The organism is Micromonospora sp. NPDC049203 (assembly GCF_043197215.1).
Taxonomy (GTDB): domain Bacteria; phylum Actinomycetota; class Actinomycetes; order Mycobacteriales; family Micromonosporaceae; genus Micromonospora.
The window spans coordinates 1-95959 of record NZ_JBICSV010000009.1 but is presented as its reverse complement, the minus strand read 5'-3'; the positions used below and the strand labels follow the sequence as shown (position 1 = coordinate 95959).

General features: G+C 72.4%; 86 protein-coding genes and 6 tRNA genes. 47 read left to right on the top strand and 45 right to left on the bottom strand.

Going from position 1 to position 95959, the window contains the following annotated elements; genetic code table 11:
• The 3 genes from ACGFIA_RS23220 to ACGFIA_RS23210 form a co-directional block, all read left to right on the top strand.
• Positions 1-1215 (top strand): tetratricopeptide repeat protein (locus ACGFIA_RS23220; RefSeq protein ID WP_393261987.1); only part of this gene is annotated, 1215 nt, incomplete at its 5' end.
• Between the two features lie 138 nt (positions 1216-1353).
• Positions 1354-1815 carry a hypothetical protein gene (locus ACGFIA_RS23215; RefSeq protein ID WP_357385721.1) on the top strand — a complete coding sequence of 154 codons (462 nt, stop codon included), beginning with the start codon at positions 1354-1356 and terminating at the stop codon, positions 1813-1815.
• A 47-nt stretch (positions 1816-1862) separates the two neighbouring features.
• Complete coding sequence (locus tag ACGFIA_RS23210) at positions 1863-2672, top strand: barstar family protein (RefSeq protein ID WP_357385719.1); 810 nt, start codon at positions 1863-1865, stop codon at positions 2670-2672.
• Here ACGFIA_RS23210 and ACGFIA_RS23205 read toward each other — a convergent pair.
• Positions 2632-5103, bottom strand: coding sequence for an FtsX-like permease family protein (locus ACGFIA_RS23205; protein WP_357385717.1), 2472 nt, complete (start codon positions 5101-5103; stop codon positions 2632-2634). The two genes, ACGFIA_RS23210 and ACGFIA_RS23205, sit on opposite strands and share 41 nt — an antisense overlap.
• Positions 5100-5849, bottom strand: a complete 750-nt coding sequence (locus tag ACGFIA_RS23200; RefSeq protein ID WP_357385715.1) for an ABC transporter ATP-binding protein — start codon at positions 5847-5849, stop codon at positions 5100-5102. Before ACGFIA_RS23200 ends, ACGFIA_RS23205 begins: the two co-directional genes overlap by 4 nt.
• Before the next feature lie 282 nt (positions 5850-6131).
• On the opposite strand from ACGFIA_RS23200, the gene ACGFIA_RS23195 reads away from it, so the two are divergent.
• Positions 6132-6311, top strand: coding sequence for a hypothetical protein (locus tag ACGFIA_RS23195; protein WP_357385713.1), 180 nt, complete (start codon positions 6132-6134; stop codon positions 6309-6311).
• 602 nt (positions 6312-6913) lie between these two features.
• Positions 6914-7237 carry a hypothetical protein gene (locus tag ACGFIA_RS23190; RefSeq protein ID WP_357385711.1) on the top strand — a complete coding sequence of 108 codons (324 nt, stop codon included), beginning with the start codon at positions 6914-6916 and terminating at the stop codon, positions 7235-7237.
• Positions 7238-7589: 352 nt separating this feature from the next.
• On the opposite strand, the gene ACGFIA_RS23185 is transcribed toward ACGFIA_RS23190, so the two are convergent.
• Entirely contained in the window at positions 7590-8273 is a 684-nt protein-coding gene (locus ACGFIA_RS23185; RefSeq protein ID WP_357385709.1) for an ABC transporter ATP-binding protein, read from the bottom strand.
• On the bottom strand, positions 8270-9310 hold the full coding sequence (locus ACGFIA_RS23180) for an ABC transporter permease (protein WP_357385707.1): 1041 nt from the start codon (positions 9308-9310) through the stop codon (positions 8270-8272). Before ACGFIA_RS23180 ends, ACGFIA_RS23185 begins: the two co-directional genes overlap by 4 nt.
• A 221-nt stretch (positions 9311-9531) precedes the next feature.
• Between ACGFIA_RS23180 and ACGFIA_RS23175 the strand changes: the two genes are divergently transcribed.
• From ACGFIA_RS23175 to ACGFIA_RS23165, 3 genes are all read left to right on the top strand, one after another.
• Positions 9532-10752 carry a sensor histidine kinase gene (locus ACGFIA_RS23175; protein WP_357385705.1) on the top strand — a complete coding sequence of 407 codons (1221 nt, stop codon included), beginning with the start codon at positions 9532-9534 and terminating at the stop codon, positions 10750-10752.
• On the top strand, positions 10749-11387 hold the full coding sequence (locus ACGFIA_RS23170; protein ID WP_393261980.1) for a response regulator: 639 nt from the start codon (positions 10749-10751) through the stop codon (positions 11385-11387). Before ACGFIA_RS23175 ends, ACGFIA_RS23170 begins: the two co-directional genes overlap by 4 nt.
• 211 nt (positions 11388-11598) lie before the next feature.
• The gene (locus tag ACGFIA_RS23165) at positions 11599-12702 is read left to right on the top strand and encodes an FUSC family protein (RefSeq protein ID WP_357480237.1); all 1104 of its coding nucleotides are present in this window, start codon (positions 11599-11601) and stop codon (positions 12700-12702) included.
• A 50-nt stretch (positions 12703-12752) separates the two neighbouring features.
• Here the strand turns inward: ACGFIA_RS23165 and ACGFIA_RS23160 are convergent, their stop codons facing one another.
• The gene (locus tag ACGFIA_RS23160; RefSeq protein ID WP_393261977.1) at positions 12753-13286 is read right to left on the bottom strand and encodes a hypothetical protein; all 534 of its coding nucleotides are present in this window, start codon (positions 13284-13286) and stop codon (positions 12753-12755) included.
• Positions 13287-13776: 490 nt separating this feature from the next.
• Here ACGFIA_RS23160 and ACGFIA_RS23155 point away from each other — a divergent pair, with 490 nt between their 5' ends.
• Both ACGFIA_RS23155 and ACGFIA_RS23150 read left to right on the top strand, forming a co-directional pair.
• Positions 13777-14844, top strand: coding sequence for an SMP-30/gluconolactonase/LRE family protein (locus tag ACGFIA_RS23155; protein ID WP_357480231.1), 1068 nt, complete (start codon positions 13777-13779; stop codon positions 14842-14844).
• A gap of 27 nt (positions 14845-14871) precedes the next feature.
• A complete protein-coding gene (locus ACGFIA_RS23150) occupies positions 14872-16611 on the top strand; it encodes a PQQ-dependent sugar dehydrogenase (protein WP_393261974.1) in 1740 nt (579 codons plus the stop codon).
• A 390-nt stretch (positions 16612-17001) separates the two neighbouring features.
• Here the strand turns inward: ACGFIA_RS23150 and ACGFIA_RS23145 are convergent, their stop codons facing one another.
• A complete protein-coding gene (locus ACGFIA_RS23145) occupies positions 17002-17241 on the bottom strand; it encodes a hypothetical protein (RefSeq protein WP_357385693.1) in 240 nt (79 codons plus the stop codon).
• 682 nt (positions 17242-17923) lie between these two features.
• Here ACGFIA_RS23145 and ACGFIA_RS23140 point away from each other — a divergent pair.
• The gene (locus ACGFIA_RS23140; RefSeq protein ID WP_357385691.1) at positions 17924-18886 is read left to right on the top strand and encodes an N-acetylmuramoyl-L-alanine amidase; all 963 of its coding nucleotides are present in this window, start codon (positions 17924-17926) and stop codon (positions 18884-18886) included.
• A 203-nt stretch (positions 18887-19089) separates the two neighbouring features.
• Positions 19090-20103, top strand: coding sequence for a winged helix-turn-helix domain-containing protein (locus ACGFIA_RS23135; protein WP_357385689.1), 1014 nt, complete (start codon positions 19090-19092; stop codon positions 20101-20103).
• A 136-nt stretch (positions 20104-20239) separates the two neighbouring features.
• Here ACGFIA_RS23135 and ACGFIA_RS23130 read toward each other — a convergent pair whose 3' ends face one another.
• Positions 20240-20713 carry a DUF2690 domain-containing protein gene (locus tag ACGFIA_RS23130; RefSeq protein WP_357385687.1) on the bottom strand — a complete coding sequence of 158 codons (474 nt, stop codon included), beginning with the start codon at positions 20711-20713 and terminating at the stop codon, positions 20240-20242.
• Positions 20714-21330: 617 nt separating this feature from the next.
• On the opposite strand from ACGFIA_RS23130, the gene ACGFIA_RS23125 reads away from it, so the two are divergent.
• Positions 21331-26082, top strand: a complete 4752-nt coding sequence (locus ACGFIA_RS23125; RefSeq protein ID WP_357471660.1) for a hypothetical protein — start codon at positions 21331-21333, stop codon at positions 26080-26082.
• A gap of 298 nt (positions 26083-26380) precedes the next feature.
• Here the strand turns inward: ACGFIA_RS23125 and ACGFIA_RS23120 are convergent.
• A tRNA-Val gene (locus tag ACGFIA_RS23120) sits at positions 26381-26455 on the bottom strand.
• A 50-nt stretch (positions 26456-26505) separates the two neighbouring features.
• Positions 26506-27045: a TIGR02611 family protein gene (locus ACGFIA_RS23115; protein ID WP_357385683.1), complete on the bottom strand. Its 540-nt coding sequence runs from the start codon at positions 27043-27045 to the stop codon at positions 26506-26508.
• Between the two features lie 273 nt (positions 27046-27318).
• Between ACGFIA_RS23115 and ACGFIA_RS23110 the strand changes: the two genes are divergently transcribed.
• Positions 27319-27750 carry an SsgA family sporulation/cell division regulator gene (locus ACGFIA_RS23110; RefSeq protein ID WP_007457244.1) on the top strand — a complete coding sequence of 144 codons (432 nt, stop codon included), beginning with the start codon at positions 27319-27321 and terminating at the stop codon, positions 27748-27750.
• A gap of 74 nt (positions 27751-27824) precedes the next feature.
• Here ACGFIA_RS23110 and ACGFIA_RS23105 read toward each other — a convergent pair whose 3' ends face one another.
• Positions 27825-28601 carry a glucose 1-dehydrogenase gene (locus ACGFIA_RS23105; RefSeq protein ID WP_091427952.1) on the bottom strand — a complete coding sequence of 259 codons (777 nt, stop codon included), beginning with the start codon at positions 28599-28601 and terminating at the stop codon, positions 27825-27827.
• Positions 28602-28780: 179 nt separating this feature from the next.
• Between ACGFIA_RS23105 and ACGFIA_RS23100 the strand changes: the two genes are divergently transcribed.
• The gene (locus tag ACGFIA_RS23100) at positions 28781-29698 is read left to right on the top strand and encodes an AraC family transcriptional regulator (protein WP_357385681.1); all 918 of its coding nucleotides are present in this window, start codon (positions 28781-28783) and stop codon (positions 29696-29698) included.
• Positions 29699-29705: 7 nt separating this feature from the next.
• Positions 29706-30161 carry an Rrf2 family transcriptional regulator gene (locus ACGFIA_RS23095; protein WP_013284925.1) on the top strand — a complete coding sequence of 152 codons (456 nt, stop codon included), beginning with the start codon at positions 29706-29708 and terminating at the stop codon, positions 30159-30161.
• Position 30162: 1 nt separating this feature from the next.
• Here ACGFIA_RS23095 and ACGFIA_RS23090 read toward each other — a convergent pair whose 3' ends face one another.
• On the bottom strand, positions 30163-30774 hold the full coding sequence (locus ACGFIA_RS23090) for a malonic semialdehyde reductase (RefSeq protein WP_393261968.1): 612 nt from the start codon (positions 30772-30774) through the stop codon (positions 30163-30165).
• The gene (locus tag ACGFIA_RS23085; protein ID WP_357385676.1) at positions 30771-31334 is read right to left on the bottom strand and encodes a flavin reductase family protein; all 564 of its coding nucleotides are present in this window, start codon (positions 31332-31334) and stop codon (positions 30771-30773) included. Before ACGFIA_RS23085 ends, ACGFIA_RS23090 begins: the two co-directional genes overlap by 4 nt.
• 392 nt (positions 31335-31726) lie before the next feature.
• Between ACGFIA_RS23085 and ACGFIA_RS23080 the strand changes: the two genes are divergently transcribed.
• Together ACGFIA_RS23080 and ACGFIA_RS23075 are read left to right on the top strand one after the other, a co-directional pair.
• Complete coding sequence (locus tag ACGFIA_RS23080; RefSeq protein WP_013284922.1) at positions 31727-31906, top strand: DUF4236 domain-containing protein; 180 nt, start codon at positions 31727-31729, stop codon at positions 31904-31906.
• A gap of 110 nt (positions 31907-32016) precedes the next feature.
• Positions 32017-32535: a potassium channel family protein gene (locus ACGFIA_RS23075; protein WP_357385674.1), complete on the top strand. Its 519-nt coding sequence runs from the start codon at positions 32017-32019 to the stop codon at positions 32533-32535.
• Here the strand turns inward: ACGFIA_RS23075 and ACGFIA_RS23070 are convergent.
• Together ACGFIA_RS23070 and ACGFIA_RS23065 are read right to left on the bottom strand one after the other, a co-directional pair.
• On the bottom strand, positions 32501-33403 hold the full coding sequence (locus tag ACGFIA_RS23070) for a hypothetical protein (protein WP_393261964.1): 903 nt from the start codon (positions 33401-33403) through the stop codon (positions 32501-32503). The two genes, ACGFIA_RS23075 and ACGFIA_RS23070, sit on opposite strands and share 35 nt — an antisense overlap.
• Before the next feature lie 48 nt (positions 33404-33451).
• The gene (locus tag ACGFIA_RS23065) at positions 33452-33973 is read right to left on the bottom strand and encodes a VOC family protein (RefSeq protein ID WP_357385670.1); all 522 of its coding nucleotides are present in this window, start codon (positions 33971-33973) and stop codon (positions 33452-33454) included.
• A 50-nt stretch (positions 33974-34023) separates the two neighbouring features.
• Between ACGFIA_RS23065 and ACGFIA_RS23060 the strand changes: the two genes are divergently transcribed.
• Both ACGFIA_RS23060 and ACGFIA_RS23055 read left to right on the top strand, forming a co-directional pair.
• Complete coding sequence (locus ACGFIA_RS23060; protein WP_357385868.1) at positions 34024-34494, top strand: MarR family transcriptional regulator; 471 nt, start codon at positions 34024-34026, stop codon at positions 34492-34494.
• A gap of 48 nt (positions 34495-34542) precedes the next feature.
• Positions 34543-36120, top strand: a complete 1578-nt coding sequence (locus ACGFIA_RS23055) for a tetratricopeptide repeat protein (protein WP_357385668.1) — start codon at positions 34543-34545, stop codon at positions 36118-36120.
• 4 nt (positions 36121-36124) lie between these two features.
• On the opposite strand, the gene ACGFIA_RS23050 is transcribed toward ACGFIA_RS23055, so the two are convergent.
• Together ACGFIA_RS23050 and ACGFIA_RS23045 are read right to left on the bottom strand one after the other, a co-directional pair.
• Complete coding sequence (locus tag ACGFIA_RS23050; RefSeq protein WP_393261961.1) at positions 36125-37528, bottom strand: sensor histidine kinase; 1404 nt, start codon at positions 37526-37528, stop codon at positions 36125-36127.
• Entirely contained in the window at positions 37525-38181 is a 657-nt protein-coding gene (locus ACGFIA_RS23045; RefSeq protein ID WP_357385664.1) for a response regulator transcription factor, read from the bottom strand. Before ACGFIA_RS23045 ends, ACGFIA_RS23050 begins: the two co-directional genes overlap by 4 nt.
• Positions 38182-38276: 95 nt before the next feature.
• On the opposite strand from ACGFIA_RS23045, the gene ACGFIA_RS23040 reads away from it, so the two are divergent.
• Both ACGFIA_RS23040 and ACGFIA_RS23035 read left to right on the top strand, forming a co-directional pair.
• The gene (locus ACGFIA_RS23040) at positions 38277-39386 is read left to right on the top strand and encodes an outer membrane lipoprotein carrier protein LolA (protein WP_393261959.1); all 1110 of its coding nucleotides are present in this window, start codon (positions 38277-38279) and stop codon (positions 39384-39386) included.
• Between the two features lie 241 nt (positions 39387-39627).
• Complete coding sequence (locus ACGFIA_RS23035) at positions 39628-41847, top strand: HelD family protein (RefSeq protein WP_393262068.1); 2220 nt, start codon at positions 39628-39630, stop codon at positions 41845-41847.
• Positions 41848-42048: 201 nt separating this feature from the next.
• Here the strand turns inward: ACGFIA_RS23035 and ACGFIA_RS23030 are convergent, their stop codons facing one another.
• The gene (locus ACGFIA_RS23030; RefSeq protein ID WP_216932774.1) at positions 42049-42471 is read right to left on the bottom strand and encodes a hypothetical protein; all 423 of its coding nucleotides are present in this window, start codon (positions 42469-42471) and stop codon (positions 42049-42051) included.
• A gap of 306 nt (positions 42472-42777) precedes the next feature.
• On the opposite strand from ACGFIA_RS23030, the gene ACGFIA_RS23025 reads away from it, so the two are divergent.
• Positions 42778-43110 carry a hypothetical protein gene (locus ACGFIA_RS23025; RefSeq protein ID WP_357385660.1) on the top strand — a complete coding sequence of 111 codons (333 nt, stop codon included), beginning with the start codon at positions 42778-42780 and terminating at the stop codon, positions 43108-43110.
• 61 nt (positions 43111-43171) lie between these two features.
• On the opposite strand, the gene ACGFIA_RS23020 is transcribed toward ACGFIA_RS23025, so the two are convergent.
• From ACGFIA_RS23020 to ACGFIA_RS23010, 3 genes are all read right to left on the bottom strand, one after another.
• Positions 43172-44161, bottom strand: coding sequence for a sporulation protein (locus tag ACGFIA_RS23020; protein ID WP_357385658.1), 990 nt, complete (start codon positions 44159-44161; stop codon positions 43172-43174).
• Between the two features lie 102 nt (positions 44162-44263).
• Positions 44264-45040 (bottom strand): DeoR/GlpR family DNA-binding transcription regulator, encoded by a 777-nt coding sequence (locus tag ACGFIA_RS23015; RefSeq protein ID WP_357385656.1) that lies wholly within the window; start codon positions 45038-45040, stop codon positions 44264-44266.
• 34 nt (positions 45041-45074) lie between these two features.
• On the bottom strand, positions 45075-47084 hold the full coding sequence (locus ACGFIA_RS23010) for a beta-galactosidase (RefSeq protein ID WP_393261954.1): 2010 nt from the start codon (positions 47082-47084) through the stop codon (positions 45075-45077).
• 278 nt (positions 47085-47362) lie between these two features.
• Here ACGFIA_RS23010 and ACGFIA_RS23005 point away from each other — a divergent pair, with 278 nt between their 5' ends.
• The 4 genes from ACGFIA_RS23005 to ACGFIA_RS22990 are packed head-to-tail and all read left to right on the top strand — an operon-like array spanning position 47363 to position 52758.
• Positions 47363-48694 (top strand): ABC transporter substrate-binding protein, encoded by a 1332-nt coding sequence (locus ACGFIA_RS23005; protein ID WP_357480203.1) that lies wholly within the window; start codon positions 47363-47365, stop codon positions 48692-48694.
• Between the two features lie 22 nt (positions 48695-48716).
• On the top strand, positions 48717-49673 hold the full coding sequence (locus tag ACGFIA_RS23000) for a sugar ABC transporter permease (protein WP_357385650.1): 957 nt from the start codon (positions 48717-48719) through the stop codon (positions 49671-49673).
• Positions 49670-50551: a carbohydrate ABC transporter permease gene (locus ACGFIA_RS22995; RefSeq protein ID WP_357471587.1), complete on the top strand. Its 882-nt coding sequence runs from the start codon at positions 49670-49672 to the stop codon at positions 50549-50551. Before ACGFIA_RS23000 ends, ACGFIA_RS22995 begins: the two co-directional genes overlap by 4 nt.
• Entirely contained in the window at positions 50548-52758 is a 2211-nt protein-coding gene (locus tag ACGFIA_RS22990; RefSeq protein WP_393261949.1) for an alpha-galactosidase, read from the top strand. The genes ACGFIA_RS22995 and ACGFIA_RS22990 overlap by 4 nt, the downstream gene beginning before the upstream one ends.
• Positions 52759-52824: 66 nt before the next feature.
• On the opposite strand, the gene ACGFIA_RS22985 is transcribed toward ACGFIA_RS22990, so the two are convergent.
• Both ACGFIA_RS22985 and ACGFIA_RS22980 read right to left on the bottom strand, forming a co-directional pair.
• A complete protein-coding gene (locus ACGFIA_RS22985) occupies positions 52825-53358 on the bottom strand; it encodes a hypothetical protein (protein ID WP_393261947.1) in 534 nt (177 codons plus the stop codon).
• A gap of 187 nt (positions 53359-53545) precedes the next feature.
• Positions 53546-54946: a cellulase family glycosylhydrolase gene (locus ACGFIA_RS22980; RefSeq protein ID WP_393261944.1), complete on the bottom strand. Its 1401-nt coding sequence runs from the start codon at positions 54944-54946 to the stop codon at positions 53546-53548.
• A gap of 303 nt (positions 54947-55249) precedes the next feature.
• Between ACGFIA_RS22980 and ACGFIA_RS22975 the strand changes: the two genes are divergently transcribed.
• The 3 genes from ACGFIA_RS22975 (at position 55250) to ACGFIA_RS22965 (ending at position 57864) form a co-directional block, all read left to right on the top strand.
• On the top strand, positions 55250-56212 hold the full coding sequence (locus ACGFIA_RS22975) for a TIGR03557 family F420-dependent LLM class oxidoreductase (RefSeq protein ID WP_357385638.1): 963 nt from the start codon (positions 55250-55252) through the stop codon (positions 56210-56212).
• A complete protein-coding gene (locus ACGFIA_RS22970; protein WP_393261941.1) occupies positions 56209-57045 on the top strand; it encodes an alpha/beta fold hydrolase in 837 nt (278 codons plus the stop codon). The genes ACGFIA_RS22975 and ACGFIA_RS22970 overlap by 4 nt, the downstream gene beginning before the upstream one ends.
• A 165-nt stretch (positions 57046-57210) precedes the next feature.
• The gene (locus ACGFIA_RS22965; RefSeq protein ID WP_393261938.1) at positions 57211-57864 is read left to right on the top strand and encodes a GAP family protein; all 654 of its coding nucleotides are present in this window, start codon (positions 57211-57213) and stop codon (positions 57862-57864) included.
• Here ACGFIA_RS22965 and ACGFIA_RS22960 read toward each other — a convergent pair.
• The 7 genes from ACGFIA_RS22960 to ACGFIA_RS22930 form a co-directional block, all read right to left on the bottom strand.
• A complete protein-coding gene (locus ACGFIA_RS22960; RefSeq protein WP_357385632.1) occupies positions 57851-58648 on the bottom strand; it encodes an endonuclease/exonuclease/phosphatase family protein in 798 nt (265 codons plus the stop codon). The two genes, ACGFIA_RS22965 and ACGFIA_RS22960, sit on opposite strands and share 14 nt — an antisense overlap.
• A gap of 4 nt (positions 58649-58652) precedes the next feature.
• Entirely contained in the window at positions 58653-60143 is a 1491-nt protein-coding gene (locus ACGFIA_RS22955) for a phosphatase PAP2 family protein (RefSeq protein ID WP_357385630.1), read from the bottom strand.
• A gap of 77 nt (positions 60144-60220) precedes the next feature.
• Positions 60221-61222: a YihY/virulence factor BrkB family protein gene (locus tag ACGFIA_RS22950; RefSeq protein ID WP_357385628.1), complete on the bottom strand. Its 1002-nt coding sequence runs from the start codon at positions 61220-61222 to the stop codon at positions 60221-60223.
• Positions 61215-62222: a diacylglycerol kinase family protein gene (locus ACGFIA_RS22945; RefSeq protein WP_357385626.1), complete on the bottom strand. Its 1008-nt coding sequence runs from the start codon at positions 62220-62222 to the stop codon at positions 61215-61217. The genes ACGFIA_RS22950 and ACGFIA_RS22945 overlap by 8 nt, the downstream gene beginning before the upstream one ends.
• Positions 62223-62313: 91 nt before the next feature.
• On the bottom strand, positions 62314-62889 hold the full coding sequence (locus ACGFIA_RS22940) for a Clp protease N-terminal domain-containing protein (protein ID WP_393262065.1): 576 nt from the start codon (positions 62887-62889) through the stop codon (positions 62314-62316).
• Complete coding sequence (locus tag ACGFIA_RS22935) at positions 62889-63125, bottom strand: HTH domain-containing protein (protein WP_030275209.1); 237 nt, start codon at positions 63123-63125, stop codon at positions 62889-62891. The genes ACGFIA_RS22940 and ACGFIA_RS22935 overlap by 1 nt, the downstream gene beginning before the upstream one ends.
• A 77-nt stretch (positions 63126-63202) precedes the next feature.
• The gene (locus ACGFIA_RS22930) at positions 63203-63628 is read right to left on the bottom strand and encodes a helix-turn-helix domain-containing protein (RefSeq protein WP_357471580.1); all 426 of its coding nucleotides are present in this window, start codon (positions 63626-63628) and stop codon (positions 63203-63205) included.
• A gap of 141 nt (positions 63629-63769) precedes the next feature.
• Between ACGFIA_RS22930 and ACGFIA_RS22925 the strand changes: the two genes are divergently transcribed.
• From ACGFIA_RS22925 to ACGFIA_RS22900, 6 genes are all read left to right on the top strand, one after another.
• Entirely contained in the window at positions 63770-64258 is a 489-nt protein-coding gene (locus tag ACGFIA_RS22925) for an SRPBCC domain-containing protein (RefSeq protein WP_357480186.1), read from the top strand.
• A 52-nt stretch (positions 64259-64310) separates the two neighbouring features.
• Complete coding sequence (locus ACGFIA_RS22920) at positions 64311-64874, top strand: NADPH-dependent FMN reductase (protein ID WP_393261932.1); 564 nt, start codon at positions 64311-64313, stop codon at positions 64872-64874.
• Positions 64875-64973: 99 nt separating this feature from the next.
• Positions 64974-65774, top strand: coding sequence for a PP2C family protein-serine/threonine phosphatase (locus tag ACGFIA_RS22915; RefSeq protein ID WP_393261930.1), 801 nt, complete (start codon positions 64974-64976; stop codon positions 65772-65774).
• An 82-nt stretch (positions 65775-65856) separates the two neighbouring features.
• A complete protein-coding gene (locus ACGFIA_RS22910) occupies positions 65857-66687 on the top strand; it encodes a universal stress protein (protein ID WP_393261927.1) in 831 nt (276 codons plus the stop codon).
• A 35-nt stretch (positions 66688-66722) separates the two neighbouring features.
• Complete coding sequence (locus ACGFIA_RS22905; protein WP_393261924.1) at positions 66723-69101, top strand: phosphoketolase; 2379 nt, start codon at positions 66723-66725, stop codon at positions 69099-69101.
• Positions 69098-69964: a universal stress protein gene (locus ACGFIA_RS22900; protein WP_393261922.1), complete on the top strand. Its 867-nt coding sequence runs from the start codon at positions 69098-69100 to the stop codon at positions 69962-69964. Before ACGFIA_RS22905 ends, ACGFIA_RS22900 begins: the two co-directional genes overlap by 4 nt.
• 1 nt (position 69965) lies before the next feature.
• On the opposite strand, the gene ACGFIA_RS22895 is transcribed toward ACGFIA_RS22900, so the two are convergent.
• Positions 69966-72314: a heavy metal translocating P-type ATPase gene (locus tag ACGFIA_RS22895; RefSeq protein WP_393261920.1), complete on the bottom strand. Its 2349-nt coding sequence runs from the start codon at positions 72312-72314 to the stop codon at positions 69966-69968.
• Positions 72315-72480: 166 nt separating this feature from the next.
• On the opposite strand from ACGFIA_RS22895, the gene ACGFIA_RS22890 reads away from it, so the two are divergent.
• Together ACGFIA_RS22890 and ACGFIA_RS22885 are read left to right on the top strand one after the other, a co-directional pair.
• The gene (locus tag ACGFIA_RS22890; RefSeq protein WP_393261917.1) at positions 72481-73491 is read left to right on the top strand and encodes an Acg family FMN-binding oxidoreductase; all 1011 of its coding nucleotides are present in this window, start codon (positions 72481-72483) and stop codon (positions 73489-73491) included.
• A gap of 93 nt (positions 73492-73584) precedes the next feature.
• The gene (locus ACGFIA_RS22885) at positions 73585-75252 is read left to right on the top strand and encodes a GAF domain-containing protein (protein WP_393262062.1); all 1668 of its coding nucleotides are present in this window, start codon (positions 73585-73587) and stop codon (positions 75250-75252) included.
• A 7-nt stretch (positions 75253-75259) separates the two neighbouring features.
• Here the strand turns inward: ACGFIA_RS22885 and ACGFIA_RS22880 are convergent, their stop codons facing one another.
• Positions 75260-75898: a response regulator transcription factor gene (locus tag ACGFIA_RS22880; RefSeq protein WP_357385604.1), complete on the bottom strand. Its 639-nt coding sequence runs from the start codon at positions 75896-75898 to the stop codon at positions 75260-75262.
• A 187-nt stretch (positions 75899-76085) separates the two neighbouring features.
• Here ACGFIA_RS22880 and ACGFIA_RS22875 point away from each other — a divergent pair, with 187 nt between their 5' ends.
• Positions 76086-77060, top strand: a complete 975-nt coding sequence (locus ACGFIA_RS22875) for an Acg family FMN-binding oxidoreductase (RefSeq protein ID WP_357385602.1) — start codon at positions 76086-76088, stop codon at positions 77058-77060.
• Between the two features lie 18 nt (positions 77061-77078).
• On the opposite strand, the gene ACGFIA_RS22870 is transcribed toward ACGFIA_RS22875, so the two are convergent.
• On the bottom strand, positions 77079-78080 hold the full coding sequence (locus tag ACGFIA_RS22870) for an NAD-dependent epimerase/dehydratase family protein (RefSeq protein ID WP_393261913.1): 1002 nt from the start codon (positions 78078-78080) through the stop codon (positions 77079-77081).
• Positions 78081-79147: 1067 nt separating this feature from the next.
• Between ACGFIA_RS22870 and ACGFIA_RS22865 the strand changes: the two genes are divergently transcribed.
• Complete coding sequence (locus tag ACGFIA_RS22865; protein WP_393261911.1) at positions 79148-79729, top strand: hypothetical protein; 582 nt, start codon at positions 79148-79150, stop codon at positions 79727-79729.
• Between the two features lie 68 nt (positions 79730-79797).
• On the opposite strand, the gene ACGFIA_RS22860 is transcribed toward ACGFIA_RS22865, so the two are convergent.
• The 3 genes from ACGFIA_RS22860 to ACGFIA_RS22850 form a co-directional block, all read right to left on the bottom strand.
• The gene (locus tag ACGFIA_RS22860; protein ID WP_393261908.1) at positions 79798-81444 is read right to left on the bottom strand and encodes a PKD domain-containing protein; all 1647 of its coding nucleotides are present in this window, start codon (positions 81442-81444) and stop codon (positions 79798-79800) included.
• 168 nt (positions 81445-81612) lie between these two features.
• Positions 81613-81684: transfer RNA gene (locus tag ACGFIA_RS22855), tRNA-Val, on the bottom strand.
• Positions 81685-81695: 11 nt separating this feature from the next.
• Positions 81696-81768: transfer RNA gene (locus tag ACGFIA_RS22850), tRNA-Gly, on the bottom strand.
• Positions 81769-81927: 159 nt separating this feature from the next.
• On the opposite strand from ACGFIA_RS22850, the gene ACGFIA_RS22845 reads away from it, so the two are divergent.
• On the top strand, positions 81928-82173 hold the full coding sequence (locus ACGFIA_RS22845) for a DUF6458 family protein (protein ID WP_357389941.1): 246 nt from the start codon (positions 81928-81930) through the stop codon (positions 82171-82173).
• A 78-nt stretch (positions 82174-82251) separates the two neighbouring features.
• Here ACGFIA_RS22845 and ACGFIA_RS22840 read toward each other — a convergent pair whose 3' ends face one another.
• From ACGFIA_RS22840 to ACGFIA_RS22820, 5 genes are all read right to left on the bottom strand, one after another.
• On the bottom strand, positions 82252-82917 hold the full coding sequence (locus ACGFIA_RS22840) for a hypothetical protein (RefSeq protein ID WP_393261905.1): 666 nt from the start codon (positions 82915-82917) through the stop codon (positions 82252-82254).
• A 94-nt stretch (positions 82918-83011) separates the two neighbouring features.
• The gene (locus ACGFIA_RS22835; RefSeq protein WP_393261903.1) at positions 83012-84481 is read right to left on the bottom strand and encodes a response regulator transcription factor; all 1470 of its coding nucleotides are present in this window, start codon (positions 84479-84481) and stop codon (positions 83012-83014) included.
• A 228-nt stretch (positions 84482-84709) separates the two neighbouring features.
• Positions 84710-84784: transfer RNA gene (locus ACGFIA_RS22830), tRNA-Val, on the bottom strand.
• Between the two features lie 13 nt (positions 84785-84797).
• Positions 84798-84868 (bottom strand) — tRNA-Cys (locus tag ACGFIA_RS22825).
• Between the two features lie 34 nt (positions 84869-84902).
• Positions 84903-84975, bottom strand: a tRNA-Gly gene (locus tag ACGFIA_RS22820).
• Between the two features lie 275 nt (positions 84976-85250).
• Between ACGFIA_RS22820 and ACGFIA_RS22815 the strand changes: the two genes are divergently transcribed.
• Positions 85251-85853: a TetR/AcrR family transcriptional regulator gene (locus ACGFIA_RS22815; RefSeq protein ID WP_357389947.1), complete on the top strand. Its 603-nt coding sequence runs from the start codon at positions 85251-85253 to the stop codon at positions 85851-85853.
• Positions 85854-85955: 102 nt separating this feature from the next.
• Here the strand turns inward: ACGFIA_RS22815 and ACGFIA_RS22810 are convergent, their stop codons facing one another.
• On the bottom strand, positions 85956-86789 hold the full coding sequence (locus tag ACGFIA_RS22810; protein WP_357389949.1) for a hypothetical protein: 834 nt from the start codon (positions 86787-86789) through the stop codon (positions 85956-85958).
• A gap of 189 nt (positions 86790-86978) precedes the next feature.
• Between ACGFIA_RS22810 and ACGFIA_RS22805 the strand changes: the two genes are divergently transcribed.
• Positions 86979-87647 carry a 50S ribosomal protein L11 methyltransferase gene (locus tag ACGFIA_RS22805; protein ID WP_357389951.1) on the top strand — a complete coding sequence of 223 codons (669 nt, stop codon included), beginning with the start codon at positions 86979-86981 and terminating at the stop codon, positions 87645-87647.
• Between the two features lie 9 nt (positions 87648-87656).
• Positions 87657-88820, top strand: coding sequence for a cytochrome P450 (locus tag ACGFIA_RS22800; RefSeq protein ID WP_357389952.1), 1164 nt, complete (start codon positions 87657-87659; stop codon positions 88818-88820).
• Between the two features lie 61 nt (positions 88821-88881).
• Here ACGFIA_RS22800 and bioD read toward each other — a convergent pair whose 3' ends face one another.
• Positions 88882-89610 (bottom strand): dethiobiotin synthase, encoded by a 729-nt coding sequence (gene bioD / locus ACGFIA_RS22795; protein ID WP_357389954.1) that lies wholly within the window; start codon positions 89608-89610, stop codon positions 88882-88884.
• The gene (locus ACGFIA_RS22790) at positions 89607-90743 is read right to left on the bottom strand and encodes an 8-amino-7-oxononanoate synthase (RefSeq protein WP_357389956.1); all 1137 of its coding nucleotides are present in this window, start codon (positions 90741-90743) and stop codon (positions 89607-89609) included. The genes bioD and ACGFIA_RS22790 overlap by 4 nt, the downstream gene beginning before the upstream one ends.
• Before the next feature lie 158 nt (positions 90744-90901).
• On the opposite strand from ACGFIA_RS22790, the gene bioB reads away from it, so the two are divergent.
• From bioB to ACGFIA_RS22775, 3 genes are read left to right on the top strand one after another with little or no spacing between them, the layout of a single operon-like run.
• A complete protein-coding gene (bioB, locus tag ACGFIA_RS22785) occupies positions 90902-91897 on the top strand; it encodes a biotin synthase BioB (protein ID WP_013284870.1) in 996 nt (331 codons plus the stop codon).
• A 7-nt stretch (positions 91898-91904) separates the two neighbouring features.
• A complete protein-coding gene (locus ACGFIA_RS22780; protein ID WP_357389959.1) occupies positions 91905-92123 on the top strand; it encodes a hypothetical protein in 219 nt (72 codons plus the stop codon).
• Positions 92124-92126: 3 nt separating this feature from the next.
• A complete protein-coding gene (locus tag ACGFIA_RS22775; RefSeq protein ID WP_357389961.1) occupies positions 92127-92633 on the top strand; it encodes a GNAT family protein in 507 nt (168 codons plus the stop codon).
• 1 nt (position 92634) lies between these two features.
• Here the strand turns inward: ACGFIA_RS22775 and ACGFIA_RS22770 are convergent, their stop codons facing one another.
• Positions 92635-93165, bottom strand: coding sequence for a DUF488 family protein (locus tag ACGFIA_RS22770; RefSeq protein WP_393261897.1), 531 nt, complete (start codon positions 93163-93165; stop codon positions 92635-92637).
• A gap of 116 nt (positions 93166-93281) precedes the next feature.
• A complete protein-coding gene (locus ACGFIA_RS22765) occupies positions 93282-95717 on the bottom strand; it encodes a non-reducing end alpha-L-arabinofuranosidase family hydrolase (protein WP_393261894.1) in 2436 nt (811 codons plus the stop codon).
• Between the last annotated feature and the right edge of the window lie 242 nt (positions 95718-95959).

Sequence of the window (95959 nt, the reverse complement as noted above, 5' to 3'; positions counted from 1 at the left end):
TGGCTGCCCGACCTCGCCTCGTCCCTGAACAACCTCGGCGTCAGGCTCGCCGAGGCCGGGCGACGCGAGGAAGCCCTCGCCCCCACCGAAGAAGCCGTCACCATCCGGCGGCGGCTGGCCCAGAACAACCCCGACGCCTGGCTACCCGACCTCGCCACGTCACTGAACAACCTCCGACGAATCACCACGGACCCAGTGGCGGCGCGAAACAACTTCAGCGAGGTTTTGCGGGATTTCCCGGACCGGACCGACGTGGTGCACCGCCTCCGCGCCGAGTGGGCGGCGGGCCTGGTCGACGAGCATCCGGAAGAGGCGATCATTCACCTCGTCGACATCGTCCAGGCAGACGATGTCCCACCGCCGGTACTCGTCCGGGCCCGCGAGCTACTACGCCGTCTCCAGCACCGCGCGCCCGACCTGGTGCAGCAGGCCTACCCGGATCGTCCCGCCTGGCTCCTCATCACTGACCAGAGCCAGCAGCTCGTGGTCGGCTGGCTCGACACCGCGACCTGGACGGAATCCCGGGACTACCTGCGTCTCCACCCAGAGCTACTTACCGACGCCATCAAGCCCGTGCTCGACGAGCTCGCACTGCTCGGCAATGAGGGTTTCATCGATCTGCACCGAACGATCCTGCGCGAGGCCACAGAGGCGAACATCGACACCGCCTACCGACGGCTCATCCTGGACGACACCCTCAGAGAGTGGATGAACACCAGCACCTGGGAGGAATCACAAGCCTTCCTCACGGCTCATCCCCAGATCCTCGACGAGGTCGATGCCAGGGCAATCCTGCATGGCCTTGTTGCCGGCGAAGCCGACGCCACCGTGCTCGCGCACTCCGCGATCGTCACCCTCGCCCAAGCCATCGGCGTGCCCGAAGCGTACCGATGCTTGACCGACCATCAGCACCTGGACACGCAGGTCCGCGCGGCACTGGAGGCCCAGTCGGCGACGCTCCTGCAAGCCTGCGCCTGGCTCGAAGCACTGCTCTACGATCTGCCCCTCTCCAGCCTCGCCCATCAAGCGATAGCCGCCATCCTTGCCGATCAGCTCACCGACCTACCCGAGGGCCTGTCCGCGTTGGCCGCGCAAGCCGACGTTGACGAACGCAATCGAATGGCCGCTCAGATTGCCGGCCTGCTCCCTGGCCGGCCCGATGCGGCTCCGGCTCTGACCGCCCTGCTCACAGCCGTGCTGTCCCCACCGGGTTGATGACGCCTGCCGGTCGCCACGTCCCCGCCGGCGTCGAGCCTTGGAGAACGGCTGCGGCCCCGAGTTACACGGCATGGGGATCGAGTCAGTCCACGGCAGACACTGATCGGGGCGTGGCCCTCCCGTAAGGTGTCGTCCGTGGGTACGACGAGGGAGCCGGGTTCGTACGAGGTCCGCCTCGGCGTACGGTCGGCCCTCACCCTGCTCCTGTTCTTCCTCCTGCCGGTGCTCCTCGTCGTCGTGGGCGTCCTCACCTGGCCGCAGCAGAGCGCCATGGTGCTCGTCGGCTCGCTCAGCTGTGTCCCGCTCGCCATCGCCGGCGCCCCGCGCGTCCGGGCGATCCGGCATCGACGCAGCATCGTCGCGATCGACTCGCGCGGGGTGCGCCTGGGCCGGGACGACCACGGCAACGCAACCGTGCTGGAGCCGTGGCCGGCGGTCGACGCGGTGGTGCACTTCGACGCCAGGCGCAGCGGTGCCGACGACGAGTGGGAACGCTGCGTCGGCGTCGTTCGCGGCGGCCGGATCGTCAGCTACCGAGGCCTGGCGGGCAGCCGGTTGAACCTGGCGGGCCGCCCAGGCAACCGAGCGCTTCGGTGATGGCAGGCCCCTCCGCGAGGCGCCCGACGTGCGTGACCTGCCACGCGGTGCGTTCGACAGCCTGCCTCTGCCGCTACCCGACGGGTGGCTGCACGGCGCCGCACGGTCCGGAGAGGAACGCGGTACTGGTCGAGATTGACGGCCGCGAGGTACGAAGCGAAGGCGACCTGCACCGGCTCCTCGCCCACGCCCTCGACTTCGGCCCGCACCACGGATCGAACCTCGATGCCCTGTGGGACCGGCTGAGCAGGGACGTCCCCCGCCCGGTACGAGTCGTCTGGACCCACTGGCGGGTCAGCAGGCGGAACCTCGGCGCGCAGCAGTTCGAGAAGATCTGCGACCTGCTGCGCGCCGTCCAGGCGGAGGATCGAAAGTCCGGTCGCCAGGAGCGGTTCGAGTTCGAGCTGTCCTCGGGGGCGCCGGATGCGCTCGCGGGTGACCGCCGGCGGCGAGGGCAGGCGTTGCGGCGAGTGCTGTTCTTCCTGGCCTGCGTCGCGGTCGGTGTGGCCCTGTTGATGCTGCTCAGCGCCGGCAATGGCGCCGGACGGTGGTTCGGCGTCACGTTCTGCGCTCTCCTGGCAGTCGGCGGGGCCGTCGGCGGCCGGTGGGGGCGCGGGCCGGTGGCGCGAGGCGTACGCGCTCCGCACCTGGCCAGGGGTGCCCTGGCGAGCCTGCCGTTGTGCGTGCTGGCCGGCGTCCTCATCTGGTGGCGGCCCTCGGTGGGAACCGGCCTGCCGATCGTGCCGTTCCTGATCTGCATGACGCTCGGGTTGCTCCTGATGGTGCCGGTCGGCTTGATGGGCGACGACGACACGCCTACTCCTTCAGGCCGATGTCGTCGATCGGCGGAGTGCTGAGCAGCCGCCGGACCGGCCACACCGTGCTCACCAGCGCCAGCAGCGTCGTACCGCCGAGCACCGCCGCCCATCCGAGCGGCGGGACGTACGGGATCGGGCTGCCGGTCAGTCCGTTGACGATCGCGGCCAGCGTCAGCAGCGCGATCGTCGCGCCGATCAGCACCGCGGTGCCGAGCAGCCCGGCCTGTTCGGCCTGGACCATGCCGCGAATCTGACGGCGGGTGACCCCGACCAGTCGCAGCAACGCCAGCTCGCGGCGGCGGGCCAGCGCCGCCAGCACCATCGTGGTCGACGCGGCCAGCGCCGCGTACCCGACCATCACGCCGATCAGCAGCCGGTTCAGCCAGGCGCTGAGCGCCAGATCGGTGCTGAGCAGGCGGGTACGGGTGGCGGCGTCGAGAACCTCGGCACCGGGCCGCCCGGCCGCCCACGTGGCCAGCGCGGCGTCGGCGTCCGCCCCGCCTCGGACCAGCACCTCGTCGACGGTGTTCCCCGCCGTGTGCCCGGCGACCGTCTCGGCGGCCAGGGTGACGTCGCCGAAGCCGAGGCCACGCTCGTAGATCGCGACGATCTCCAACGTGACCGGAGTGCCGTCGCCCAGCCAGAGTTCCGCCTTGTCGCCGACGTCCCAGCCGGACGAGGACGCCTGTGTCGCGGCCAGGGCGACGGTGCCGGCGCGCAGGTCGGCCAGGTTGCCCTCGCGCACGGCGAGGTCCATCGTCGACGTGACGTCCGCCGGGTCGACGGACTGCGCGCCGACCGGCTCGATGCCGCCGAGCGCCCGCACGACGACCTGGGTGCGGCGTACCCCGGTGGCCGCCCGCACCCCGGGCAGCTCGCCGATGTCCCGCGCCGCGTCGGCGGGCAGCCCGCCCGGAGCGGTGATCACCCGCTCGGCGAGGGTTCCGGCGCTGCTCTGCGTGGTGGTCTGCCGTTCCAGGTTGTTCTGCAGGAACCAGACCGAGCCACCGAATCCCACGGACAGCACCAGGGCGGTCAGGACGGTCGCCATGCCCTGCGCGTTGGCCCGCAGGTTGGCGGCGGCCAGGTAGCCGCCGGCCCGCCAGATGCGCGGCAGCACCGGGGTGAGCAGGCGTGCCGCGTACGCGTTGATCATCGGCGCGAGCAGCGCCACCGCGATGACGAACAGGTAGAGCATGCCGACCGCGCCGGCCAGTGCCCCGGCCGACCCGCCGGCGCCGAGCGCGAACGCCCCGGAGCTGCCGGCCGCCGTCAGCGTCAGCACGCCGGCGATCGGCCGTACCGGGCCGCTGCGCCGAGGTTCGACGGCGATCTCGCCGAGCGCCTCGACCGGCTTGATGGCGGTGACCCGGCGGGCGGCGACCAGCGCGGCGAGGACCGCCACGAGGATCGCCGTACCGATGGCGGCGGGCACCGCGAACAGGCCGCCCGCCATCGGGAAGCCGGCCGGCACGAACCCCCGACCGATGAGTTCGCCGTGCACCCAGCGGGCCGCCAGCAGGCCGGCCGGGCCGCCGACCGCGGAGCCGGCCAGGGCGAGCAGCGTGGCCTCGGCAACCAGCATGCGGCGCACCTGTCCCGGTGTGGCGGCGACCGCGCGCAGCAACGCCAGGTCACGGCGACGGTGCCGGACGGACAGCCCGATGGTGCCGGCCACCACGAACACGATCAGCAGGACGACGTACCCGCCGAAGGCCGACCCGACCTCGACCAGCAAGCCCCGGGCGGCCTGGCTCTCCGGCTGCTCGGCCTTTCCGCGGTCCTTCCCGGCGTACGTCGTGGCGCCGGCCGCCGACGCGATCTCACGCACCGCGTCGAGGTCGGCGCCGGGCGCCATGCGTACGCCGATCGCGTCCACCCGGCCCGGGTGGGCGGAGAGGCGGGCGGCCTGCGCGTCGGTGAAGAACACCGCCGCCGAACCGGTCTCGGCGGTGCCGCTCACCCGGTACGACCGGCTGACCCCGCCGACGACCAGGTCGACGCGGTCGCCGGGCGCCATGCCGAGCCGGGCGTCGACGACCACCTCGTCGTCGAGCCGTGGCTCGGCTCCGGCGGTGACGGGACGGCCGGTGAAGGCGTACGTCTGCCAGCTGTGGCCCACGGCGGCGGGCGAGCCGATCGGCACCGCGTGGTCGCCGGCGACGGCGGTGACGCCCGGCACCCGGCGGATCCGGTCCACTAGGCCGGCGTCTACAGTGCCACCCTCGGGCAGCGTCACGGTGCTCGTGGTGGTGTCGCCGTCGAACTCCCGGGACGTGTGGCTGATCGTGCGGTTGGCGACCACCGCGTCGGCGCTCGCCCAGAGCCGCGGCTCCGGGCGGAACCGCAGCCCCGATTCGACGAGCGTGCCCATCGCCACCAGGATCAGCACGCCGACGATCAGGGCCACCAGGGTCGCGGCGGCGGGTCCGGCGCGGTGCCGCAGCAGGCGGGCGGCGAGGGCGGTCATCGGAGGACCCGCCCGTCCAGCGACGCGAGCTGCTCGGCGATCCGGACGGCGCCGAGCTGCGGAAGGTCGGCGACGATCGCGCCGTCGGCCAGCACGAGCACCCGATCCGCGTACGAGGCGGCGATCGGATCGTGGGTCACCATCACCACCGTCTGCCCGTGTTCGTCCACCACCGCGCGCAACAGCGTCAGCACCTCGGCGGCGGTCCGCGAGTCGAGGGCGCCCGTGGGCTCGTCCGAGAAGATCACCTCGGGGCGGGTGGCCAGTGCCCGGGCGATTGCCACCCGCTGCTGCTGACCGCCGGACAACGCCGCCGGCCGGTGGTGCAGCCGGTCGGCGAGGCCGACCCGCTCCACGACGTGGGTCAGCCACGCCCGGTCCGGGCGCACACCGGCCAGACGCAGGGGCAGCACGATGTTCTCCTCGACGGTGAGCGCGCCGATCAGGTTGAACGCCTGGAAGACGAACCCGATCCGGGTACGCCGCAGCTCGGTCAGGCGCGTCTCGGACAGCCCGGACAGGTCGGTGCCACCGAGGACCACCCGGCCGTTCGTGGGGCGGTCGAGCCCGGCCGCGATCTGCAACAGCGTGCTCTTGCCGGAGCCCGAGGGCCCCATCACGGCGGTGAAGGTCCCCCGGCCGAAGCCGACATCGACGCCCGCGAGCGCGGTCACCTGGTTGCGGCCGGTGCCGTACACGCGGGTGAGTTGTTCGACGCGTACCGCCGGTTCGATGGTCTGTCCCATTCTGGTGGCCTCTCTCCGTGTCATCGGCGGCAGCTGCACGCACCAGAAACGCTATTGACCTGGAGGAACGACAACCATCCAGCGGACTGCCCGATCCCGGTACAGCAGGCGCTACCACCGACCCGGGCGCTCGCCTGGCAGCATCCGTGATGGCCGGGACGAGGTAGCCGCGCGGCGGCGGCCCGCTCCTGCCGGCTGGACGCCCCTTCCCTGCCGACGGCCGCCACCTGGGCGTGCGCACCGGGCCAGCGGCGCCGCTACCGGATGCAGAGGATCGCAGGCATGACCGTCGAGGTGCGCCGTGACCGCTGGTACGCCCTGCTGATCGTCGGCTTCCTCGCGCTCGGGCTCGGATCGGTGATCAAGAACCAGCTCATCGCGGCGGGTGGCTACCCCGAGCTGAACCCGGCCGGGAGTGCTCGTGCGGTTGTCAGGTACCCGGCCACCCGCAGCGTTACCTGACCGTTACCTTTCGCGCTGAGTGAGGATGCTTCACATCCGCCTTCGCAACATATACGGAGCAACAAGTCTAACCAGACACCAAGGCAACGCTGCGTAGCGAACCGCATAGCGCCGCATCAATGGCGCCCGCCAAAACGGCCCCCACGACGGAGAGAATCGCCTATACGCTCACAGCGTCAGACGCTTTCTTAAGGGCGGATGACCGATAAACGAGTGGCCTCAGTTGCCACGCGATGCGTAAAGGAGTGCACGGGGGATGAAGTGGATGCGAACTCTAGGAATGGCGACTGCCGTTCTCGCCGCAATCGGCGGGTCCGCGCTTGTCGGCTCGCCTGCCTCGGCAGACTGGAACGGCAAGCCGTGTCAGGTCCAGATTACCGAACCCGGAGTCACCGGCAACGCCTGGGGATGGTGCGACGGCACTGGTCCTCAGCGCTACGAAATCTGGATCAAGTGTGAAAACGGCAAGACCTATGTAAGCGCCTCCAAGCCTTGGTTCGGGGATCGTCGGGGCGCCTCCGTGTGGTGCCCGTCCGGGCTCTGGGCAGTTACCGCAGGCGGACGCCGAGCCTAACCAGAGCAGCAACTTCCAGGAGGCGAAAGTGATTCGTAAGCTGGCAGTCAACGCAGCCCTTTTGGCCGCGAGCGCCGCTACCGCAGCAACCGTCATGGCCGCTCCGGCCTCGGCTGGCTCCGCTAAGGCGGAATGGTTCGGCGACGTCCATGTGACGCTGAACACCCCAACCAGCTATGGGGGTTGGGTCGACGGCAACGGCCCGGACAGCTACCGCTTCTTCGTGATTTGCTCAAACGGCAAGACGTACAACGGCGTCACTCGATGGGCTGGAGACCGGCGCGGCTCGTTCGGCTACTGCCCGTCGGGCACCACCGCTAGTTACAAGGGCCGGACCGAGATTCCCGCCTAGTCAGTCCTGGGCGCGTCCGCCAAATTTGTGCGACCGATGGCCCGGTACACGCTGGCTTGTGCTCGACGCGGGCGGCAGGGGTCGTGATGATCGATGCATGACGACTCCTCGCCGCCCGTATCGCACTGTGAAACGCCCGGGATATTGTAGAGACCTTGATATTCCCCGGCTTCTCGGAGACGCGTCGATTGTGCAGTCGCCGATGGGTCCCATCGATGGCGTCGGGCCAGCTTCCTGCCCGTTACCTTTTTGACCATCCCCAGCCGGAAACCCTCGGTCGCCCGGCCCGGTATGACTGGGACTGTCCACGCAGCTCGTCGTCGCGGGATCGGCGGACCATGAGTTCCGAGCCTCAACGGGCCGGTGCCGGCAGGTGCAGGCGGCCGTCGTGGACCTCGGCGACCTGGTCGACGGCGGTGAGGTGGGTGCGGTCGTGGGTGACCAGGACGGTGGCGGTGGCCTGCTGGTGGGTGAGGCGGGTGATCAGCTCGATGACGGCGGCGCCGCGTTCGTGGTCGAGAGCGCTGGTGGGTTCGTCGACGAGCAGGACGGTGGGGTCGTTCATCAGGGCGCGGGCGATGTTGACGCGCTGGCGCTGACCGCCGGAGAGCTGGTGCGGCCGGCGGTCGGCCTGGCCGGCGAGGCCGACCGCGTCGAGGAGTTCCACGGCGCGGGTACGGGCTCTGGCCGGTGGGCGGCCGTCGATCTGGGCCATCACCTGGAGTTGCTCGGCGGCGGTGAGGGAGGGCAGCAGGTTGGGCTGCTGGAAGACGATGCCGATCTTGTGGCGGCGCAGGTCGGCGAGTTCGCCCCGGGTCATTCCGGCGGTGGGGGTGTCGTCGATGGTGACGGTGCCGGAGTCGGGGGTGATGAGGGTTGCGGCGACCGCCAGGAGGCTGGACTTGCCGGAGCCGGAGGGGCCGATCACGGCAGTCAGGCTGCCCTTGGGTACGTCCAGGGTGACGCGGTCGAGGGCGGTCAGCCGTCCCTCGCCGTCGGGGTAGGTGAGGGTGATGTCGGTCAGGTTCAGGCTCATCGGGCGCTCCCCAGGGCGGTCAGCGGGTCGACGGAGGTGATGCGGCGGATCGCCAGAGCGGCGCCGAGGGCGCCGAGGACGACTGTCACGGCCGCGGGAAGGACGACGGTTACCGGGGTGAGGAGGAACGGCACCGTCGACCCGGCGACGAGGGCACCGAGTACGGCGGCGAGGCCGGTGCCGAGCAGGGTGCCGCCCGCGAGCAGGACGACGGCCTGCCCGAGGGCGTCCTTGAGAAGGTTGGCGGTGGGGGCGCCGAGGGCCTTGAGCACTGCGACGTCGCCGCTGCGCTGGATGGTCCAGACGGTGAAGAAGGCCCCGATGACGAGGGCGGAGATGGCGAACAGGAAGCCGCGCATCAGCTGCAGGGAGCCGTTCTCGGAGGTGTAGGAGCCGATCGCGGACAGCGAGTCGGCGACGGAGACCGTCCTGGTGCCCGCCTGCCGGTCGGTGGCCGCCAGATCGGCCCCCGAGGTGGTGGTCAGGGCGACAACGGTGGCCGTCGGGCTGCCGTCACCGGTGCCGGTGGGAGGCGCGCTCCTCTGCCACACGCCCAGGCTGATCCACACCACAGGGGTGTGGCTGAAGGAGGCGTCGCCCCGTACGGCCGCCACGGTGAGTTGCTGCCCGGCCAGGGTGACGGAGTCGCCGGCCCGCACACCGAGGTCGTCGGCGGCCTTGGTGGACAGCACTGCCGAGCGGTCGTCGATCCGGCCGCTGTCGGGGGCCAGACGGGAGCCGGGCTGGACGCCGAAGGCGGAGACCCCGACGCTCCTGTTTCCGGCGGTGGCCCTGGTCGTGGTGATGCCCAGCGGTTCGGCGCCGGTGACTCCGGGGGCCTCGGCCCACTGCTGCCACTGCTTCTGGGTGACTGTCGAGTTGGAGTACGACACGTCCTGGCCCTCGCCGGGCGCCTGGAAGGCGATCCTGTCGGCGGGCAGGCCGGTGATGGCGGAGATGTTCTGCTGGCCCAGTCCGGCCGTCAACCCGGACAGCAGCCCGACCAGCAGGGTGATCAGCACGATGACGGCCCCCATCAGGGCAAAGCGTCCCTTGGCGAACTTCAGATCTCTCCAGGCGACAAACACGGCAGTGGCCCGTCCTCTCGGCGGTGAAGCGGTACGACTCCACCATCGCGGCCGGTGCCGGCGTCCGCGTCTGGCGTAGGCCGGCACTTCAGAGGCCGAAAGACGGCGCCCGGGTTCCAACTTTCGATAGAGGCCCCGGGTGCGCCGGCGCCGGTAACGTGGGACGCACTGTGAGCACCGCTGCCCCTGCCCTGACCCCGACCACCCGAGCCCTGGCCTGGTGCCTGCACCTGCTGATCATCGGCCTGCTCGTCCTGGCCGCAGGCCGGGCGGTGGCCGACGACCGACCCCACGCCGGATCGATCGTCGGCGTGGCGGTGGCGTGCGGTCTGGCGTACGCCATCGGGCCGCTCCTTCCCCGCATCCGGCGCTCGCGGCGGGCCGCGGCCTGGTGGCTGGCCGCCGTCGGCGCGGTGTGGCTGGTGTTGCTGGGCCTGTCCCCCGACGCGATCTGGGTGGCGTTCCCGCTGTACTTCCTCCAGCTCCACCTGCTGCCGCGCCGCGCCGGCCTGGCCGCCGTGATCGTGACCGCCGTGGCGGCCATCGTCGGGTTCGGCGCCCACACCGGCTCCTTCACCCCCGCCACGGTGATCGGTCCCGCGCTCGGCGCCGCCGTCGCCGTCGGGGTGGTCTGGGGATACCAGGCCCTGTATCGGGAGAGCGAGCAGCGCCGGCAGCTGATCGAGGAACTCACCGCCACCCGGGCGGACCTGGCCCGGGCCGAGCACACCGCCGGCGTGCTCGCCGAGCGGGAGCGTCTGGCCCGCGAGATCCACGACACCCTCGCCCAGGGCCTGTCCAGCATCCAGTTGCTGCTGCGCGCCGCCGAGCGCGCCCTGCCCGGCCGGCCCGGTGCCGCCTCGGGTCACGTCGACGCGGCCCGTCAGGTCGCCGTGGACAACCTCGCCGAGGCCCGCCGCTTCGTCGCCGCGCTCACCCCGCCCACCCTGGAAGGCACCACCCTGGCCGGGGCCCTGGAACGCCTGTGCACCACCACCAGCGCCCGCCATCGCCTCAGCGCCCGCTTTCACCTCGTCGGCGACCCAGTGTCGCTGCCGACCGCCCATGAGGTGGCTCTCCTGCGTATCGCCCAGTCCACAGTCGCGAACACGGTCCGCCACGCCCAGGCCACCACGACCGACGTCACCCTCAGCCATCTCGGCGACCGCGTCGCCCTTCACGTCGTCGACAACGGGCGCGGCTTCGACCCGGAACAGCTGCCCGTCCCCGACGTCGACAGCGGCGGCTTCGGCCTGGCGGCCATGCGCGCCCGCATGAACGCCCTCGGCGGCGCCCTCACCGTCGAATCCGCGCCCGGCCACGGCACCGCCCTGACCGCCGAGCTTCCCCTCACCCCGCCCACCAGGACCGAGCCCGAGGGCCGCCCGTGACCGACGACGCCGCCATCCGCCTCCTCCTGGCCGACGACCACCCCGTCGTACGGGCCGGACTGCGCGCCGTGCTGGAAACCGAACCCGGCCTCGTCGTCGTGGCCGAAGCCGCCACCGCCGAGGAGGCCGTCACCCGCGCCGACGCGGGCGACATCGACGTCGTGCTGATGGACCTCCAGTTCGGGAAGGGCATGGGCGGTGCCGAAGCCACCGCCCGGATCACCGCCCGCCCGGAAGCGCCGCGCGTGCTGATCGTCACCACCTACGACTCCGACGCCGACACCCTGCCCGCCATCGAGGCCGGCGCCACCGGCTACCTCCTCAAGGACGCGCCACCCGAGGACCTGGCCGCCGCCGTCCGTACTGCCGCCGCCGGACGCACCACGCTGGCGCCCACCGTCGCGAACCGGCTGATGAGCCGCCTGCGTACGCCGGGCACCGCCCTGACCCGACGCGAGACCGAGGTCATCGCCCTGGTCGCCGACGGTCTGTCCAACCACAGCATCGGCACCCGCCTCCACCTGACCGAAGGCACCGTCAAGTCTCACCTGGCCCGCATCTACGCCAAGCTCGGCGTCGAGTCGCGCACCGCCGCCGTCGCCACCGCCACCCAACTCGGCCTCATCCGCCGCTGACCCGGGCACGTGCGGGTCGTCACGGGCGTCGGTCACGGGCATCAGAAATGGGAAGCCGTCGCCGAGGTGCCTCACCACTCCTCTCGAGGAATCCTCGTCACGCTGCCTGCCAACCGAGCGATTGAGCAGGTCACAGCCGGGGTAGTGGCCCTCCTCGCGGAAGATCGAACGGCGGCCGGTCCCGGTCCGCCCGGCGAGAGGGGCACCACCGGTGCGGACCTGGGTACGCGGCGCCGCCGCGCGGCTGCGCAGCGACGGGATGACAGTGGTCGAGCTGACCGCCGCCGCTGTGGTCGCCTGGATCGTGGCGGCGGTGGTGATCCGCCACCCGGACCCGTTCTTCGCACCGACCGCCGCGCTGGTCGTGCTCGGCGAGTCCCGCGGGCGGAGACTACGGCAGACCGTCGAGATCCTGCTCGCCGTCGCCGCCGCCGTGCTCGTCGCGGAACTACTGGTGTACGCGCTGGGCCCGGGCACCGACACGGTCCTGCTGGTGCTGCTGCTGACCACCACGACGCTCGTGGTGATCGGAGCCCGCCGCGCCCTGGTCGTGCAGGCCACCGTCTCGGCCATGTACCTGGTCGTGGTGTCCGCGCCGAACGGGACGCTCATGCCGTTTCGCTTCGTCGACGCGCTCATCGGCGGCGCCGTGGCGCTCGCCGCCAGCCAGCTGATGGCCGCCCGCGACCCGCTGGCACCACTTGTTGCCCAGGCCCGCCGCAGCTACACCGACCTGGCCGACCTGCTCGACCAGGTAAACGCGGCGCTGCGGGGCTGCGACGAGGACGCCGCCCGCGCCGCCCTGGAGCGGGCGCGCCAGGTGGACGACTGCGTCGCCGAGATGCAGGCCGCGGTGCTCGCCACCGGTGAGACGCTGCGGCTGGGACTGCGCCGCCGGCACCTGGGCAAGCTCGTCGAGGTGGAGGCCACACTGCGGCAGCTCGACTACGCCGCCCGCAACATCCGCGTGCTGGCCCGCGCCGGCGTGACCCTGACCCGCCGGCACACCGCCACCCCGCCGGAGCTGGCCGCCGCGATCGGCGCGCTGACCTCTGCCGTACGGTCGGCTGGTGAGGCCATGGCCCACGACCTCACCGGCGCCGACGCCGACCGGCACGCGCAGCGGGCCGACGCGGCGGCCCTGGAGGCGGTCCGGATCGCCGCCGGCCTGCTGCGGACCGATCCGCCGCTGCCGGTCACCATGATCGTCGGGCAGATCCGGGCGACCGCGATCGACCTGCTGCGCGGCGTCGGCCACGACGACGTGACGGTGCTGGACCGGGTGGACGAGGCGCTCGGCCTGAGCCGGAGGTGACGCCGGGCGTCCGGCGATGCCCTTCGGCAGGTTCCCCAGCTGTTCCGTCGCTATCTGTTGGCGATGCCGATCGCCGCGAGACCGCCCAGCAATCCGCCCGCCTGCATGGTCAAGCGCAGGTACCACTGCCATCCCTTGAGCCGGCCCGGGTGGTACGTGAGGGCGTGTATCCGGTGCGCGACCAGGAACCAGCCTGTCCACGCCACGACGACCACGGCCAAGCCGGCCGCCACGCCGGTCAGCATCGGCTGCTTGTCGTCGTCCGAGATGCCGGCCGCACTCAGCAGGGGCCATAGTGCGAGGAACGGTAGGACCAGCCAGAACTTAGCTGTCAACGCAAGCGGAGCCACCGCCGATCTTCCGCGCGACGCGAGCAGAGCACCCGCTGACTGAGAAAGTCCCATGAAGACGGAGAACACGCAAAGCCCGAGTACGAGGTGTGGCCACCCGTTTGTCGCACGTGCCGCGGCGACCAGAATCGGCAGCAGGAACAGCCCGGCGAGAAAACCCACCAGCTTGCCGGCGGCGAACCGGGCGAGGAACCTGCCGATCGACGGCAGAGGATCCCACTGCTGCGTCCGCACCGGTGACATCGTGGGGGCCGGCCCAGCCGCCGGGACCTGATTCGCCGGCTCCGCGGGGACCGTCGTGGCCCGTCGTGCGGGTTGAATGTGCGCGTGGCGCGGGGTCGGCGGGCGTCGCTTCCGCGCGCCTTTCTGGCGGCTGTTACGTCCTCGGGATCCCATCGGTTCAGGGTGTCGGGTGTCCGCAACCCACCGTCCATCGCTGGTCGTCCCGGCTGTCTTCGCCCTGAACGGTTGCTGTCGGTAGTTACCGGCACTCCGCGTGGGTCGTCAGCAGCCGGGAGGTGGTGGGCCGACGCGGTACAGAGGACGGACGGAGCCTCCGCGCACGCTCCGAAGGTGGTCGTGGGGAACTGATGCGGGGCGCTGCTTCCTCGCCTAAGCTGCGTCACATACGCATCGATATTCATCAATAGCAGGTGCCGGCGACCGGGGTCGGCTCACCGGCAACCACCGGCTTCGCATTCGCCGATTTCGATTGGAGTACCCGATGACCTGGCGTCCAACCATCGCCACGCTCACCGGCCTGTGCCTCGCACTCGCCACCGCACCCGGTCCCGTCGGTGCCGCACCCCCGGCACCTCGGGACGCCGCTTATGTTAACGCTCACACGAGTGGCGTCCCGCTCTACGGCCCACCCGGCGCGCCCCCGGGGGTCTGCCCGGGCGGCACCGGATACGGCCCGCCCCTGCCGGCCACCTCCGTGTCCGCGACGAAGATCCAGAGCGGGTTCTCGTTCCTCGAAGGACCGGTCTGGATCGCCGACGGCGGCTACCTGCTGATGTCCGACATGGCCGCGGGCACCGGGCCGAACAACGTGCAGCCCTCCACGATCCGCCGGTTCACCCCGCCGGCGACCTTCGACACCTTCATCGCCGACGCCGGCAGTAACGGCCTGGCGCTCAGCCCCGACGCCCAGCAGATCATCGCCGCCACCCACGATCAGCGGAACGTCTCCGCGTACCGGCTGAGCGACAAGGCCCGCAGCACTGTCGCCGCCGGCTACCAGGGCCGGGCGTTCAACTCACCAAACGACGTCACGGTCCGTTCCGACGGCGTCGCCTACTTCACCGACCCCACCTTCCAGCGCGGCAACCGACCCGACCAGATGAGCGGACGTACCAGTGTCTTCCGCGTCTCCGGCGGCCAGGTGTCGCTGGTGGACGACCGGCTGCGGCAACCCAACGGCATCGCGCTCTCCCCGGACGGCAGCACGCTCTACGTGGGCGCCTACGCCGAGAACAAGATCTACAAGTACGTCGTCCAGCCCGACGGCAGCAGCGGCACCCGCAGCGTCTTCGTGAACTACCTCGGCGGTCCCGACGGGGTGACCGTCGACTGCGCCGGCAACGTCTACTGGGCCTCCGGCTCGGACGGGCTGATCCACGTCTACTCCCCCGCCGGCGCGCAGCTCGGCACGATCCGCTCCGGCGGCACCGGCACCACCAACGTGGCGTTCGGCGGACCCGACCGGCAGACCCTCTACATCACCTCCGGCCGGACGAACGACTCCGGCCTGTACAGCGTGCGGCTCAACGTCCCCGGCTACCCGTACTGACCAAGAACCCCGGGAAGGAAAAGCACCGTGCGGATTACTCCTCACCAGCCCCGCCACCGCGTCCCGCTCGCCCTGCTGATCTGCGCCGGCACCATCCTGACCGGTGTACCCGCCAACGCCGCGGCGGCGGCACCCGCTACCGGGAGCCGGCCGGCGGCCCGGCTCGCCGCCGACACCAGCCCGCCCACCCGGCCGACCGGCCTGCGCAGCAGCCGGCTGACCTGCCAGTCCGTCACGCTCTCCTGGTACGCCTCGCGGGACAACGTCGGCGTCGCCTTCTACGACATCTACCACGACGGCCAGCTCGTCACCTCGGTCCCGGGACGGACGCTGACCGCCACGCTCAGCGTCGTGCAGGGTGTCACCTGGGGCTGGTACGTCAACGCCCGCGACGCCGCCGGCAACGTCTCGCAGGCCAGCTCCACGCTCTCGGTCACCCCGCCGTTCTGCCAGCAGGACACGTCTCCGCCCAGCCCGCCGACCAACCTGGCCGCGACGGTCAACGGCACGGACGTGACCCTCACCTGGTCGGCCTCCACCGACAACGTCGCGGTCACCGGCTACACCATCCTGCGCAACGGTACGGCGGTCGGCTCCACCACCGGCACCGCCAGCAACCCGCCGGCGACCACGTTCACCGACACCGGGCTGACGCCCGGCACCGACTACCGGTACACGGTGACCGCCCGGGACGCCCAGGGCAACGTCTCGGGGGCGAGCGCCGCGGTCACCGCGCACACGGGCTCGGGCTGCACGAGCCCGGTCTGCGGCTCCACGGTCATCACCACCGAGAAGGACCTGCCCTGGGGCCTGGTGCAACTGCCCGACGGCACGGTCCTCTACGGCCGGCGCGACCTGTTCGACATCGTCGCCATGAACCCGGACGGTACCAACAAGCACAGCATCGGCACCGTGCCGAACGTGGCCGGCACCAACGGCGAGGGCGGCGTGCTCGGGCTGGCCGTCTCGGCCAGCTTCACCACCGACCGCTGGCTGTACATCTACCACACCACCACGACCGACAACCGGATCGTGCGCATCCGCTACGACGGCACGCTGCAAACCGGCACCGAGCAGGTGCTCGTCACGGGAATCCCGCGCAACAAGTACCACAACGGCGGCCGGCTGCGCTTCGGCCCCGACGGCAAGCTCTACGCCGCCACGGGCGACGGGCAGAACCCGGACGTGGCCCAGAACACCAACAACCTGGGCGGCAAGGTGCTGCGGCTCAACCCCGACGGCACCGTGCCGGCGGACAACCCCTTCGGCAACTACGTCTGGAGCTACGGCCACCGCAACCCCCAGGGACTCGCCTTCGACTCCCAGGGCCGGCTCTTCGAGCAGGAGTTCGGCAACAACGTCATGGACGAGACCAACATCATCGTCAAGGGCGGCAACTACGGCTGGCCTGCCTGCGAGGGCACCTCCGGCGACTGCGCCAACCCGAACTTCAGGGCCCCGATCCGGACGTACCCGGTGGCCGAGGCCTCGTGCAGCGGCATCGCGATCGTCCGAGACGTGCTCTACCTCGCCTGCCTGCGTGGTAACCGGATGTACCGCGCGGAGATCAGCGGCAACACGCTCACCAACGTCCAGCAGTACTTCGTCGGGACGTACTTCCGGCTGCGTACCGTCGAACCGACCCTCGACGGCAACCTGTGGCTGACCACGAGCACCGGCGGAGACAAGGACAGCACCCCGAACAACAGCAACGAGAAGATCCTCAAGGTGACCCTCGGTGGGGCGGTGTCCGGCCCCACGGGCTGAGGGCGAGCCGGCACTGCCAGCCCTCGGAGGGTGTCCGCGTCGCGCGGGTGCCCTCCGAGCGGTCCGGGCCAGGGAACGAGGTATTCGAGGCCTGCGGCGGCGCGAGAGGGACCGAACTCCGTCACCGCGTACTCGGCCAGGCCGCGCTGCCGGAACGGGACCATGGCGGACCTACGGCCGAGGTCATCCGGAAGCGGCAGCAGGGGTTGCCTCATCTCTACACCCACCGGTCGGACGGCCGGGGTCAACGCTTCCGGGAGCGCTCGCTGACGATCCGCTGACTCCCACCGACAACTGACAATGGAATCAGCAAAAGCCACCCTCTCACGAGGGTGGCTTTCTGCGTAGTGCTTCACCTCGCCCGTCTGGCCCAGCCTGGCCTTCAGGTGCTCAGCAGTTGGTGTCTGCGATCTCTTCGCGGAGGCGGCGCTGCTCGGCCTTGCTCAGCGAACTGCCGTCGGTGACGTGTAGCGCCCACGGTGTTGGGCAGGGGGCTTCGTGGGCGGTGTCCGGACAGAGCGTCTCGACCATACGGTCAGTGAGGGCATCGACCTCACTGACGGAGGCGATTACAGGGATGGTGATCCGCCATAGTTGAGCCCGGACGCCATCTGCCTCAGGACTGGTCATACGTGACATCTCCAAATGTTGGGCGTGGAGGCGGGCCAGTCTAGACGGAGAGGCCGATCAGGGCCCGCATCCGCACCGGTTCCAGCGGCTCATCCAGTCCGGTGGGTTGCGCTGGTGAATGACGCGTGGCGTGAAGTTGCCGTCGAAGAATTGGCGGTCCGACTCTTCGTTCAGTCCACCGCCCGACAGCGCTGGGCGCGACAGCCTCGCGGCGCTTGGCTTGACGCGTCCTCCTTGGCGCTCTTGACCGCGTCGCTCTCGGTCTTGCCGCTGCCGGCACCCCAGACGTAACCGGCGTTTGGTCGTTGCCGACCAACGCGCACTCGGCCTGGCATTCCCACGCTTGGCCGTCGAGATCGTTACGGGTTGACCTCAGGCACCGGTTCGGGCGGCACGTCCCGATCCTTGAAGGCTGTGCTGAAAGGAATTGCCGCGGCGCATAGACGGAATTCACGATGCCTGTCGTACGCATGTGCACTGCGGGCGAAGGGAAGGAATCGTGCATACCGATCGTCCTGACGTCGAGACGCCGGCAGTCGGTGGCCTCGACCGGCGAACCCTCCTCGGCGCGCTCGGTGCCGGTGTGGGGGCGGCAACCGTCCTGGCCACGCCACGACCGGCACGGGCTGGCACCCCGACGTCCGGCCGTGCCCCGGCTCCACGGACGTTGGCTACCAGGCCGTTGCGGAGCGGGACCGTTCGGCCTGGATTCGACGCCCAGGTCGTTGCCCTGCGGTCGCCGGCCGGCTCGGCCCCGGCACGGTGGCGCTCCGCCGACCGGTCGGGGGCGTGGAGCCGGTGGGCCCCGGCGCCCGGCGGCTGCCCGGCCGGCGCGGGCGACGCCGCGCCCGCGACCGAGCAACTGGCCTTCGTCACCGTACCCAACGCTCCGGCAGTCGACCTCGACCTGCCGACCGGCAGCCGGGCGGTCGTCCTCAACGGCACCGACGGCCCGGCCCTGCGGCCCGCGTCCGCCGAGGTGTCGGAACGCTCCCGGCTGGCGGGGCTGCCCTTCCTGAGCCGTGCCGCCTGGGGCGCCGACGAGTCCCTGCGGTTCGACGCCGCCGGCGTGGAAAAGTACCCACCCACGTTCTGGCCGGTGCAGACGTTCACCGTTCACCACACCGCCACCGGCAACGACGATCCTGATCCGGCCGCGCGGATGCGCGCCATCTACCGCTACCAGGCGATCGACCTCGGCTACGGCGACTTCGGCTACCACTTCCTGATCGACGAGGCAGGCCGGGTCTACGAGGGCCGGCGCTCCGGCGGGGACGTGCTGCCCGGTTTCGACCCGGCCGGTTGGATGGTGAACGGCTCGCACGTGGGCGGCTACAACGCGGGGAACGTGGGTGTCGTCCTGCTCGGAACCTTCGTGACACGCGAACCGACGGCGGCTGCGCGGCGCAGCCTCACTCTGTTGCTCGCCGCCCTGACCGGTTGGTGCCACGTCGATCCGCTGGCCAGCGTGACCTACGTCAATCCGATAAGCGGCCTCCGCCGCGGCGTACCCACGATCGCGGGCCATCAAGACTGGGGGCCGACGGAGTGCCCGGGTGGGGTGCTCAGCGGGATGCTGGGCGACCTGCGACAGGAGATCGCGGCCGTGCTGGCCGACCCGCGTCGCTCCGCGTTCGTCGGCTGACGGCGGTCGCAGCGACCGCCGTACGGCAACGTCGGCGAAGCGGAGACGCGCCCGAGCTGACGTTTCGGGGCACGGTACCGACACAATCACCTCGAAGGTGATGAAGCTCGATTCGCACCCGCGTAAGAGAGTGGCGCGCTCCGATATTCCAAGGCTAGACTGCCGCGAGCTCACGCCATTCACATGCGTCTTCGGGAGCCTCGTTGCGCATCTACTTCACGGCGGAGGATCTCGGGCGGGTTCGCGTGGCCGCAGCACCCGATCCGATGTGGGAGACGGTCTTCAGCGTTTTCCGCCTCGGCCGCCCGGGGCCGGCGGCGGTCTTCGGGCGCTGGCGCCGGCGGGCCGTGCCGGCCATGCGGCCCGCCGATCTGGAAATGCTCCGGCCCTTGGTGAACGGTGCCTACTATCCGGATTTCCTGACGCCGGCCGAGGGTGGGCTCGGTCTGCCGGACGCGATCGAGGCCCTGCTACGCACTCCGACGGCCCGGCTCCGCGCCGAAATGGAGCAGCTCGCCCGCCTCGGCGGGCCACTGCCGTCCTGGATGCGGCGCCTCGCCGACGGCGACGGCGACGTGCTGGGCCGCCTGGCCGGCGCGATGCGGTCACAGTTCGCGGTCGCTGTCGCCCCGTTCTGGGCGGAGGCACGGGCGCACGTGGACGCCGACCGGGCACGGCGGGCACGGGTGCTGCTGGAGCACGGCGGTGAGGGGTTGCTGAAGAGCTTCCGGCCGATGATGCGCTGGGAGCCTCCGGCGCTCGTGGTCGATGTGCCGTCCACCCAGTCGATCCACCTCAACGGCCGCGGGCTGCTGCTCGTGCCGTCCTACCTGTCCTGGAAGACGCCCGACACGCTGCGGGACCCGGACCTCACGCCGGTGCTGGTATATCCGGTCGAACACGACCTGACCCGGCACCTGGACGCGGCGCGGCCCTCCGGGCCGGGCGCCCTCGCCGCCCTCGTCGGGCCGACCCGGGCGGACGTGCTGGAGGCCATCGGCGATGGCCGTACCACCTCGGAGCTGGCCGGACGCGTCGGAGTGAGCGCGGCGTCGATCAGCCAGCACACCGCCGTGCTGCGCGACGCCCGGCTGATCAGGACCACCCGCATCGGCAAGGCGGTGCTGCACACGATCACCCCACTCGGCGCGGCGATGCTCGGCGACGCTCCGCCTCGACGCGCTCCGATCGACGTCGCCGCGCGTCCTGCGACGTAGGCTCCGCCCCGCCGGTCACCGGGCCTGGACGTCCGTCGCCGGCGGTGCCGGCACCACCCGACTGCGAAACAGGTATCCCCGACGCGGCCCGCACCCGGTAGTCGGTGTGCGGGCCGCCGCCGTTGTCCGGTGGATCTCAGTACCGGCTGGTGCAGTACTCCTCGTACTCGTTGTTGTAGCCCCAGGCGGTACAGGCGCGGGCCAGCAGGCCAGCGTCGTCGAGCATCACGGTCCAGTGCACGTCGGTGGAGGGCGCACCGGGATTGCGGCCCGCGGCGGCGTATGTGCGGTACTGCCCGTTCGAGTAGAAGCCGTCGACCCGGACGTCGTAGTTCGCTTTGCCGCGGGCCCACGCCGTGCGGCAGCGCGGGCTGTAGCGCAACTCGGCGATCAACGGCCCGCCGCCCGGCAGGTACGCCTCCCGGACCGTCCTCGCGTCGTCGGTGCACCGGTACCTGATCCCGTTGTTGCCGGTGAAGTAATCCTCGGGCGAGTGCCCCTCGTAGAACGTGATGGCCTGGGCCGGTGCGGTGGTGATCGCCACCAGCCCGGTGGTCGCGGTGATGGCAGCGGCCACAAGGCCGATCCAGCGGCGGGTCGTGTCGCGCATGAACTGACTCCGTTTCGTAGTGCGAGGTGGAATGCCACTCGCGCGGATGCAACCTTCAGGTCGGCGGAAGAAAAATGCCTTCACCGGTCGGCACGTGCAGATCCTCGGTACTGGCACACGGCAGCGGCAAGAGGTTTTAGCCAAGGCTTAAGCGAGCGGAAATGCAGCCGGACCATGTGGAGGCCGAAGTAGCGGGTGAGATCCCATCGTGACCATAAAATTTCTACGCCACAAAAAGCCCCGAGGACCTCGCCGGCCGTCACGACACCCCACGCCGTTCTCCCACCCGCTGCGATCACTGATGGTGAGCGCTGCCCGGTACGCCGCGACAGCGGTCGTGACCTCCCAGGTCGGACATCGCCCGCGCCACCCGACAAGCCAACCGCCGATCACGACCACCTCCGTGACCCGCAGTTACTCGAGAATGCGATCAGCCTTGCCGTCTGACACATCCGAGACCCGCCGGGCATACCTTTCGCGCTCGGGTTAAAGGTGTGGTCCGCCGTCGGCGTACGGCCAGAACATGGTCCCTCCATTGTTTTCACCACGCTCGTCATGGACGGAGACCCGTGAAGATAGGAACGTTATCGACGCCTGGCAAGGCGATGATTGCCGCCGTGGCCGCTGTTGCGCTGCTTTCCGGCCCGGCACTGTCCGCAGTGGCCCGGGCCGAACCGGCGGAGACCCCGCCATCCGCGCCGGCGGCAGCGGCGGCCCCGGCCGGCCCGGTCGGGCCGGCCGATCGCGTCGCACCCGGCGACCGGGACAGGGTCCTGCCGAAGGGGTGGCGCGGCTCCGCGGACCGGATCTGGACGACCTCCGGCGACGCCAACGGCTTCCACATTCTCACCGCCACGGCGGCCACCGGCTACACCTGGGAGACCGCGGCCAGCCTCGCCGAGCCGGGCTTCGACGTCGACCTGTGGATCGGCAACGCCTGCGTGACCGGCTCGGGTCGCCGGCTGGTCGTGGTGTACGCACCCCGCACCTTCACCAACAAGGCGGAGCTGTTCGACCGTGGCGGGTTCACCGCGCTCGTCGACCTGAAGACGCGCCAGGTGACCAAGCTGCCGGTGCAGTCGTCGCTCGCCTACTTCAACCCCGGTTGCGGCGCGGGCGAGCAGGCGGTGCTCTCCCAGCTCGGTGGCGAGAACCGCGAGGACCCGACGTCCACCGCGCCACGGAGCCGGCTGTTCACCGTGGACGCGGCGGCACGCACGCTGTCCAAGCCGATCCTGCTGAACACCGAGCTGAGCTCCCCCGTACCCGTCAAGGACGGCATCGTCGCGGCGGCCGCCGGCGGGCTGGTCTCGGTGGCGAGGACCGGCAAGGTGACCCGGTCCGCCGCGGCGACCGGGGTGCCGTTCCGGCTGACGCCCGACGCAGCCGGCGGCGTCGTCTTCATGGACTCCGACGGCCGGCAGACCCGGGTGAAGCGGGCGGTCGGCCGGTCCGTGCGGGAGCTCGCACGCGGCCGCGCGGCCGATGTCGGCCTGGCCCGCGGTGCCGGCGGCCGGTCCTTCATCACCGGCCGGCCGGCGCACATGTCCGCGCTGCCCGCCACCGTGCGCCGGATCGCCGTTCCCCGCGACAGTGAGCTGTCCACCCGCGGTGAACTGGCGCTCACCCAGGTCAAGGCGGCCGGCGCGGGCGACCCGCGAACCCAGGGCGGCGACCCGAGCGTGGCCCGCGACGTCGCCGTCACGGCGACGGTGACAAAGACCGGCAAGTCGCTCACCTTCGAGGTGAGCCCCGAGGTGGTCGGACCCGAGGCGGTCGCCGGCCGAGCCACCCATCCGAAGCTCGGCGCCACGGCCACGGCCACCACGCCCCGCTTCCGGATCGCGGCCGACGCCTCGGCCGAACCGGTCGAGGCGGACCGCTACTGCTCGGTGCCGCGCAACGACCCGGCGAACCAGGCCGTGCAGCCGAAGCCGCGCAACGTCGAGTGGGCGGTCGACCAGGCGGTCTTCGGCCGGCTCAATGACGCGGCCTCGCGCCCGGCGAACTGGAAGGGCTACGGCATGCCGGCGTACGAGCCGCAGACACTGTTCCCGGCGCCACCACTGGCGAACGGCGGCCGGGTGCCGGCGCAGATCATGCTGGGCATCATCACCCAGGAATCCAACATGTGGCAGGCGTCGAAGTTCGCGCTGCCCGGCGTGCCGGCGAACCCACTGATGGGCAACTACTACGGGCGCGACATCTACAACGCCACCTCGCTGGACGACTGGGACATCGACTGGACGAAGGCCGACTGCGGCTACGGGCTCACCCAGGCGACCGACGGCATGCGCCTGGCGGGCCACGAGAAGACCGACGCCAACGGCAACAAGGTCGAGGTCTCGCTGCCGTTCCAGACCCAGCGGGCGGTCGCGCTCGACTTCACCGCGAACATCGCGTACGGGTTGAAGATCTTGCAGGAGAAATGGAACCAGACCTACGCGGCGGGGTTGCGGGTGCACAACGCCGATCCGTCCGCGCTCGAGAACTGGTTCTACGCGGTGTGGGCGTACAACTCGGGCTTCTACCCGAAGAAGAACGACACCGACCCGTGGGGCGTCGGGTGGCTCAACAACCCGATCAACCCCAGGTACGACCCGCTCCGGCACCCGTTCATGACCTCGTACGACGACGCTCGCACGCCGCAGAACTGGCCGTACCCGGAGAAGGTGCTCGGCTGGGCCGGCAATCCGATCTCCGCGACCGAGTCGCCGGGCGTCGAGCGCCCCGGCTTCAACTACGCCTGGTGGAACCTGAGCGAGGACAAGCCCAGGGTCAAGCCCCCGCTGAAGACCTTCTGCGACAACACCAACCAATGCGATCCGTACGCCTCCGTGCAGCCCGACGATCCGGACGTCAGCAGCGAGAAGCCCGGCTCGTGTCTGCACAGGAACGCCGCCGGCCTGTACGACCTGAGGTGCTGGGCCCACTCCGCCGTCGGGTGGAAGGCGCCGCCGGGAGTCGTCTGCGACACCTGCGGCCACGAGCAGATCCGGTTCGACCCGGGCTACCCGTGGTGCACGACAGCCGGCCAGACGGCCTGCGAGAGCGACGGCATCAGCTACCCGCCGCACTGCCAGGACAGCGGCGGTGACCTCGCCCCCGGTGCCAAGGTGGTCGACAACGTTCCGCTCGGCTCGCCCTCGCCGCGGTCATGCCCCAGACAGCTGCAGAACCAGGGTACGTTCCAGCTCTCCTTCACGGGGGTGGCCAACGGCACCTACCCGTCCAAGATCGATTTCCACCAGGTCGGCGGCGGTTACGGCGGCCACTACTGGCGGGCCAGCACCCGGACGCAGGCGGCCCAGGGCGGAAACCTCAAGGTCACTGGCACCTGGCGGCTCAACGAGACCGGCACCGGCTGGCGGCGGGTCCAGGTGTTCGTGCCCGAGTTCGGCGCCTGGACGCAACAGGCGAAGTACACGATCGATCTGGGCAACGGCGAAACCCGGTACCGGGTGATCAACCAGACCTGGCAGCAGAACAAGTGGGTCGACCTGGGCACCTTCAACTTCCGGGGCCAGCCCTCGGTCTCGCTGACCACCGTGGCCAAGGACGGCACCGGAGACGACAGCATCATCTTCGACGCGGTGGCGTTCAGCTGGCCCAGCCCGTCGCCGCCCGGCGTGCCCGAAGAGGTCGGCGGCATGCCCCGATACGTCGCGCTGGGCGACTCCTACTCGTCAGGCGAGGGCGTGGCGCCGTACGACCGCAACAGCGACCTCAAGCGAACAAACGGCACGAAGGGCTCCAGCGTCGACGCCTGCCACCGGTCGACGGCCGGCGCGTACCCCCGCCTCGTGCATGATCCCGGCCGCGACTCCGTCCGGGACTTCCCGAACGACCACTACACCATCGAACAGATGTCGACGCGGTACAGCTGGGGCAGCTTCGGCTTCCTCGCCTGCTCGGGCGCGACGACCACGGCCGTCACCCGCGACGCGGTAAACGTTCCGCCGGCCGCCTCCGACACGGCGGGACACACCGACTGGGGACAGGCGGTCGACCGCTGGGGCGAGCTGACCCAGGTGGAGCAGGGCTGGCTGGACCCGGAGACCACGCACGTGTCGATCTCGATCGGCGGCAACGACGCCCGGTTCTCCGACGTGCTCACCGGGTGCATCGCCGCGCTCACCGACTGCTCAGGGCCGAACTACCGGCTGACCCGGTCGAACGGCGTCGTCGACCCCGAACCGCTGCGCGACTACCAAACGAGGATCATTCGGGACTGGCTGCCGGCAAAGCTGAAGGCCACCTACCGGGCGATCCACACCGCCGCCCCGAACGCCCAGATCTTCGTCGTCGGCTACCCGCAGATGTTCGCCAACGAGGAAGGCAACAACGCCTGCTACAACATCAGCTCGCAGGCCCGGCTGTTCCTCAACGCGATGGCCGGTCGGATGTCCATCGCCATCGCGCGGGTCGTCGACGACCTGCGCGCCGAGGGCGTGGACATCCGCTACGTTCACACCACGGCGGCGATCAGCGTCGGCAACAGCGGACAGAAGAAGTGGGCGTGCGGTGGCAACGACGGCTACCGGTGGCTGAACGCGGTCACCTCGACGTCCACCGACGGCAGCGGGGAGAAGACGCCGGGCACCGGCACCTTCCACCCGACAGCCCGCGGCCAGCAGGGCTTCGCCGACCTGCTCACCGCGGCCTTCGCGGACGCCCGGCGCCCCCGGGCGGACGACGTGGCGGCGATCAAGCAACGCATCCTCGACTATTCCGCGAAGCGCGCGCCGACCGACGACAAGGGCAGGTGGATCGTCACCGACCAACAGGCAAAGCTGGCCGCCGAACGCTGCCTCGACCTGACCCGGCGCGGCGGGATCGTCGGCAACCCCTGCCTGTCCAAACCGATCCTGTTCCCCACCGCCTTCGACGCCCGCGGAGCCGCCCGCAACGACGACGCCGCGATCGACGCCAACCCGCCCTGGGTGCAGCTGCGCTACGTCAACGGCTCGACGGAAAAGCCCAAGGTGCTCAAGTCCCGTAGCTGGTTCATGAACGCACCGTACGGCCAGACCTCCTGCCCGACGACGCGGCCCGAAGACCAGTGCGACGAATATCCGTTCTACACCTCCGAGGAGGGTGGCGCCTGGGACTTCTTCACCGGCGGGGAGAACTCTCCGCTGAGCACCCGGCTGCTGATGATCCCCGCGACCGAGAACCGGGCGGAAGGCAGCATGGTCGGTGCGATGTACAGCCACCAGGACTGCCGGATGCAGACCGGCACCTACGAAAACATCATCGGTAGCCCCGGCTATCAGAACCAGTTGCTGACCAGCGGCACGGAGTATCTGACCGTACCGCTGACCGACGAAGCGGCGTTCGTGGGCCAGAAAACCATGTACGTCTGCTGAACCGGGGCCCCGGCCGCCGTCAGGTGGCCGGGGCCCATCCCACGGGCTTATTTCAAGACCTGCGGCACTCCTACGCGCCTTAGCTGGTCTCAGACGGCGTGCCGATCAATGACGTAGCAAAGGTGATGGGTCACGAGCAGACGTCCGCGACGTTGAACCGCTACACCCACTCAACCGCTGAGCGCGCCCACAGAGTGGTGAAGTCCTTTGCTGCCTCTCGCTGCCTCCGAGCAACGACTGAAGCCTCAAAGACGAGTCAAGGCCCCTCGATTGAGGGGCCTTGAGCTTGCCGTATTCATGGTGGGCGATACTGGGATCGAACCAGTGACCTCTTCGGTGTGAACGAAGCGCTCTCCCGCTGAGCTAATCGCCCTCAGCGCGCATGACTCTACCCGATCACCCGCCCGGACCAAAAACCGGGCCTCAGTGCGTCGCGAGGTAGTGCAGCGCCTCCGCCACCACGTCGATGCCGAAGCTGTACTTGAGCGACAGCCACACCACCACCGACACGAACACGAGCCCGACCGCGCCCAGCACGAAGCGCACCGGCATCGACTGCCGGGTGACCCAGCGGGTCCAGGAGTTGACGTGGCGGCGGGTGAACGCGAGCAGCCGCCGCGCCCAGTGGAACTCGACCGCCCAGACGCCGAGGCCGGCGATGACCAGCAGCCAGCCGGGCCCGGGCAGCGGGATCAGCGCGATACCGACGGTGACCACGATGGCGCCGAGGATGCCGATGAAGATCTTCAGGGCGACGCGGCCGGTGGGGTTGGCGCGAATGAGGTCGAGCGTGGTGTGCAGGCGTCCCCGCCAGCCCTGTCGCCGCCGCGGCTGCTCCGTGAGAGTGCCTTGCGACCGCCCTTCCACCGGCACCTCGTACCCCCGACTTTCGGCTGCTCGGGCCGCACCTTTCGGCGATTCGGCCGTGGTCCGCGACGTCACCGAGGAGCCCCTCGTGACCATTTCCACCCCCAGTGTCGCCCGCGACCGTCACCCCTGCTGACGACTGGACGTTACCGGAGTAAGTCGACGACTGAACCACCCGTTGCCGGGCGGGACGACGGAGTGGGCGGAACCGGAAAGTCTACGCGGGGCCGGGCGGTCCCGGGGGCTTTCGGAACCCCTTCCCACCACTGGGTGAAGTCAGCGTATGGCGGAGCGTAGCCAGGAGCAGCACCTGAGTATGGGAAAAGCGGGACACGCGCGTTCCGCAGCGGTGCCGGGGGGAGAACGTCCATGAGTGTCATCCGACCGACGACCGTAGAGGTCGAGACGTCGCTAAGGCTCGTCGCGCCTGACGCCACCGCCTTGCCGGTGCGTGCCAGTCTGCGTTACGACCCTGCTGACCCGTATGCGGTCCATGTCCTGTTCCACGCCGAGTCCGCCGGCGGCGAGGCGGTGAGCTGGTCGTTCGCTCGCGAACTGCTGGTCACCGGGCTCGACGAGCCGGCCGGCATCGGTGATGTGCGGGTCTGGCCGTGGGCCACCCCGCGCGGCGACTTCGTCGCGCTCGCGCTGTCGTCCCCGGACGGCAACGCCCTGTTCGAGGTCCCGCGCAGCGTGCTGGTGCGCTTCCTGCGCCGGACCTACGTCGTCGTCCCGCGCGGCCGCGAGGCCGAGCACCTGGACGTCGACACCGCGGTGAACCGGCTGCTGGCCGGTCGCTGACACGGCGACACCCGGGGCCGCGCGGATCTGCCGAGTCCGCGCGGCCCCGGGCCGTCTCCGACCGGGGGTACGCGTCAGCCGCGCGTGGTGATCCCGCCGTCGACCGGGATGACCGCTCCGGTCAGGTACGCGCCGGCCCGCGACGCCAGGTAGATCGCCGTGCCCGCCATGTCCTCGGGCCGGCCGATCCGGCCCAGCGGCACCTGCTGCTCGATGGCCGCGCGCGACTCCGGGTCGTCCAGCGCGAAGGCCATCATCTTGCTCTCGAACGGTCCGGGCGCGATCGCGTTGACGGTGATCTGCTCGCCGGCGAGCTGGTGGGCGAGGCCGCGGGTGAGCATGTGCACGGCCGCCTTGGTGGCCGAGTACGCGTAGACCTCCATCCAGGGCACCCGGATGCCGTCGATCGACCCGATGTTGATCACGCGGGCCGGGTCGTCGGCGCCGGCGGCGGCGCGCAGTTGCGGCAGCAGCGCGGTGGTGAGCCGGAAGACGGCCTTGACGTTGACCGCCCAGAGCTTGTCGAAGGCGCCCTCCGGGTATTCCTCCAGCGGTGCGCCCCAGGTGGCGCCCGCGTTGTTCACCAGCACGTGCAGCCGGTCGTGGCGCTCCCGGACGGCCTCGGCGAGCGCCAGCGCGCCCGCGTCGCTGCCCAGGTCGGCGGGGATCGCCTCGCAGTGGCCCTCGGCGGAGAGTTCCTTGGCGACCGACTCGCACACGTCCGCCTTGCGCGAGGAGATGATCACCTTGGCGCCGGCCCGGACGAAGCCCCGGGCGATCATCAGCCCGATCCCGCGTGAGCCGCCGGTCACCAGGACCGTCTTGCCGTCGACCGAGAACAGATCCGTCATGTTCGTCCCATCGCCGTCGCCGGGCCGCGGGCCGGTCGGCCGGGGCCGCGTGGCCGGGTATGCAGCGCACCCCGGCCCGGGGTCTTACCGATCGGTAACCTAACCGCCGGGCTCGGCTGCCGACAAGAGCGGGCGAAACCGTCGAGATGCAACGTGCGGGCGCTCCGGTTACCGTCGGGATGATGGTCACTACCGGTCAGCCCTCCCCGGCCACCCGCACCGGCCCGCCGCGGCTCCGCTCCGGCACCGACGAGATCGTCACCGGTGTGCTCGGCGACCTCGCCGCCGAACCCGGCTGGCCCCGCCCGGTCCTGCTCGACCGTGATCTGCTGATCCTGGTCACCCACGGCCACGGCACCGCCGAGCTGGACTTTCGACCGGTCCCCTGCCGTCCGGGCACGCTGCTGCGCGCGCATCCCGGGCAGGCGCTGCGGTTCGTCGGCGCGCAGCTCGACGCGACGGTGGTGAGCTGGCGGCCGGACGCGCTGCGCGGCCTCGACGTCGACCCGGACGCGGTGCCCGCCCACCGCCAGCTCGCCGGTGAGGACGAGGACGCGGTGATCAGCGAGGTGAGCCAGCTCGCCGTGGACGCCGACCGGCACGCGCTGGTGCCGGCCGCCGCGGCGCTGCTGCGCCACCAGCTCGCCGTCCTGCTGCTGCGGCTGAGCCTGCTGCCGCGTCCCGGCGACGGCGCGACGCCCCGGGCCGAGACGGAGACGTTCCGGCGGCTGTGCCGGGAGGTGGAACGCGGCTACCGGCACACCCGCCGGGTCGAGGACTACGCCGCCGATCTCGGCTGTTCGGTGCGTACCCTGACCCGGGCCTGCCTGGCGGTGACCGGCCGCAGCGCCAAGCAGGTGATCGACGAGCGGGTCGCGTTGCAGGCGTGCCGGCTGCTCGCCGCCACCGACGAGTCGATCGCCGCGGTCGGCCGGGAGCTGGGTTTTCCCGAGCCGACCAACTTCGGCCGCTTCTTCACCCGCGAGGTGGGGGTGAGCCCGGGGACGTTCCGGGCCGAGCGCGAGCGCCCGCTGCCCGTCCGTCTGGTGCGACCCCGGCCGCCCGCCGACTCCCCCGTGCCGGGCGGCCAGGCATGATGGCACTGTGCAGATCTCCGCGCGCGGCGACTACGCGGTCCGGGCAGCCCTGAGCCTGGCCACCGCGTACCCGACCCTGCTGTCCACCCAGGCCATCGCGGCGGAGCAGGACATGCCGCGCAAGTTCCTCGAGGCGGTCCTGGCCGACCTGCGCCGGGCCGGGGTCGTCCGGGCCCAGCGCGGCGCCGAGGGCGGCTACACGCTGGCCCGGCCGCCGCGTGAGATCACCATCGGGCACGTGTTGCGCGCCGTCGACGGTCCGCTGGCCGGGGTACGCGGGCTGCGCCCCGAGGAGACCCGGTACGAGGGCGCGGCGGAGAACCTGCCCCGGCTCTGGGTGGCGGTGCGCGCCTCGGTGCGCCGGGTGGTCGACGAGGTGAGCCTGGACGAGCTGGTCAGCGGCCGGTTGCCGGCGCACGTGCGCAAGCTGACCGCCCAGCCGGACGCGTGGGAGCCGCGCTGACTCACAGGGTGCCGACCACGTCCTCGTAGGGCAGGCGCGGCAGCCGTTCCCGCCAGGCGTCCGGCGCCGGGCGGCCGATGTTCATCAGCAGCAGCACCCGGTGCCGCCCGCCGGGGAAGAACTCCCGTTCCACCGCTGCGGCGTCGAAGCCGGCCATCGGTCCGGCGGCCAGCCCGGCGGCGCGTACGCCGACCAGCAGGTAGCCGATCTGGAGCGCGGCGTTGAACCGGGCCTGCGCCTCCCGGCCGGCCGGGTCGCCGGTGAACCAGTCGCGGGCGCCGGGGCGGTGCGGGAACAGTTCGGGCAGCCGGTCGTGCCAGTCCACGTCGGCGGCGAGCACAGCGGTCAGCGGCGCGGTGGCCGTCTTGTCGCGGTTGCCGGCGCTGACGTACGGCAGCAGCCGGGCCCGGGCCGCCGGGGAACGCAGCAGCAGCACCCGCAGCGGCTGGGCGTTCATCGCTGTCGGGCCGTACCGGATCAGGTCGTGGACGGCGCGGACCTGTTCGTCGCCGACCGGCTCTTCGGTGAACGCGTTGGCGGTGCGGGCCGCCCGGAACAGCAGGTCCTGGGCGGCCCGGTCGAGTGCGATCAGCTCGTCGACGGCGGCGGTCACCACGCCTCGGGCCAGTCGCCGAGCGTGGTGGTGTAGCGGCCGCCGTGGTGCAGCAGCGGGTCGCCGTCCTCCCCCGCGCCGAGCGCGAGCGGTTCGCCGAGCAGGATGGTGTGGTCGCCCGCCTCGATCCGGCGCACCACCCGGCACAGCAGCACGGCCAGCGCGTCGCCGATCAGCGGCACGCCGAACGGCCCGGTGGTCCAGCCCGGGTGGGCGCTGAACCGGTCGATGCCGCTGGTGGCGAAGATCTGCGCGATCTCCTGCTGCCCGGAGGCGAGCAGGTGCACGGCGACGTGCTCGGCCTGCTCGACGGTGGGCCAGCTCGACGACGCGCGGCCGAGGCAGACCGAGACCAGCGGCGGGTCGAGCGACACCGAGGTGAACGAGGTGGCGGTGAAGCCGGCCGGGGGCAGGTCCGGCCGCATCCGGTTGCCGCGCAGGCCGGGCGTGGTGACCACGGTGACCGTGGACGCCTGGCGGCGCAGCAGGTCGCGGAAGGAGTCGACGTCGACGGGGCGCAGCTCGACGGTGCCGGCACCGGGCCGGTCCACGGTGGTCACGACGGCACCGGCTCACGGCGCGGCGGGGATGTCACGTGGTCCACGAGAGCCTCCAGTACAGGGGTAGCAGCGGCGGCGCTGTGTTCTCTCCCGGTACCCCCGGATGAGGGAAGCGATGCGGGGCGACCGGCTCTCATGCTGCCGACCGCTCTCGGCGCCGGTCAACGCCCTTCCAAAGAGTGAGACCTTCGTCGCTGGCATTGTTACCAACCGTCTTCACCAGCATTTACGACTCCTTAAGACCTACCCGTTGGATAGAGATTTTGCCGGGCGCGAGTCCCACCGTCCAGAGCGGACCGGGCATGGTTTCGCGAATCGTCGATCCGGGCATGTTCGTTGCCGCGAAGGCATGGAGACGACTGCAGAGGCAGGGAGACGAAGGAGGCACCCCGATGGGCGTCCAGTTCCGCAAGCGCAAGAAGTACGGACCGCTGATCCTCCACTTCACCCAGAACGGCTTCTCGTCGTGGAGCATCAAGATCGGCCGCTGGTCCTGGAACTCGAACACCCGCGCCCACCGCGTGGACCTTCCGGGGCCGCTGTCGTGGAAGCAGGACAAGACCCGGGCCTGACACCCGGACGTGGATCGGGGCACCGGCTACTGGCCGGCGCCCCGATCGTCGTACCGGCGGGGTTCGCGGTTCCGCCGACCGCGGCGCACCGGTGACCGGAGAATCGCGGCATGGTGGACCTGTCCCTGCGGCGGATCAGACGGCGGGCCGTGACGGCCTGCCTGCTCATGCTCGCCGGCTACTTCCTCGTGCCGGTCGAGGCCGACCCGAACGGCCTGCGGCTGGCCCTGCGCTCGGCCGGCACGCTGGTGCTGGTGGCGGTGATCGCGTTTCTGGTCACCGGCCAGGTCCGCCGCCAGCTCGTCCGGGACCAGCCGACCGGCCGGGACGAGGACCGGGCGCTGACCCGGCTCGCGGTCGCGCTGATCGCCGGGCTGCTCGTCTTCGCGCTCGGCGACTACGTGGTGGCGAACACCCGGCCGGGCGAGTTCGCCGGGCTGCGGACCCGGGTCGACGCGCTCTACTTCGCGCTGGCGACGCTCACCACCGTCGGCTACGGCGACGTGCACGCCCAGGGTCAGATCGCCCGGGTGGCGGTGTGCGCGCAGATGGTGTTCAGCATCGGCGTGGTCGCCACCGGGGCGTCGATAGTGGTCAAGCAGATGACGCAGCGTTCGGGCCGGCGCTGATCAGCACGTCCCCGCCGAGCCGGCCGTGCTCCGGGTCGCGGGTCACCGCACCGGAGGCGAGCAGCGAGGCCAGCGCCCGGTTGGCGTCGGCGGCCCGGTAGACGGTCGAGGTGGTGGCGAAGCGGCGCAGCTCGGTGACCGTACGCGGACCGGAGCGGGCCAGCTCGGCCAGCAGCTCGCGGCGCAGCGGGCCGGGCTCGGGGTCGAGCGAGATGTCGAGCAGCCGGCCCTGCGGGTCGGCCGGGTCGCGGTAGCGCACCCCGGCGTACTCGTCGACCGCCCAGAGCGCGTCCTTGACCGCCTCCAGCCCCCGGTCGGAGCCGGTGCCGTAGCCGAGCAGCCGGGCCGGACCGTCCCCGTCCGGCACCAGCTCGACCTCGGTGACGAGCGGGAACCCCGCGTCGGTGAGCACCTGGCGCAGCGGCCGGCCGGGCGCGGTGACGAGCAGCAGCTCGGCCGGACGCCCGGACGCGGCGGCGGCCAGCAGGGCCGGGTCCGGGTCGGCGCCGTCGGCGACGACGAGCAGCGGAGCGCCGGCCGCTCCGGCGGCCTTGAGCGCCACCGGCAGCCGGTCCGGGCCGCCGGGCACCAGGTGCACGGCGACGTCGGGCGGCAGCGCGGCCTCGGCCGCGCCGAGGCGTACCGGCAGGTCGGTGCCGTCGTCGGCCACCACCAGCACGGTCAGCCGCCGCCCGCGCAGCCGGTCGGCGAACTCGGCCACCACCCGCAGCGCCTCCTCCGCGCCGGAGGCGTCGTCTCCGGCGTACGCGAGCGCGAGGGTGGCCCGCCGCGCCCGGTGCAGCGCGGCGGGGAGCCAGTGGTCGAGCCGGCGGACGAGCAGCTCGCGCAGGAGGGCGTCGGTGGACATGGTGCCGTTTCTACCGCACCGCGCGGCGGGCGCGGCCGGGAACCCCGCTCAGACCGGGACGGAGATGCCCACGCCGCCGCGGGTCTGCCCGCCGTAGCGCTGCCGCTCGCGGTCGAGGTCGAGCCGCCCGATGCGGGTACGCGCGGCGAGCGCGGCGTCGTCGAGCAGGTCGGCCGGGACGATCCAGACGATCTCGAACTCCAACCCGTCCGGGTCGCGGCCGTAGAGGCTCTTTGTGGTGCCGTGGTCGGACGCGCCGACCAGCGCACCGGCGGCGGACAGCCGCTCGGCGGTGGCGCCCAGCTCGTCGAGCGTGTCCAGCTCCCAGGCCAGGTGGTAGAGACCGACGGTGGCCCGGCCGGCCTGGGACGCCCCGGCGGCCGCGCCGATGGAGAACAGGCCGAGGTCGTGGTCGTTTGTGGAGTCGGGCGCCTGGAGGAAGGCGGCGCCCCGGAAGCCCTCGGGAGTCATCGGGACCCGGCGGAAGCCCAGCACGTCGCGGTAGAAGGCGACGCTGCGTTCCAGGTCACTGACGTAGAGGACGGCGTGGTTGAGTCGGTGGATGCCCATGTCAACGACCGTACCCCGGCTTTGTTGAACGTTCAACTATCGCCGGTATGATGGTCGTCATGACCCGGTGGCTGGATCCCGACGAGCAGCGGACCTGGCGGGCCTTCCTGACCGCCTCCCGGGCGCTGATGGACACGCTCGACCGCGAGCTGCAACGCGACGCGGGCATGCCGCACGCGTACTACGAGATCCTGGTCCGCCTCTCCGAGGCCCCCGGCCGGCGACTGCGGATGAGCGAGCTGGCCGAGCTGACCGGCTCGTCGCGCAGCCGGCTGTCACACGCCGCCGCCCGGCTGGAGGCGTCCGGATGGATCCGCCGGGAGGACTGCCCCACCGACCGGCGCGGGCAGGTCGCCGTGCTCACCGGCGAGGGCTTCGCCACCCTGGCCGCCGCCGCTCCCGGCCACGTCGAGGGGGTACGCCGGCACCTGTTCGACGCGCTCAGCCCGGCCCAGGTCGACCAGCTCCGGCGGATCAGCGAGACGCTCGCCGACCACCTGACGGATTCGGGACCAAACTGATCCACTCCGGGGCTTGTACATACCGTCGCCGGACGAGCACGATGGGGCGTGTCCTCCGGCTTCGCTGACCTGACCGTCCAGGCGCACCAACTGGTGTCCGAAGGCGACCTCGACGGCGCGCAACGGCTGCTCGCCGACGCGCTCAGCGACGCCGATCCCCGTCCCGGCAACGCCTCCCCCGAGCTGGCCGAGGCGGCCGGGCTCCAGGCCCGGCTGCTCGTCGCACTCGGCGAGCCGCACTCCGCGCGCGGCTGGGCCGCGTTCGCGTACGCGGCGTCCACCCGGCTGTTCGGCCGCTCCGACGAGCGCACCGTCACCGCCGCCGCGACGCTCGCCGCGGTGCTGCACCGGGTCGGCAGCGACGCCCGGGCCGCCCGGCTCTACTCCGACGTGATCATCGAGCTGACCGCCCGCGACGGCCCGGAGTCGCAGCGGGTGCTCGCCGCGCACGCCGACCTGGCCACCGTGGAGTACGCGCGCGGCCAGTGCGAGGTGGCCCGCGACCGGTTGCAGGACGCCTGGGAGCTGCACCGGGAGGTCTACGGCGACGGCCATCCCAGCGGCATCAAGATGCTGGCCAAGCTCGGCGCGATGGAACGCGACTGCGGCCGGTACGCCGACTCGCACGAGCACCTGACGCTCGCCGAGGAACTGTGCCGCCACCACCTGGATCCCGACGACCCGCTCGCCGCCCAGGTGGCCGGGCTGGCCCGTGCCGCCGCCGACCCGGACCACGTCTGTGCCGCACCCGCTCCCGAGCCGCCGCCCGCCCGGACCGCGCCGGTGGTGCCCGCCGCCCGGGTCCCACCGGCCACCGAGGGGCCGCACGACCTGCCGCCGTACTCGCCGCCGGCGCTCGACGACCCGGTCGAGACGCCGCTCTACCACCCGCCGGGACGGGCCGCCGAGGCCGCGCACGTGCCGACACCGCGAGCCGCGCCGGAGGCGGACGGCGACGCGTTCGACGACTATCCGTGGCCGCCCGAGGGGCCGGCCGAGCAGCCGTGGCGCCCGGACGCCGACCCGTTGCCGCCCACAGTGGTCGGGCTCGCCGACGACGAGCCGGCCGGCGTACGCCGGGTGCCGCCACCGCCGCCCGAGCCGCCGTCGAGGTACCTGCCTGTGCACGTGCCCCGGCCACCGGCCGCCGAGCGTCGCACCCGGCCCCAGCTGCCGCTGGTGGTGCTGGGCGTGGCGGTGGCGCTGCTGCTCGGCACCATCGCGGTGATCGCCGGGGTGTCCCGGGTCGACGACGGCCGCGGCACGCCGCCTCCGGCCTCCGGCGCACCGCCCTCCAGCGCGCCGCCGCCGACCTCCGCCGGACCCGCGCCGACCACACCGGCCGCCGCCGCCCCCGGCACGCCGCCCGGGCGGTTCACCCTCACCGACCGGCGCGACAGCATCGTGCTGAGCTGGACGTACCCGGCCGGCGCCGAAGGGCCGGTGGTGGTCGCCGGGGGCCGCACCGGGCAGCCGCAGGGCACGTTCGCCACGCTGCCCGCCGGCTCGGTCGACTACATCGCCTACGGGCTCGACCGCACCACCGACTACTGCTTCACGGTGGCGCTCGTCTGGTCCACCGACACGGTCGCCCGCACCGGGCCGGTCTGCACCAAACGCCGCTGACCGCTCACTCCCCGTCCGGCTCGGCCAGCGCGGGCAGCCGTACCGTCGCGCGTAGCCCCGGCGCTGCGGCGCCGGGCGTCGCGTCGCCCAGCTCGACCGTGCCGCCGGCCCGGCGCACCAGCTCGCGCACGATGGCCAGGCCCAGGCCCGCGCCGCCCACGTCGCGGGCCCGCGCGTCGTCGAGCCGGGTGAACCGGGCGAACACCCGCTCCCGGTCCGCCGCCGGGATGCCCGGCCCGTCGTCGGTCACCGTGATCAGGTGGTACGCCCCGTCCGGCCCGCCCACCGCCAGTTCCACACCGGAGTACGCGTGCCGCAGCGCGTTGTCCACCAGGTTCACCAGCACCCGGCGCAGCTCCCCCGCGTCCCCCTCGACCCACAGCGGCCCGTCGGATGGCGTCAGCCGCACCGGCGGGGACGGGTAGCGGGCCGCCACCGTCCGCAGCAGCTCCCCCAGCTCCACCGGGCCTACCGGCGACGGCCGCACGTCCTGCTCGTCGAGGCGGGCCAGCAGCAGCAGATCGTCGACCAGGCGGCTGAGCCGTTCGGTGTCGGCGAGCAGGTCGTCGGCGACCGCCGGCCAGTCGGTGTCGTCGCCGAGCCGCCGGGCCACCTCCAGCTCGGTGCGCATGTTCGTCAGCGGGCTGCGCAGCTCGTGCGCGGCGTCCGCGACGAACGCCCGCTGCCGGTCCCGGGACGCGGCCAGCCGGTCGAGCATGTCGTTGAGCGTGACCGCGAGCCGGTGGATCTCGTCCTGCCCGGCCGGCACCGGGAGGCGCTCTGCCCCGGCCCGCCCGGTGATCTCGGCGGCGCCGCTGCGCAACTGCTCGACCGGCCGCAGCGTCGCGCCCACCACCCGCCAGGCCACCACCCCGAGCCCGGCGACCAGCACCGGGAAGCCGACGAGCAGCAGGTTGCGGACCACGTCCAGGCTGTGCCGCACGTCGGTGAGCGACTTGGCCACCAGCACCGTACGCGGCTCCTGCGCCGTGCCGGCCGGCACCGTGACCACCCGGACCGGGCCGGGCATGCCGGCACGCCGCCCGTCCACCACCAGCCGCTGCCGCTGCCCGGGACGCAGCTCGTCCGGGCCGAGCATCGGCACCAGGCGGTCCGCGTCGATCGAGGCGGCCCGGATGCGGCCCTGCGCGTCGACCACCTGCACCCGCAACTGACCGCCCGCGACCGGCAGCGGATCCGGCAGCGCGTCCTCGGCGGCCAGCCGCGCCACCGCATCGGCGGTACGCAGCGCCTCCTCGTCGACCGAGCGCTGCAACGTCCAGCCCAGCGCGCCGAGCAGCAGCGCCGAGCCGAACGCGAACCCGACCACCAGCCCCAGCACACCGAGCGCGAGCAGCCGGGCCCGCAGGCCGAGGCGCGGCAGCGGGCCGCGTACCCACCGGCTCATGTGGCCAGCCGGTAGCCCGCGCCGCGCACCGTCTCCAGCCGCTCCCGGCCGATCTTGCGGCGCAGGTAGCCGACGTAGACCTCCACCGCGTTCGGCGCGGTGTCGACCGAGGCGTCCCAGACGTGGTCCAGCAGCTCGGTCTTCGACACCACCTCGCCGGGGCGGCGCATCAGGTAGTCCAGCAGCGCGTACTCGCGGCTGGTCAGCACCACCTCGGCGTCGGCCCGGGTGACCCGGCGGCGGGCCGGGTCCAGGCGCAGGTCGCCGACGGTGAGCACGGCCGGCCGCCGGGGCGCGCCACGGCGCAGCAAGGCCCGCAGGCGGGCCAGCAGCACCACGTACGAGAAGGGTTTGGTCAGGTAGTCGTCGGCGCCGCAGTCCAGGCCGTCGGCCTGGTCGTACTCGCCGTCCTTGGCCGACAGCATCAGCACCGGCAGCCAGCGCTGCTCGGCACGCAACCGGCGCACCACCTCGTAGCCGGAGAGGCCGGGCAGCATCACGTCGAGGATCATCGCGTCGTACTCGCCGTGCCGGGCCGCGTCCAGCCCGTCCGGGCCGTTGGCCGCCACGTCGACCGCGAAGCCCTCCGCCGACAGGCCCCGGCGCAACGCCGCCGCGAGCCGCGTCTCGTCCTCCACCACCAGCAAGCGCACCGGTCCAGGGTGCCACCACGGGCTCACCCGTAGGGGATCTCCTCAGCGTGGTCACAGCGACGATCGCGCAGCATGGTGCGCAGGAGGTGCACACTATGTCAGTGATGAAGAACCGCGCCGTGCTGCGCTGGCTGGTCCCGGTGACCGCGGGGGTCGCCGTGATCGGCGGTGGCGCCGCCGTCGGCACGTTCGCCGCCGGCGCCGACCCGGCGCTGCCGCCGCGCAGCGCCGCCCAGCTCCTGGAAGACCTGCGCACGTCCCGCCTGGACGGGCTCTCCGGCACCGTGGTGCAGCGCGCCGACCTCGGCCTGCCGCCGATCGCCGCGCTCGCCGGGCAGGCCGCCGGCAACGACCTGGCCGGCCTGGTGTCAGGTACGCACACGCTGCGCGTCTGGTACGGCGGCGAGGACCGGCAGCGGCTCGCGCTCGTCGACACGCTCGGCGAGCAGGACATCCTGCGCAACGGGCGCGACGTCTGGACGTGGAACAGCCGGGCGAACACCGCCACGCACCGGGTGCTGCCGGCCGACGCGCCGGACCGGACCGTCGTGCCGGCCACCCCGGCCGACGCCGCCGACCGGGCGCTGGAGGCGATCGACCCGACCACTGCGGTCACCGTCGGCCGCACCGCGACAGTAGCCGGGCGCAGCGCGTACGAGCTGGTGCTCACCCCGCGCGACAAGGCCTCCCTGGTCCACCAGGTACGGATCGCGCTGGACGCGAAGGAGCACGTGCCGCTGCGCCTCCAGGTGCTCGCCGACGGGCAGGACGAGCCGGCGTTCCAGGTGGCGTTCACCCAGGTCGACTTCCGCACGCCGTCGGCCGACCAGTTCCGGTTCAACCCGCCGCCCGGCGTGAAGGTCACCGAGGCGACCGAGGGCGAGCGGCCCGGACCGGCGGGTAAGCGGTTCGACCGGAAGGACGCCGAGAAGCCTGACGTGCGTACCGTCGGCACCGGCTGGACCACCGTGGTGGTCGCCAAGATCGACGGGGCGGCGACCGGCGACGGCGCCAAGCCCGGCGCGGACGCGCCGGACGCGGAGATGCTGTCGAAGGTGCTCGGCGACCTGCCGAAGGTCAGCGGCGACTGGGGCAGCGGCCGGCTGCTGAACGGCAAGCTGTTCAGCGTGCTGCTGACCGACGACGGCCGGGTGATCGCCGGCCTGGTCACGCCGGAGCGGCTCTACGAGGCGGCAAAGGGCTGAGAGATGCCGTGCCCGGGGCTCGGTCGACGCGCGTCGGCCGGGCCCCGAGTCGTGTCCGGGCTTGGTCGGATGGCGGCCGACGCGCTATCTTTACCAGTTCAGGCACAAAAAAGGAATGGCTTCTGAATGCCATTCCTGCGGCAATTTTAGTCAATGAGGAGCCGGATTGTCAACGCACTCCGACGTGTCGGCTGACCTGCGCCAGGACGACGAGATCGGCCGGGAACAGGAATACGTCTCGATGCTGTACGACCGGCTGGACGGCATGCGGGAACAGGCCGCCCGGCGGCTCGACGAGGAGTTGCGCCACACCGGCGGAACCCAGCAGGCCCGATCGCAGCGCGACTCGACGGTCGCGATGTACGCCGACCAGGTCGAGCAGTTCTCCGCGGTGGAGAGCGGCCTGTGCTTCGGCCGCCTCGACGGCGACGACGACACGGTCCGCTACATCGGCCGGATCGGGATCTTCGACTCCTCCGGCGACTACGACCCGCTGCTGATGGACTGGCGTGCCCCGGCCGCCCGCCCGTTCTATCTGGCCACCGCCGCCAACCCGCAGGGCGTACGCCGCCGTCGCCACCTGCGCACCCGCGACCGCAAGGTGACCGGGCTCAACGACGAGGTGCTGGACATCACCGCCGCCTCCCCCACCGCCCACGAGGAGCTGACCGGCGAGGCGTCGCTGCTCGCCGCGCTCAACGCCGGGCGCACCGGCCGGATGCGCGACATCGTCGAGACCATCCAGGCCGAGCAGGACCGGATCATCCGCGCCGACCTGCCCGGCGTCATGGTGGTGCAGGGCGGGCCGGGCACCGGCAAGACGGCCGTGGCGCTGCACCGGGCCGCGTACCTGCTCTACACCCACCGACAGCAGCTCTCCACCCGGGGCGTGCTGCTGGTCGGCCCGAACGCCACGTTCCTGCGCTACATCTCCCAGGTGCTGCCCACGCTCGCCGAGACCGGCGTGCTGCTGCGTACCCAGACCGACCTGTTCCCCGGCGTACACGCCCGCCGCGCGGAGCCGGCCACCACCGCGGCGCTCAAGGGCCGCGCGGTGCTGGCCGACGTGCTCGCCGCGGCGGTACGCGACCGGCAGTGGGTGCCGGACGAGCCGGTCACCATCGAGCTGCCGCAGCGGGAGGTGCTGACGCTCGCCCCGGAGACCGTGCGGCAGGCCCGCGACCGGGTACGCCGCACCGGCCGGCCGCACAACCTGGCCCGCGCCCTGTTCGACGTGGAGATCGTGCACGCGCTCGCCGACCAGGTGGCCGAGCGGATCGGCGCCGACCCGCTGGGCGGGGAGAACCTGCTCTCCGAGGCCGACCGCGCGGAGATCCGCCGCGAGCTGCGCGAGGAGCCGGAGATCCGGGCCGCACTGGACGAGCTGTGGCCGGTGCTGACCCCGCAACGCCTGCTCGCCGACCTGTACGCCTCGCCGGAACGGATCGCCGCCGCCGCGCCGATGCTCACCGATGCCGAGCGGGCCGCGCTGCACCGCGAGCCGGGCGGGTGGACGCCCGCCGACGTGCCGCTGCTGGACGAGGCGGCCGAGCTGCTCGGTGAGGACGAGCGCGCCGCCGTGGCGCGCCGGGAACGCATCCGGGCGATGGAACGCGAGTACGCCGAGGGCGTGCTGGAGATCTGGCGCGGCTCCCGCTCCATCGACGTGGAGGACGAAGCCGACGGCGGTGAGATCCTCGGCGTGACCGACCTGATCGACGCCGACCGGCTCTCCGAGCGGCAGGAGGAGTCCGACCGGCTCACCACCGCCCAGCGCGCCGCCGCCGACCGCACGTGGGCGTTCGGGCACGTGATCGTCGACGAGGCGCAGGAGCTGTCGCCCATGGCGTGGCGACTGCTGATGCGCCGCTGCCCCAGCCGGTCCATGACCATCGTCGGGGACGTGGCACAGACCGGCGCGCTCGCGGGCACGCCCTCGTGGGGCGAGGCGCTGGAGCCTTACGTGGCGGACCGGTGGCGGCTGGAGGAGCTGACTGTCAGCTACCGCACCCCGGCCGAGATCATGGCGGTCGCCGCCGACGTGCTGGCCGAGATCGACCCGGCGCTGCGGCCACCCCGTTCGGTACGCGCCACCGGCGTACCGCCGTGGGACCGGACCGTACCGGCGGACCGGCTCGTGACGGAGCTGGTCGAGGCGACCGCCGGGGAGGCCGCGTCGCTCGGCGACGGGCGCCTCGGCGTGCTGGTGCCCACCGGCCGGGTGACCGAGCTGGGCGGCGCGGTGGTGGCGGCGCTGCCGGAGGCGACAGTGGGCGAGCAGCCCGAGCTGGCGAACCGGATCGTGGTGCTGACCACCGAGCAGGCGAAGGGCCTGGAGTTCGACTCGGTGCTGGTGGTGGACCCGGCCCGCATCGTCTCCGAGTCGCCGAGGGGCCACAGCGACCTCTACGTGGCCCTGACAAGAGCCACCCAGCGCCTGGGCATCCTCCGCACCCCCTAACCCACCCCACCGGGTTCCGCCTCCCCCGGGTCCGTCGATCATGGAGTTGTGGCCCGGGCATGCTTCGCGAAGCGGGCATTCGGCGGGCCGAAAGTGCAAGATCGGCGAGTGCGTGACGGGACAGTCAGGCGTCCACGGGGGAAGCGTGGACACGGCGGCGGGAGGCGGCCTGAGGCCGCCTCCCGCCGTTCCGCTGGTCGGTCAGCCCGGGTTGGGGCGGTTGTTGGTGAAGTTGCCCACCTGGGCGCCGGTGGCCGAGTTGTCACTCGTGGAGCCGCCGGCCGGGGTGCTCAGGCCACCTGTGCTCGCGTCACCGGTGGTCGTCGGCGCCACCTTGCCCGGGTGCTTCTCCGGCTGCCGGGCCACCCGGCGCACGCTGGCCGGGCCGGCCGTACCGCCGGTCGTGGTCACCGCGCCCTGACCCCGGGTCGGTCCGCCGTCGCGCAGCACCGTCGGGTCGACGGGTACGTCCGCCGGGTCGTCCGGGTCGAGTTCCTGACGCATCCGCTCGACGTCGGTCTGCGGCACCGTGACCTCGTCCAGCGCGCCCTCGCCGTACACACCTCCGGCGACCCGCTGCTCGGCCCGCCGGGCGGCGTCCTGCCGCATGTCGTCCTCACGCACGTCAACCACCTCGCAGATGTGTCGGGGTATCGGTGTGGCGTGCCCGAGGCTGGGTGGCTGAAACCGGAACCGGCGACAGAAGGTCCGGTACGTGCCCGGAAGTCCGGGTTCGGAAACCCGCGCCGACCGGCGGTTACCTTGTCTCCGGCGCCGGGTAGACCCAGGTTGCCCCCGCCACAGAGCGCGAACCGTGCCGTGGCCGACCTGCGGTAGCGGGGCGAGGGTGTGCAGGTAACGACTCATCAAATCCTTGAGGAGGACCAGATGAGCACGCAGGCTGCATCCACCAGGCCGACGAACCGGCCGATGTCCGACGTTCAGAACCGGTCGAACATGCAGGACACGTCGACCCGGCACATGCCGTCGATGCACGACGGTCACCGGGAGCAGATGCCGTCCCCCGGTACGGAGACGAAGCAGGCGTTCCTGACCACCGAGTTCTGGGTGTACGCCGCAGCGGTCGCGCTCGTGGCGATCGCCGCGTTCTGGAAGGGCACCACCGCCAACGGGCTGAACATCAACAACCCGAACCAGGCGTGGTGGTACCTGACCGCGCTGACCGGCGCGTACCTGGTCAGCCGTGGCCTGTCGAAGGCGGGCAGCGCGCGCCGCTCCGGCCGGGAGCGCCGCGGACGTTGATCGCACGCCGCGCCAACGGCGACGCCCCCGGGACCCGTCCCGGGGGCGTCGTCGCGTGTGCTCACTCCTCGCCGAAGTCCCCGAAGTCCTCGTCGCCGCCGTCGAACGCCTCTTCGATCAGCTCACCGGCGACCAGGCCGCCGGCGACACCGAGCGCGGCGCCCGCGACCACGCCGCCCATGCCCGGGCCGCGCCGCCCGTGCCCGGCGTAGCCGTGGTGACCCGGGTAGCCGTGGCCGCCGGGCGGCATGCCGAAGCCCTGGGCCCGCAGGTTGCCGTAGCGGCCCGTGAGCTCCCGCACCCACCCGTCGACGACCTGCACCCAGTCGGTACGGGCGGCGTCGCTGTGCGGAACCGAGTAACGGCCGATCACGTCGTGCCCGGGGCGGAGGAAGCCGCCGCGCTTGTCGCACTCCAGGATCACCTCGACGCCCTGCTGGCTGGTCACGAACGTCAGCTCGACCTCGTTGACCGTCTGCGCGTACTGCGGCGCGGCGAAGAACTCGATCTCCTGGTAGAACGGCAGCGTCTGCGGCACGCCGTAGATGTGGCCGCGCTCCAGGTCGGCGTGCTTGAACCGGAAGCCGAGCGCCTGGAACGCGTCGAGGATCCGCTCGTGGATCGGCAGCGGGTGCACCGACACCTGGTCCAGGTCGGACTTGTCGACCGCGCGGGCCACCGCCAGCTCGGTGCGCAGGCCCATGGTCATGCCGTGCAGGCGCTGGCCGTACACGTCGGTGATCGGGGTCTCCCACGGCACCGGCATCTGGAACGGGATGGAGAGCTGCTGCTTCGGGGCCAGCTCGAAGGCGCCGCTGACCGGCATCCGGTGGAACTCCATCACGCCCGCGTACTCGTGGTCGCCGCTCTCGATCTCGACCCGGGTCACCAGACCGATGGCGATCTGCTCGATGCGGGCCGGCGCGTCGCCGCCGACGAGGTTCACGCGCCCGTCCAGGGCCAGGCCCGGGCGGGTGTTCGGGTTGCTGAGCACCGTGTCGACGCTCGGGCCGCCCACGCCGAACGCGCTCAACATCTTCTTGAAGACCATCGGTTACTCCCGTGCGACTGCGCTCCGACATGGACCGTCGGGCGCTGGTCAGGGCACCCTAGACGGCAGGGCTGAGAAGTGGCTGTGAGGCACGCGGTGGTCTCAGTCCGCGCGGACCACCACCAGCTCGCCGACCTGTTCACCGAGCTGCCGGCGGGCGTCCGGCGGCAGCCCGCCGTCGGTGATCAGCATGTCGGCCTCCTCCAGCGGGGCGATGGTGGCGATGCCGATGGTCTCCCACTTGGTGTGGTCGGCGAGCACCACCAGCCGCCGCGCGGACCCGATCAGCCGCCGGTTCACCGCCGCCTCCAGCAGATTCGGCGTGGTGAACCCGGTACGCGGGCTCATCCCGTGCACGCCGAGGAAGAGCAGGTCGACGTTGAGCGCGGCGATGGCCGCCTCGGCGACCGGGCCGGTCAGCGCGTCCGACGGGGTACGGATGCCGCCGGTCAGCACCACCGTCTGGTCGGCGCGCGGGTTCTGGTAGAGCGCGTCGGCCACCGGGATCGAGTTGGTGACCACTGTGAGCCCGCGTACCTCGGCCAGCCGCGCCGCCAGCGCGGCGGTGGTGGTGCCGGCGGACAGCGCCACCGCCATGCCCGGCTCGACCAGCCCCGCGGCGCGCTCCACGATGGCGCGTTTCTCGGCCTGCTGCCGGACCGACTTGGCGGCGAACCCGGGCTCCTCGGTGGAACCGGGCCCGGCGAGTGTCGCGCCGCCGTGCACCTTGTCGATCAGGCCGCGCTCGGCGAGCACCTCCAGGTCGCGGCGGATCGTCATGTCGGACACCCCGAAACGGCTGACCAGGTGACTGACCCGGACGCCGCCGCTCTGGCGGATCAACTCCAGGATGGCGCTCTGCCGTTGCTGGGCGAGCATGGGAACCTCCTCGGCGCGAACGGCCACGTAGCGGTCAGGCGTTCGCGGGCACCGGCGCGGGCTCCTCGCGGACCACCGCCACCTCACCCGCCGGCACCTCCAGCTCGCCGTCGCACCTGACGCCGCCGAGCAGTTCGGTGCCGGTGACCGCCAGCCGGGCCGGCTCGGTGGTGTGGTTGACCACGAACAGCCAGCTCCGGTCCGCCGAGCGGCGGCGGACCACCTCCACCCCGGCCGGCGCGCCCACCGGCGGACGTACCCCGGCCTCGGCGAGCAGCCGCGCCACCAGCCGGTCGGTGGCCTCGTCGTCGAGCCGGGTGCCGGCGTACCAGGCGGCGCCCGCGCCGACCGCGTGCCGGGTCAGCGCCGGCACGCCGGGCAGGGGCCCGTCGGTGTACGCGGCCAGCACCTCGGCGCCCTCGGCGTGCAGCCACTCGGTCCACACGTCGGCGCGGGCGCCGTCGTCGAGGCGTACCGTCTCGCCGTCCCGCAGCGGGAAGAACTCCTCGACGCGTACGCCGAGCAGGTCGCGGAACGCGCCGGGGTAACCGCCGAGCCGGATGTGGTCGTGCTCGTCGACGATGCCGCTGAAGTAGGTGACGAGCGCGGTGCCGCCGGCCTCCACGAACCGGCGCAGCGCGTCGGCGTCGGCGTCACGGACGAGGTAGAGCGTGGGTGCCAGGACGAGCCGGTAGCGGGACAGGTCGGCGGACGGGTGCACCACGTCGGCGGTGATCCCGGCCCGCCAGAGCGCGGCGTGCAGCGCGGACAGCCGGTCGGTGTAGGTGACGTCGACGCTCGGGTGGGAGTCGAGTTCGGCGCCCCACCAGGCCTCGTAGTCGAACAGGATCGCCACGTCGGCGTCCACGCGGCTGCCGCGTACCTCCGCGAGGGCGCGCAGGTCGGCGCCGAGCCGGCAGACCTCGCGGAACACCTTGGTGTCTGGTCCGGCGTGCGGGACCAGCGCGGAGTGGAACTTCTCCGCGCCGGCCCGGGAGGCCCGCCACTGGAAGAACAGCACCCCGTCGGCGCCGCGCGCGACGTGGGCGAGGCTGTTGCGGCGCATCTGGCCCGGTGTCTTGGCCACGTTGCGGGGCTGCCAGTTGACAGCGCTGGTGGAGTGCTCCATCAGCAGCCACGGCGCGCCGCCCGCGATGCCCCGGGTGTGGTCGGCGGCCAGCGCCAGGTTGACCTGCGGCTGCGGGTCGGCGGCGGTGAGGTAGTGGTCGTTGGCGACCACGTCCACGTCGGATGCCCAGGAGTGGTAGTCCAGGTACTTGATGCCGGTGCCGATCATGAAGTTCGTGGTGACCGGCTGCGGGACGAGCCGGTTCAGCAGTTCCCGCTCGGCGCGCAACTGGGCGCGGTGCTCGTCGGAGGAGAACCGCAGGAAGTCCAGCTGCTGGGTCGGGTTGGCGAACGTCGGCGCGGTACGCGGCGGGTTGATCTCGGCCCAGTCGTGGTAGCGCTGGCTCCAGAACGCGGTGCCCCAGGCGGCGTTGAGCGAGTCCAGGTCGCCGTAGCGCTCGCGCAGCCAGCCGCGGAACGCCTCGGCGCTGACGTCGCAGTAGCAGTGCACGTTGTGGCAGCCGAGTTCGTTGGAGACGTGCCAGAGCACCACGGCGGGGTGCCGCGTGTACCGCCGGGCGACGGCCTCGACCAGGGCGAGCGAGTGGTCCCGGAACACCGGCGAGCTGGGGCAGTACGCCTGCCGGCCACCGGGCCAGAGCACCGTGCCGTCGGCGCGGCGGGGCAGCGTCTCCGGGTGCCGGTGCGCCAGCCACGGTGGCGGGCTGGCGGTGGCGGTGGCCAGGTCGACGCTGATGCCGCCGTCGTGCAGCAGGTCGATCGCCCGGTCCAGCCAGTCGAAGACGTACCGGCCGGGGGCGGGCTCCAGCAGTGCCCAGGAGAAGATGCCGACCGAGACCAGGTTGACCCCTGCTCGTCGCATGAGTTCGACGTCCTCGGCCCACGTCTGCTCGGGCCACTGCTCCGGGTTGTAGTCCGCGCCGTACCAGATGCCGTCGCCGTGCCAGTTCCGCATGACAGCAGAGGGTGCCCCCGAACAGCACCCAAGTCAACACTTTCCAACATCGACTGAAGTTCCAACGTTTACCGGCTCTTTGCCCTGCCTTACCGCCGACAGCGTCGTCTTTTGCCCTCTTGACAGCGCCGCGCCAAGGGGTAGCTTCAAGCGCCACCGGCTGTTTGTGTTCGGACGTGTGGATTCTCGGTGGATCTGCCACGGCCGACCCGAACACCGCTCACCGCCAACGATCACGGTCCATGAGCGCAGCGCACCTCTTCCACGCAGGAGGCACCATGTCCCGTCCCCGCTCACAAGCCGAATACCTCGCCCGGCTCGTACCCCCGTCCGTCGCCGGCCTGAACCGGCGCTCGCTGCTCGCCGGCGCGGCCGGCACGGGGGCGCTGCTCGGCACCGGGCTGCTCGCCGGCTGCGGCGACTCCGACTCCGGATCGGGCGGTGACGCCAAGAGCGTCTCGCTCGGCTCCAACCAGTCCGACCCGAAGCCCAAGGACGTCGTCGCGAAGGTGATGGACGGCTTCAAGACGTCCTCCGGGGTGACCGTCAACATCAACACGGTCGACCACAACACCTTCCAGGAGAACATCAACAACTACCTGCAGGGCAAGCCGGACGACGTGTTCACCTGGTTCGCCGGGTACCGGATGCGGTTCTTCGCCGCCAAGGGCCTGGCCGGCGACCTCAGCGACGTGTGGGGCAAGCTCGACGGCTACTCCGACGCGTTCAAGAAGGCGTCCACAGGCGACGACGGCAAGCAGTACTTCGTGCCCGCGTCGTACTACCCGTGGGCGGTCTTCTACCGCAAGTCGGTGTGGCAGCAGCGCGGCTACGAGGTGCCGAAGACGCTCGACGACCTGAACGCGCTCGGCGCGCGGATGAAGAAGGACGGCCTGAACCCGATCGCGTTCGCCGACAAGGACGGCTGGCCGGCGATGGGCACGTTCGACATCCTCAACCTGCGGATCAACGGCTACCAGTTCCACATCGACCTGATGGCCGGCAAGGAGGCGTGGACCTCCGACAAGGTGAAGAAGGTCTTCGACACCTGGGCCGGGCTGCTCCCCCTGCACCAGCCGGACTCGCTCGGCCGCACCTGGCAGGAGGCCGCCCAGTCGTTGCAGCAGAAGAAGAGCGGCATGTACCTGCTCGGCCTGTTCGTCGGCCAGCAGTTCAGCGGCGCCGACCTGGAGGACCTGGACTTCTTCACGTTCCCCGAGGTCGACTCCACGATCGGCGCGAAGGCGCTGGACGCCCCGATCGACGGCTACATGATGGCCCGCAAGCCGAAGTCCAAGGACGCGGCGCAGAAGCTGCTGACGTACCTGGGCTCGAAGGAGGCAGCGGACATCACGGTGAAGAACGACCCGAGCACGCTGGTCGCCAACAGCGGCGCGGACACCGGCGCCTACACCGCGCTGCAGCGCAAGGCCGCCGAGCTGGTCGGCTCCGCCACCGAGATCGCCCAGTTCCTCGACCGGGACACCCGGCCGGACTTCGCCTCCACCGTGATGATCCCGGCGTTGCAGCAGTTCATCAAGGACCCGAAGGACATCAGCGGGCTGCTCACCAGCATCGAGAACCAGAAGAAGTCGATCTTCACAAGCTGACGGCGGAAGGGGGAAGGACATCATGTCCGACCTGCCCCTGATCCAAGCGGATCGCGCCGTGCCGCCGCCGGCCGCGACCACCACGAACGGTGGTCGCGGTCGCCGGCTACGGCTCCTGTCCCGCACCGACCGCGTGGTGATCACGCTGATGGTGCTGGTACCCCTGCTGCTCGTCACCGGCCTGGTTTGGCTGCCCGCGGTGGCGACCGTGCTGCTCTCCGGCACTAACTGGGACGGCATCGGCCCGATCAGCGAGATCGAATGGGTCGGGGCGAGGAACTACGACGACGTGGTGAACATCTACCCGCCGTTCGTCCCCGCGGTGCAGAACAACCTGCTCTGGCTGGCCGCGCTGTTCGTGGTGGCCACCCCGGTCGGCATGTTCCTCGCCGTGCTGCTGGACAAGGAGATGCGCGGCAGCCGCTTCTACCAGACCGCGCTCTACCTGCCGGTGGTGCTGTCGCTGGCCCTCATCGGCTTCATCTGGCAGCTCATCTACAGCCGCGACCAGGGCCTGCTCAACGGCGTGTTCGGCGGTGACACCGACTGGTACGGCGACCCGAACGTCAACATCTGGGCCGTGCTGGTGGCGGCCGGCTGGCGGCACGTCGGCTACATCATGCTGCTCTACCTGGCCGGCCTGAAGGGCGTCGACCCGTCGCTGCGGGAGGCGGCGGCGGTGGACGGCTCGTCGGAGACCAGCACGTTCTTCCGGGTCGTCTTCCCCGTGATGCGCCCGATCAACATCATCGTGCTGGTGGTGACGGTGATCGAGTCGCTGCGCGCGTTCGACCTGGTCTGGGTCATCAACAAGGGCCGCAACGGGCTGGAGCTGATCTCCGCGCTGGTCACCCAGAACGTGGTGGGCGAGGCCAGCCGGATCGGCTTCGGCTCCGCGCTGGCGACCATCATGCTGGCCGTCTCGCTGGTCTTCATCACCATCTACCTCTGGACCGTGATGCGGGAGGACAAGCGATGACCGCCGTCTCCGCCGGCCGCCGCCGCCCCCTGCGGCCCGCCCGGGTCGCCCTGCACCTGTTCCTGGGTACGGTCGCCGTGGGGTGGCTGTTCCCCATCCTCTGGGCGGTGCTCACCTCGTTCCGCTCCTACGAGTACACAGCCGCCAACGGCTACGTGTCGCTGGGCGGCTGGACGATCGACAACTACGTCACCGCCTGGCGTACCGCCGAGTTCGGCAAGCACTTCCTCAACTCGGCGTACATCACCATCCCGGCGGTGCTGCTCACGTTGTTCCTCGCCTCCTGCGTGGCGTTCGTGATCGCCCGGTTCAGCTGGAAACTCAACATCGCGCTGCTCGGCCTGTTCACCGCCGCGAACCTGCTGCCGCAGCAGGCGCTGCTCATCCCACTGTTCCGGATGTTCACCGAGATCCCGCTGCCGGCCTGGATGAGCGACTCGGAGCTGCTCTACGACAGCTACTGGGGGCTGATCCTGGTCAACGTCGCGTTCCAGTGCGGCTTCTGCGTGTTCGTGCTCAGCAACTACATGAAGGCGCTGCCGCACGAGCTGTACGAGGCCGCGATGGTCGACGGGGCGAACGTGTGGCGGCAGTACTGGCAGGTGACGCTGCCGCTGTGCCGTCCGGCGCTGGCCGCGCTCGCCACGCTGGAGGTCACCTGGATCTACAACGAGTTCTTCTGGGCCACGGTGCTCATGCGTACCGGCGACAAGTTCCCGGTCACCAGCTCGCTGAACAACCTGCGCGGCGAGTTCTTCACCGACAACAACCTCGTCTCGGCCGGTTCGGTGCTGGTCGCGATCCCCACCCTGGTGATCTTCTTCCTGCTCCAGAAGCAGTTCGTCCGGGGCTTGACGCTGGGAGCCTCCAAGGGATGACGATCGTCCACCTGCGCCGCGCGCGGACCAGCCTGGTGCTCGACGCACGCGGCCCGGGACTGCCCCGGGTCGTGCACTGGGGCGCCGACCTCGGCCCGCTGCCCGACGGCGACCTGCCCGCGCTCGCCGACGCGACGGTGCCGCCTGTGGTGCCGAGCAGCTTCGACGCGCCCACTGTGCTGTCGCTGCTGCCCGAGGCGAGCGCCGGGTGGAGCGGGCGGCCCGGTCTCGCCGGTCACCGCGACGGCCGGGACTGGTCGACGGCGTTCCGCCTCACCGACCTCGACGTGCACGACGCCCTCGCCGCACCGCCCGACCTGTTAGGAGGGGACCCTTCACATGCACCAGGCGTTAACAAGGGGCCCTTCCTTTCCCCAGGGCGGGTGGTGGTGCGGGCAGCGGACCCGGGCGCGGGGTTGAGCCTGACCGTCGAGATCACGCTGGACCCGGCGGGCGTGCTGACGCTGCGGCACCGGCTGCGCAACGACGGCGACGGCCGCTACGAGCTGCGCGAGCTGTCGCCGGTGCTGCCGGTGCCGGCGGTCGCCACCGAACTGCTCGACCTGACCGGCAGGTGGTGCCGGGAACGCGCGCCGCAGCGGCACCAGTGGCCGATGGGCGCCTGGGTACGCGAGGGACGGCACGGCCGCACCGGCCACGACGCCACGTTGCTGCTGGTCGCGGGCACCCCCGGGTTCGGGTTCCGGCACGGCGAGGTGTGGGCGGTGCACACCGCGTGGAGCGGCGACCACGTCACGGCCGCCGAGCGCCGCCCCACCGGGGAGTCCACGCTGGGCGGCGGTGAGCTGCTGGCGCCCGGCGAGGTGATGCTGGGGCCGGGCGAGGAGTACGCCACTCCCCTGCTCTACGCGGCGCACTCAGCCGACGGGCTGGACGGGCTCAGCGACGCGCTGCACACGCACCTGCGGTCCCGCCCGTCGCACCCGCGCACGCCACGGCCGGTGACGCTGAACGTGTGGGAGGCGGTCTACTTCGACCACGACCTGGACCGGCTGCGGACGCTCGCCGACCGGGCCGCCGAGGTCGGTGTGGAACGCTTCGTGCTCGACGACGGCTGGTTCCGGGGACGGCGGCACGACCAGGCCGGGCTCGGCGACTGGTGGGTCGACGGCGAGGTCTGGCCGGACGGGTTGCAGCCGCTGATCGACCACGTACGCGGGCACGGCATGCAGTTCGGGCTCTGGGTCGAGCCGGAGATGGTCAACCCCGACTCCGACCTGTTCCGCGCCCATCCCGACTGGGTGCTCCAGGCACCGGGCCGGCTGCCGCCGCCGTGGCGGCACCAGCAGGTGCTCGACCTGGCCCATCCGGACGCGTACGCGTACCTGCTCGAACGGCTCGACGCGGTGCTGGGTGAGCACGACGGGCTCGCGTACCTGAAGTGGGACCACAACCGCGACCTCACCGAGGCCGGGCACGCCGGACGGCCCGGCGTGCACGCGCAGACCCTCGCCGTCTACCGGCTGCTGGACGAGTTGCGCGCCCGGCACCCGGGCGTCGAGATCGAGAGCTGCTCCTCCGGTGGCGCGCGGGTCGACCTGGAGATCCTGCGCCGCACCGACCGCGTGTGGGCCAGCGACTGCAACGACGCGCTGGAACGGCTGTCCATCCAGCGCTGGACCGGTCTGCTGCTGCCGCCGGAGGTGATCGGCACGCACATCGGCCCGGAACGCTCGCACACCACGCACCGCGTACACGACCTGGGCTTCCGCGCGGTCACCGCGCTGTTCGGCCACCACGGCATCGAGTGGGACATCAGCGCGATCGACGGCACCGAGCGGGCCGAGCTCGCCGCCTGGGTCGCGCTGCACAAGCGGCTGCGCCCGCTGCTGCACACCGGGCGGGTGGTCCGGGTCGACCACCCGGACCCGGCCGTGCAGGCCCACGGCGTGGTCGCCCACGACAGCTCGCACGCGGTGTACGCGGTCAGCCGGGTGGCCACCTCGGCGGCGCAGGTGCCGGGCGCGGTACGGCTGCCGGGGCTGGACCCACGGCGGCGCTACCGGGTCCGCCCGCCCGCCGGGGTGCCGGAACCGGCCCTCCTGGAGATGACTCCGCCGGGCTGGCTGGCCTGGCCGGGTGACGGCATCACGGTGACCGGTTCGGTGCTGGGTTCGGTGGGCCTGCAACTACCCGCCCTGCACCCCGAGCAGGCCCTGCTGCTGGAGGTCACCGTCGTCGGCTGAGAGACGCCGACAGCGGTGACCGGCCCGTTCAACCACGGGAGGCTAACTGCCCCGGACGTTCGTGGGTCACCGGCGCCGCCGCGGGACGCGCGTCGAGGTGGCCGCAGCCACATCGACCAATGGATGGGTCACGGCGGCCGGGCCGGGCTCGCCGGTCGAGCGCCACAGCTCGTGGAGCGTGGGCCACCAGTCGGGGTGGCTCTCCACCACCTCGACCAGGACGGGACTCTGCTCCAGCATGTGCGCGGGCCACCGGTGCCAGGAGTGGGCGAATCGGAAGTCGGGCAGCAGCCCGGCCACCTGCAGCTCGCACTCCAGCACGTCCGCGAGTAGCTCCGCGAGGGTGATCACGACGGACCGGTCGGCGTCGGTCGGCGCGGAGGGCTTCCGGTCGAAGAAGTACGCGCGAAGCGGCGGATTCTCCAACAGGCGGTCATGCCAGGCGCGAGACAGATTGTTCACTTCCATCAGCGCGGTGGCCGAGCCGATGCCGTTGTTGATGCGGCTCTGTTTCGCCACCTCCCGCGTCTGCACGGCGGAGAAGCACAATGACACCGCGACCAGCATCAGGCTGACGAACCCCAGAATCGTTTCCCACATGTCCCCGCCCTTCAAGGAGTACCACTCCCCTCACGCTAAGCGGAGAGCGCAACACCCTGAGTCACCGACTTCGGGGTGGGTTCCGGCGCGGCCCTGTTCGCCGCACGTCCATCTGCGGTGATCAAGGAGTTCGTGTCACCGTCGCGGTCCGATCGGGACACGAACTCCTTGATCACCGGTTAGGGGGTCAGGCGGGGGTGCAGGTCACCGTGGGGGTGGAGTTCGTGCCCTGCCAGCTGCCGATGAAGCCGAAGCTGGTGCTCGCGCCCGCGCCGAGGCGGCCGTTGTAGTCGACGTTGCGGGCGGTGTACGCCGACCCGCTGTTGCTGACGGTCGCGTTCCACGCCTGGGTGACGGACTGGCCGTTGGCGTATGTCCAGCGCACCGTCCAGCCGTTGATCGCGGCCGTCCCGGCGGTCACCTTGACGTCGCCCTGGAAGCCGCCCTGCCACGAGTTCGCCACGGTGTAGGTGGCGGTGCAGCCGCCGGACGGCGGGGGCGTGGTGGCCGGCGGCGGGGTGGGGCTGACCGTCGGGCTCACCGTCGGGCTGACCGTCGGGCTCACCGTCGGGCTGACCGTCGGGCTGACGGTCGGGGTGCTGCCGGCGTACACGGACGCCTCGCGGGAGGTGGCGGCGATGCCGTTGGCACCGTTGAAGATCCGCTGCCCCCAGCTGGTGAGCTGGGCCGGGTTGAACGCGGTGGTCATGTCCAGGTACTCCACGCCGCCGCCGTTGCCGCTCCAGGACCAGCCGAGGTAGCCGATGCCGTTGGCCTGGCTGTACGCCATGATGGCGTCCTCGTCCGGGTTGCCGTCGGAGTGGTTGAAGCCGAACTCGCCGACCACGATGGGCAGTCCGGCCGCCCGGAACCGGCCCAGGTAGTCGCTGATCTCGGCGGCGGTGTCGAAGACGCCGTACATGTGGATGGAGAAGACGGTGTTGCGCTGCGGGTCGGCGGCGAACACGGTGCCGGCGTTGTCGCGCATGGTGAACGACCAGTCCTGGCCCCAGTTCGGCGCGTCCACCATGATCGTGTGGGTCAGGCCGGCGGCGCGCAGCCGCTTGATCGCGTTCGAGGTGTCGGTGGTCCAGGCGCTGTAGCCCTGGTTGCCGAACGGCTCGTTGCCGATGTTGACGATCACGTACTTCTCCTGGCCCTTGAGCACGTCGGCGATGCTCAGCCAGTAGTCGGTGGCCTTGGCCAGCGTGGTGGCGGCACCGTCCTCGCCGTACCCGGTGGTGTCGTGCACCTCCAGCACGCAGATCAGCCGGTTGGCCTTGCACAGCGAGATCACGTTCGCCACGTCGGCGGCGCTGTTCTTCGTCCAGCGGTCGCCGCTGGCCAGCACCACCCGGACGGTGTTCGCGCCGAGCGCCTTGATGTTCGCGAACGAGCTGGTCTGCTGCGGGTACCAGGTGTGCGCGTGGTTGACCCCGCGCATCACGAACTCGACGCCGTTGGCGTCGTAGAGCCGCCCGTTGGAGACGGAGAACCCGGTGGCGGCTTGGGCCGGTTGCCCGAGGGCGAAGACGGCGGCGAGGGCCGTCAGCAGGGCGGCGCCCGCGACGGAGAGCAGTTTCTTCATGGCTGTCCTCAGGGGAAGGTCTCCCCCGTGCCCGAGCGGGGGTGCGGTGACGGTGACGACGAGGGAGGCGGCTGAGCCCGGCAGCCGCCGCCGGTTCCCGGCGGACGCAGGCATCAGCGTAGGACGATGGACGGCCGAAGGCAACCGGTTAAGCGGGGTGACCGACGAGGAGAGCGGCGTGCGGCAGATCAGCGTGCTGAACCGGTTAAGAACAGGCGGCGACGCGAGGCGGCGAAGCGGACAGCAGGGTTGACCCGCGCCGGGCGGGGTATCCCGGGACGATCCGCCCGGGAAGGAGACGCCATGGTCAACGTCGGTTACACCCTGATGTGCGAGCAGGCCGGCCCGAAGCAACTGGTCGACCACGCCGTACGCGCCGAGGCCGCCGGCTTCGACCATCTGGTCATGTCCGACCACTACTACCCGTGGCTGGAGTCCCAGGGCCACTCCCCGTACGCCTGGTCGGTGCTCGGCGCGGTAGCGCACGCCACCAGCCGGGCCGAGCTGATGTCGTTCGTGACCTGCCCGATCCGGCGGTACCACCCGGCGGTGGTGGCGCAGAAGGCCAGCACCGTCGGGGTGCTCTCGGACGGGCGGTTCACGCTGGGCCTCGGCGCCGGGGAGAACCTCAACGAGCACGTGGTGGGCGGGTGGCCGCACGTGCAGCAGCGGCACGAGATGTTCGAGGAGGCGCTGCAGATCATCCGGCCGCTGCTCAACGGCGAGACGCTGACGTTCTCCGGCAACCACTTCGACGTGCCGGACGCGTACGTCTGGGACCGGCCGGAGCGGCCGGTGCCGATGGCCGTGGCCGCGTCCGGGCGGCAGTCGGCGACGCTCGCCGCCGAGTACGCCGACGCCATGATCGCCACCGACCCGCTGTCCCACCTGATCGACATGTACGAGGAGGCCGGCGGCGCGGGCCGCCCCCGCTACGGGCAGGTGGCCATCTGCTACGGGCCGGACGAGGACGAGTGCCGCAAGATCGTGCACGACCAGTTCCGCTGGTTCGGCCTGGGCTGGAAGGTCAACGCCGACCTGCCCGGCCCGGAGTCGTTCGACGCGGCCACCCAGTTCGTCCGCGAGGAGGACGTGGCCGAGGGCATCTCCTGCGGCCCGGACACCGACCGCCACGTCGAGGCGTTCAAGAAGTTCGTCGACGCGGGCTTCACCCACGTCGCGCTGGTCCAGGTGGGCGGCGACACCCAGCCGATGTTCCTCGACTGGGCCCAGGAGGAGCTGCTGCCCCGGCTGCGCGAGCTGTGACGCTCGCACCGTCCCCGCCGGGACGCTTCGGGCCGGCCGGCCTGCGCCTGGCGCTCGCCGCGCCCCGGCCGGCCGCCGGGTTGACGAGCGAGTTCCGGCAGGTCGCCGGGCTGCGGGCACACACCCGCCGCTCCGCCGGCCCGGGCGGGGACGGGCCGCCCGTGGTGCTGGTGCACGGCCTGGCCGTGTCGCACCGCTACCTCACCCCGCTGGCCGTCGCGCTGGCGCCGCGCCGGCAGGTGTACGTGCCGGACCTGCCCGGCTTCGGGCTGACCGAACGCCCCGGCACCGCGTACGACGTGGACGGGCACGTGGCGTTCCTGGTCGACTGGCTCGCCGCGTACCGGCTGGGTCCGGTCTGCCTGCTCGGCCATTCCTTCGGCGCGGAGGTGGCCGCCGCGCTGGCCGCCCGTCACCCCGGCCTGGTCAGCGCGCTGGTGCTGGCCGGTCCGACCTGCGACCCCGCCGCCCGGTCCCGGCGCGGGCTGATCGGCCGGTGGCTGGTGGACACGCTGCGGGAGGCGACGTGGCAGGCGCCGGTCCTGCTGCGCGACGTGGCGGACGCCCGGCCGTGGCGCGTGTTCGCGACGCTGTCCCACTCGGTCCGCAACGCGGTCGAGGAGGACCTGGTCCGGATCACCGCGCCCACGCTGGTGCTCACCGGTGCCGGCGACCCGGTCGCACCGGCCGCCTGGCGGGAACAGGTCGCCCGGTTGGTGCCGGACGCACGCACGGTGGCCGTCCCGGGCGCGGCGCACAACGTGGCCACCACCGCACCGGCCCAGGTCGCGGACGCCGTCCACGCCCTGCTCACCACCCCGCTGAGGAGTTGACGCCATGCGTATCGGGAACACCGAGATCCGGCCCGCCGGGGGCGGGCTCGGCTGCCTACTGATGATCCTCTTCTCGATCGTCGCCTCGGTGGTGCTCACCGTGCTGCTCAACCTGGTCCTGTAGAACCCGGCCCGGAGTGCGGGGCGGCGACACCAGAATGGGTCATGCCCCTGCTGACCGCGCTGCCGCTGGCGCTGGAGATGGTCGCCGGGTCGAAGCTCGTCGGCGCCGTCGTCCTCGCCTCCGGCCGTCACCCGCGCCGCAGCTCGGCGGCCTTCCTGGGCGGCGTGGCGCTGGGCGTGCTCGGGCCGCTGACGATCTGGTACGCGCTGTTCCGGCTGGTGCGGCACACCGCCGTGCACGGCATCGGGGTGGGCGGCAGCCGCCGGCTCATCGACTGCATCGTGCTGGCCCTGCTCGCGGTGCTCATGGTGGTCACGTTCCGCAGGCGGCGACGCGACCGGCCGCCCGGGTGGCTGCGCCGGTTGCAGGACCCCCGGCCCGCGTACGCGTTCGGTCTGGGGCTGGTGCTCGCCGTCGCCGTGCCGAGCGACGAGCTGGTCATGGCGTCGGTCGCCGGCAGCATGGCCGGGCACGGCCGCCCGTGGTGGCATCTGCTGCCGTTCACGGCGCTCACCGTGGCGCTGCTGGCCCTGCCGCTGCTCACGCTGCTGCTGTCCGGCGAGCGCGCCGAGCGGCTGCTGCCCGCGTTCCGTGCCTGGACCGGCAGGCACTCCTGGCTGGTCAGCGAGACCGTCATCCTGATCTTCGCGGCCTTCGTGGTGGCCGACCTGGCAGGGTCGTTCAGCCGGCCGTGAGGTCCACCTCGGCCAGCACCGGATAGTGGTCCGACGCCGTGTCCGCGTCGCCGTCGCGGACCACCCGCACCGCGCGTACCCGATCGGCCAGCGCCGGGGTGGCGAGCAGGTAGTCCAGCCGCATCCCGGCGAACTCGGCGCCGCCGTGCCGGGTCGGCACGGTCAGACCGCCGGGTTCGTCGCCGCCGGAGTGCGGCCACAGGTCGACCAGCCCGGCGTCGAGCAGCCGGGCCACCGCCCGGGTGTCCACGGTACGGCCGTCGCGGCGCAGGTGCCGTCGCCGGTACGGGGTGGCCAGCCCGGCCAGCCGGGCGGTGTGCTCGACTGTGGGTTCCAGCGTGTTCAGGTCCCCGGCCAGCAGGGCCAGCTCTCCCCCGGTGCGGCGCATCGCCGCGGCCAGCCAGTCCGCCTCCATCCGCCGCCGCCCGCCGGAGTACGGGTAAAGGTGGGTGCTGACCACGGTGAGCGGTCCGGCGGCGGTGGCCACCCGCACCCGGGCGGCGGCGTGGTGGAACGGGCGGCGGACCCGGCCGGCGCGCAGCACCCGCAGCGGCGGGCGGACCAGGACCGCCACCGGCTGCCCGAAGCAGGACCGGGCCAGGTACGCCGCCATCCCGAGCCGATCGGCCAGGCCGTCCAGCGTGGCGTCCATGCCGCGCAGTTCCTGGACCGCCAGCACGTCCGGGCGCTGCGCGGTGACGACCGAGACGATCCGGTCCCGGCGGTCGGCACCGCCGCCGTCCCGCCCGCCGGTCCGGATGTTCCAGGTCATCACCCGCAGCATCGGCTCAGTCCGGCCGTGCGGCCTTGGCCAGCTCGTCGTCCAGCTCGTCCACCTGTTCGGACTCGATCGCCGGCTGGTTGCCCTCGGCCACGTCGGCGTTCGGCCGGATCACGAAGTACAGCAGCGACAACCAGAGCGCGCCGAGCAGGATCGCGCCCATGAAGTCGGTCGGGTGGTGCATGCCCCGGTACATCCGGGACGTGGCCACGCCGACCGGCATCAGCACGGCCATGCCCACGAACAGCCACCGCCACCACCTGTCGGTACGCGGGAACACGATGATCGCCATGGCCGCCCAGAGGCAGATGGTCGCCGCGATGTGCCCGGACGGGAACGACGAGGTGGGCATCTGCCCGTCCAGGTTCTCCACCGGCGGCCGGGGCCGGTCCACCACCCGGGCGCTGGCCAGGAACAGGCTCAGCTCGCCGAACATCGCCAGCACCACGTACAGCACCGGCCGCCAGCGCCGCCACACGGCGAGCACGATCGGGCAGAACACCAGCGACACCAGCAGGATCGCGTGGGTGTCGCCGAACTTGCTCCACCACCAGCTCAGGTCGGTCAGCGCGTCGGTGTGCCGCTCGGCGAACCAGCGCGGCACCTCGGTGTCGAGCGTGTCGAAGAACGTGCCCTTGGCGTGGTAGCTGACGAACATGCCGAACGCGTAGAGCACCCCGAAGACGAGCACCCAGCCGACCAGCAGCTCGGCCACCGCCGAGCGCGGGTGCTCCAGGATCTTCTCCTCGTCCGGCGCGAGCGCCAGCTCCTCGCCCGCCTCCGGCTCCAGGCCCTCGCGCAGCGGCGGCACCGGCCGCCCGCGCTCGCGCCGCCACAGCCGGAAGGCGTACGCGGTGACGCCCAGCCAGGCCGCGCCGAGCAGCCAGCCGCCGATCACGTCCGACACGTAGTGCACGCCCAGCGCAATCCGGGTCAGCCCGACCAGGAAGATCAGCACACCGGCGATGGCGATGGCGGGCTTGCGCCAGCGCGGCGCCATGGCCGGCAGGAACACCAGCAGCAGCGCGCCGTACGCGACGAACGAGCCGAGCGCGTGACCACTGGGGAAGCTGTTGCCGGGCGCGCTGGCGATCGGCACGTCCACCACCGGCCGCAGCCGCCCGACCAGCGCCTTGAGCGACGGGTCGAGGATCAGGCCGCCGGCACCGGTGACGATCAGGTAGACCGCCAGCCGGGACTGGCGGCGGATCAGCAGGCCCACCACCGCGATGGTGACCAGCCAGATCAGCACCGGCCGCCCGCCCAGGTCGGTGATCGCCTGGAGCACCGTTACCAGCGGGCCGTGCGGGGCCACCAGGCCGTTGAACCACTCGGCCACCGCGTGGTCGGCGTCGCCCAGCGGGCTCCACCGGAACCGGACCAGCATGAGCAGCACGCCGAACCCGACTCCCGCGCCGGCCACGGCGAGCAGGCCCGCGAGGCTCCGCTCGGCGAAATGGCCGAGCGGCCGACTCCCGGCTTCCTTGACCGCGGTCACACCGCACCTCCCTCGTTCCTCTGCGAGGCGCGCTGTACCCGATCGGCGTGTCCCGTACACGCTGGACCGGCGTGGCGTCAGAGCGAGGTCATCTCACCGGTGTCGAACAGGTCCTCGCGTTGCGCCTCCGGCTGCCAGAGATCCGGCTGGGCGGGCTGCTCCACGCCGATGCGCATCGCTTCGAGCTGCGCGGCGAAGGCCAGCCCGCCGAACAGCGCGATCCCGGTCAGGTTGGCCCAGAGCAACAGGGCCATCATGCCGGTCAGCGCGCCGTAGGTCTGGCCGAATCCGCCGCTGTACTTCACGTAGGCGGCGAGCAGGAGGCTGGCCAGCCACCACAGCGCGATGGCGATGGACGCGCCGAAGAACAGCCAGGACAGGCCGGGCTGGCGGCGTCGCGGGGCGTGCCGGAACAGCATCGCGACGGCGAGCACGGTCAGGCCGAGACTCAGCGGCCAGCGGATGACGTTCCATCCCGCCATGGCGACGTCGCCCCACTCGTAGTGCCGCCGTACCGACTCGCCCACCGCCCGGCCGCCGACCAGGATCAGGAAGCCGGCCAGCGCGGGTACGCCGGCGAGCACGGCGAGGATGGAGGCGCGCAGGTACTTCGCCAGCGCCGGGCGGTCCCGCTCGACGCCGTAGATCCGGTTGGCGCCCCGCTCGATCTGCGCCATCGTGGTGGTCAGCGCGACCAGCCCGGTGAGCAGACCGAGCGTCAGCGCCAGCTCACCGGCGTCCTCGGTGCGCTCGCTGTCGGTCAGCAGGTCCTGCACCACGGCTTCGCTCTGACCGGGGGTGATGGCCAGCACCGTGTCGGCGACGACCTTGCCGCCCTCGTCCGCGCCCAGGTCGGTGATCAGGCCGGTGAGCGCGATCAGGAACGGCACCACCGCCAGGCAGAGCTGGAAGCCCAGCGCCCGGGAGTGGCTGAAGCCGTCGCCGTAGCGGAACCGGACGAAGGCATCCCGCAGCAGGCACCATCCACCGTGCCGGCGCAGCGTGTGCCAGGCGTCGTCGGCGGAGAGCTGCTCCTCCGCCATCAACCGGGTCTCCGGGACCAGCTTGGTGCTACTCACGGCGGGCCTCCTCGACCAGGTGCTCACCGCGCTCGCCGACCGCGTCGGCGTCCACCGCCAGGTCGGGGTCCTCCTCCGGGCGCGGTACGCAGAGCCAGAGCGACTCGGGCCGGATGGTCGCCTTCAGCGACCGGCCCGGCTCGATCAGGTCGCCGTCAAGCTGCCGGGGCTGCGCCCGGGTGCTGGTGATCTCGACCGAGCGGGCCCGGAACACCTCCATCCGGGGCACGCTGTCGCGGCGGCGCAGCACCGCCCAGCCCATCGCGAGCCAGTGGCGCAGCCGGCGCGGCGTCAGCACCGCCACGTCGAGCCAGCCGTCGTCCGGTTCGGCCTCGGTGAGCAGGCGTACCCCGCCCTGCAGGCGCCCGACGTTCGCCACCAGGACCGAGCGGGCCCGGCGGCGCAGCGGCGGCTTGCCGTCGATGCGCACCGAGACCCGCATGGGCCGGTCGCGCAGGTGGCGGGCGGCGCCCATCACGTACGCCGGCCAGCCGATCCGCTTCTTCGTGGTCTCCGAGGTGGAGTCGAGCATCTGGGCGTCGAAGCCCATCCCGGCCATCACCGCGAAGCACTTGTCGCCGACCACGCCGACGTCGAGGCGGCGCATTCCGCGTTCGACGGCGACCTGGAGCCCGGCGGCCAGGTCGTTCGACAGGCCGAGGTTGGCGGCCAGCAGGTTGCCGGTGCCCTGGGGCAGCACCGCCAGCGCCACGTCGGTGCCGGCCAGCGCGGTCACGCAGGCCATCACCGTGCCGTCGCCGCCGCAGGCGAAGACGACCTCGGCGCCCGCCTTGACGGCCTGTTCCGCCTGCCCTCGGCCCGGGTCCTCGACTGTCGTCTCGTACCAGGTCGGGGCCGGCCACCCGGCGGCGTCGAGCGCGCCGTCCACGATGCGGCGGAACTCGTCCAGGTCGGCCACCTTCACCGGGTTGACCACCACTGCCGAGCGCGGGGTGCGGTTCTCCGCGTTCACCGGGCGCTTGTCGTCTGCACCGTCCACGGCGTCAGTGTGCAGGACACGGGGCGTGACGGCGACCCGGCGCAGCGGGACGTTGCGAGGACCGCAAACAGGTTTGAAACCCGGGTGCGGGTCAGGCCGCCTCGCGCAGCGCCGCGTCGACGCGCCGCCGCAGGTCGTCGAGGTCCACCCCGGCCTCGGTGAGCACCACGGCGGCCAGGCCGTCGCCCTCGCGCAGCAGGCCGAGCAGGATGTGTTCGGTGCCGATGTGCCGGTGGCGCAGCCGCAGCGCCTCGCGCAGCGACAGCTCCAGCACCTTCCTGGCGCGGGGCGAGAACGTGCCCCGGTGCGTCCCGCGACGCCACCACCGGCGCGGGCGCGGGGTCGCCTCGCGCAGCGCGTCCGGGCCGAAGGACTCCTCGATCCGGGCCACTATCGCGGCGAGGTCGATGCCGATCTCGCGCAGCGCCGCCGCGTCCGCCGCGCCGAGCCCGTCCACGCCCCGCTCGGCGTGGCGGGCCACCGCGGCGCGCAGCCCGTCGGCGTCGACGCCGCCGGCCGCGAGCAGCCGTACGGCCAGGCCGTCGGGGTCGGCGAGCACCCCCAGCAGCAGGTGCTCGGTGCCGACCGGCCGCCGTCCCTCGGCGCGGGCCTCGTCGAGCGCGTGGTGCACCACGGCACGGGCCCGGTCGGTGAATCGTTCGAACATCACGCCTCCCAGCTCTCGCGCACCGCCGGTCGTCCGGCGTGCTTCTTGTGGACCGCCTGCCGGCTGACCTCGAGGGCGTCGGCGATCTCCTGCCACGACCAGCCCTGCCGCCGGGCGTTGTCGACCTGGATCACCTCGAGCCGCTCCAGCAGCCGGCGCAGGGCGAGCACGGCACGCAGGCCGACCTTGGGGTCGGTGCTGCCGGCCGCCGCCGCGAGTTCCGTCGCCTGACTCATGCTGTCAATGTAGGTTGACAAGCGCACTGTGTCAACTCTGGTTGACGCGCACCCCGGTCTGCCGCCCCGGAGCGCGACTATGCACGGCGCGGAGTGGCGTTGTTCGCGGTGGACGTCCGGTCGAACTCGTCGCGGTTACGGACGAGATCGCTCTGGTGATCACGGACCCAGTGCACGAGTCCACCCACGGCCTCACTCAGTGAGCGGCCGAGCGGTGTCAAGGCATACACGACCCTCGGGGGCACCTCCGGGTACGCGGTCCTGGTCACCAGCCCGTCGCGGTGAAGGGCGCGCAGCGTCTGGCCGAGCATCCGTTGGGAGACGCCAGCGACCTGCTCGTGCAACGCGGTGAAGCGCAGCGGGCCGGACGTCAGGGCCGTGATGGTCAGCAGCGTCCACTTGTCGCCCACCCGCGCCAGCACCTCCCGGACGAGCTCGATCGTCTGGATGCAGTCCGGCGCGACCCCGCGCTGCGCCAGTTCGGCACCAAGGAGGCTCGTCATGCTCTTCCGTTCCTCGCGCGTCAGTAGCTGACTTCAAAGTGCGTATCGGGCAGCCGGACTAAATCCGTTGGACGCACGTTTCTTACTAATCGTAACTGACATGCGGTCACCCATTCGTGACCGTCACAGCGGGAGGACAGCATGGTCCGGCACGACACATTCACGATCACGCGGCACCTCGACGGACCGCCGGGCGAGGTCTTCACCGCGTTCGCCGACACCACGATCAGGCGCCGATGGTTCCGGCTTCCCGGCAGCGGAGCGGTGTACGAGCACGACTTCCGGGTGGGCGGTGGTGAGACGGCACGCAGCACCTTCACCACGCTGGACACGGCACCCGAGCGGCTGGAATACCGGTCGCGGTACATCGACATCGCGGACGCACACCGGATCGTCTACGGCTACGAGGCCGTCGTCGACGACGAACTGCGATGGACCTCGCTGGTCACCGTCCGGCTCGACACCGAGCCCGACGGAACCTGCCTGGAATGGACCGAACAGGTGACCTTCCTCAGATACGCGGGGGACGGCAGTTCCGACCTCGCGCACCTGCGCGGCGCCAGCGTGCTGCGGCTGAACGGACTGGACGCCGCTCTGCAATCCGGATCCTCGCCTCAGCAATCCGCGTGACACCGCGTTTCGGACCGTCGGCAACCTTCGAATCGACCAGAACGGATCACTCATGACGAACATCGGGATCATCCTCGGCAGCACCCGCCCCGGCCGGGCCGGCCACCAGGTGGCCGAGTGGGTAGCGAAGCACGGCAGCCAGCACGACGGCATCGACGTCGGGGTGGTGGACATCAAGGACTATGACCTGCCGGTCTTCGACGAGCCACAGTCACCGCTACTCGGCGCCTACACCCACCCCCACACGTGGCGCTGGAGCAAGAAGATCGCCGAGTTCGACGGATACGTCTTCGTCACCCCGGAATACAACCGATCGATCCCCTCCGCGCTGAAAAACGCCATTGACTACCTCTACGGCGAGTGGAACAACAAAGCGGCCGGATTCGTCTCCTACGGCAGCAGTGTCGGCGGCGCACGTGCGGTAGAGCACCTACGCCTCATCACGGCAGGTCTTCAGCTGGCAGGCGTACGCACCCAGGTCAGCCTGTCACTCGCCACCGACTTCGCGGCATTCACCACGTTCACTCCCGGCGACCGCCACGACGCTATGCTCCGCCAGCTCTTCGCCGAGGTGGCCGCCTGGGCCGACGCGCTCGCGCCACTGCGCCGGCCCTGACCCGCAGACCGCTCACGGGGACAGCCAGGCCACCTCCACTGCCAGAAAGTCACCCTGAAGATTCCACACCCCGGCCCGTCCCGGTGTTACGGTCCGCTGGTGTTCCGCCGCCGTCCGCTGGACCGGCCGGTCGAGCCCGCGCGCCGGCTCACCGTCGGCCGCCTCACCCTGGAGATCGCCGGGGGCAGCGTGGTCGGGCACCGCTACCCGGAGAACTACGACGTGCTGCACGTCGACCCGGAGCTGCCGATGGCGGTGGTCTGCGACGGCATGGGCGACGGCGAGGGCAGCCGGATCGCCGGCACGACCGCGGCCGAGACGTTCGTGGCGCGGGTCCGCGCCGACTGGCCCGCCGTCGGCCCCGCCGGGCTGCGGGCCGCCGTGGCCGAGACCCAACGGCGGGTACGCCAGGCCGGCGCGACGCTGTCCGGCCTGACCGGATGCACGCTCACCGCGCTCGTGGTCCAGCCCGACGGCGAACAGGGCTGGCTGGTCCAGCTCGGCGACTCACGGGCGTACCGGCTGCGCGACGGGCTGCTGGAACTGGTCACCGTCGACCACACCATGGCCTGGCTCGGGCTGCTGCACGGCTGGTGGCCGCCGGACTCGCCGGAGGCGGCCCGGGCCCGCTACCAGCTGCTGCGCTACGTCGGCCACCCGGACCGGCCCGAGCCGGACCTGCTCGCCGTGCCGCTGCGCCGGGGCGACACCTGGCTGCTGTGCACCGACGGCATCAGTGACCAGCTCGGCTACCACCGGCTGCGCGACCTGCTGGCCGCGCGGCGGGACCCGGCGCGCACCGTCGAGGCCCTGCTCGCCGCCAGCCTCGACGAGGGCGGCGAGGACAACGCCACAGCAGTCGTGCTGCGCGTACACCAGGCGTTGCCCGCCCCGCGCTGACCGCCAGTTCCGCCGACCCGCTCCGGCGCACCCGGTCCCACGACTACGGTGAGTGAAAAGCAGGGGTCGGGAGGTGAGCCGGGTGGCCGCACCCAGCCACGGCGCGGTGGTGGTCGGCGTCAGCCGCTCCGAGGCCGACCTGACCGTCGTCCGCACGGCCGTCGCCGAGGCCGCCGCCCACGACCGTCCGCTGCACCTGCTGCACGCGTTCAACTGGGCCGCGACGCCCGGCCCCGCCCCGGCCGGCGGCACCCGCACCGACGCGGAGAACGTGCTGGAGAACGCCCGGCGGGTGGCCGCCGAGTGCGCGCCGCAGGTGCCGGTCAGCGGCCGCATCGTCGAGGGCTCCCCGGTCGAGGCGCTGCTGCGGGTCGCCGACACCGCCTTCCTGATCGCTCTCGGTGACGGAGGCATGTCGGCCCATTCGAACCGCGTACCGGCCGACACCCCGGCCGTGGACGTGGCCGCCCGGGCCACCTGCCCGGTGCTGGTCGGCCGCACCGAGCCGGCCCCGCCCGGGCCGCTGCTCGTCGGCTTCGACGGCTCGGCCAGCTCGCGGGCCGCCCTCGGATACGCCTTCGACTGCGCGCAACACCGCGGCGCGCGCCTGCTCGCCGTCCGGGTGATCGAGCCGGACTCCGGCGACCGCGACGACGGGCGGCTGGAGGAGGCGGTCACACGGGAGGCCCGGCGGCACCCGCGGGTCACCGCCGACTGCGAGACCGTCCACGGTGAGCCGGGACCCGTCCTGCTCGACCGGTCCCACGCGGCGCAGCTCGCGGTGGTGGCCGCCCGGGGCGACGGGCCGGTCGGGTCCACTCTGGGCGCGGTCAGCCAGTCGCTGCTCTACCACTCGCCCGCCCCGCTGATCGTCGTACGGGGACTCCCCGCGGACGCCGGGGACGGGTCGTGACGCCCGCGCGGGGCGGACGTGCCGAGGAGGAAGACGTGGTCCTGACCGAAGACGAGGTGCGCCGGCTGGACGCGTACTGGCGCGCGGCGAACTACCTCACCGTCGGCCAGATCTACCTGCTCGACAACCCGCTGCTGCGGGAACCGCTCAAGCCCGAGCACGTCAAGCCGCGCCTGCTGGGCCACTGGGGCACCAGTCCCGGGCTCAACCTGCTCTACACGCACCTGAACCGGGTCATCGTCGAACGGGACCTGTCCGCCATCTTCGTCACCGGACCCGGCCACGGCGGCCCCGCGCTGGTGGCGAACACCTGGCTGGAGGGCACCTACAGCGAACTTCACCACCACATCCCCCGGGACGGGACCGGCATGCGGCGCCTGTTCCGCCAGTTCTCCTTCCCGGGCGGCATCCCGAGCCACGTGGCGCCGGAGGTGCCGGGTTCGATCCACGAGGGCGGCGAACTGGGGTACGCGCTGAGCCACGCGTACGGCGCCGCGTTCGACAACCCGGACCTGCTGGTGGCCTGCGTGATCGGCGACGGCGAGGCGGAGACCGGCCCGCTGGCCGGGAGCTGGCTGTCGAACGTGTTCCTCAACCCGGCCCGCGACGGCGCGGTGCTGCCGATCCTGCACCTCAACGGCTACAAGATCGCCAACCCGACCGTGCTGGACCGGATCCCCCGCGAGGACCTGCGGGACATGATGCGCGGCTTCGGCTACGAGCCGTACGTGGTCGAGGGCGACGACCCGGCGGCCGTGCACCGGTTGCTGGCCGGCACGCTCGACCGGGCGGTCGACGAGATCACCGCGATCCAGCGCCGGGCCCGCTCCGGCGGGCGCGTCGAGCGCCCCCGCTGGCCGATGATCGTCCTGCGGACGCCGAAGGGCTGGACCGGGCCCGCCCGGGTCGACGGCAAGCAGGTCGAGGGCACGTTCCGCGCCCACCAGGTGCCGATCTCCGGTGTCCGGGACAACCCGGAGCACCTGGCCGAGCTGGAGCGCTGGCTGCGTAGCTACCGGCCGGAGGAGCTGTTCGACGCCACCGGCGGTCCGGTCGCCGAGGTGACCGAGCTGCCGCCCACCGGTGACCGCCGGATGAGCGCCAACCCGGTCGCCAACGGCGGCCGGCTGCTGCGCGACCTGGAGCTGCCGGACTTCCGCGACTACGCGGTCGACGTACCGACGCCCGGTGAGCCGATGGCCGGCGCGACGGGTGTGCTCGGCCCCTGGATCCGCGACGTGATCGCCCGCAACCCGCGGACGTTCCGCCTGTTCGGCCCGGACGAGGTCGCCTCGAACCGGCTCGGCGCGGCGTTCGAGGTCACCGACCGAGCCTTCGTCGGCACGGAGGTGCCCGGCGACGACCACCTCTCCCCCGGCGGCCGGGTGATGGAGGTGCTCTCCGAGCACCTGTGCCAGGGCTGGCTGGAGGGCTACCTGCTGACCGGCCGGCACGGCCTCTTCACCAGCTACGAGGCGTTCATCCACATCGTCGACTCGATGGTCAACCAGCACGCCAAGTGGCTGAAGGTGACCCGGGGCATCCCCTGGCGGGAGCCGGTGGCGTCGCTCAACTACCTGCTGTCCAGCCACGTGTGGCGCCAGGACCACAACGGCTTCTCCCACCAGGACCCGGGCTTCATCGACCACGTGATGAACAAGAAGGCCGAGGTGGTCCGCGTCTACCTGCCGCCGGACGGCAACACGCTGCTCTCCACAATGGACCACTGCCTGCGCAGCCGGCAGTACATAAACGTGGTGGTGGCCGGCAAGCAGCCCGCGCCGAACTGGCTGACCATGGACGAGGCGATCCAGCACTGCCGCCGCGGCCTGGGCATCTGGGACTGGGCCAGCAGCGACGAGGGCACCGAGCCGGACGTGGTGCTCGCCTGCGCCGGTGACGTGCCGACGCTGGAGACGCTGGCCGCCGTCGACCTGCTGCGCCGGCACCTGCCGGCCCTGAGGGTGCGGCTGGTGAACGTGGTCGACCTGATGCGCCTGCAACCGCCGTCGGAGCACCCGCACGGCCTGCCGGACAACGAGTTCGACACCATCTTCACCCGCGACAAGCCGGTGATCTTCGCCTACCACGGCTACCCGTGGCTGATCCACCGGCTCACCTATCGCCGTACCAACCACGAGAACCTGCACGTACGCGGCTACAAGGAGGAGGGCACCACCACGACACCGTTCGACATGGTGATGCTCAACGACCTGGACCGCTTCCACCTCGTCATCGACGTGATCGACCGGGTGCCGGGGCTGCGCTCGCGCGCCGCGCACCTGCGCCAGGACATGGTGGACGCCCGCCAGTCCTGCCGCGACCACACCCGCCGCTATGGTGAGGACGATCCCCGGGTCGCCGAGTGGCGCTGGATCCGCGAGAACGACCCGGCCGTGAGGAGTGGCGAATGAGCGACGACGAGATCCTGGTCGGCTACGACGGCTCCGCCGACGCGGCGGTCGCCCTGAACTGGGCGCTGGACGAGGCGGGCCGCTCCGGGCGGCCGGTACGCCTGGCGTACGTCTTCGAGTGGTTGACGGTGACCGGCTGGGTCGGACCCGCCGTGGCGCCGGGGGTGTGGCCGGACGAGGCCGCCCGGCAGCAGGTCGAGGAGCTGGTACGCAAGGCGGCGGCGGACGCCGCCGCCGAGCGGCCGGGCCTGACCGTGCGCGGTGAGGTGTTCGACGGACCGCCCGCGCTCGTGCTCCAGGAACGGTCGGCCGAGGCGGGGATGCTGGTGCTCGGCAGCCGGGGCCACGGCGGCTTCGGCGGGCTGCTCGCCGGCTCCACAGCGGTCTCGGTCACCGCACACGCCCACTGCCCGGTGGTGGTGGTCCGCGACGGCCAGGCCGCCACGTCCGGGCCGGTGGTGGTCGGCTCGGACGGCTCGGAGTCGGCGCTGCGGGCGCTCGGCTTCGCCGTCGAGCGGGCCGCGCAGCGGGACGTGCCGCTGCGGGTGCTGCGGGCCTGGGAGCCGCCGGGCGACAGGTGGGTGCCGCCGGACTTCGACCCGGAGCGGGTCGCCGCGAGCGAGCGGGCCGCCGCCGAGACGGAGCTGGCCACCTGGCGGGAGAGCTTCCCCGACGTGCCGGTCGAGATCGACGCGGTGCCCGGCAGCGCGTCGGCGCTGCTGGTGGAGGCCAGCCGGTCGGCACAGCTGGTGGTGGTCGGCAGCCGGGGCCGGGGCGGGCTGCGCGGCATGCTGCTCGGCTCGGTCAGCCAGCAGCTCATCCAGCACTCGCACTGCCCGGTCGCCGTGGTACGCGAGCGCTGACTCAGCGGCCGGGCGTGGTGGAGCCCTCTTCCGGGTTCAGCGAGAAGTAGTCCTCCTCCTCCTGGGCCAGGTGCAGGCGCAGCACCGCGTCCAGGCCGTAGAGCGCGGCGAGCAGATCGGGAATCTCGTCACGGCGCAGCCGGCCGTCCGGCTGCGCCGTGAGGTGCCCGCCGATCCGCTCCACCAGCCGCACGATCTCCACGTGCGCGCGGCTCATCGTGGAGGTCGCCTCGTCGCTGCCCAGCGGGCCGGCCAGCGCCGGGTAGAGCTGCCGGTCCTCGGCCGCCTCGTGCGGCAGCACCTCGTCGACCAGGCGCCGGTGCACCTCACGCAGCGCCGGCAGGCACTCCGGGTCGTCCGGGCGCGTCGCCACCATGTCGGCGGTGTCGCGCAGCCGGGCCAGCACGTCGCGGACGCCGCCGTGCTCGCCGGCGTACCTGTCGATCAGCTCCACCGTGTGCGCGGGCAGGTCGCGCCGCCGCAGGCCGCCGCCGAGCGCGCGCAGCGCGTTGAGGATCACCAGGACGTCGATGCCCTCCTGGAGGAACGCGCCGGCCACCGGGGGCAACCGGCCCGCGGCGGCCACCAGCATCGCCACCACCGCCAGGCCCATCCCGACGGTGGCGCTCTGCACCGCGATGCGGCGGGCGTACCGGGCGATCTCGACCGCGTCGGCGAGCCGGTCCAGCCGGTCCACAGTGAGCACCGCGTCGGCCACGTCCGCCGAGGCGGTCGCCCCGGTCGCGCCCATCGCGACGCCGACGTGCGCCTCGGCCAGCGCGGGCGCGTCGTTCACACCGTCGCCGACCATCACCGTCACCGCGTGCGCCGACTCCTCGCGTACCCGCTCGGCCTTCTCCTGCGGCGAGCAGCGCGCGATCACGTCGTCGACGCCCACGATCTGCGCCACCTGCCGGGCCGTGCCCGGTCGGTCGCCGGTGACCATGACCAGCCGGGTGAGGCCCGCCTCACGCAGCCGGCGCACGGTGCGCCGGGCGTCCGGGCGGACCGGGTCCTCCAGCAGGATCGCGCCCAGCGGCCCGCTGTCGTCGCTGACCCACACCGCGGAGCGCCCGGCCCGTTCGGCACGCTCACCGAGGCGGCCCGCCCACTCCGGCGGCTCGCCGCCGAGCTGCCCGACGTGCACCATCCGCCCGTCGACGCGTCCGCTCACCCCGTGCCCCGGCTCCTCGGTGACCTGCGTCGGCTCGGCCAGCGGCAGCCCTCGCTCGCGGGCCTGCCGGACCAGCGCGGCGGCCAGCACATGCGGGGAGAGCTGCTCGACCGACGCGGCCAGCCGCAGCACCTCGTCCCGGTCACCGCCCGGCGCCACCACCACCTCGGCCGCCCGGGGCCGGCCCGCGGTGAGCGTGCCGGTCTTGTCCAGCAGCAGGGTACGGGCGCGGCCGAGCTGTTCCAGCGACCCGCCGTCGCGGACCAGCACACCGCGCCGGGCCACCCGGGACAGGCCGGAGACCACGGCGATCGGGGTGGCCAGCAGCAGCGGGCACGGGGTGGCCACCACGAGCACCGCCACCGCCCGGGTGAAGTCGCCGGACAGCAGCCACGCCAGCCCGGCCAGCACCAGCGTGAACGGCACGAACGCGGCGGCGTAACGGTCGGCCAGCCGTACCATCGGCGCCTTGCGGGCGGTGGCCTCGCCGGCCAGGCGGACGATGCCCGCGTAGGTGCTCTCCGCCGCGTTGCGGCTGGCCCGCAGCCCGAAACCGGCGCCCGCGTTCACGACGCCGCTGGCGACCTGCTCCCCGGCCGCGCGGGTCACAAGCTGCGACTCGCCGGTGACCACCGACTCGTCGAGCGTCGCCGCCTCCTCGGCCACGCCGTCCACGGGCACCACGTCGCCCGGCCCCACCACGAGGCGGTCCCCCACCTCGACGCGGTCCAGCGGCACCACCTCGATGCCGCCGTCCGGGGTGCGCCGCCGCGCCTGCCGGGGCGCGCGTTCGAGCAGCGCCCGCAGGTCACGGGTGGCGCGGCGCTGGGCGTACTCCTCCAGCGCCCGCCCGGTGGCGACCATCACCGCGATGACGGCGCCGGCCAGGTACTCCCGCACCAGCAGCGCGCCGAGCAGCGCCAGCACCGCGATGACGTCCACGCCGAACTGCCGCAGCCAGAGCTGACGCAACGTCGTCCAGGCCGCCGGGATCAGCGCGACCAGTGTGACCGCCGCCCAGACCAGCCGGGCCGCGTCGTGCGCGCCGGCGAACCACAGCGCCGCGCCGGCCAGCACGGCCACTGTGAGCAGCACCAACGGTGCCCACTCGGTCCAGGCCCATCGCCGGGCGCGGGCCGGCTGCTCGGGTACGCACTCGCCCGGTTCGGTTCCCACGTGGGGATCGTCTCAGCCCGGACGCGCGCCGGGCAGGGCGACCCGGGTAATCAGCAGGGCGAAGGACCCCTGCGGGGCGCCCTGGCATGGCCGAGGATGGAGCCGCATCCCCACCCGGGCTTCCCGGGCGTGGGGCACGATGGGGAAAACAGGAAAGGTCGTGACGATGAGCCACGAGACGCCGGCCGGCGATCGCCCGTTGACCACCGCGCTCGCGGAGGCCGCCGGAATGGCCGGCCACGCCCCCTCGGTGCACAACACGCAGCCGTGGCACTGGACGGTCCTGCCCGACGCGCTGGAGCTGCGGGTGGTCCGCGAGCGGCACCTCAGCGCCATGGACCCGGAGGGTCACCTGCTGGTGGTGAGCTGCGGCGCCGCGCTGCACCACGCCCGGGTGGCGCTGGCCGCCGAAGGCTGGACCCCGGTGGTGGAACGGCTGCCCGACCCCAAGGAACCCGACCTGCTGGCCCGGATCACCAGCCTGAAGCACACCGGCGCCGACCCCGACGCCATGCGCGTCGTGCAGTGCATGCGGGTGCGGCACACCGACCGGCGGCCGGTCAGCGACGAGCAGATCCCGACCGCCGCGCTGGACGACATCGACCGGGCCGCCACGCTGGAGGGGGTGAACCTGCAACTGCTCGACGACACCCAGAAGATCCAGCTCGCCGCCGCCGCCCAGCAGGCCGCCGCCGTCGAGGCGGACAGCCCGGAGCTGCGCGAGGAGCTGGCGTACTGGACCAGCCGGGCCGGCACCGGCACCGGTCTGCCGCCGGAGGTGCTGCCCGAGCAGGCGCCCCAGACGACCGTTCCGGCCCGCGACTTCGGCCGCGCCGGGTCGCTGCCGGTCGGGCCCGGCCACGACAAGACCGCCGTCTACGGGATCCTCTGGGGCTCCGACGACGAGACGATGAGCTGGCTGCGCGCCGGGGAGGCGCTCTCCGCCGCCTGGCTCACCGCCACCCGGCACGGCGTGTCGCTGGTGCCGCTGTCCGGCGTGGTGGAGGTCGAGGGCACCCGTGAGGTGCTGCGGCAGATGCTGGCCGGCCTCGGGTTCCCGTACCTCAGCATGCGGCTCGGCGTGGCCGACCCGACGCACGCCGGCCCGCCGCACACCCCCCGGCTGGACGTCACGCAGACAGTCGACACCTCGGCGGTCCGCGACCGCCTCACCTGACCGGTCTCGATCAGGGCGGCCGCCGGGCGATACCATCGCCCGGTGGCCGCCGCACCCCAGCCCTCGCACGAGCACGTCGCACCGTCGCTCGGGCTGACCCCGCTGTCCCGCGTCCGCCTGGACGAACTGCTCCAGGAGATGCTCGACCGCGTCGGCGAGGTGGTGACCAGCCGCGAGCGGCTACGGGCACTGCTCGACGCCGTCGTCGGCATCGGTTCCGACCTGGATCTGCGCAGCACGCTGGAACGGATCGTGCAGTCGGCGTGCGAGCTGGCCGGCGCCCGCTACGGCGCGCTCGGCGTGATCGGCCCGGACCGCATGCTCCACGACTTCATCGTCCACGGCATCAGCCCCGAGCAGCACGCGAAGATCGGCGAGCTGCCGCACGGCCGCGGCGTGCTCGGCCTGCTCATCGACCAGCCGAAGCCGGTACGCATGCCGGACATCACCAAGCACCCCAACTCGTACGGCTTCCCGCCGAACCACCCGCCGATGCACAGCTTCCTCGGCGTGCCGGTACGCATCCGCGACCACGTCTGGGGCAACCTCTACCTGGCCGAGAAGCAGGGCGCGACCGAGTTCACCGAGGACGACGAGGAGATCGTGGTGGCGCTGGCCGCCGCGGCCGGCGCGGCGATCGAGAACGCCCGCCTCTACGCGCTGGCGCACCGGCGCGAACGCTGGCTCGCCGCCGCCGCCGAGATCACCTCGGTGCTGCTGGGCGAGGTGCGCCGCACCGACGCGCTGACCCTGGTGGCCCGCCGCGCCCGCGAGGTCGCCGAGGCCGAGCTGGCCCTGGTCCTGCTCTACGACGAGGACGAGGCGCAGTTCACCGTCGAGGTGGTCGACGGCGCCGACCCGGTCACCCGGGAACTGGTCGGCGCGGTGCTGCCCGCCGCCGAGACCAGCTTCGCCGCGTCCGCCACGTCGGGCCGGCACGACCAGGTCGACAACCTCGCCGCCGCGGCGCCCTGGCCCCGGCCCGTGGTCGCCGGGCCGGCAGTGGTCTCCCCGCTCGCCGCCGCCGACACGCTGCACGGCGTCCTGGTGATCGGCTACCGGCCCGACCACGGTCCCGCCGCCGACGACGACCTCGCCCTGCTGGCCAGCTTCGCCGGGCAGGCCGCGCTGGCCATGGAGCGGGCCCGCGGGCAGGAGGAACGGGAACTGCTTGTGGTCCTGGAGGACCGCGAACGCATCGCCCGTGACCTGCACGACGTGGTGATCCAGCGGCTGTTCGCCACCGGCCTGCAACTGCAGAGCGGCGCGATGAACGCCCGCCCCGAGGCGGCCAAGCGGATCAACCAGGCCGTCGACGACCTGGACGCCACCATCCGCGACATCCGCCGCACCATCTTCGAGCTGCGTACCCCGATGAGCGCGGCGCTGCGCACCGAGATCCGCGAGGCCATCGAGGTGGCCGCCGAGTCGCTCGGCTACCGCCCCGAGCTGGAACTGATCGGCCCGATCGACAGCGCCGTCCCGGACGACCTGCGCCCCGAACTCACCGCCGTGCTGCGCGAGGCGCTCTCCAACGCGGTACGCCACGCGCGGGCCGACCGGGTGTCGGTGCGGGTGCGCGTCGACTCCGGCCGGGTCGAGATCACCGTCACCGACGACGGCGTCGGCTGCGACCCGGAGGCGGCCCGCAGCGGCCTGGTCAACCTGCGCGAGCGGGCCGAGCGGCTCGGCGGCGAGTTCTCACTGCGCCGGGCCGAGCCGCGCGGCACCGAGGTGCGCTGGAGCGTCCCGCTCGACTGACCGCCGGTCAGGTGTTCTTGCCGAGCAGCCGGGTGGCCAGCACCGCCGCCTGGGTACGCCGCTCCAGGCCGAGCTTGGCCAGCACGCTGGAGACGTAGTTCTTCACCGTCTTCTCGGCAAGGAACATCTTCCCGGCGATCTCCCGGTTGGTGAGCCCCTCCGCCACGTACTCCAGGATCCGCCGCTCCTGCTCGGTGAGCGACTTCAGCTCCCGGGGCTGCTCCACGCCGCTGCGGATGCGCTCCAGCACGCGCGTGGTGATCGCCGGGTCGAGCAGCGACTGCCCGGCCGCCACCCGGCGGACCGCGTCCACCAGGTCGGTGCCGCGGATCTGCTTGAGCACGTACCCGGCGGCGCCCGCCATGATCGCCGCGAACAGCGCCTCGTCGTCCTCGTACGAGGTGAGGATCAAGCCCTTGATCGAGGAGTCCACGGCGCGGACGTCGCGGCACACGTCGATGCCGTTGCCGTCGGGCAGCCGGGCGTCGAGGATCGCCACGTCGGGGCGCAGCGCCGGGATGCGGCGGGCCGCCTCCTGGGCCAGGCCGGACTCGCCGACCACCTCGATGTCGCCGCTGCTCTCCAGCAGATCGGCAAGGCCACGACGGACGACCTCGTGGTCGTCGAGCAGGAACACCCGGATCATCAGTCCTTTCTACCCGCTTTCCCGCCCTCGTAGCACGGGTCGAAAGTCCCGTCCTGCCCGCACCGCCCGGGACCGACGGCCGGGCCCAGGTGGGGACCTCCGGCCCTGCTCACCGCGCCGCACGCTGACGCACCGTAGTGGTGTACCCGGCCGGGGGAGCCGGCGCCGCACGAGAGGGAGCACCACCATGACGACCGAATACACCGGCGAGCAGCTGCGGGCCGCGGTCGCCGACGCGGTCCGGGCGCCGTCGCTGCACAACACCCAGCCGTGGCGGTTCCGGCTGGTCGACGGCGGCATCGAGGTGTCCGTCGACCCGCTGCGCGGCCTGCCCGCCACCGACCCGACCGGCTGGGGCGCCCGGATCGCCGCCGGAGCGGCAGTGTTCAACCTGCGGCTGGCGCTCGCCGTCGCGGGCACCCCGGCCACTGTCCGGCTGCGCCCGTACCCGGCCGATCCGGACGTCGTGGCCCGGCTCGTGCCGGACGTGCCGCGCCGTCCCACCCCGGTCGAGCAGAGCCTGTACGGGGCGATTCCGCACCGGTTCAGCAACCGCGCGCCGTTCTGGCCCGACCCGGTGCCCGCCGAGGCCCGCTGGCGCCTCGGCGAGGCGGCCCGCGCCGAGCAGGGCTGGCTGGAGCTGGTGATCGGCACCAGCGCCGTCAACGCCGTCGCCGAAGTCGCCCGCAGCGCCCACCGCGTGCTGGAACGCGACCCCGCGTACGTGGCCGAACGGGCCGAGTGGATCCGCTCCGAGCCGGCCCCGGACGGCGTGCCGACGGTCGCCGGCGGACCGCAGAGCGAGCCGCAGGACCTGCTGCCCCAGCGCGGCTTCGGCGGCCGCAACCGCGCCCCCGGCCGCGACTTCGAGCCGGAGCCACTGGTCGCGGTGCTCGGCTCGGCCGGCAACACCTCGGCCGACCAGATCCTGGCCGGGCAGGCGCTGCAGCGGGTGCTGCTCACCGCCACCGACGCCGGGCTGAGCGTGTCGATGCTGTCCCAGCCGATCGAGGTGCCGGCCGCGCGCGAGGCGCTGCGGATGTCGCTGGGCCGGTTCGGCACCCCGCAGATGGTGATGCGGATCGGGTACGGCCAGCCCGGCCGCGCCACCCCGCGCCGCCCGGTCGAGGAGGTGCTCGACCTGCCTGTCGTGTCGGCCTGACCCGTACTCCTCCGCAGGTCAGGCCGGCCACGCGGCCAGCAGGGCGGCCTCCCGCTCCGGTGCCAGGCCGACCGGGGCGCGGGCCGGACGCCCCGCGCGGGCCGGCACCCGCCCCACCTCGCGCAGCCACCGCCAGGTGTCCGCGACCGTGTCGGTCACCGGCCGGCAGACCAGCCCCGCCGCGTACGCGCGCTCGACGTCCCGCTCCTGCAACCACCGGTACTCGTGCCCGCGCGGGATCCATACCGGCAGGTCGTTCCACGGCTCGACCCCCGCGGCCAGGATCGGCTCCGGCGCGGTCCACCGCAGCGTCCCGTCCGACCCGGTCACCGCCACGGCCGCGTCGAGCAGGTCACCCATCGTCGCGTGCCCGGTGCGGCCCACCACGTTGTACGCCCCGCCGACGCCCTCGGCACCCCGGTCCAGCAGCCAGGTCGCCAGGTCCCGGACGTCCACGTACTGGATCGGCAGGTCACGCGGCCCCGGTGCCAGCACGTCACCGCCCCGGACGATCCGATTCAGCCACCACGGCAGCCGCCCGATGTCCTCCCCCGGCCCCAGGATCAGCCCGGCACGCGCGAGCAGCGCCCGGTCACCGAACACCCGCGTCGCGGCGAGTTCCCCGCCGGCCTTGTTCGCCGGGTAGTCCCCGTCGTCGGCATCCGGGTCGGCCGCCACAGTGGGCGCCTCCTCGCCGGTGCCCGGCGCGACGGGTGGCGCGTACACCGACCCGCTGGACACGTAGACGTAGTGCGGCACCGCGTCGGCGAGCGCCAGCGCCGCGTCCCGCACCGCCCGTGGGGCGCCGTCCCAGGTGTCCACCACCAGATCCCACTCGCCGCCGGTGAGCGCGGCCAGGCCGTCCGGCGCGGTCCGGTCACCCCGCAACCGGTGTACGCCGTCCGGCACCCGCCCGTGCACACCACGGTTGAACACGGTCACCCGCCAGTCGCGGCGTACCGCCTCGGCCACCACCGCACGACCGACAAAGCCCGTACCACCGAGCATCAGGAGTCGCATGCGTCCCAGCCTGCCGCCGGGCGGCCGGTATGACGTGCCCTGTTCACGGTCAGCGGATCTGCCAACGGCAGAACCCGGCTTCCCCCGTCACTCGCCCACCGCCGTCCCCGTGTCGCCCACCCTGCCCCGCTCCCCGACCGCACCCCACCGCCGCGAGTCCTCGCGCCCTCGCCCACTGCCGTCGATCTCGGAGTTGTGGCACCCCGATCTGCCCGTTTGGTGCGGTTTCGCGAGATGCCACAACTCCAAGATCGACGAACTCACCCCAGACCGCAGCGGATCCTCGCCGCGTCGTTGGCCGGGATCGTCACCGTCGCCCGGCCGCCGGAGACGGCCCCGCACCGAACCCGCTACCACCCCCGGATCACCCGCGATCTTGCACTTGGGTACCCCGCATAGCGCGCGAATGGGGCACCCGAAGGGCTCAAACTGCAAGATCGCCGATTGGCCCCCGCAGCGCCCGACTCCCGGCCCGCGATCCGCCCCGCCCTCAAGGGCGTCGATCATGAAGTTGACGGCGCTCGGTGTCCGTTTTGTCGCCGCCAACCTCATGATCACCGGGCACCGGGTGCCGGGTGCCCCGGGAGTGCCTCGCGGGGGTGATCAAGGGGTTTGTGTTCTCGTTGGCGCAGAAGGCTGCCGCGAAGTCCTTGATCACGGGTGGCGGGGCGCGGTGCTGGGGGCGGGGCTTGGGGGTTTGGGGTGGGTGTCTGGTTCGGGGGTGGTGGGCGGCATTCTGGGGGTGGAATCGTCGGCGGGTGGGTGGCGTTGTAACCGGGTGAACGACCGAGCGCGGCTCGCCCCAGGCGGGGCGGGTCCCGGGGAATCTCGCCGGGCCGCGACGCGTTGAGTACGGTTCTGGCGGCGTGAGGCCCGCACCTGCTACCCCGGGTGCGTGAGGCGTCCTCGGGAATCATCCCGGGCCGCCGGTCGTTGGACATGGTTCCGGCGCCGCGACGTGGCACCCCTGCCCCGCGAGTGGCCGGTTCCCCCCGAGACTTTTTGAGCGCCTGACGGTGCCACGTGCCCACCCCCGGGTGCGTCGACCCCCGAATGGAGCCCCCATCATGAACACGATCCTGCGTAAGAGCATTCTCGGTATCGCTGGTCTGGCCTTCACCGGTGGCGTGTTCGCCGGTCCGGTCGCGGCCCACGCGGCGGACACCACCACCGGCAGCGTCAAGCCGGTCTCGGCCACCGTGCAGCAGGGCGACAAGTTGATCCCGCACGGTGTGCAGGGCAACCAGTCGCGTATCGACCTGAACGACGAGCAGACGAAGAATGTGAAGGCGATCATCGCGGCGACGAAGAAGGCCGGTATGGACGAGCGTGCCGCTGTCGTGTCGATCGCGACGGCGTTGCAGGAGTCGAAGCTGGAGAACCTCGGCCACCTCGGTGACCGTAACGACCACGACTCGCAGGGCCTGTTCCAGCAGCGTCCCTCCAGCGGGTGGGGCACGGTGGAGCAGATCACCGACCCCGAGTACTCCACGACCGCGTTCCTGAAGGGTCTCAAGCAGGTCGACGGCTGGCGCGACATGCCGCTGACCAAGGCCGCCCAGACCGTCCAGGTGTCGGCCTACCCCGACCACTACGCCCAGTGGGAACAGCAGGCCGCCGACCTGGTCGCCGAGCACTGGAACAAGTAAGACGAACAAACAGCGAGAGGCCGGCACCCCGAAACGAGGGGTGCCGGCCTTTACGCGTACCCGATGGGTCAGGCCGGGGGCAGGACGAACGTCCACGTGGTGGTGGTCGTGCTGGCGGCGCCGCCGGTCGCGGTCAGCCCGCCGTAGCTGCCGGTCGGCACGCTGCTCGCCGAGTCGGCGAGCAGGCCGGTCACCCGTCCGCCACCGGTCTGCGAGGAGTTGCTGCGCACCGCCACGCCGGACGGCGGGGTGAGCTCGGTGGAGGTGCTGTCGCCGTGCAGCCAGTACGACACGGCCCAGCTCTGCGCCGCGGTCACCGGCGCGTACGGGGTGATCCGGGTGGTGGTGCTCGCCGGGTCGGTGGCCCTGCTGAAGACCGGTGCTCCCGGTGCGACCCCCCGGTACGCGGCCAGCACCAGGTTGCCCTTCGCCTGGCTGTCCAGTGTCACCCGGACCGCCGTGCCGGCGTCGCCGGCGCTCGCCGTCTTCCACCAGGCGGTGGTGGTGGCGAAGCCCCCGTCGAGGCGGTCGAGCCTGCTCCAGCCGGTCACACCGGCCGGCTCACCGGTGCCGGTGTGCGTGTTCTGGCTGAGCACGAGCAGCAGCGTGTCACCGGCCTGCACGCCCGCCGGGACGGTGACCGTGTGGCTGGTCCAGTTGGCGTTAGCGGTGGCCTGGCCGACGAACGAGATCCGCTCCGCTACGGGCGCGACTGTCACCTCGACTGTCGCGGTGCCGGTGGCACCCCGATCGTCGGTGACGGTGAGCGTGACCGGGTAGGTGCCGGCCGCCGCGTACGTGTGCGACGTGGTCGGCACGGAGGCCGTGCCGGTGGTGTCCCCGTCGCCGAAGTTCCAGCTGTGGTCCTGGATCGCGCCGTCGGCGTCGGTGGAGCCCGCGCCCGAGAACGTGCACACCAGGCCGGAGCAGGTGGGCGTCAACGCGGCCACCGGCGCCTGGTTGGCCGGACCGCCCGAGCCCTTCAGGATCTTCACGTAGTCGATGTCGCCGGCGAAGTAGTCGCAGGTGACCTTCGTACCGTCGCACTGGCTCTTGCCGCCGACGGACAGCGGCCAAGTGTTCGCGATGGTGCCGGTCGGCCCGTAGAGGCGGCTGGTCCGCACGCCGTCGACGTACATCTCCACGTACGCCGACGTGCGGTTGCAGGTGATCGTGTGCCACTGGCCGTCGGAGATCGGCACGTCCGTGTAGCCGGTACGGGAAGCGCCGTCCGCGCCCCGGAACAGGCACTTCGGCTTGCCGTTCGGCGCCTCGAACTTCCAGTAGCCGCCGGCCGTGTTGCCCTGTCCCTTCTGGAGGATGTTGCCGAAGGAGTACGTGGTCCGGTAGCGGATGGTCACCGAGAAGTCCCCGGCGTCCGGGTTGAAGTCGGTGGTGTGCGGCACCAGGTCGACGTGGCCCGGGACGGACTGCTGTTCGCTCGGCAGGTGGGTGGCGAAGCGGTGGCCGGTCGCTCCGGCGTAGAGCGCGCCGGTGACCACCTCACCGCCGATCGTGCCGTGGCGGCCGTTGCCGCTGTAGTCGGTCAGCACCGGCGACGACGTCGGCTCGTCCATGCTGAAGAACGCCACCGTCCGCGTCGCGGTGGCCTGCGCGGGCGCGGCCGAGACCGTCACCCCGGCCGCCGCGACGACAGTCGCCACCCCTAATCGGGCGGCCGTCCGCCGCCATCGTCCCCGCTCGATCATGTGCATGTGACCGCCTCCCTGCGCATCGGGGCATCACAGTGACACGCGTGGTGGCGGCGGCTGAATAAGCCGCACGGTGGAGCCGGGTGACCGATGTGGCCGGTACGAACCGTCCGGTGGGGTACGTCCGCAGATCGACCGGCGGCGCCGGTGAGCGGGGAGGGTGACTCTCGGTGGGCGATACTGGGTTTGAACCAGTGACCTCTTCCGTGTCAAGGAAGCGCGCTCCCACTGCGCCAATCGCCCGGGCAATCGCGAGCGGACGACGGGATTCGAACCCGCGACCCTCACCTTGGCAAGGTGATGCGCTACCAGCTGCGCTACGTCCGCGTGCCGCCGGTTCGCGCCGGCGACGGGGTGAACTCTACCCGATGCCAAGATCGCCGTGCGGCAGACCCCCGCCGCGCCGGATGGCTGTGTGGTTGCGCTGCTCGCCGCCGGGGTACAGAGGCCGGTGACAGCACAACCATCCCCCCGAAGGAGGCTGTCGTGGGTATCGGTACGAGCATTTTCCTGATCGCGGTCGGCGCGATCCTCACGTTCGCGCTCAACGCCAGCGTCGGCGGGGTCAACCTCGACGTCGTCGGCTGGATCCTGATGGCGGCCGGCGTACTCGGCCTGATCATGACCACGCTGGTGTGGGGTCGCCGTCGCCAGGTGGTCACCACCACCGCCGAGCAGCCGGTGGAGTACCGCCGGGTCGAGGAGCGCCGGGACGTCGCCCCGCCGATGTGACCCCTGCGGGGCCGACGGAGCTGATCGGTCCCGGAGAACCGGACCGGCCGGATCACCCGATCCGGCCGGTCCGATCCGTTACGGGCGCTCGCTGTCGTCGGCGCGCAGCCCGTACCAGCCGATCGCGGCCACCAGCGCCACCTGCACCAGATAGCTCACGACGACCACCGCACGCGCGGCGTCCTGCGGCACCAGCACCAACGCCACGACGTAGACGAGCCCGGCGATGACCAGCGGACGCGGCATGGTCCGGCCGACCAGGGTGCCGGCGAGCGCCAGGACCATGCCGAGCACGATCGCCACCTGGCTGCCGAGGATGGCCGGGAGCAGGCCGTCGAGTTGGTCGTTGAACACCTCGAACAGCGCCCGCCCCTGCGACTCCGGCAGGACCGCCGGGTCGCCGGCGTAGGCGAACGGCAGCACCTCTGCGGTGATCACCAACGCGAACACCACGCCGCCGAGACCGGCCAGGAACGCTCCCACCAGGTTCAACACCCCGGCACGGCCCCGGGCCAGCCGGACGATGAACACCGCGGCGGCGATCCAGGAGATGGAGTACGCGGGCCCGCCGAGGTAGAGGTTCATGGGCCAGTAGGCGGCCCCCAGGTCCCGGACGTCGTCGTAGTGGATCGCACCGTCGAACGGCGGCTCCCACAGCATGAACAGCGTCCGCCCGGCCAGGGCCACCAGGAGCAGGACGAAGAGGGCGACGAGCGCGGCACGGCGCGACTTCGGTACGGGCACGGTGAGAGCCTCCGTCGATCGGATGATGCTCCACCGTGCCGAGAACCGCCGAAACGGGCATCGGCCTCAGCACCTATCTTCGGAGAAGCCCTGCTCAGCGCCGCTGCCGCGCGTGCTCCAGCCAGATCCGCGCCGCCCGTACCCGCCGGTTCGTGCCACCGCCGGGGGTCAGGTCGAGCTTGACGAAGATCGCGCGCAGGTGGGCGTCCACAGTGCGCTCGGAGACCACGAGCTGCGCCGCGATGCCCGCGTTGCTGGCGCCCTCGGCGAGCGCGGCGAGTACCTCGCGTTCCCGCGCCGTCAGCCCGCCGACCGGCGCCGGACCGGCTCCGGCCTCGACCCCCGTGCCGGGCACCTCCGGCGACGCCACGGCCTCCACCCCACCGGCCGGAACCGCCGCCTCAGCGACGTCCGCCGTGCCCGCTGCGCCGCCGCCGTCCGCCGTACCCTCTGCGCCGCCTCGCGGCGTCACCGCCGGTGCGGCCGGCAGGGTCGGTGCAGCAGGCGGTGCGGCCGGCAGGGTCGGTGCGGCGGTGAGCAGCCGCGCCAGGCGGCCGGTGCCGGCCCACGTGCCGCCGCCGACGACGACCGTCAGCGCCGATACGACGAGGGCGACCGAGGTCGGACCGAGGGACGAGCCCGGAGCCGCCACGAGCGTGCCGGCGCCGACGACGAGCAGGGCGGCGGCGGCCAGGCCGACGGCGCGCACCACGAAGCCGACCCGGCGGGCGTCGATGGTGCCCCGGGCGGCGGTGACCGCGCATGCCACGGCGAACACGGCGGCGCCGGACAGGGCCACCAGGAAGGCGACCGAGCCGAGCGACGGCTCGACGTCACCGGGGGCGCGGGCGACGGCGAGGAGCAGGCAGAAGACGACAGTCAGCGGCGCCGCGGTGGTGGCCGCGGCGGCCACGCCGAGGCGGGCCCGCACGGTGTGGTGCGAGCCGAGGGCGGCCCGCCAGAGCGTCACCGGCAGGACGAGCAGCGCCGCCACGCCCAGCACGGTGACCACGGCACCGACCGGCGCGAGCGCGGTACGCCAGGACTCCCCCGCGATCGTCGGGAGCCCGGCGAACGGCTCGGTCGCGGTCGTCAGCAGCGCGTTGACGAGCGTGGCAGCACCGAGGACGAGACCCACGTACCGGTGGGTCCCGGGGGTGGCCGCGCCGGTACGGACGACGGCCGAGGCGGTCAGTTGCAGCAGCGCGAGCGGGGGGATCCACGCCGAGTTCCACACCGCGACGGCCGGCCCGGCCCACTGGTGCCCGGCCGCGACGGTGGCCACCGCCAGGACGGCGAGCGCGAGGTACGCCAGCAGCGAGGCGGCGAGCCCGGTCGCCAGCCGGCCCGCGGCGCGGTGGCCCGACCGGGCGAGCCGGGACGCGGCGGTGGCCGCTGTCACGGCTGCGGCGGCCGGGGCGACGGCGCCGGCCGGCTCGGTCGTGAACCCGCCGTGACCGGCCGCTCCCAGGGCGACGAGCGCGACGGCACACGCCCCCGCCGTGGCTCCCGCGAGGACGGGCAGGCCCAGCAGCGCGGGCACCGGGCGGACGGAGGCGGTCATCGGCGCCCCCGCCGGCGCCGGGCGGACGACCGCCGACCGGCGGCGGCCCGGTTCAGATGCGCGCCCACCGGCACATTCAACCCGGTAACCCGCCCGAAGGTCGATCCCGTGGCGTGCGGCGCCGGTTTGTCACCACCGCGCGGGCGCGGCGACGGCCGGCGGCGCGGCATTGGACTGATCGCTGACGACGAGAAAGGCCGTGTCGAATGATCGACACGGCCTTTCCGCTGGTGGGCGATACTGGGTTTGAACCAGTGACCTCTTCCGTGTCAAGGAAGCGCGCTCCCACTGCGCCAATCGCCCTCGTCTAATGCCGAGGTGGAGACGGGATTTGAACCCGTGTACACGGCTTTGCAGGCCGTTGCCTCGCCTCTCGGCCACTCCACCGAGGTTGCCCCCGAACTGCGTGGCGGCATCTCCGAGCGGACGACGGGATTCGAACCCGCGACCCTCACCTTGGCAAGGTGATGCGCTACCAGCTGCGCTACGTCCGCACGCCCCCGGTGTTATCCGGTGACGGATGAGAACTTTAGCCGAGCCCGGGAACGGTTGCCAAATCGGGTCCCCTTTCCGGCGCGTCCGGGGTGGTCGGGGCCTCGCCCCGCAGGCTTCCTAGGAGCCTGGGTGGCTGGCTCGAAAGGGTAGTCGCGAAGGCCGCGACCTGCCCGAATCCGGGCGGCGCGTCGAGTGTCCGGCATCCGACTGTCCCATCGACGACCGGCCGCTTCGGTAACTCCTCGTGGTCATTCGGATGGGTTACCGTGACCCGGTGACGAGACGAGCCGCCGAGATCCGCCTGGACGCGCTGCTGCGTACGGCCTGCGAGGTGATCGCGGAACGAGGGCTCGCCAACACCCGCACCGCGGACGTGGCCGAGGCCGCCGGGGTCAGCCAGGCGCTCGTGTTCTACCACTTCGCGACGAAGGACCGGCTGCTCGCGCAGGCCTTCGCGTACGCGGTCGAGCAGGATCTGGCCCGCCTCGACGCGGTGCTGCGCTCCTCCGCCCCGCCGCTTGCCAAGCTGCGCCGGATGCTGCGCCTCTACACACCCACCGGCCGGGCCACCTCGTGGTCGATGTGGATCGACGGGTGGGCGGAGTCGCTGCGTACCCCGGAGTTGGAGAAGCTCTCCCGCCGCCTCGACCTGCGGTGGCGGCAGGACCTGGCCGCGGTGATCACCGCCGGGGTCGCCGAGGGCACGTTCGACTGCCCCGACCCGGCGGGCGCGGCCTGGCGGATCAGCGCGGTGATGGACGGGCTGGCGGTCCAGCTCGCGGTGCACGAGCGGGTGATCACCCGCCGGCAGATCGCCGAATGGATCCGCCTGGTCGCCGCCAGGGAACTGGGCCTGGAACCCAGCCAGCTCGACTGACTGTCCCACCCACCCCGCGCCGGTGATCAAGGAGTTCGTGTCTCCGTCCGGGCCGGCGGAGGACACCAACTCCTTGATCACCGGGAAGACCGCCCGAGGGGGTCAGTGCCAGCGGGGGCGGGGGCGTTCGAAGGGGGGTGCGAGCGTCTCCGGTTCGGCCGGCGCCGACGGGCGCAGGAGGCGGCGCATCCGCAGCAGCAGCCCGGCGCCGAGGAACAGCAGCAATCCGCCGAGCAGGAACGCGGCCTGCACCAGGCCGAAGCCGCCGCTGTCCGCCACCGGCCGCCCGGCCAGGCCACCCGGCGGCGGTGGCTCCACCGCGGCGTCGGTCGGCTCGCCGGTGGGTTCCTCGTCGGGCGCCTCGGACGACGGCTCGTCGCTCGGCGACTCCGAGGGCTCCGCGCTGCTCGGCGAGGGCGTCGGCTCGGCACCCTCCCCCACCACCTGACGGGAGGCGGTCCGCCGGGCCAGCAGGCGCAACTGCGGGTCGTACGCCTCGGCGGCGAAGCTCACCCGCCCGCGCCCGACGTCCTCGGCGAAGGCCACCCGGTAGCGGGCGGTCACGGTACGGCCGGGACAGAGCACCCCGGGGTCGAGTTGCCGGTCGGTGAGCCGGGCGGTGTCTCCCTCGGTGCGGATCTCCAGCGGGAACGATCCGCTGTCCTCCACCCGGTCCACCTTGAGCTGGTCCAGCCGCAGGCCCTGCACCCGCACCAGCATCGACCAGCGCACCTTGACACAGCCGCCCCCGTCGGAGCGGGACACCACGGCGGACAGCGTCTCCACCCGGTTCCCGGCGGTGAACTCGTCCGGCAGGCCGCTCAACTCGGTGGAGAAGGCAGCCGCCGCCCGCGCCGGCAGGGCTCCGCCGTACCCGGTCCCGGCCACGAAGGTCAGCACCAGTCCGATCCGCAGCGCGTGCCGCCAGCCGCTCACCACGCCTCCTCCCCCTCGGTCGTGTCCACAGGCAACGCTAGGAGTGCTCCGGGCACGCCGGTAGACGGGCGTGTTCGCATCCAACGCCAAGAGAAGAGGGCTGTTTCACCGAGTGTGGTGAACCGGTCACGACGCCGCCGCGACACGCCCGGGATCGGGCCCGGCCGGGCGGTGGGACACAATTCTCCGGTGTCCGAGCTGTCCGCCGCGTTCGTCCGGCTGCACGCCCGCCTCGCCCCGGTCGCCTTCGTACCCGAGGTGCTGTTACACCAGGCCGACGAGCCGATCGGCCTGTGGGAGCTGACCGAGGGCGAGTTCCGCAGTTCCCAGCCGCCGCCGTTCTGGGCGTTCGCCTGGGCCGGCGGGCAGGGCCTGGCCCGCTACGTCACCGACCACCCCGAGGTGGTCGCCGGCCGCCGGGTGCTCGACCTGGCCTCCGGCTCCGGCCTGGTCGCCGTCGCCGCCGCCCGCGCCGGCGCCGCCGCCGTCCGGGCGGTCGAGGTGGACGAGCGGGCCGTCGCGGCCGTCGCGCTCAATGCCGAGGCCAACGGGGTACGCGTCGACGCCGAACTCGGCGACATCCTCGATGACGACGCCGGGGACGCCGAGGTGGTGCTGGCCGGGGACGTCTTCTACAGCGAGGCGATGGCCCGCCGGATGCTGCGCTTCCTGCTCCGGGCCGCCCGCGCCGGTGCCCGGGTGCTGGTGGGCGACCCGGGACGGGCGTTCCTGCCGCGCGAGCGTTTCCACGAGCTGGCCGCGTACGAGGTGCCGGTCTCCGAGGCGCTGGAGAGCGTACGGGTGAAGCACACCACCGTCTGGGAGCTGGACCCGAACCCGCCCGGGGCCCGCCGCTAGCGTTACCGGGTGCTGTTCCGGGGCTGGGGCGAGTCCGTCGACGAGCCGTGGCCGGACGCGGCCACAGTCGTCGACCACGTCGGCGTGCCGCACCTCGTGGTGACCCGGCACGCGCTCGTACGCGAACTGCTCACCGACCCGGTGACGTTCCAGCCGGACAACGCGCTCGACGCGGTCACGCCGATCCCGGTCGCCGCGCTGCGGGTGCTCGCCGGGCACCGGTTCCGGCTGCCGCCGACGCTGGCGAACAACGGCAGCGCCAGCCACCCGGAGATCCGCGGCATCGTGGCCGACGCGCTGCACCCGCACCGGGTGGACGCCCAGCGCCGATGGCTGACCGGGCTGGTCCGCGAGCGCGTGGCCACCCTGGCCGCGGCGCTGGATGAGGGCCGCCCGGTCGACCTGTACGCGGGCCTCGCCGCCGACCTGCCGCTGCTGGTGCTGGCCCGGCTGGTCGACCTGCCGGACGCCCCGGTGGGCGCGGTGAAGGACTTCGCCCGCGCCGCGCTGGAGCTGTTCTGGGCGCCCCTCGACGAGCGCCGGCAACTCGCGCTCGCCGCCGAGGTGGGCCGGTTCCACACCGTGCTGCGGGAGTTCGCCGCGACCGGGGGCGGGCTCGCCGCGCGGCTGCGCGACGCCGGGCACTCCCCCGACGTGGTCGTCGGTGCGCTGTTCTTCCTGCTGGTCGCCGGCCAGGAGACCACCTCGCAGTTCCTCACCCTGCTGCTGCACCGGCTGTCCCGCGAACCGGCGGTACGGGCCGGGCTGCGCGCCGGCACGGTGGCGGTGGACGACGTGGTCGAGGAGGGGCTGCGGCTGGAGCCGCCGATCGTCACGTGGCGGCGGGTGGCGGCGGTCGACACCACGCTCGGCGGCCTGCCCGTGGCGGCGGGTACCAGCATCGTGGCCTGGCTGGCCCGCGCCGGGCGCGACCCGGCGGTGGTCGAGGCGCCCGGTGAGTTCCGCCCCGGGCAGCCCGGCTCGCGGCGGCACCTGGCGTTCGGCGCCGGGCCGCACCGCTGCGTCGGCGCGCAGCTGGCCCGGATGGAGGCCGCGGTGGTGGTCGCGGAGGCCACCGCGCTGCTCGACGGCGTGACTGTGGTCCGTCCACCGTGGTGCCCGGACAACCTGACCTTCCGGATGCCCGACGCGTTCGTGGTCAGCCGCGCCTGAGCGCTGCGGGTGTTAGGAAGGGACCCTTTACCTACCGGAGGCGTTAACAGGGGGCCCTGCCTTACTCCTCGGCCCAGGCCCGCCAGTCGTCGAGCACGCCGTACAGGGCGGGGGTGAGCCAGCCCGGCGCGGACCGGCGGAACACGCCCGGGTCCATGCCGCCCGCGCCGGCCGGCACCGCGCCGAGCAGGTTCGGCAGCAGCTCGGACAGGTTGAGCCAGTGCACCAGCTCCGGTTCGGCCGGCCAGGCGCCGATCACCACGCCGGCCGGCACGGCCCGCCGTTCCAGCGCCTCCAGCGTCAGCGCGGTGTGGTTGAGCGTGCCGAGCCCGGCCCGCGCCACCACCACCGCGGGCGCGCCGAGCGACACCGCCAGGTCGGCCACCGTCCACGGCTCGCCGGACGGGCGCAGCCCCATCGGTACGAGCAGACCGCCCGCGCCCTCGACGAGCACCAGGTCGTGCTTGTCCGCCTCCTCGCGGATCGCGTCGACCGCGTTGTACAGCTCCAGCGGCGGCAGCTCCGCCACCCGGGCCGCTGCCAGCGGGGCCAGCGGATCGGGGTAGCTGGCGAGCGTCCGGCCGGTCAGCGGGGCGGCCAGCCGGGTCACCGCGTCGACGTCGCCGGGCTCGCCGGTGGCCGTACCGGTCTGGCCGGGCTTGACCACGGCGACCCGCAGCCCGGCCGCCTGCGCGGCGGCGGCGACGGCGGCTGTCACCACGGTCTTGCCGACCTCGGTGTCGGTGCCGGTCACCAGCACCGGCCCGGTCCAGGCGTCGCCGAGGCTCATGGGGCACACTCCACGATCACGTCCAGGGCCCGGTCGAAGTCGGTCCGGTCCACGCCGGCGCTGACGGTGAGCCGCAGCCGGGAGCGGCTGTCCGGGGTGGACGGCGGACGGAAGCAGCCGACGGCGACGCCCCGGTCCCGGCAGGCGGCGGCCCAGGCGGTCGCCGCCTCCGGTCCGGGAGCGGTCACCGAGATCACCGCGCCGTCCGGGGCGGACACGGACAGCCCGGCCGCGCCGAGCCGCCGCACCGCAGCGGCGACCCGGTCGGCCAGGTCGGCGCGCAGCGCGTCCCCGTCGCGGGCCAGCCGCACCGCGGCGCGCACCCCGGCCACCACGGCGGGCGGCGGCGCGGTGTCGAAGATGAACGTGCGGCCGGTCTCCACCAGGTGACGGACGAACTCGGCCGGCCCGGCGACCACGCCACCGGCCCCGCCGAGCGCCTTGGAGAGCGTCGCCGTGACCACCACGTCGGGCGCGCCGGCGAGCCCGGCGGCGGCCACCCCGCCGGCCCCGGCCGGGCCGGTGACGCCGAGCGCGTGCGCGTCGTCGACGAGCAGCAGCGCGCCGTGGCGGCGGGCCACCGCGTGCAGCTCCGCGAGCGGGGCCAGGTCGCCGTCGACGGAGAAGACCGACTCGGTCACCACCACCGCCGGTCGGCCCGGCGCGGCGGCCAGCGCGGCGGCCACCGCGGCGACGTCGGCGTGCGGCGTCACGAGCGTCTCGGCGCCGGAGATCCGGCAGCCGTCGATCAGCGAGGCGTGGTTGTGGGCGTCGGAGACGAGCAGCGTACGCGGCTGCGCCAGCCCCCGGACGGCGGCGAGGTTGGCCAGGTAGCCGGAGGAGAACACGAGCGCCCGGTCGACGCCCAGCCAGCCGGCCAGGTCGTCCTCCAGCGCGTGGTGGGCGTCGGTGGACCCGCGCACCAGACGCGACCCGGTGGCGCCCAGCCCGTACGCGGACAGGGCCTCTGCCGCGGCGGCGGTGACCTCGGGGTGGGTGGCCAGGCCGAGGTAGTCGTTGCCGGCCAGGTCGACCACGGCGTCGTCGGCGGCGCGGGGGCGCAGCGTGCGGGTCAGTCCCGCCCGGGCCCGCAGCTCGGCGCGGCGGTCCAGGGCCGCGAGCCAGTCCGCCACCGTGCCGCCCCTCCCCGCCGACCGTCGCCCTTCCGGGCGCTTCCGCGGGGCGAAGTTACCACCCGCGCCGAGGGCCCCGGCGTGGCGCGGTCCCGGCTCGCCGGAGGGCAGGCGGCGGCTGTTTCCCGCGCTCATGGTGGCCTGTTAGGTTACGAGCCATGCCAGAGATCCTCGACCAGGCCCGGGAGCGGGTGCTGGGCAACGGTGTCGGCCTCGACGAGGCCGGTGTCCTCGCGGTGCTGAACCTTCCCGACGAGCACCTGCCCGCCGCGCTCCAGCTCGCGCACGAGGTCCGGATGCGCTGGTGCGGTCCGGAGGTCGAGGTCGAGGGCATCGTCTCGCTGAAGACCGGCGGCTGCCCGGAGGACTGCCACTTCTGCTCGCAGTCCGGCCTGTTCACCTCGCCGGTGCGTTCGGTCTGGCTGGACATCCCGGCGCTGGTCGAGGCCGCGAAGCAGACCGCCGCGACCGGCGCGACCGAGTTCTGCATCGTGGCCGCGGTGCGCGGCCCGGACGCCCGGCTGATGAAGCAGATGCGCGAGGGCGTCGCCGCGATCCGCGCCGCTGTCGACATCCAGGTCGCCGCCTCGCTCGGCATGCTCACCAAGGAGCAGGTCGACGAGCTGGTCGAGATGGGCGTGCACCGCTACAACCACAACCTGGAGACCTGCCGCTCCTACTTCCCGAACGTGGTCACCACGCACTCGTGGGAGGAGCGCTGGGAGACGCTGCGGATGGTCCGCGAGTCCGGCATGGAGGTCTGCTGCGGCGGCATCCTCGGCCTCGGCGAGACGGTCGAGCAGCGGGCCGAGTTCGCCGCGCAGCTCGCCGAGCTGGACCCGCACGAGGTGCCGCTGAACTTCCTCAACCCGCGCCCCGGCACCCCGCTCGGTGACCGCCCGGTGGTGGAGGGCAAGGACGCGCTGCGCGCCATCGCCGCGTTCCGGCTGGCCATGCCGCGCACGATCCTGCGGTACGCGGGGGGCCGCGAACTCACCCTCGGTGACCTCGGCACCCGCGACGGTCTGCTCGGCGGCATCAACGCGGTGATCGTCGGCAACTACCTGACCACGCTGGGGCGGCCGGCGACGGCCGACCTGAAGCTGCTGGAAGACCTGAAGATGCCGGTGAAGGCGCTCTCGGCGACCCTGTGAGGCAGCGGTGACCGAATCCTCCCCCGCCACCACGGCGGCCCCCGCCGCGCTCTGGTGCGACAGGTGCGGCGAGTCGGTGGCGGCCGGGCCGCACCCGGCGTGCGAGACGGCGCGGGCGTGGGAGCCGCCGCGCTGGTGCGCGTCGTGCCGGCGGCGGATGAAGGTGCAGGTCGTACCGGCCGGCTGGTCGGCCGTCTGCGTCGAGCACGGCGAGCGGCGGGGCTGAGGCGTGCTGCGCGGGCGAGCGGTGACGCTGCGGCCGGTGACCGACGCGGACGTGGCCGCGCTGGCCGCGATCCGGGCCACCCCGGAGGTGCGCCGCTGGTGGCGCGGCGGTGACGACCTGGCCGAGTCGGTGCGGGCCGACCTGGCCGACGACGCGCTGACGATGTACGCCGTCGAGCACGACGGCCGGCTGGTCGGCGCGATCCAGTGGTACGCCGAGACCGACCCGGACTACCGCCACGCCAGCCTGGACGTCTTCCTCGACCCGGCGGTACGCGGCGCCGGGCTGGGCGGGGACGCGATCCGCACGCTGGTCCGGCACCTGGTCGACGAGTACGGCCACCACCGGTTCACCATCGACCCGGCGGCGGCGAACACGGCGGCGATCCGCGCGTACGCGAAGGTGGGGTTCCGTCCGGTGGGCATCATGCGCCGCTACGAGCGCGGCGCGGACGGGCGCTGGCACGACGCGCTGCTGATGGATCTGCTCGCCGAGGACCTGGCCGGCTGAGTCAGCCGGCCCAGAGCAGGTTGCCGTCGGGCAGGCGGCGGGCGCCTTCGGCGGGCCGGTGCGGGCTGAGCCGGCCGTCCGGCATGAGGTGCGACACCGCCACTCCGCGACCGAGCACGGCGACGTCGGCGATCAGCCGCCGGTGGCAGCGCCACCAGACGCTCTCGCTGCACATCACCGCCGTGGTCCGCAGCGCGGCGTCGGCGAGCACCTCGTCCAGGGCCACGTCGAAGTCGGGCGTGCGGGTGTACGCGGCGTACGCCCGGAAGGCCGCGACCGTCCACCAGGTGTCCGGTTCCGGCTCTCCGGCGCGGACGTGCCGGCGGCCGCCGAGGCGCGGCTCCCAGCGGTAGCCGATGCCCCTTCCGGGCAGCCAGCGTTCCATCGCCTCGCGGCGGACGTCCGGGTTGGTCCGGCTGGCCGGGTAGCGGCGCACGTCCACCACGAATGTGACCTCCGCGCCGGCCAGCAGTTCCCCGAGCTGGTCCCGGCCGGCGGCCCCGTGCCCGACGGTCACCAGCGCGCGCTCCATCGACCCAGCTTGCCCCGGGTCGCCGCGGTCCGCCCACCGGCCGGGCACGGTCCACCCGAAAAAGCGTGCCCGGCACCACGCGGTGCCGGGCACGCCTCGGTTGTGCGCGGTGGGGCCTAGCGCTGGAGGGTCAGCACACCCGGCCGCCACGGCAGCAGGTTGTAGTCGCCTCCCGCACTGGGGTTCTTGCCCTGGTACAGGAACTGGAGGTTGCAGGCGTCCACGGTCTTGGTCTGGTCGGGGTTGGTGCGGACCAGGTCACCGTGGCTGATGTCGTTCGTCCACGTCGCGCCGCTGTTGGCCTTGCCGGCGAAGGGGTTGCTCTCGCTGGCGGCCTGCGGGGTCCACGATCCGCTCAGGCTGTTCGACGTGAACGACCGGAAGTAGCGGCCCTGGCTCCCGATCGCCTCGACGATCATGAGGTACTGGTTCTGGCCGGCCACCTTGTAGACCTCGACGCCCTCGAACAGGTTGTTCGTCGAGTCGGTCATGATCGTCGTGTAGTTCGAGCCGAAGCTGCCCGGGAAGTTCCCGAGCGGCATGCTCGACCGGTAGATCTTGCCGTTGTCCCCGGCGAAGAACAGGTACATGTTCTGGTCGTCACCGATGAGGGTCTGGTCGATGACGCCGTACGGGGCGTCCGGCAGGGTGGCGGTGGACAGCGTCTGCGCCGAGGACCAGCCGTTGGCGTTCGTCGGGTCGCTCGACGTCTTGTAGCTGAACGAGGTCGGCCCCCACTGGTACGCCAGCACCCAGATGTTCTTCGGCGCGAAGTAGAGCAGGGTGGGTGCCACGGTGCCCTGGCTCATTCCGTTTTGGCCGGCCGAGGCCATGTCGGACCAGTTGGTGAACGTGCTGAAGTTCATCGAGCTGTACTGGCCGCTGCTGTTGACGTACGACCCGTAGACCAGGTGCTTGCCGTTGTAGACCACGTTCGTGAAGTCCTTGAGCGAGACCCAGCCGTTCTGCGGGTTGGCCAGCGCGCCGGTCGACGACCACCGGTAGGTCGACGGGAGCGCGCAGCCACCCGGCGGCGGCGGCGTGGTCGGCGGCGGCGTGGTCGGGGGCGTGGTGCCGCCGAAGTCGGTCCGCCACTGCTGGTTGGTCTGTCCGTGGCAGTCGTACAACTGGACCTGCTGGCCGTTGCCGGTGCCCCAGACGTCCAGGCAGCGGCCGGACTGCACGCCGCTGATGGTGCCGTTGGAGTTGATGTTCCACTGCTGGTTGGACTGGCCGTTGCAGTCCCAGATGATGATTCCGGTGCCGTTCGCGGTGGCCGCGCCGTTCGCGTCGAGACACTTGCTGCCGTAGACCATCAGCTGCTTGTTCGAGGTGTAGGTCCACTGCTGGTTCGACTGGCCGTTGCAGTCGTAGAGCTGGACCCGGGTGCCGTTCGTCTGCGTGGCGTTCGGCACGTCGACGCAGCGGCCCGACTGCACGCCGACGATCCGGCCGGCGCCGCCGCTCGGCGGCGGGGTCGTGGTCGGGGTGGTGGTCGGGGTCGTGGTCGGCCCGGCCGCGTTGAGGGCGTTGAGGACCGAGGTGTACGCGGCCTTCTTGTTACCGCCGCCGTCGAACAGCAGCGGGCTCTCGTTCGAGCGCCACGAGTCGCTGTCACGCACGCCCCACACGGTGATGCCGATGCAGCGCGGCACGTTCAGGCACGCCTGCGTCAGCCCGGCGTACTGGCTGGTGGACGAGTTGGTGACGTCGACCTCGGTCAGCGCCACGTCGACACCGAGCGCCGCGAAGCTCGACAGCGTGGTCTGGAAGTTGCCCGGCAGGGAGCTGCCGCCGGTGAAGTGGGTCTGCAGACCCACGCAGTCGATCGGCACGCCCCGGGACTTGAAGTCCTGGATCATCCGGTAGACGCCCTGCGTCTTGCCGTACGACCAGTTCTCGATGTTGTAGTCGTTGTAGCAGAGCTTCACCGACGGGTCAGCCGCCCGCGCGGTCCGGAACGCCACCTCGATCCAGTCGTTGCCGGTGCCCTGCAGGTTCGACGAACGACGGCTGCCGTCCTCGTTGAACGCCTCGTTCACCACGTCCCACGCGGCCAGCTTGCCCTTGTAGTGGGCCATCACCCCGTTGATGTGGTTGATCATCGCGTTGCGCAACGTGCTGCCCTGCATGTTCTGCATCCAGGGCGGCTGCTGGGCGTGCCAGGCCAGCGTGTGGCCGCGGACCTTCAGGCCGCGCTGGGTGGCCCAGTTGTAGATCTGGTCGCCGGAGGAGAAGTTGAACTGCCCCTGGTTGGGCTCCGTCGCGTCCGGCTTCATCTCGTTCTCAGCGGTGATCATGTTGAACTCACGCGCCGCGATGGTGCTGTAGGTCGAGTCGTTCAGCCGGCCCGCCGCGATCGCCGTGCCGAAGTACCGGCCCGACTGCGCGGCGGCCGCGCCCAGCGTGGACGCGGCGGCGTTCGCCGACGGCATCATCACCGCGACGGCGGCCACCGTCACGGCGCTCACCGCGCCGGCGAGCAGTGCCCGGACGGCGGGCGATCGCCGTCGCCGACTCCCGCCGCGATGAAGGGATGGACTCATTGCCATCGTGGCCTCCTTACTGGCCGACACCCAGGCCGTCGGGGCGGGACGACTGGACGTTCCGGTTGGGGTATCTAGCTTTGTCGATGCTTTCACCACGCGTCGGTGGGGACAATGGTGTTTCGGAAACGTTTCGGAAAAGTTCTGGCCGGGCGGGGGGGGGGGGGGGGGGGGGGGGGCCCCCCCCCCCCCCCCCCCCCCCGCCCCGCCGGCGCCGGCCCGCGGAAGAAGAGAGGGAGGGGCGGGCG

Excerpts from the sequence above, each read along its gene's own strand:
- ACGFIA_RS23155 (WP_357480231.1), top strand. The coding sequence starts at position 13,777 with ATGACCTGGCGTCCAACCATCGCCACGCTCACCGGCCTGTGCCTCGCA.
- ACGFIA_RS22765 (WP_393261894.1), bottom strand. The coding sequence starts at position 95,717 with ATGGCAATGAGTCCATCCCTTCATCGCGGCGGGAGTCGGCGACGGCGA.
- ACGFIA_RS23035 (WP_393262068.1), top strand. The coding sequence starts at position 39,628 with ATGCTGTACGACCGGCTGGACGGCATGCGGGAACAGGCCGCCCGGCGG.
- ACGFIA_RS22940 (WP_393262065.1), bottom strand. The coding sequence starts at position 62,889 with ATGTTCGAACGATTCACCGACCGGGCCCGTGCCGTGGTGCACCACGCG.
- ACGFIA_RS23205 (WP_357385717.1), bottom strand. The coding sequence starts at position 5,103 with ATGACCGCCCTCGCCGCCCGCCTGCTGCGGCACCGCGCCGGACCCGCC.
- ACGFIA_RS23015 (WP_357385656.1), bottom strand. The coding sequence starts at position 45,040 with ATGCTCGCCCAGCAACGGCAGAGCGCCATCCTGGAGTTGATCCGCCAG.
- ACGFIA_RS22875 (WP_357385602.1), top strand. The coding sequence starts at position 76,086 with ATGACGACCGAATACACCGGCGAGCAGCTGCGGGCCGCGGTCGCCGAC.
- ACGFIA_RS22985 (WP_393261947.1), bottom strand. The coding sequence starts at position 53,358 with ATGTGGGAAACGATTCTGGGGTTCGTCAGCCTGATGCTGGTCGCGGTG.
- ACGFIA_RS23195 (WP_357385713.1), top strand. The coding sequence starts at position 6,132 with ATGACCGTCGAGGTGCGCCGTGACCGCTGGTACGCCCTGCTGATCGTC.
- ACGFIA_RS22975 (WP_357385638.1), top strand. The coding sequence starts at position 55,250 with ATGGTCAACGTCGGTTACACCCTGATGTGCGAGCAGGCCGGCCCGAAG.
- ACGFIA_RS22920 (WP_393261932.1), top strand. The coding sequence starts at position 64,311 with ATGACGAACATCGGGATCATCCTCGGCAGCACCCGCCCCGGCCGGGCC.
- ACGFIA_RS23005 (WP_357480203.1), top strand. The coding sequence starts at position 47,363 with ATGTCCCGTCCCCGCTCACAAGCCGAATACCTCGCCCGGCTCGTACCC.
- ACGFIA_RS22900 (WP_393261922.1), top strand. The coding sequence starts at position 69,098 with ATGAGCGACGACGAGATCCTGGTCGGCTACGACGGCTCCGCCGACGCG.
- ACGFIA_RS22865 (WP_393261911.1), top strand. The coding sequence starts at position 79,148 with ATGAACACGATCCTGCGTAAGAGCATTCTCGGTATCGCTGGTCTGGCC.
- ACGFIA_RS23110 (WP_007457244.1), top strand. The coding sequence starts at position 27,319 with ATGAGTGTCATCCGACCGACGACCGTAGAGGTCGAGACGTCGCTAAGG.
- ACGFIA_RS23100 (WP_357385681.1), top strand. The coding sequence starts at position 28,781 with ATGATGGTCACTACCGGTCAGCCCTCCCCGGCCACCCGCACCGGCCCG.
- ACGFIA_RS22880 (WP_357385604.1), bottom strand. The coding sequence starts at position 75,898 with ATGATCCGGGTGTTCCTGCTCGACGACCACGAGGTCGTCCGTCGTGGC.
- ACGFIA_RS22960 (WP_357385632.1), bottom strand. The coding sequence starts at position 58,648 with ATGCTGCGGGTGATGACCTGGAACATCCGGACCGGCGGGCGGGACGGC.
- ACGFIA_RS22935 (WP_030275209.1), bottom strand. The coding sequence starts at position 63,125 with ATGAGTCAGGCGACGGAACTCGCGGCGGCGGCCGGCAGCACCGACCCC.
- ACGFIA_RS23070 (WP_393261964.1), bottom strand. The coding sequence starts at position 33,403 with ATGTCCACCGACGCCCTCCTGCGCGAGCTGCTCGTCCGCCGGCTCGAC.
- ACGFIA_RS23115 (WP_357385683.1), bottom strand. The coding sequence starts at position 27,045 with ATGGTCACGAGGGGCTCCTCGGTGACGTCGCGGACCACGGCCGAATCG.
- ACGFIA_RS23105 (WP_091427952.1), bottom strand. The coding sequence starts at position 28,601 with ATGACGGATCTGTTCTCGGTCGACGGCAAGACGGTCCTGGTGACCGGC.
- ACGFIA_RS22980 (WP_393261944.1), bottom strand. The coding sequence starts at position 54,946 with ATGAAGAAACTGCTCTCCGTCGCGGGCGCCGCCCTGCTGACGGCCCTC.
- ACGFIA_RS22890 (WP_393261917.1), top strand. The coding sequence starts at position 72,481 with ATGAGCCACGAGACGCCGGCCGGCGATCGCCCGTTGACCACCGCGCTC.
- ACGFIA_RS23180 (WP_357385707.1), bottom strand. The coding sequence starts at position 9,310 with ATGGGGGCCGTCATCGTGCTGATCACCCTGCTGGTCGGGCTGCTGTCC.
- ACGFIA_RS23000 (WP_357385650.1), top strand. The coding sequence starts at position 48,717 with ATGTCCGACCTGCCCCTGATCCAAGCGGATCGCGCCGTGCCGCCGCCG.
- ACGFIA_RS22930 (WP_357471580.1), bottom strand. The coding sequence starts at position 63,628 with ATGACGAGCCTCCTTGGTGCCGAACTGGCGCAGCGCGGGGTCGCGCCG.
- bioB (WP_013284870.1), top strand. The coding sequence starts at position 90,902 with ATGCCAGAGATCCTCGACCAGGCCCGGGAGCGGGTGCTGGGCAACGGT.
- bioD (WP_357389954.1), bottom strand. The coding sequence starts at position 89,610 with ATGAGCCTCGGCGACGCCTGGACCGGGCCGGTGCTGGTGACCGGCACC.
- ACGFIA_RS22835 (WP_393261903.1), bottom strand. The coding sequence starts at position 84,481 with ATGACCGCCTCCGTCCGCCCGGTGCCCGCGCTGCTGGGCCTGCCCGTC.
- ACGFIA_RS23020 (WP_357385658.1), bottom strand. The coding sequence starts at position 44,161 with ATGGTCTTCAAGAAGATGTTGAGCGCGTTCGGCGTGGGCGGCCCGAGC.
- ACGFIA_RS22860 (WP_393261908.1), bottom strand. The coding sequence starts at position 81,444 with ATGCACATGATCGAGCGGGGACGATGGCGGCGGACGGCCGCCCGATTA.
- ACGFIA_RS23040 (WP_393261959.1), top strand. The coding sequence starts at position 38,277 with ATGTCAGTGATGAAGAACCGCGCCGTGCTGCGCTGGCTGGTCCCGGTG.
- ACGFIA_RS23080 (WP_013284922.1), top strand. The coding sequence starts at position 31,727 with ATGGGCGTCCAGTTCCGCAAGCGCAAGAAGTACGGACCGCTGATCCTC.
- ACGFIA_RS23075 (WP_357385674.1), top strand. The coding sequence starts at position 32,017 with ATGGTGGACCTGTCCCTGCGGCGGATCAGACGGCGGGCCGTGACGGCC.
- ACGFIA_RS23025 (WP_357385660.1), top strand. The coding sequence starts at position 42,778 with ATGTCCGACGTTCAGAACCGGTCGAACATGCAGGACACGTCGACCCGG.
- ACGFIA_RS22990 (WP_393261949.1), top strand. The coding sequence starts at position 50,548 with ATGACGATCGTCCACCTGCGCCGCGCGCGGACCAGCCTGGTGCTCGAC.
- ACGFIA_RS23145 (WP_357385693.1), bottom strand. The coding sequence starts at position 17,241 with ATGACCAGTCCTGAGGCAGATGGCGTCCGGGCTCAACTATGGCGGATC.
- ACGFIA_RS22770 (WP_393261897.1), bottom strand. The coding sequence starts at position 93,165 with ATGGAGCGCGCGCTGGTGACCGTCGGGCACGGGGCCGCCGGCCGGGAC.
- ACGFIA_RS23050 (WP_393261961.1), bottom strand. The coding sequence starts at position 37,528 with ATGAGCCGGTGGGTACGCGGCCCGCTGCCGCGCCTCGGCCTGCGGGCC.
- ACGFIA_RS22965 (WP_393261938.1), top strand. The coding sequence starts at position 57,211 with ATGCCCCTGCTGACCGCGCTGCCGCTGGCGCTGGAGATGGTCGCCGGG.
- ACGFIA_RS23060 (WP_357385868.1), top strand. The coding sequence starts at position 34,024 with ATGGTCGTCATGACCCGGTGGCTGGATCCCGACGAGCAGCGGACCTGG.
- ACGFIA_RS22870 (WP_393261913.1), bottom strand. The coding sequence starts at position 78,080 with ATGCGACTCCTGATGCTCGGTGGTACGGGCTTTGTCGGTCGTGCGGTG.
- ACGFIA_RS23185 (WP_357385709.1), bottom strand. The coding sequence starts at position 8,273 with ATGAGCCTGAACCTGACCGACATCACCCTCACCTACCCCGACGGCGAG.
- ACGFIA_RS23065 (WP_357385670.1), bottom strand. The coding sequence starts at position 33,973 with ATGGGCATCCACCGACTCAACCACGCCGTCCTCTACGTCAGTGACCTG.
- ACGFIA_RS22995 (WP_357471587.1), top strand. The coding sequence starts at position 49,670 with ATGACCGCCGTCTCCGCCGGCCGCCGCCGCCCCCTGCGGCCCGCCCGG.
- ACGFIA_RS23010 (WP_393261954.1), bottom strand. The coding sequence starts at position 47,084 with ATGCGGAACTGGCACGGCGACGGCATCTGGTACGGCGCGGACTACAAC.
- ACGFIA_RS23200 (WP_357385715.1), bottom strand. The coding sequence starts at position 5,849 with ATGGGACAGACCATCGAACCGGCGGTACGCGTCGAACAACTCACCCGC.
- ACGFIA_RS22925 (WP_357480186.1), top strand. The coding sequence starts at position 63,770 with ATGGTCCGGCACGACACATTCACGATCACGCGGCACCTCGACGGACCG.
- ACGFIA_RS23130 (WP_357385687.1), bottom strand. The coding sequence starts at position 20,713 with ATGCGCGACACGACCCGCCGCTGGATCGGCCTTGTGGCCGCTGCCATC.